General features: G+C 71.1%; 92 protein-coding genes, 1 tRNA gene and 3 pseudogenes (1 of these 96 running past the window's edge). 53 read left to right on the forward strand and 43 right to left on the reverse strand.

Annotated features, from left to right (window positions below):
- Positions 1-464: 464 nt before the first annotated feature.
- Together ACFW5B_RS01965 and hmgA are read right to left on the reverse strand one after the other, a co-directional pair.
- Positions 465-1,211, reverse strand: a complete 747-nt coding sequence (locus ACFW5B_RS01965; protein WP_386431728.1) for a GntR family transcriptional regulator — start codon at positions 1,209-1,211, stop codon at positions 465-467.
- A gap of 16 nt (positions 1,212-1,227) precedes the next feature.
- Positions 1,228-2,574, reverse strand: a complete 1,347-nt coding sequence (hmgA, locus tag ACFW5B_RS01970) for a homogentisate 1,2-dioxygenase (protein ID WP_386431731.1) — start codon at positions 2,572-2,574, stop codon at positions 1,228-1,230.
- A 135-nt stretch (positions 2,575-2,709) separates the two neighbouring features.
- On the opposite strand from hmgA, the gene ACFW5B_RS01975 reads away from it, so the two are divergent.
- Together ACFW5B_RS01975 and ACFW5B_RS01980 are read left to right on the forward strand one after the other, a co-directional pair.
- Complete coding sequence (locus tag ACFW5B_RS01975) at positions 2,710-3,378, forward strand: TetR family transcriptional regulator (RefSeq protein WP_386431734.1); 669 nt, start codon at positions 2,710-2,712, stop codon at positions 3,376-3,378.
- 196 nt (positions 3,379-3,574) lie between these two features.
- Entirely contained in the window at positions 3,575-5,047 is a 1,473-nt protein-coding gene (locus ACFW5B_RS01980) for a CitMHS family transporter (RefSeq protein WP_386431736.1), read from the forward strand.
- Between the two features lie 149 nt (positions 5,048-5,196).
- On the opposite strand, the gene ACFW5B_RS01985 is transcribed toward ACFW5B_RS01980, so the two are convergent.
- Positions 5,197-5,565 carry a hypothetical protein gene (locus ACFW5B_RS01985; RefSeq protein ID WP_386431739.1) on the reverse strand — a complete coding sequence of 123 codons (369 nt, stop codon included), beginning with the start codon at positions 5,563-5,565 and terminating at the stop codon, positions 5,197-5,199.
- A gap of 497 nt (positions 5,566-6,062) precedes the next feature.
- On the opposite strand from ACFW5B_RS01985, the gene ACFW5B_RS01990 reads away from it, so the two are divergent.
- The 3 genes from ACFW5B_RS01990 to ACFW5B_RS02000 all read left to right on the forward strand — a co-directional run bounded on the left by ACFW5B_RS01990 (position 6,063) and on the right by ACFW5B_RS02000 (position 9,724).
- Positions 6,063-6,932 carry a GNAT family N-acetyltransferase gene (locus tag ACFW5B_RS01990; protein ID WP_386431742.1) on the forward strand — a complete coding sequence of 290 codons (870 nt, stop codon included), beginning with the start codon at positions 6,063-6,065 and terminating at the stop codon, positions 6,930-6,932.
- A 224-nt stretch (positions 6,933-7,156) separates the two neighbouring features.
- A complete protein-coding gene (locus ACFW5B_RS01995) occupies positions 7,157-8,554 on the forward strand; it encodes an aldehyde dehydrogenase family protein (RefSeq protein ID WP_386431745.1) in 1,398 nt (465 codons plus the stop codon).
- Between the two features lie 87 nt (positions 8,555-8,641).
- Positions 8,642-9,724, forward strand: coding sequence for a Zn-dependent alcohol dehydrogenase (locus tag ACFW5B_RS02000; RefSeq protein WP_386431748.1), 1,083 nt, complete (start codon positions 8,642-8,644; stop codon positions 9,722-9,724).
- Here the strand turns inward: ACFW5B_RS02000 and ACFW5B_RS02005 are convergent.
- From ACFW5B_RS02005 to ACFW5B_RS02015, 3 genes are read right to left on the reverse strand one after another with little or no spacing between them, the layout of a single operon-like run.
- Entirely contained in the window at positions 9,721-10,002 is a 282-nt protein-coding gene (locus tag ACFW5B_RS02005) for a DUF397 domain-containing protein (protein ID WP_386431751.1), read from the reverse strand. The genes ACFW5B_RS02000 and ACFW5B_RS02005 overlap by 4 nt on opposite strands.
- Positions 9,984-10,826, reverse strand: a complete 843-nt coding sequence (locus ACFW5B_RS02010; protein WP_386431754.1) for a helix-turn-helix domain-containing protein — start codon at positions 10,824-10,826, stop codon at positions 9,984-9,986. Before ACFW5B_RS02010 ends, ACFW5B_RS02005 begins: the two co-directional genes overlap by 19 nt.
- 55 nt (positions 10,827-10,881) lie before the next feature.
- The gene (locus tag ACFW5B_RS02015; RefSeq protein ID WP_386431757.1) at positions 10,882-11,523 is read right to left on the reverse strand and encodes a TetR/AcrR family transcriptional regulator; all 642 of its coding nucleotides are present in this window, start codon (positions 11,521-11,523) and stop codon (positions 10,882-10,884) included.
- 191 nt (positions 11,524-11,714) lie between these two features.
- Here ACFW5B_RS02015 and ACFW5B_RS02020 point away from each other — a divergent pair, with 191 nt between their 5' ends.
- Positions 11,715-12,344 carry a TetR/AcrR family transcriptional regulator gene (locus tag ACFW5B_RS02020; RefSeq protein WP_386431760.1) on the forward strand — a complete coding sequence of 210 codons (630 nt, stop codon included), beginning with the start codon at positions 11,715-11,717 and terminating at the stop codon, positions 12,342-12,344.
- A gap of 69 nt (positions 12,345-12,413) precedes the next feature.
- Here the strand turns inward: ACFW5B_RS02020 and ACFW5B_RS02025 are convergent, their stop codons facing one another.
- Entirely contained in the window at positions 12,414-12,875 is a 462-nt protein-coding gene (locus tag ACFW5B_RS02025; RefSeq protein ID WP_386431762.1) for a MaoC family dehydratase, read from the reverse strand.
- 122 nt (positions 12,876-12,997) lie between these two features.
- Here ACFW5B_RS02025 and soxR point away from each other — a divergent pair, with 122 nt between their 5' ends.
- Entirely contained in the window at positions 12,998-13,561 is a 564-nt protein-coding gene (gene soxR, locus ACFW5B_RS02030; protein WP_386431764.1) for a redox-sensitive transcriptional activator SoxR, read from the forward strand.
- 52 nt (positions 13,562-13,613) lie between these two features.
- Here the strand turns inward: soxR and ACFW5B_RS02035 are convergent, their stop codons facing one another.
- The gene (locus ACFW5B_RS02035) at positions 13,614-15,053 is read right to left on the reverse strand and encodes an amidase (protein ID WP_386431767.1); all 1,440 of its coding nucleotides are present in this window, start codon (positions 15,051-15,053) and stop codon (positions 13,614-13,616) included.
- Between the two features lie 304 nt (positions 15,054-15,357).
- Positions 15,358-15,963, reverse strand: coding sequence for a hypothetical protein (locus tag ACFW5B_RS02040; RefSeq protein WP_386431770.1), 606 nt, complete (start codon positions 15,961-15,963; stop codon positions 15,358-15,360).
- Between the two features lie 239 nt (positions 15,964-16,202).
- Here ACFW5B_RS02040 and ACFW5B_RS02045 point away from each other — a divergent pair, with 239 nt between their 5' ends.
- Both ACFW5B_RS02045 and ACFW5B_RS02050 read left to right on the forward strand, forming a co-directional pair.
- Positions 16,203-19,022, forward strand: a complete 2,820-nt coding sequence (locus tag ACFW5B_RS02045; RefSeq protein ID WP_386431773.1) for a penicillin acylase family protein — start codon at positions 16,203-16,205, stop codon at positions 19,020-19,022.
- Positions 19,023-19,223: 201 nt separating this feature from the next.
- Positions 19,224-20,246, forward strand: a complete 1,023-nt coding sequence (locus tag ACFW5B_RS02050) for a LysR family transcriptional regulator (RefSeq protein WP_386431775.1) — start codon at positions 19,224-19,226, stop codon at positions 20,244-20,246.
- A 43-nt stretch (positions 20,247-20,289) separates the two neighbouring features.
- Here ACFW5B_RS02050 and ACFW5B_RS02055 read toward each other — a convergent pair whose 3' ends face one another.
- Both ACFW5B_RS02055 and ACFW5B_RS02060 read right to left on the reverse strand, forming a co-directional pair.
- Positions 20,290-21,624: an MFS transporter gene (locus ACFW5B_RS02055; RefSeq protein ID WP_386431777.1), complete on the reverse strand. Its 1,335-nt coding sequence runs from the start codon at positions 21,622-21,624 to the stop codon at positions 20,290-20,292.
- A gap of 104 nt (positions 21,625-21,728) precedes the next feature.
- Positions 21,729-22,997 carry an exo-beta-N-acetylmuramidase NamZ domain-containing protein gene (locus tag ACFW5B_RS02060; RefSeq protein WP_386431780.1) on the reverse strand — a complete coding sequence of 423 codons (1,269 nt, stop codon included), beginning with the start codon at positions 22,995-22,997 and terminating at the stop codon, positions 21,729-21,731.
- A gap of 169 nt (positions 22,998-23,166) precedes the next feature.
- Here ACFW5B_RS02060 and ACFW5B_RS02065 point away from each other — a divergent pair, with 169 nt between their 5' ends.
- From ACFW5B_RS02065 to ACFW5B_RS02080, 4 genes are all read left to right on the forward strand, one after another.
- Positions 23,167-23,952, forward strand: a complete 786-nt coding sequence (locus ACFW5B_RS02065) for an SDR family oxidoreductase (protein WP_386431783.1) — start codon at positions 23,167-23,169, stop codon at positions 23,950-23,952.
- Positions 23,953-24,047: 95 nt separating this feature from the next.
- Positions 24,048-25,742, forward strand: a complete 1,695-nt coding sequence (locus ACFW5B_RS02070) for a class I adenylate-forming enzyme family protein (RefSeq protein ID WP_386431786.1) — start codon at positions 24,048-24,050, stop codon at positions 25,740-25,742.
- A gap of 25 nt (positions 25,743-25,767) precedes the next feature.
- Positions 25,768-26,373, forward strand: a complete 606-nt coding sequence (locus ACFW5B_RS02075) for a TetR/AcrR family transcriptional regulator (protein WP_386431789.1) — start codon at positions 25,768-25,770, stop codon at positions 26,371-26,373.
- A gap of 254 nt (positions 26,374-26,627) precedes the next feature.
- Entirely contained in the window at positions 26,628-27,257 is a 630-nt protein-coding gene (locus ACFW5B_RS02080; protein ID WP_386431792.1) for a class I SAM-dependent methyltransferase, read from the forward strand.
- A gap of 120 nt (positions 27,258-27,377) precedes the next feature.
- Here the strand turns inward: ACFW5B_RS02080 and ACFW5B_RS02085 are convergent, their stop codons facing one another.
- The 8 genes and pseudogenes from ACFW5B_RS02085 to ACFW5B_RS02120 form a co-directional block, all read right to left on the reverse strand.
- A complete protein-coding gene (locus tag ACFW5B_RS02085; protein ID WP_386431795.1) occupies positions 27,378-28,610 on the reverse strand; it encodes an acyl-CoA dehydrogenase family protein in 1,233 nt (410 codons plus the stop codon).
- 7 nt (positions 28,611-28,617) lie between these two features.
- Positions 28,618-28,986 (reverse strand): annotated as a pseudogene (locus ACFW5B_RS02090) (phosphotransferase); the annotation flags it as partial.
- A gap of 126 nt (positions 28,987-29,112) precedes the next feature.
- Positions 29,113-29,796, reverse strand: a pseudogene (locus ACFW5B_RS02095) (phosphotransferase family protein); the annotation flags it as partial.
- A gap of 164 nt (positions 29,797-29,960) precedes the next feature.
- Positions 29,961-31,064 carry an MBL fold metallo-hydrolase gene (locus ACFW5B_RS02100; RefSeq protein ID WP_386431798.1) on the reverse strand — a complete coding sequence of 368 codons (1,104 nt, stop codon included), beginning with the start codon at positions 31,062-31,064 and terminating at the stop codon, positions 29,961-29,963.
- 140 nt (positions 31,065-31,204) lie between these two features.
- Positions 31,205-31,567 carry a DUF202 domain-containing protein gene (locus tag ACFW5B_RS02105; protein WP_386431801.1) on the reverse strand — a complete coding sequence of 121 codons (363 nt, stop codon included), beginning with the start codon at positions 31,565-31,567 and terminating at the stop codon, positions 31,205-31,207.
- Between the two features lie 3 nt (positions 31,568-31,570).
- Entirely contained in the window at positions 31,571-31,981 is a 411-nt protein-coding gene (locus ACFW5B_RS02110; RefSeq protein WP_386431809.1) for a YidH family protein, read from the reverse strand.
- A 43-nt stretch (positions 31,982-32,024) separates the two neighbouring features.
- Positions 32,025-32,573, reverse strand: coding sequence for an NUDIX hydrolase (locus ACFW5B_RS02115; protein WP_386431812.1), 549 nt, complete (start codon positions 32,571-32,573; stop codon positions 32,025-32,027).
- 170 nt (positions 32,574-32,743) lie between these two features.
- On the reverse strand, positions 32,744-33,637 hold the full coding sequence (locus ACFW5B_RS02120; protein WP_386431815.1) for a DMT family transporter: 894 nt from the start codon (positions 33,635-33,637) through the stop codon (positions 32,744-32,746).
- Positions 33,638-33,849: 212 nt separating this feature from the next.
- On the opposite strand from ACFW5B_RS02120, the gene ACFW5B_RS02125 reads away from it, so the two are divergent.
- The 6 genes from ACFW5B_RS02125 (at position 33,850) to ACFW5B_RS02150 (ending at position 40,340) form a co-directional block, all read left to right on the forward strand.
- Complete coding sequence (locus tag ACFW5B_RS02125; protein ID WP_386431818.1) at positions 33,850-35,505, forward strand: FAD-binding dehydrogenase; 1,656 nt, start codon at positions 33,850-33,852, stop codon at positions 35,503-35,505.
- A gap of 295 nt (positions 35,506-35,800) precedes the next feature.
- Complete coding sequence (locus ACFW5B_RS02130; protein ID WP_386431821.1) at positions 35,801-36,805, forward strand: hypothetical protein; 1,005 nt, start codon at positions 35,801-35,803, stop codon at positions 36,803-36,805.
- A 63-nt stretch (positions 36,806-36,868) separates the two neighbouring features.
- A complete protein-coding gene (locus tag ACFW5B_RS02135; RefSeq protein WP_386431823.1) occupies positions 36,869-37,621 on the forward strand; it encodes a molybdopterin-dependent oxidoreductase in 753 nt (250 codons plus the stop codon).
- Positions 37,605-38,246, forward strand: coding sequence for a cytochrome b/b6 domain-containing protein (locus tag ACFW5B_RS02140; protein WP_386431826.1), 642 nt, complete (start codon positions 37,605-37,607; stop codon positions 38,244-38,246). Before ACFW5B_RS02135 ends, ACFW5B_RS02140 begins: the two co-directional genes overlap by 17 nt.
- A gap of 226 nt (positions 38,247-38,472) precedes the next feature.
- The gene (locus ACFW5B_RS02145) at positions 38,473-39,039 is read left to right on the forward strand and encodes a helix-turn-helix domain-containing protein (RefSeq protein ID WP_386431829.1); all 567 of its coding nucleotides are present in this window, start codon (positions 38,473-38,475) and stop codon (positions 39,037-39,039) included.
- Complete coding sequence (locus ACFW5B_RS02150) at positions 39,036-40,340, forward strand: MFS transporter (RefSeq protein WP_386431832.1); 1,305 nt, start codon at positions 39,036-39,038, stop codon at positions 40,338-40,340. The genes ACFW5B_RS02145 and ACFW5B_RS02150 overlap by 4 nt, the downstream gene beginning before the upstream one ends.
- 22 nt (positions 40,341-40,362) lie before the next feature.
- Here ACFW5B_RS02150 and ACFW5B_RS02155 read toward each other — a convergent pair whose 3' ends face one another.
- From ACFW5B_RS02155 to ACFW5B_RS02170, 4 genes are all read right to left on the reverse strand, one after another.
- On the reverse strand, positions 40,363-41,499 hold the full coding sequence (locus ACFW5B_RS02155; protein ID WP_386431835.1) for a sensor histidine kinase: 1,137 nt from the start codon (positions 41,497-41,499) through the stop codon (positions 40,363-40,365).
- Positions 41,496-42,377, reverse strand: a complete 882-nt coding sequence (locus ACFW5B_RS02160) for a response regulator (RefSeq protein ID WP_386431838.1) — start codon at positions 42,375-42,377, stop codon at positions 41,496-41,498. Before ACFW5B_RS02160 ends, ACFW5B_RS02155 begins: the two co-directional genes overlap by 4 nt.
- Before the next feature lie 355 nt (positions 42,378-42,732).
- The gene (locus ACFW5B_RS02165) at positions 42,733-44,175 is read right to left on the reverse strand and encodes an FG-GAP-like repeat-containing protein (RefSeq protein WP_386431840.1); all 1,443 of its coding nucleotides are present in this window, start codon (positions 44,173-44,175) and stop codon (positions 42,733-42,735) included.
- Between the two features lie 439 nt (positions 44,176-44,614).
- Positions 44,615-45,016 carry a (2Fe-2S) ferredoxin domain-containing protein gene (locus tag ACFW5B_RS02170; protein ID WP_386431843.1) on the reverse strand — a complete coding sequence of 134 codons (402 nt, stop codon included), beginning with the start codon at positions 45,014-45,016 and terminating at the stop codon, positions 44,615-44,617.
- 106 nt (positions 45,017-45,122) lie between these two features.
- Here ACFW5B_RS02170 and ACFW5B_RS02175 point away from each other — a divergent pair, with 106 nt between their 5' ends.
- Both ACFW5B_RS02175 and ACFW5B_RS02180 read left to right on the forward strand, forming a co-directional pair.
- Positions 45,123-46,553, forward strand: coding sequence for a cytochrome P450 (locus tag ACFW5B_RS02175; protein WP_386431846.1), 1,431 nt, complete (start codon positions 45,123-45,125; stop codon positions 46,551-46,553).
- Positions 46,554-46,982: 429 nt separating this feature from the next.
- Positions 46,983-48,608 (forward strand): ABC-F family ATP-binding cassette domain-containing protein, encoded by a 1,626-nt coding sequence (locus ACFW5B_RS02180; RefSeq protein ID WP_386431848.1) that lies wholly within the window; start codon positions 46,983-46,985, stop codon positions 48,606-48,608.
- Between the two features lie 72 nt (positions 48,609-48,680).
- Here ACFW5B_RS02180 and ACFW5B_RS02185 read toward each other — a convergent pair whose 3' ends face one another.
- From ACFW5B_RS02185 to ACFW5B_RS02215, 7 genes are all read right to left on the reverse strand, one after another.
- Positions 48,681-49,130: an NUDIX hydrolase gene (locus ACFW5B_RS02185; protein WP_386431851.1), complete on the reverse strand. Its 450-nt coding sequence runs from the start codon at positions 49,128-49,130 to the stop codon at positions 48,681-48,683.
- Between the two features lie 15 nt (positions 49,131-49,145).
- A complete protein-coding gene (locus tag ACFW5B_RS02190) occupies positions 49,146-49,820 on the reverse strand; it encodes an HAD family hydrolase (protein ID WP_386432475.1) in 675 nt (224 codons plus the stop codon).
- A gap of 142 nt (positions 49,821-49,962) precedes the next feature.
- The gene (locus ACFW5B_RS02195) at positions 49,963-50,724 is read right to left on the reverse strand and encodes a Bax inhibitor-1/YccA family protein (protein WP_386431854.1); all 762 of its coding nucleotides are present in this window, start codon (positions 50,722-50,724) and stop codon (positions 49,963-49,965) included.
- A 74-nt stretch (positions 50,725-50,798) separates the two neighbouring features.
- A complete protein-coding gene (locus ACFW5B_RS02200) occupies positions 50,799-52,163 on the reverse strand; it encodes a hypothetical protein (RefSeq protein ID WP_386431857.1) in 1,365 nt (454 codons plus the stop codon).
- 3 nt (positions 52,164-52,166) lie between these two features.
- Positions 52,167-54,698 (reverse strand): hypothetical protein, encoded by a 2,532-nt coding sequence (locus ACFW5B_RS02205; RefSeq protein WP_386431859.1) that lies wholly within the window; start codon positions 54,696-54,698, stop codon positions 52,167-52,169.
- Between the two features lie 16 nt (positions 54,699-54,714).
- On the reverse strand, positions 54,715-56,214 hold the full coding sequence (locus tag ACFW5B_RS02210) for an SUMF1/EgtB/PvdO family nonheme iron enzyme (protein WP_386431862.1): 1,500 nt from the start codon (positions 56,212-56,214) through the stop codon (positions 54,715-54,717).
- Positions 56,215-56,421: 207 nt separating this feature from the next.
- Complete coding sequence (locus ACFW5B_RS02215) at positions 56,422-57,372, reverse strand: pseudouridine synthase (protein WP_386431865.1); 951 nt, start codon at positions 57,370-57,372, stop codon at positions 56,422-56,424.
- Positions 57,373-58,177: 805 nt separating this feature from the next.
- On the opposite strand from ACFW5B_RS02215, the gene ACFW5B_RS02220 reads away from it, so the two are divergent.
- From ACFW5B_RS02220 to ACFW5B_RS02245, 6 genes and pseudogenes are all read left to right on the forward strand, one after another.
- Positions 58,178-60,781 (forward strand): tetratricopeptide repeat protein, encoded by a 2,604-nt coding sequence (locus tag ACFW5B_RS02220; protein ID WP_386431869.1) that lies wholly within the window; start codon positions 58,178-58,180, stop codon positions 60,779-60,781.
- Positions 60,782-61,370: 589 nt separating this feature from the next.
- Positions 61,371-61,523: pseudogene (locus ACFW5B_RS02225) on the forward strand (restriction endonuclease); the annotation flags it as partial.
- A gap of 667 nt (positions 61,524-62,190) precedes the next feature.
- Complete coding sequence (locus tag ACFW5B_RS02230) at positions 62,191-62,643, forward strand: hypothetical protein (RefSeq protein ID WP_386431872.1); 453 nt, start codon at positions 62,191-62,193, stop codon at positions 62,641-62,643.
- A gap of 4 nt (positions 62,644-62,647) precedes the next feature.
- Entirely contained in the window at positions 62,648-64,891 is a 2,244-nt protein-coding gene (locus ACFW5B_RS02235) for a hypothetical protein (RefSeq protein ID WP_386431875.1), read from the forward strand.
- A gap of 55 nt (positions 64,892-64,946) precedes the next feature.
- A complete protein-coding gene (locus ACFW5B_RS02240) occupies positions 64,947-65,576 on the forward strand; it encodes a hypothetical protein (protein WP_386431878.1) in 630 nt (209 codons plus the stop codon).
- A gap of 360 nt (positions 65,577-65,936) precedes the next feature.
- The gene (locus ACFW5B_RS02245) at positions 65,937-66,245 is read left to right on the forward strand and encodes a hypothetical protein (protein ID WP_386431881.1); all 309 of its coding nucleotides are present in this window, start codon (positions 65,937-65,939) and stop codon (positions 66,243-66,245) included.
- A 633-nt stretch (positions 66,246-66,878) separates the two neighbouring features.
- Here the strand turns inward: ACFW5B_RS02245 and ACFW5B_RS02250 are convergent.
- The gene (locus ACFW5B_RS02250) at positions 66,879-67,154 is read right to left on the reverse strand and encodes a hypothetical protein (protein ID WP_386431884.1); all 276 of its coding nucleotides are present in this window, start codon (positions 67,152-67,154) and stop codon (positions 66,879-66,881) included.
- Positions 67,155-67,925: 771 nt separating this feature from the next.
- Here ACFW5B_RS02250 and mycP point away from each other — a divergent pair.
- The 4 genes from mycP to ACFW5B_RS02270 all read left to right on the forward strand — a co-directional run bounded on the left by mycP (position 67,926) and on the right by ACFW5B_RS02270 (position 75,146).
- A complete protein-coding gene (gene mycP / locus ACFW5B_RS02255; protein ID WP_386431887.1) occupies positions 67,926-69,206 on the forward strand; it encodes a type VII secretion-associated serine protease mycosin in 1,281 nt (426 codons plus the stop codon).
- Between the two features lie 11 nt (positions 69,207-69,217).
- Positions 69,218-73,156, forward strand: coding sequence for a type VII secretion protein EccCa (gene eccCa, locus ACFW5B_RS02260; protein ID WP_386431890.1), 3,939 nt, complete (start codon positions 69,218-69,220; stop codon positions 73,154-73,156).
- Positions 73,157-73,287: 131 nt separating this feature from the next.
- Positions 73,288-73,428: a hypothetical protein gene (locus tag ACFW5B_RS02265; RefSeq protein WP_386431893.1), complete on the forward strand. Its 141-nt coding sequence runs from the start codon at positions 73,288-73,290 to the stop codon at positions 73,426-73,428.
- A 1,238-nt stretch (positions 73,429-74,666) separates the two neighbouring features.
- Positions 74,667-75,146 carry a hypothetical protein gene (locus ACFW5B_RS02270; protein WP_386431896.1) on the forward strand — a complete coding sequence of 160 codons (480 nt, stop codon included), beginning with the start codon at positions 74,667-74,669 and terminating at the stop codon, positions 75,144-75,146.
- A gap of 106 nt (positions 75,147-75,252) precedes the next feature.
- Here the strand turns inward: ACFW5B_RS02270 and ACFW5B_RS02275 are convergent.
- Positions 75,253-75,337, reverse strand: a tRNA-Leu gene (locus tag ACFW5B_RS02275).
- Between the two features lie 307 nt (positions 75,338-75,644).
- Between ACFW5B_RS02275 and ACFW5B_RS02280 the strand changes: the two genes are divergently transcribed.
- From ACFW5B_RS02280 to ACFW5B_RS02290, 3 genes are all read left to right on the forward strand, one after another.
- Positions 75,645-76,970, forward strand: coding sequence for a M20/M25/M40 family metallo-hydrolase (locus ACFW5B_RS02280; protein WP_386431899.1), 1,326 nt, complete (start codon positions 75,645-75,647; stop codon positions 76,968-76,970).
- 142 nt (positions 76,971-77,112) lie between these two features.
- Positions 77,113-77,346 carry a chaplin gene (locus ACFW5B_RS02285; protein WP_386431901.1) on the forward strand — a complete coding sequence of 78 codons (234 nt, stop codon included), beginning with the start codon at positions 77,113-77,115 and terminating at the stop codon, positions 77,344-77,346.
- Positions 77,347-77,520: 174 nt separating this feature from the next.
- Positions 77,521-78,303 (forward strand): chaplin family protein, encoded by a 783-nt coding sequence (locus ACFW5B_RS02290; RefSeq protein ID WP_386431904.1) that lies wholly within the window; start codon positions 77,521-77,523, stop codon positions 78,301-78,303.
- 86 nt (positions 78,304-78,389) lie between these two features.
- On the opposite strand, the gene ACFW5B_RS02295 is transcribed toward ACFW5B_RS02290, so the two are convergent.
- Complete coding sequence (locus ACFW5B_RS02295) at positions 78,390-78,578, reverse strand: DUF5703 family protein (protein ID WP_030416245.1); 189 nt, start codon at positions 78,576-78,578, stop codon at positions 78,390-78,392.
- Between the two features lie 47 nt (positions 78,579-78,625).
- Between ACFW5B_RS02295 and ACFW5B_RS02300 the strand changes: the two genes are divergently transcribed.
- Entirely contained in the window at positions 78,626-79,300 is a 675-nt protein-coding gene (locus tag ACFW5B_RS02300) for a hypothetical protein (protein ID WP_386431908.1), read from the forward strand.
- A gap of 264 nt (positions 79,301-79,564) precedes the next feature.
- On the opposite strand, the gene ACFW5B_RS02305 is transcribed toward ACFW5B_RS02300, so the two are convergent.
- Positions 79,565-82,003, reverse strand: a complete 2,439-nt coding sequence (locus tag ACFW5B_RS02305) for a helix-hairpin-helix domain-containing protein (RefSeq protein ID WP_386431910.1) — start codon at positions 82,001-82,003, stop codon at positions 79,565-79,567.
- 218 nt (positions 82,004-82,221) lie between these two features.
- Positions 82,222-83,205, reverse strand: a complete 984-nt coding sequence (locus ACFW5B_RS02310) for an aldo/keto reductase (RefSeq protein WP_386431913.1) — start codon at positions 83,203-83,205, stop codon at positions 82,222-82,224.
- Between the two features lie 127 nt (positions 83,206-83,332).
- Between ACFW5B_RS02310 and ACFW5B_RS02315 the strand changes: the two genes are divergently transcribed.
- Together ACFW5B_RS02315 and ACFW5B_RS02320 are read left to right on the forward strand one after the other, a co-directional pair.
- Positions 83,333-84,388, forward strand: a complete 1,056-nt coding sequence (locus ACFW5B_RS02315) for an LLM class F420-dependent oxidoreductase (RefSeq protein WP_386431916.1) — start codon at positions 83,333-83,335, stop codon at positions 84,386-84,388.
- A 267-nt stretch (positions 84,389-84,655) separates the two neighbouring features.
- Positions 84,656-85,444 (forward strand): ferritin-like domain-containing protein, encoded by a 789-nt coding sequence (locus tag ACFW5B_RS02320; protein ID WP_386431919.1) that lies wholly within the window; start codon positions 84,656-84,658, stop codon positions 85,442-85,444.
- Positions 85,445-85,472: 28 nt separating this feature from the next.
- On the opposite strand, the gene corA is transcribed toward ACFW5B_RS02320, so the two are convergent.
- On the reverse strand, positions 85,473-86,459 hold the full coding sequence (gene corA, locus ACFW5B_RS02325) for a magnesium/cobalt transporter CorA (protein WP_386431922.1): 987 nt from the start codon (positions 86,457-86,459) through the stop codon (positions 85,473-85,475).
- Between the two features lie 113 nt (positions 86,460-86,572).
- Here corA and ACFW5B_RS02330 point away from each other — a divergent pair, with 113 nt between their 5' ends.
- The 4 genes from ACFW5B_RS02330 (at position 86,573) to mshC (ending at position 90,231) form a co-directional block, all read left to right on the forward strand.
- Positions 86,573-87,271, forward strand: a complete 699-nt coding sequence (locus tag ACFW5B_RS02330) for a histidine phosphatase family protein (RefSeq protein WP_386431925.1) — start codon at positions 86,573-86,575, stop codon at positions 87,269-87,271.
- A 120-nt stretch (positions 87,272-87,391) separates the two neighbouring features.
- Positions 87,392-87,982, forward strand: a complete 591-nt coding sequence (locus ACFW5B_RS02335) for a DUF3090 domain-containing protein (RefSeq protein WP_386431929.1) — start codon at positions 87,392-87,394, stop codon at positions 87,980-87,982.
- Complete coding sequence (locus ACFW5B_RS02340) at positions 87,946-88,872, forward strand: SCO1664 family protein (protein ID WP_386431932.1); 927 nt, start codon at positions 87,946-87,948, stop codon at positions 88,870-88,872. The genes ACFW5B_RS02335 and ACFW5B_RS02340 overlap by 37 nt, the downstream gene beginning before the upstream one ends.
- Before the next feature lie 129 nt (positions 88,873-89,001).
- Entirely contained in the window at positions 89,002-90,231 is a 1,230-nt protein-coding gene (gene mshC / locus ACFW5B_RS02345) for a cysteine--1-D-myo-inosityl 2-amino-2-deoxy-alpha-D-glucopyranoside ligase (RefSeq protein ID WP_386431935.1), read from the forward strand.
- A gap of 248 nt (positions 90,232-90,479) precedes the next feature.
- Here mshC and ACFW5B_RS02350 read toward each other — a convergent pair whose 3' ends face one another.
- On the reverse strand, positions 90,480-91,622 hold the full coding sequence (locus ACFW5B_RS02350; RefSeq protein ID WP_386431938.1) for a PAC2 family protein: 1,143 nt from the start codon (positions 91,620-91,622) through the stop codon (positions 90,480-90,482).
- A 228-nt stretch (positions 91,623-91,850) separates the two neighbouring features.
- Between ACFW5B_RS02350 and ACFW5B_RS02355 the strand changes: the two genes are divergently transcribed.
- The 8 genes from ACFW5B_RS02355 (at position 91,851) to ACFW5B_RS02390 (ending at position 100,606) form a co-directional block, all read left to right on the forward strand.
- Positions 91,851-93,224 (forward strand): enolase C-terminal domain-like protein, encoded by a 1,374-nt coding sequence (locus ACFW5B_RS02355; protein WP_386431941.1) that lies wholly within the window; start codon positions 91,851-91,853, stop codon positions 93,222-93,224.
- Positions 93,221-94,030: an SDR family NAD(P)-dependent oxidoreductase gene (locus ACFW5B_RS02360; protein ID WP_386431944.1), complete on the forward strand. Its 810-nt coding sequence runs from the start codon at positions 93,221-93,223 to the stop codon at positions 94,028-94,030. The genes ACFW5B_RS02355 and ACFW5B_RS02360 overlap by 4 nt, the downstream gene beginning before the upstream one ends.
- A 65-nt stretch (positions 94,031-94,095) precedes the next feature.
- Positions 94,096-95,124 (forward strand): sugar ABC transporter substrate-binding protein, encoded by a 1,029-nt coding sequence (locus ACFW5B_RS02365; RefSeq protein WP_386431947.1) that lies wholly within the window; start codon positions 94,096-94,098, stop codon positions 95,122-95,124.
- Between the two features lie 5 nt (positions 95,125-95,129).
- Positions 95,130-96,734, forward strand: a complete 1,605-nt coding sequence (locus ACFW5B_RS02370) for a sugar ABC transporter ATP-binding protein (RefSeq protein ID WP_386431950.1) — start codon at positions 95,130-95,132, stop codon at positions 96,732-96,734.
- Entirely contained in the window at positions 96,731-97,765 is a 1,035-nt protein-coding gene (locus ACFW5B_RS02375) for an ABC transporter permease (protein WP_386431953.1), read from the forward strand. The genes ACFW5B_RS02370 and ACFW5B_RS02375 overlap by 4 nt, the downstream gene beginning before the upstream one ends.
- 9 nt (positions 97,766-97,774) lie before the next feature.
- Positions 97,775-98,776 (forward strand): aldo/keto reductase, encoded by a 1,002-nt coding sequence (locus ACFW5B_RS02380; protein WP_386431956.1) that lies wholly within the window; start codon positions 97,775-97,777, stop codon positions 98,774-98,776.
- 24 nt (positions 98,777-98,800) lie between these two features.
- Entirely contained in the window at positions 98,801-99,655 is an 855-nt protein-coding gene (locus ACFW5B_RS02385; RefSeq protein ID WP_386431958.1) for an amidohydrolase family protein, read from the forward strand.
- 165 nt (positions 99,656-99,820) lie between these two features.
- A complete protein-coding gene (locus ACFW5B_RS02390) occupies positions 99,821-100,606 on the forward strand; it encodes an SDR family oxidoreductase (RefSeq protein WP_386431961.1) in 786 nt (261 codons plus the stop codon).
- Positions 100,607-100,623: 17 nt separating this feature from the next.
- On the opposite strand, the gene ACFW5B_RS02395 is transcribed toward ACFW5B_RS02390, so the two are convergent.
- The 5 genes from ACFW5B_RS02395 to ACFW5B_RS02415 form a co-directional block, all read right to left on the reverse strand.
- Positions 100,624-101,295: a FadR/GntR family transcriptional regulator gene (locus tag ACFW5B_RS02395; protein ID WP_386431964.1), complete on the reverse strand. Its 672-nt coding sequence runs from the start codon at positions 101,293-101,295 to the stop codon at positions 100,624-100,626.
- A 389-nt stretch (positions 101,296-101,684) separates the two neighbouring features.
- Positions 101,685-103,289: an FAD-dependent oxidoreductase gene (locus tag ACFW5B_RS02400; protein WP_386431967.1), complete on the reverse strand. Its 1,605-nt coding sequence runs from the start codon at positions 103,287-103,289 to the stop codon at positions 101,685-101,687.
- A 2-nt stretch (positions 103,290-103,291) separates the two neighbouring features.
- Positions 103,292-104,833: a glycerol kinase GlpK gene (gene glpK, locus ACFW5B_RS02405; RefSeq protein ID WP_386431969.1), complete on the reverse strand. Its 1,542-nt coding sequence runs from the start codon at positions 104,831-104,833 to the stop codon at positions 103,292-103,294.
- A gap of 49 nt (positions 104,834-104,882) precedes the next feature.
- Positions 104,883-105,671, reverse strand: a complete 789-nt coding sequence (locus ACFW5B_RS02410; protein ID WP_386431972.1) for an MIP/aquaporin family protein — start codon at positions 105,669-105,671, stop codon at positions 104,883-104,885.
- Between the two features lie 229 nt (positions 105,672-105,900).
- Positions 105,901-106,665 carry an IclR family transcriptional regulator gene (locus ACFW5B_RS02415; protein WP_386431975.1) on the reverse strand — a complete coding sequence of 255 codons (765 nt, stop codon included), beginning with the start codon at positions 106,663-106,665 and terminating at the stop codon, positions 105,901-105,903.
- 261 nt (positions 106,666-106,926) lie between these two features.
- On the opposite strand from ACFW5B_RS02415, the gene metH reads away from it, so the two are divergent.
- From metH to ACFW5B_RS02435, 4 genes are all read left to right on the forward strand, one after another.
- Positions 106,927-110,436: a methionine synthase gene (metH, locus tag ACFW5B_RS02420; protein WP_386431978.1), complete on the forward strand. Its 3,510-nt coding sequence runs from the start codon at positions 106,927-106,929 to the stop codon at positions 110,434-110,436.
- Between the two features lie 243 nt (positions 110,437-110,679).
- On the forward strand, positions 110,680-111,393 hold the full coding sequence (locus ACFW5B_RS02425; protein ID WP_386431981.1) for an HAD family hydrolase: 714 nt from the start codon (positions 110,680-110,682) through the stop codon (positions 111,391-111,393).
- A gap of 363 nt (positions 111,394-111,756) precedes the next feature.
- Entirely contained in the window at positions 111,757-113,364 is a 1,608-nt protein-coding gene (locus ACFW5B_RS02430; RefSeq protein ID WP_386431984.1) for an ABC transporter substrate-binding protein, read from the forward strand.
- A gap of 88 nt (positions 113,365-113,452) precedes the next feature.
- On the forward strand, positions 113,453-115,051 hold the full coding sequence (locus ACFW5B_RS02435) for an ABC transporter substrate-binding protein (RefSeq protein ID WP_386431987.1): 1,599 nt from the start codon (positions 113,453-113,455) through the stop codon (positions 115,049-115,051).
- Between the two features lie 84 nt (positions 115,052-115,135).
- Here the strand turns inward: ACFW5B_RS02435 and ACFW5B_RS02440 are convergent, their stop codons facing one another.
- Positions 115,136-115,343: the end of a response regulator transcription factor gene (locus tag ACFW5B_RS02440; RefSeq protein WP_066975498.1), read on the reverse strand. The gene runs 464 nt beyond the window's last position; the window shows 208 of its 672 coding nt (coding positions 465-672); the start codon falls outside the window, past its right edge; its stop codon occupies positions 115,136-115,138.

Genomic DNA, 115,343 nt, shown 5'->3' on the forward strand with positions numbered 1-115,343 from the left:
AACAGAGTTTTGGGATTACGGCGGCCAGCCCCCACCCACCGGAACAACTCCCCCCACGGGAGGGGACGGGCCGGAGGCGTCTGGTGTGTGGACGTAAAGCGAAGCAGTCCACACACCAGGCACCGGAGGCCCGTCACCGCACCCACAAGCCACCCGCCCGCCGCAGGCGCAACGGTGAGTCAGCCGAAGACGTGGGGAGCAGAGCGCCGCGCAGCGGACCCCGCCCGCCGCAGGCGCAACGGCGAGTCAGCCGAAGACGTGGGGAGCAGAGCGCCGCGCAGCGGACCCCGCCCGCCGCAGGCGCAACGACGAGTCAGCCGAAATCGCAGGGAGCCACAGCGCCGCGCAGCGGACCCCCGCCCGCCGCAGGCGACACGGCGAGGGCACCGCGAAGCGGGCCACAACCGGCGAGCAACCACCACGGCGGGCAAGCCGAAAACGTGGGAAGAATGCAGAACGCAGTGTCACGCATCCATCGTGACCGTGAACGAGAACCGGTCGCCCCGGTAGTGGATCCGGGCGACGTCGATCACCCGGCCGTCCTCGTCGTACGTGATGCCCGTGTAGTGCAGGATCGGGCTGAGCAGGGGGACCTGGAGGAGCCGGGCGGTTTCCGGGTCGGCCAGGCGGGCCTCGACGGTGTCGGTGATGCGGCTGATCCGTACGCCCACCGCGTCCCGCAGCACCTTCGTCATCGGCCGGCGCAGCAGGTCCGCCGGATCGATCAGCCCGGCGACTCCGGGGTGTACGTAGTTGCGGGCGTGGTTGGTCGGCTCACCCGTCTCCTCGTCGCTGCGGAGCCGGGTGAAGCCGGTCACCTCCGTCAGGTCCGGGAAGTACGCGGCCAGTTCGGCGGGCACCGGTGTGCGGCCGTGGTCCAGCAGCTCGGTACTCATCCCGGACTGCTGGGCCACGATCGCGTCCACGGAACCCAGCAGCCGCACCGGCGCACCGCGCTGCGCGCTCGGCTCGATGAAGGTGCCGCGGCGCCGGTGGCGGCTGATCAGGCCCTCCGTCTCCAGTTCCTTGAGCGCCTGGCGCATGGTCAGTACGCTCACGCCGTAGTGCTCGGCGAGCGCGTCCTCGGTGGGCAGCCGCAGCGGCGCCTCCGGGGAGCGGCCCAGTATGGAGGCGCGCAGCGACTGCGAGACCTGATACCAGAGCGGCAGCTTGCGGTTCAGGGCGAGCGAGTCGGGAGCGAAGGTGGTCACGAGGTGTTCCCCGGTGTCACGGGCGGAAGTGGCGCTGGAGACCCTGCCATACGTCGTCGTATCCGCGCTGCAGATGGCCGGCGTCCCGGGCCTGTTCGGTGAGGGTCAGCGGCCAGCGGGTCTCGAACATGAAGGCCAGACCGTCGTCGATCTTCTGCGGCCGCAGCTCGGCGGTGCTCGCCCGGTCGAAGGTCTCCCGGTCCGGTCCGTGCGCCGACATCATGTTGTGCAGCGAGCCGCCGCCCGGCACGAAGCCCTCCGCCTTGGCGTCGTAGGCCCCCTCGATCAGGCCCATGTACTCGGTCATCACATTGCGGTGGAAGTACGGCGGCCGGAAGGTGTCCTCGCCGACCAGCCAGCGCGGCGCGAAGACCACGAAGTCCACGCCCGCCAGCCCCGGGGTGTCCGAGGGCGAGGTGAGCACGGTGAAGATGGACGGGTCGGGGTGGTCGTAGCTGATCGAGCCGATGACATTGAAGCGGTGCAGGTCGTAGACGTACGGAACGTGGTTGCCGTGCCAGCCGACGACGTCCAGGGGGGAGTGGTCGTAGGTGGCCGTCCAGAGATGGCCGCAGAACTTGTTGATGACCTCTACGGGGCCCTCGATGTCCTCGTAGGCGGCGACCGGGGCGCGGAAGTCCCGTGGATTGGCCAGGCCGTTGGCGCCGATCGGGCCGAGGTCGGGGAGCTGGAAGGGCCGGCCGTAGTTCTCGCAGACATAGCCGCGCGCTGTCGGGGCCTGTACGTCCGACGAGGTGTCCAGCAGCTCGACGCGGAAGCGGACGCCGCGCGGGATCAGCGCCACGTCGCCCGGTTCGGCGTGCAGCAGGCCGAGTTCGGTGCGCAGCAGCAGTCCGCCGCGCTCCGGCACGATCAGCAGCTCACCGTCGGCGTTGCCGAACACCCGCCGTTCCATGGAGGTGTTGGCCTGGTAGAGGTGGACGGCCATACCGGTGCGCTGGGTCGCGTCGCCGTTGCCGCCCAGGGTCCACAGGCCGTCCAGGAAGTCGGTGGGCCCGGCGGGCTCGGGGAGCGGGTTCCAGCGCAGCCGGTTGGGGTCGGGGGCGCAGTCGGTGAACGGTGCCGAGCGGAGCGCGTGCCGCTCGGCCCGGACGAACGGCGGATGCGCGGCGGACGGGCGGATGCGGTAGAGCCAGGAGCGGTGGTTGCGGTCCCGCGGTTCGGTGAACGCCGACCCGCTGAGCTGCTCGGCATACAGGCCGAGCGGCGCGCACTGCGGGGAGTTGCGGCCCACCGGGAGGGCGCCCGGGACGGCCTCCGAGCTGTGCTCGTTGCCGAAGCCGGTGAGGTACTCCAGCGCCTCCGCCGTCTTCCTCGCCTGCTCGCTGCCCGTGTCTGCCATCGCGTGCTCCCGCCGCTCAAGGAATCCTATGCATGACCTTAGGATTGTGGCCGGGGGGCGTCAACGGACAGTCCTGGCCGCGTCGGCCGGATCGCTGCGCTCACGTACCGCCCCGGTGGCGGGCAGGATGGTCGGGTGCAGCAGCCGCCCCAGCCCCCCGATCCGCCGGCCGCCGCCCTGCGCCGCGTCCCCGTCCAGCGGCGCAGTGCCCAGCGGCTGGCCAGAATCCTCGACGCCTGCGCCGAAGTGCTGGAGGAGACCGGGTACGAGGACCTGAGCACCCGGGCGGTGGCCGGCCGCGCCGGGGTCCCGATCGGCTCCGTCTACCGCTTCTTCCCCAACAAGCGCGCCATGGCCGAGGCCCTCGCCCGGCGCAATCTCGACGCCTACGCGGCCCGCATCACCGCCCGGCTCACCGACCCGGCGCACACCCCGCTCCGGTGGCGCCGGGCGATGGACGTGGTGGTCGACGAATACCTCGCCATGAAGCGGACGGTGCCGGGCTTCGCCCTGGTCGAGTTCACCGTCCCCGCCCCGGGCCCCGCCCGGCAGGCCAACTACGAGGTCGCCGACCGGCTGCTGGCCCTCTTCGCCGGCCCGCTCGGTCTGGACGCCGCCGACGAGCGGCTGCGTACCGCCTTCCTGGTCGCCGTCGAGACGGCCGATGCGCTGCTCCAGCTCGCCTTCCGTACGGATCCGGCCGGCGATCCGGCCCTCTTCACCGAGACCAAGCTGCTGCTGCGGGCGTATCTGGCGCGCTATCTGGACGGGACGGGTGAAGAGCCGGGTGACGGGGCGGAGTGACGCCCGGGGTGCGGGCGGCGCGGGGGGCGGGTCCCGCCGGTTGTGCGCGTGCCCATCCGGTGAGATCCCTATTGACCTGGGGTTTTGCTCGTATTGCTCGCGCGTCAAGGCCTTGTTAACAAAACTTTGCAGGTCTTAACGTCGCCTCCACCGCCACCCCCGGCAGTTGTTCAAGGGCGAACGTGAGGTACCCCTAATGCTGACAATCCTCGGATTTGTCATGATCGCCGCCTTTCTGGTGCTGATCATGATGAAGAAGATGTCACCGATGGCAGCGCTGGTGTTGATCCCCGCGCTGTTCTGCGTCCTGGTCGGACAGGGCGCGCACCTGGGCGACTATGTCCTCAAGGGCATCGGTGACCTGGCCCCCACTGCCGCGATGCTGATGTTCGCCATCATCTACTTCGGGGTGATGATCGACGTCGGCCTCTTCGACCCGGTCGTCCGCGGCATTCTCAAGTTCTGCAAGGCCGACCCGGTGCGGGTGGTGGTCGGTACGGCGCTGCTCGCCGCGATCGTCTCGCTCGACGGCGACGGCTCCACCACCTTCATGATCACCGTCTCGGCGCTCTACCCGCTCTACAAGCGGCTGAAGATGAGCCTCGTGGTGATGACCGGCGTCGCCGCCACCGCCAACGGCGTGATGAACACCCTCCCCTGGGGCGGCCCGACCGCCCGCGCCGCCACCGCGCTCAAGCTCGACGCCGGCGACATCTTCGTCCCGATGATTCCCGCCCTGGCCGTCGGCCTGGCCGCGGTCTTCGCCCTCGCGTACGTCCTCGGCCGGCGTGAGCGCAAGCGGCTGGGCACCCTGACCCTCGGCGACACCCATGGGGTGACGGAGACGGCGCCGGAGAAGGAGAGCGAGCAGGTTCTCGTGGGTGCGGGGGCCGGAGGTACGGGGGCTGGCAGTACGGGCCCGGGCGGCACGCGGCGTGGCGCCACGGTCGGCGGCAGCGGCACCGACTCCGATTCTCCCGACGAACCGGCCGACGGTTCCGGAGAGCAGGCCGCCGACGACAGCGGCCTCCAGGTCCTCGACCCGCGGCGCCCCACCCTGCGCCCCAAGCTCTACTGGTTCAACGCCGCGCTCACCCTCGCGCTGCTCACCCTGCTGATCCTCCAGACACTGCCGATCCCGGTGCTCTTCCTGCTCGGCGCCGCCCTCGCGCTCACCGTCAACTTCCCGCACATGAAGGATCAGAAGGCCCGCGTCGCCGCGCACGCCGAGAACGTGCTCAACGTCTCCGGCATGGTCTTCGCCGCCGCCGTCTTCACCGGCGTGCTCACCGGCACCGGCATGGTCGAGCACATGGCCCGCTGGCTGGTCAGCGGCGTCCCCGACGCGCTCGGCCCGCACATGGGCATCGTCACCGGCGTCCTCAGCATCCCGCTGACCTACTTCATGTCCAACGACGGCTTCTACTTCGGCATCGTCCCGATCCTCGCCGAGGCCGGCGCCGCCCACGGCGTCGCGCCCATCGAGATCGCCCGCGCCTCCCTCGTCGGCCAGGCCCTGCACATGTCCAGCCCGCTCGTGCCCGCCGTCTACGTCCTCGTCGGGATGGCCAAGGTCGAGTTCGGCGACCACACGAAATTCACCGTCAAGTGGGCCGCACTGACCTCCCTGGTGGTCCTGTGCGCCGGTGTGCTCTTCGGCATCATCTAGATACCTGGCACCAACCCCCAAGGGCCCGGCAGGAGTTGGCTGCTGCGCCTGGTCCTCACCTTCTCCTTCGCACGGGGAGCGGTGAGCACGGCCGGGCCGGCGGTCTTCTGCCGGGCCCGCCCCGCTGAAGATCACGGGGCGTTGCTGATTCAGCCCCCGCAGCCGTCGATGTCGTCATCACATCCGTCCACGTCGCCCGGAGAGACGGTGTTCAGGCGCCACAGGACGAGGCCGGTGCCGCTGCGCACCGTGTCGACGCGGGCCGTGAAGGGGGCGCCCGGGGGGATGTTGAACTGATCGGCCTCACGGTCCCCGCAGCCGATTCCGTAGGCCTGTTCCGCGTCGCCACGCGTCAGCGTGAGGGTGAGTTCCGCAACGCCCTTTGTGTCGCAGGTGATGTCGAGGCGGTACCACCGCTTCCCCGGTGCCTGGAACGTCTTGTTCACTCCGCTCGCGATGTGTGCGGAACCGGACTCGGCGCGTTGCGGATCGCTGCCGTCGTCGTCATGAGCGTCCAAAGCCCGTTCCGCGCGTTGCATGGCATCGTCGGACTCCCATGGTCTGCCGCTGTCCGGTGCTGATGTCTTTTGCTCTTTATGCGTCTTGGAGGGCTTTACCGAAGATCCTCCGTGGTCCGGAGTCTCCTTTGTCGCTTCGTCGGCGCAGCCGGACAGGAGTAAGGCTGTGGCGGCGCCGAGCGGGACGAGGTGGCGTAAGTGATGCGGGCGCATGGGAACCTCGGGCAGGTGTGTCCACCTGGTGGCGGCGGCCTTCTACGGGCTTCCGCCACCGGCGAGCGATGGCTTCTGGCTAACTCGTGGTCAAGTGGCGAGGGCGGCCGGGGCCACGCTCAGTGTCACATGACTCCTCGTTGCGTCGGCTTCCGGACGTGACACCGAAACGGGCGGATGGCGGAACGAGTTGATACACGGCACCCGCACCACCGCATCCGCGCCACGTCGGCCGGTCGGAAACCGGGTGCGGACCGTCGGTGCGGTGGTGTGTGATCGGAGTCATGGCGATTGTGTTGGGCAAGCCGGGAGTTGACGGGCTGGGCGCGGCTGCGGGCGTGCTGCGGGAGTGGCAGTACGACGGGGCGCCGATGCAACTGCATCCGGGGGACCTGGGCTGGTTCTGGCGGATGGGCGCGGAAGCGACCGCCGCGGCGGTCAGGACGTGGAGCCGGGGCGGGCGGATTCTCGCCGTCGGGCTGCTGGACGGTCCTGGGCTGTTGCGGCTGACGATCGCGCCGGACGCTCGGCGGGACGAGGAGCTGGCGCGGCGGTTGGTTGACGACGTGACCGAGCCGGAGCGCGGTGTGCTGCCCGAGGGCAGGGTGAACATCGAGGCGCCGGTGGGTGCGCTCGTCCAAGACCTGCTGTGCGAGGACGGCTGGAAGGCGGATGAGCCGTGGACGCCGCTGTGCCGCGACCTCATGGCGCCGGTCCAGGACCCAGGCGTACGGATCGAGGCGGTCGGGCCGGAGCGGGCGCAGGTGTTCGCCGCAGTAGTTCGGGCGGCATTCGACGGGTCGACATTCACGGGCGAGCGCTGGCACGCGATGGCGGCCGGACTGCCGTACGCGGACGCCCGGTGTCTGGTCGCGTACGACGACCGGGGCGACGCGGTGGCGGCGGTGACGGTGTGGTCGGCCGGGCCGGGGAGGCCCGGGCTGCTCGAACCGATGGGCGTACACCGGGAGCACCGCCGGCGCGGCTACGGCGGGGCGATCACCCTCGCCGCGGCGGCCGCACTCCAGGAGCTGGGCGCGTCGAGCGCGCTCGTCTGCACCCCGAGCTCCAATGCCGGTGCCGTCGCCACCTACACGTCAGCCGGTTTCCGGCAATGCCCCGAGGTCCGGGACCACTACCGGGACGCCGGGTGACGTGTCGCCCGATCTCTCTGTTCTCCCCGATCTTCCCGGTCTCCCCGATCTTCCCGGTCTCCCCGACCGCCTCGATCTTCCTGGGCCCGCGGGAGCCCCACCGCAACGCCCTGGGCTCGTGGCCACCGTCACCCCGCAGCGGCGGGGCGGGGTCCCTGGCGGCGCAAAACTACCGGCGCTAGTTTGGAGGCGATGACCACCGGCCGACGCGGGAGGACCACGACGTGAAGCAGCATGACGCGATGTATATCGACGGAAGCTGGCGGCCCGCCGAGGGCAGCGGGGCGATCGAGGTCGTCAACCCGGCCGACGGGCGGGTGATCGCCACCGTCCCGGCCGGTTCCGAGCAGGACGTGGACGCCGCCGTGCGGGCCGCCCGCGCCGCGCTGCCGGGCTGGGCCGCCACCCCGCCCGGAGAGCGGGCGGACCGGCTGGCCGCGCTGCGTGACCAACTCGCCGCCCGCGCCGAGGAGGTGGCCGAGACGGTCACCGCCGAGCTCGGCTCGCCGCTCGCCTTGAGCACGGCGGTGCACGCCGGGGTGCCGCTCGCGGTCTGCGGCTCGTACGCCGAGCTGGCCCGTACGTACGCCTTCGAGGAGACGATCGGCAACTCCACCGTGCTGCACGAACCGGTCGGCGTGGTCGGTGCGATCACGCCCTGGAACTACCCGCTCCACCAGGTCGTCGCCAAGGTCGCCCCGGCGCTCGCGGCCGGCTGCACGGTGGTGCTCAAGCCCGCCGAGGACACCCCGCTGGTCGCCCAGCTGTTCGCGGAGTGCGTCGACGCGGCGGGGATACCCGCGGGTGTCTTCAACCTGGTCACGGGCCTCGGCCCGGTTGCCGGGCAGGCGCTCGCCGAGCACGACGGGGTCGATCTGGTCTCCTTCACCGGCTCGACGGCCGTCGGCAAGCGGATCGGTGCCCTCGCGGGCGCCGCGGTCAAGCGGGTGGCGCTGGAGCTGGGCGGCAAGTCCGCCAATGTCATCCTGCCCGGCGCCGACCTGCCGAGGGCGGTCGCGGTCGGCGTCGCGAATGTCATGGCCAACTCCGGCCAGACGTGCAGCGCCTGGACCCGGATGCTGGTCCACCGGGACCACTACGCCGAGGCCGTGGAGCTGGCGACCGCGGCCGCCGCGAAGTACGTCCCGGGCGAGAGGCTCGGCCCGCTGGTCAACGCCACCCAGCGGGACCGGGTGCGCGGCTATGTCGAGCAGGGCATCGCCGAGGGCGCACGGGTCGTGGCCGGCGGCCCGGAGGCGCCCGTCCCCGATGCCGGCTACTACGTCGCACCGACCGTCTTCGCGGACGTCACCCCCGACATGACCATCGCCCAGGAGGAGATCTTCGGCCCGGTGCTGTCGATCCTGGCGTACGAGGACGAGGACGACGCCGCCCGGATCGCCAACGACACCGTCTACGGCCTGGCCGGCGCGGTCTGGGCCGCCGACGAGGCCACGGCGGTCGCCTTCGCCCGCCGGCTGCACACCGGGCAGGTCGACATCAACGGCGGCCGCTTCAATCCCCTCGCCCCGTTCGGCGGTTACAAGCAGTCCGGTGTCGGCCGCGAGCTGGGCCCGCACGGCCTGACGGAGTACCTCCAGACCAAGTCGTTGCAGTTCTGATCCGGCCCGGCGGCAGGGGACCGGCACCGTCCCCCGCCGCTAGGCCCGCCCCTTGCCACCCGTCGTCCCGCGCACCGAGGAGACCTTGTGGTCCGCGCCGCCGTACTGCCCGCCGTCAACGCCCCCCTGCAGATCACCGAGATCGAGCTGCCCGAGCCCGGGCCCGGCCAGATCCGCATCCGGCTCGCCGCCGCCGGCGTCTGCCACTCCGACCTCTCCCTGTCCAACGGCACCCTGCGCCAGCCCGTCCCGGCCGTCCTCGGGCACGAGGGCGCGGGCACCGTCACCGCCGTCGGCCCCGACGTGACCACGGTGGCCATCGGCGACCAGGTCGTCCTCAACTGGGCACCGTCCTGCGGCGACTGCCACTTCTGCGAACTGGCCGAGCCCTGGCTGTGCGCCCACTCCGGCCTCGCCGCGCAGACCCCGTACGCCAAGCGCGCCGACGACGCCACCGAGCTCTACCCCGGCCTGGGCACCGCCGTGTTCGCCGAGGAGACCGTGGTCTCCGCACGGGCCGCGCTGCCGCTCCCGGACGGGGTGCCGCTCGCCGATGCCGCGCTGCTCGGCTGCGCGGTGCTCACCGGCTGGGGGGCCGTGCACCACAGTGCCCGGGTGCGTACGGGGGAGTCGGTCGCGGTCTTCGGCGTGGGCGGGGTGGGGCTGGCCACGCTTCAGGCGGCGCGGATCGCGGGCGCCGGCCCGATCGTGGCGGTGGATGTCTCGCCGGAGAAGGAGGAGCTGGCCCGCTCGGCCGGCGCCACCGAGTTCGTGGTGGCGGGCGACGACACCGCCAAGCGAATCCGCAAGCTCACCGGCGGCCTGGGCACCGATGTCGCCGTGGAGTGCGTGGGCCGCGCCGACACCATCCGTACGGCCTGGTCGGCGACCCGCCGCGGCGGGCGTACCACCGTCGTCGGCATCGGCGGCCAGGACCAGCAGGTGTCCTTCTCCGCCCTGGAGCTCTTCTACTTCGGCCGGACGCTCTCCGGCTGCGTCTACGGCAACAGCGACCCCGCCCGCGATCTCCCCGTCATCGCCGGTCACGTCCGCTCCGGCGCGCTCGATCTCTCCGCGCTGGTCACCGAGCGGATCGGCCTCGACGGCATCCCGGCCGCGTTCGACGCGATGCTGGCGGGCAAGGGCGGGCGGGCGCTGGTCGTCTTCTAGACGGCGCTGTTCTTCACGGCGGCAACGAAGGACCCCCAGGCGGCGGCGCTGAAGACGAGCGCGGGCCCTTGGGGGTTCTTGCTGTCACGTACGGGGACGAGGGCGGGGAGGTTGTCGGCTATCTCGATGCACTCGCCGCCGTTGGAGTTGCTGTAGCTGCTCTTGCGCCAGTTGGCGGCGGTCAGGAAGTCGTCGGAGACCTCGATGCAGTCGCCGCCACTGGTGTTGCTGTAGCTGCTCTTACGCCACGTAGCCTTGCTCAGGTCGATGGCTCGCACGGCACTTCCTCCAACATCCGGACGATGAACTTCCGCGACTCGGCCGGGGACAGCGCCAGGTCACGCATCGCATCGTATCGGCGCTGCAAATCCTCAACCCTGCCGTTTTCTTCGATCAGTTCACCGCGATCGTCATTCTCGGTGTACGCCACGGTACGACCGTCCAGCAGCCGCAGGAACTTCACGGCGGTGTTCATCAGGCCATGCGGACCGGCGCTGAACGGCAGGACGTGGAGGGTGATTTTCGGGCGTTCCGCTGCCTCCGCCAGGTACTCCAGCTGCTCCCGCCACTTCTGCGGGTCGCGCAGCCGCGTGCGCAGCACCGCCTCGGAGAGGATGACGCGAAACGGCGGTGCGTCGTCCCGCTCCAGCAACTTCCGACGCCCTATGCGCGCCTCGACCTGCTGGTCCAGCTCCCGGCCCTGAAGGTCGCCCGTCGCGAGCGCTTCGCGCGCATACCCGGCCGTCTGGAGTAGGCCGGGCGGCGCGCTCGGGGCGTAATGCCAGAGGCTCACCGCCTCTTGTTCCAGCGCCATGTACCTCCGGTACTGCTCCAGGAACTGCGTAGGATCCCCCACCGCCAACTCCCACAGCGTCAGCAGCCATTCCTCCGTCCCGTAGTGCTGGGCGAGCGCCTCCACCACCTCCGGGCTGCCGATGGTCTTCCCGCTCTCCATCTTCCCGAACAGCGACGCGTCCCAGCCGAGTACCTCACCGAGCTTCCGCAGGCTGTCACCCTTCTGTGCACGCAGTAAGCGCAGTTCCTCCGCGAACCGCTTGCGCGGCTCCTTGCTCCGTCCGGTGACGACCCTTCTCGGCGGCATGGGACCTCCTCCACAACCGGCCAGATTCCCGTAATGGTCAGAACACTTACGGTAGTCAGCCCTTGGCGGGCCGCGCAGGGAATTGCAGCGCCAGACCGTCCACCAGCGCGCGCAGCCCGGTCTCGAACGCGCCCTCGTCCACCTGGCGTTGATGTTCCGCCAGCAGATGTGCCTGGCCCAGGTGGGGATAGTCGGCGGGGTCGTAGGCGCCCGGGTCGTCGACGAAGCCGCGGGCGAACGAGCCCAGCGCGGAGCCGGCGACGAAGTAGCGGACCATCGCACAGACCCGGGTGGCCTGCGCGGGCGGCCAGCCCGCCTCGACCATCCCGCCGAACGCCGCGTCGGCCATCTTCAGTCCGGCCGGGCGGCGGCCGGGCCCCTGGGCGAGGAACGGCACGATGTGCGGGTGTGCGGCGAGCGCCGCGCGGTAGGAGCGGGCCCAGTCGAGCAGCCCGGCGCGCCAGTCGGTGCCCGTCTCGAACGTCGACACATCGACCTTGGCGATGACCGTGTCGGCCACCGCGTCGAGGATCTCGTCCTTGGTCGTGAAGTGGTTGTAGAGCGACGGCCCGCTCACGCCCAGCTCGGCCGCCAGCCGCCGGGTGGAGAGCGCCGGCAGCCCCTCGGCGTCGATCAGTGCCAGCGCCGTGGCGACGATGCGCTCGCGGCTCAGCAGGGGCTTGTGGGGTCGGGCCATGCCGCACATGGTAGAGGCTGCCCAGCCAAAACTAGCAGTGCTAATTAGCTGGTTCCCGTATGCTCGCCCGATCCACGGTCCGCGGTGGTGCCGCCTGCGCCCCGTCGGGCCTAAGCGCTTGCTCAGCGGCGCGATATGGTGTTCGATCCGTCAGAGGAGGGTCCCTGGCGGGTCGAGGAGCGGGGTGCGCGATGGGTGCGGCGGCGGAGCGGGCCAAAGAGGAGAACGAGGAGTGGGCCGGGGTGACCCCGGACGCCGCGCGACGCCTGGTCAGCGCGGCCGTCGAGGCCTTCGCCGAACGCGGCTACCACGCCACCACCACCCGTGACATCGCCGGCCGTGCCGGGATGAGCCCGGCCGCCCTCTACATCCACTACAAGACCAAGGAAGAGCTGCTCTACCGCATCAGCGGCATCGGCCACGAAAAGGCGCTGCGCATCATGGGCGCCGCCGCCGAGGCCGGGGGCAGCGCCGCCGAGCGGCTCCGCGACGCCGTCCGCACCTTCGCCCGCTGGCACGCGGAGCACCACACCACGGCCCGGGTCATCCAGTACGAACTCCAGGCGCTTAGCCCCGAGCACTACAGCGAGATCGCCGGACTGCGCCGCCGGACCGACCGGTTGCTGCGGCAGATCATCCAGGACGGCGCGGACAGCGGGGAGTTCCGGGCCGACGACGTACCGGGCACCACCCTCGCGGTGCTGTCGCTGTGCGTGGACGTCGCCCGCTGGTTCACCGCGGACGGCCCCCGCACCCCGGACGAGGTCGGCACCCTCTACGCCGACCTCGTGCTGCGCATGGTGGGCGCGCCGGTCGCCTGAGGCGTCGGGCCGTGAAAGGCCCGGCCCGCCCCTACTCGTCGTCGGCGCCCCGCACCGTCCGCGTCCCGGCTACAGATAGAAACGGCTGACCGTCTCCGCGACGCAGACCGGCTTGTCGCCGCCCTCGCGCTCGATCGTCACGACCGTGGTGAGCTGGACGCCGCCGGACACCTCGGTGACCTCGGCGATCGTGGCCGTGGCGCGCAGCCGCGCACCGACCGGCACGGTGGCGGGGAAACGGACCTTGTTGGTGCCGTAGTTGATGCCCATCTTCACGTTGTCGACCCGCATCAGCTGCGGCACCAGGGCGGGCAGCAGCGACAGCGTCAGATAGCCGTGCGCGATGGTGGTGCCGAAGGGGCCTGCCGCGGCTTTCTCCTGGTCCACATGGATCCACTGGTGATCGCCGGTGGCCTCCGCGAACAGATCGATCCGCTTCTGGTCGACCTCCAGCCAGTCGCTGGTGCCCAGCTCCTCACCGACCGCGGCCCGCAGCTCGTCGAGCGATCCAAACACTCGGGGCTCTGCCATCTCTTGCCTGCCTCCTCGGGATCCGTCCGCCGTTGGCGCACACCGCCGACCTTACTAAGCGCTTGCTCAGAATGCGGAGTGCGAGCCCTCGCTGTCAATGGCCGGACGGCTAGGGTTGAAGCGTGCCCCAGCTTCCGTACAAGGTTCATGAGCTCTCCGTCGGCCAGCTTTCCGCGCGCAGTGGTGCCGCGGTGTCCGCGCTGCACTTCTATGAGTCCAAGGGGCTGATCAGCAGCACCCGGACGGCGGGCAACCAGCGCCGCTACAGCCGTGACGCGCTGCGCCGGGTCGCCTTCGTACGGGCGGCGCAGCGGGTCGGTATCCCGCTGGCGGTGATCCGTGACGCGCTGGCGGAGCTGCCCGACGAGCGCACCCCCAACCGCGCCGACTGGGCCCGGCTCTCCGAGGTCTGGCGCTCCGAGCTGGACGAGCGGATCAGCCAACTCGTCGAGCTGCGCGACCGGTTGACCGACTGCATCGGCTGTGGCTGCCTCTCGCTGGAGACCTGCGCGCTGTCCAATCCGTACGACAACCTCGGCGAGCGGGGGCCCGGCGCGCGGCGGCTGCGGGTCGACCGGGGCGTCAAGGACCCGGAGGGGGCGCAGGGGCGGGCCGACGGCGATCAGGGCTCCGGAAGCCCTGCGCCGCGGGACGAGCCGGGCGGGTGCGCCACGGCCGGGTGCTGAGCGCGGGCGCGCCCGCCCCGCGGCGGGACGGGCGCGCACACTCCGGTATCGGTCACCACATGGACGGGGTGCGTCCCGCCCACGGGCGGGCCTGCTCCAGCTGCGCGGACAGCGCGATCAGGGTGGCCTCGTCGCCGTACCGGCCGGCCAGCATCACGCCGATCGGCAGGCCGTCGGCGTTCCACTGCACGGGGACGTTCACCGCGGGCTGGCCGGTGGCGTTGTAGAGCGCGGTGAACGGGGTGTACGCGCCGAGGGCGTTGAACTCGGCCTGGGGATCGGCGTCGTTGCGCAGCGCGCCGACCTCGGCCGGCGGTGCGGCCAGGGTCGGCGAGAGGATCACGTCATAGCCGCCCGGCGGCATCAGACCGTCGGCCAGGGACTGGGCGAGCATCCGGAACGCGAACAGCGAACGGGTGAAGTCCGTACCGGAGACCTCGGCGCCGCGGTCGCGCAGATAGCGGGTGAGCGGCATCAGCAGCTCCTCGCCCTCCGGCGGCACGGGACGGCTCGCGGCCAGCACCGACCAGACCCGGGTGAACGCGAGCAGAATGCCGTCGTCGGCGGGCAGCGACAGCTCCTCGACCTCATGGCCGAGTCCGGTCAGCAGGGCGGCGGTGTCGGTGGTGGCGGTGCGGCAGTCGGCGTGGACCTCGATACCGGGCACGGGCGCCTCGGTGAGGCAGGCGATCCGCAGCCGTCCCGGGTCGCGCTGCGCGTACCCGGCGAAGGTCTCGCCGGGCGGCAGCGACGGCGCGGTGAACGGGTCGCCGGGCATCGCCCCCGCCAGCACGTCCAGCAGGGAGGCCGCGTCGCCGACCGTACGGGCCAGCGGGCCCGAGGTGGCCAGACCCGAGATGTCGTGCAACATCGGGCCGCTGCTGATCCGGCCGCGGCTGGGCTTGATACCGAACAGCCCGCAGACCGAGGCGGGTATCCGGATGGAGCCGCCGCCGTCGCTGGCGTGCGCGACGGGCGCCAGACCGGCCGCCACGGCCGCCGCCGCCCCGCCGCTGGACCCGCCCGCCGAGCGCGCCAGGTCCCACGGGGTGCGGGCGGGCGGCGCCAGCCCGTTCTCGGTGTAGCAGGGCAGCCCGAATTCGGGGGTGTTGGTCTTGCCGAGCAGGATCGTGCCGCCGGCCCGCAGCTTGCCGACCAGATGGTCGTCGACGGCCGGCACATGCTCGGCCAGCGCCCGGGAGCCCATCGTGCAGCGCACCCCCGCGACCTGGTTGAGGTCCTTCACCGGGACGGGAACGCCGTGCAGCGGCGGGAGTTCACGGTCCTCACGGCGGGCCGCGGCGGCTTCGCTCTCCGCCTCCGCGGCCTGCTTGCGGGCGATGTCGGGCGTACGGGTCAGGAAGGCGCCGAGTGTGTCGTCGAGCCGCTCGATCCGCGCGAGGTAGTGCTCGGTGAGTTCCACGGGGGAGAGCTCCCCGGACCGGATTCCCTGAGCCTGCTCGAGCGCGGTCAGATCGTGCAGTTCGGCCATGGACGTCCACCCTCTCCTACGGGCGCCCGCACGGCCCTGGTGCCGCACGGGCAGAAAGACCGACCTCCGCCGGACGCACCGCCGGCGCGGGCGGTCGGCCCGGGAACAGTTGTTTCAGCTCACGGGCCCCTTCGTAAAGGCCGTGGAGGAACGTAAAGGCCGTGGGGGGTGCGGAAAGGGGTATTTCTGCTTGGTGGTGAGTGGTGAGTGGTGAGTGGTGAAGGGGGCGGGGGTGCTCTTCCCCTCCGCCCCCGTCCGGGCGCCGCCCGGGATCTGGCGGCGCCCGGCTTTCACGGTCCGGCCGTCAGGCCGCCGCGAAGGCGCCCGCGCCGTGGGTGCGGGCGGCGGCGGTCAGGGTTTCCGGGGTCAGGACGGAGGGCGGGGCCAGGACGCCGCAGCGGAGGCAGGCGGGGCCGGCCGCGGTGGCGTCGGGGAGCCAGGCGAAGCAGGTGCCGCCGCAGACCGGGCAGTCGCGGCGGGGGTGTCCGGCCTCCATGGCAGTGATCATGCGGCGCAGCACCACCGCGAGCCGGGCCGCGGGGTGCCGTTGCGGTGATTCGCACGGCACGATGTCGCAGCCGCCCCAGGTGCGCCGGTGCCACTCGTCGAGGGCGCCGGGCTGCCGGATGCCGTGGTGTTTCTCCTTGCGGCGCCGGGCGGCGAACTCCTCCTCGTACGCGAGCCAGAGGGCGCGGGCCTCTTCCAGCTCGGTGAGCGCGGCCACCAGGCGCTCCGGATCGGGATCGCGGTCCTGGGTGGCGATACCGGCCCGGGTGCACAGATGGTGCCAGGTCGCCCGGTGCCCGTAAGGGGCAAAGCGTTCAAGGCACTTGCGCAGGGCGGTGCGTCGCTGGGTCGCGACGAGTCGTGGATTGCGGACCTGTTCTGCGAGGGCTCTGAAACCGGCCATTTCATCCCACCTCCGTGGGGAGGACCCGACTGGACAGGGATGGGACGCAGCCGATCTCCAGCTGGATCCCTCGAATTTTCGTGCGGTTTCGTTGGCGATGTTCCGAGGTGTCTCCGCGGTGCCGGGCCGATCTCCGTGCGGAAGGGGAAAAGTTGACTGTTGTTCATCTTCCCGCCGGTGGTAACCGCCGGTAACGTGCCGCCCGCCCTCCCCAAGGGGACCCCCATCGAGGAGCTGGAATGCGACGACGTACCGGAAGGCTCAGGACAGCCGCCGCGGCAGCCCTGTTCGCCTTGGGTGCCACGCTCTTGGCACCGCCCCCCACCGCGGCCGCCGCGCCGCAGGACGCCAACGACTACTGCCAGGGGCAGTGCGGCGACATCCTGCCGCCCGGCGCCACCGGCAACGCCACCCTGGTGGAGATCCTCGGCAACAAGCTGTTCGGGACCCATCCCGAGCACTCCACCGACCAGCTCGGTCCGTACGGTGCGCTGGCGAGCGGCTACCAGTCGCTCACCGACGACACCCTCGGCAGCTTCTTCAACGACGCCTCGTTCGGTGTTCCCGCGGACCAGGTCGGCAAGGTCACCACGCCCCGCAGCGATGTGACCATCACCCGCGACAAGAAGACCGGTGTGCCCCACATCAAGGGCACCACGCGCTACGGCACCGAATACGGCGCCGGCTATGCCGCGGGCCAGGACCGGCTCTGGCTGATGGACCTCTTCCGCCACATCGGCCGCGGCGAACTGACCTCCTTCGCCGGCGGCGCGCTCGCCAACCAGGGCCTGGAGCAGCAGTTCTGGCCGCAGGCGCCGTACACCGAGGAGGATCTGCAACAGCAGGTCGACTACATCAAGGACAACAACGGCGAGCGCGGCAAGCTGGCCATGCAGGACGCCCAGGCCTATGTCGACGGGATCAACGCCTACCGCGAACAGTCCAAGAACGGCCGGTACTTCCCCGGCGAGTACGTGCTCACCGGCCATGTCGACGCCATTACCAACGCCGGTGAGATCCAGCCCTTCAAGCTCACCGACCTGATAGCCCTGGCCTCCGTCGTCGGCGGCCTCTTCGGCAACGGCGGGGGTGGCGAGGTCCCGTCGGCCCTCGCGTTGCTCTCCGCCCAGCAGAAGTACGGCGTGGAGAAGGGCACCGAGGTCTGGGAGTCCTTCCGGGAGCGCAACGACCCCGAGGCCGCCAAGACCCTGCACGACGGCAGCAGCTTCCCGTACGCCGTGAAGCCGGCCAAGGCCAAGGGCACGGCGCTGCCGGACCGCGGCTCGGTCACCCCCGAGCCGCTGGTCTTCGACCGCACCGGCGCGGCCACCGTCAAGAGCGGCACGCAGCCCCGGGACCCGGTCAAGGCCCCCAGGAAGTACAAGAAGCTGGAGGGCCTCTTCAAGGACGGGGTGCTGCCCAAGGGGAGCTTCGATCCCACCCAGCACCGCGGGATGTCCAACGCCCTGCTGGTGTCCGGCAAGCACACCGCGAGCGGTCATCCGGTCGCCGTCTTCGGCCCGCAGACCGGCTACTTCGCGCCCCAGCTGCTGATGCTCCAGGAGATCCAGGGGCCCGGCATCAGCGCCCGCGGCGCCTCCTTCGCGGGCGTCGGGATGTACGTCCAGCTCGGCCGCGGCCAGGACTACTCCTGGAGCGCCACCTCCGCCGGACAGGACATCACCGACAGCTTCGCCATCGAGCTGTGCAACGCGGACGGTTCCGCGCCCACCAAGGACTCCACCGCCTACCGCTACCGCGGCCGGTGCGTCCCCATGGAGAAGCTGGAGCGCACCAACTCCTGGAAGCCCACCATCGCCGACCCGACGGCGGCCGGTTCCTACCGGATGCAGGTCTTCCGGACCAAGTACGGCGTCGTCACCCACCGCGCGACCCTCGACGGCAAGCCCGTCGCCTACACCGCGCAGCGCTCCACCTACCGCCACGAGGCCGACTCGATCATCGGCTTCCAGATGTTCAACGACCCGTCCTCCGTACGGGACGCCACGTCGTTCCAGAAGGCCGCCGAGCACATCGGCTACGCCTTCAACTGGTTCTACGCCGACTCCCGCGACATCGCGTACTACAACAGCGGCCTCAACCCGGTCCGCAACCCCGATGTCGACCCGTCGCTGCCCGTCAAGGCGGATGACGCCTATGAATGGAAGGGCTACGACCCCGCGGCCAACACCACCGAGTACACCCCGCCCGCCCAGCACCCGCAGTCCGTCAACCAGGACTACTACATCTCCTGGAACAACAAGCAGGCCAAGGACTACGACTCGGCGGGCTACGGCAACGGCCCGGTGCACCGCGGCAATCTCCTGGACGACCGGGTGCGCGCGCTGACGAAGGACGGCGGGGTGACCCGGGCGTCGCTGACCCGTGCCATGTCCGAGGCCGCCGTCACCGATCTGCGCGGTGAGGACGTGCTGCCCGAACTCCTGCGGGTCGTGGGCAGCAAGCCCGTCACCGACCCGAAGCTGAAGACCGCCGTGCAGCAGCTGGAGGCCTGGCGCAAGGACGGCGCCCAGCGCCGGGAGACCTCGGCGGGCTCGCACACCTACACCCACCCCGACGCGGTGCGCCTCATGGACGCCTGGTGGCCGCTGATGACGGAGGCCGTCTTCAAGCCGGGCCTCGGCGGCGACGTCTACGACGCGCTGCGCGCCAACCTCGGGATCGACGAATCACCGTCGGCCGGCCACGGACCCACCGGGGCGCACGCCGGATCGGCCTTCCAGTACGGCTGGTGGGGCTACGTGGACAAGGATCTGCGGACGGTGCTCGGCGACAAGGTCACGGCGCCGCTCGGCGAGAAGTTCTGTGGCAACGGTGAGCTGTCCGCCTGCCGCGACACCCTGCTCGCCACGCTCCAGCAGGCGAGCGCGAAGACGGCCGAGCAGGTCTACCCCGGCGACGAGAGCTGCAAGGCCGGCGACCAGTGGTGCGCGGACGCGATCATCCACCGCACGGTGGGCGGTCTGACCCACGCCACCATCAGCTGGCAGAACCGGCCGACCTACCAGCAGGTCGTGGAGTTCCCGGCCCACCGATAGCCGGTAGCCGGTACGCGGGTACAGGCGGCTCCATGAAGGCCCCGGGAGGAGAGGCGGATTCCCGGGGCCTTCGCGTGCGCCCGGCCGCCCGGCGCCCCGGTCCCAACTCCCGTTCCGTGCGGCCCGACTGCCCTCGGGACGGGAAAACCCTTGGGGGTATGCTGCAGGGTTCTGAACTTCCAGGGGATGGGAAAGCGAGGCATGGCCTTGTCAGGTTCGCAGCAGTACCCGACGGAGCTGCTGGATACCACCATGGATCAGCTGCGCACACTGATCGTCGTCCACGAGGCGGGTACCGCGCTGGGCGCCGCGCGCCGGCTGGGCCGCGAACAGTCCAGCGTGCAGAAGCAACTGGACACCATGAACCGCACCTTCGCCGCGCTCTGCGGCGAGGAGCTGGTCCTCAAGCAGGGGCGCGGGAGGGACGCCCTGTTCACCGCGACCGGGGAGGCGCTGGTCGAACTGGCGCGCCGCACGCTGGGCGAGTGGTCGGACGGGGTGCACGACGCCCGCCGCCGGCTCGGCCGGACGCTGTCCGTCGGCACCACCCGCTACACCCTCGGTTTCCTGCTGGACGCGGTGGAACGGGTCACCCAGGACTACGAGCGCGACGACGTCGATCTGAAGGTCACCCACGTCCGCACCGGCGACCTCTTCACCAAGCTGCGCTCCAAGGAACTCGACCTGGTCTGCGGCAGCGTCGTGGTCACCGAGGCCGACGAGGCGGAACTGCTGGCTCCGTACGAGGTCATGGAGTGGCGGCGCAGCGGGCTCTCGCTGCTGACGAACCTGCCGCCGGAGCGCCTGCCCGGCACCTCGTTCAGCGCACGGGACCTGCCCGGACTGCCGCTGGTCATCTCGGCGCGCGGGCTGATCGGCCGCTTCCTGACCGCCTGGTACGGCGCCGACTACCGGCAGCGGCTCTCCGTCGCGGCCGAGATCGAGGCCGCGCACTACGGCTTCGAGCTGCTGCGGTCCGGGGTGGTCAGCGGGGCGATGCTGGTCACCCGGGGCATCGGGGAGGCGGCGGCGGACGGCCGCCTCCCGGAGGCCGGCGGGCTGCGCACCCTGGAGATCGTCGGCGAGGTCGGCCCCAGGACCGAGGTCCTGGTCGGCGTCTTCACCCGCCGCGGCGAGCGGGACTCCTACGCCCCCGGCCATCCCCTCAACCTCCTGTGGGACGCGCTGTCCCGGGAGAGCGGGCGGTGGTGGCTCAGCTCGTGAGGGCGCGCGGCCGCCACCGCCCGGCCCGTAGGGGCCGCCGTCCTCAGACCAGTTCCCGCTCCCGGGTCTCCGGCAGGGCCAGGACGCACAGCAGCGAGACGGCCGCCATCGCGCTGACGTACCAGCCCACCGAGGCCGACCCGTATGCCGACTGGAGCCGGGTGGCGACCAGCGGGGCCACCGCGCCGCCCAGGACACCGCCCAGGTTGTAGGCGAGCGAGGCGCCCGAGTAGCGCACCCGCGCGCCGAACAGCTCCGGCAGATAGGCGCCCATCGGGCCGTACACCACGCCCATGCAGAACAGTGCGCCGCCGATGCCGAGGGCGATCAGCACCGGCCGTCCGGTGTCCAGCAGCGGGAAGAGCAGCGGCCCCCACACCCCCGCGAGGGCGGTCCCGGCGAGGATCAGCCTGCGGCGGCCGGCGCCGTCGGAGCGGGTGGCCGCGAGCCAGGTGCCGGCCGCCAGGAAGAGGCAGGCGACGAGGGAGAGCCCCAGCATGGTGTTGCGGGAGATGCCGAGAGTGCCGGTGGTGTAGGCGAGGCAGTAGGTCGTCGCGGTGTAGAAGAGGCCGTACGCGACGATCATCCCGCCCGCGCCCAGCAGCAGTTCGCGCGGATGCCGGCGCACCACCTCGACCGTGGGGACCTTGCTCGCCTCCCGGTCGTCCAGCACCTTGGTGAAGACCGGTGTCTCACTGATCTTCAGCCGTACGAACAGCCCGACGCCGACCAGCAGGAACGACAGCAGGAACGGCACCCGCCAGCCCCAGGAGCGGAACGCCGCGTCGTCGAGGACGGACGACAGCAGCCAGAACACCCCGGTCGCCGCGAGGAACCCGACGGACGGTCCGAGTTGGGGGAAGGCCGCATACAGTCCACGGCGCCCGCGCGGCGCGTGCTCGACCGCGAGCAGCGCGGCCCCGCCCCACTCCCCGCCCAGCCCGATGCCCTGGAGGAAGCGCAGCGCGATCAGCAGCAGCGGCGCCCAGACGCCCCAGGTGCCGTACCCCGGGAGCAGCCCGACGCACGCCGTCGACAGCCCCATCAGCAACAGCGACGCCACCAGGACGGACTTACGGCCCACCCGGTCGCCGAAGTGGCCGAAGACCACCGAGCCGAGGGGCCGCGCGACGAACGCCACCGCATAGGTGGAGAAGGCCGCGAGGGTGGCGTTGACCGGGTCGAGGTTCGGGAAGAACGCCTGGTTGAGGACGAGCGCGGCGGCCGTCCCGTAGATGTAGAAGTCGTAGAACTCGATGGCCGTCCCGATGAACGAGGCCACCGCCACCCGGCGCAGGCTCTCGCCGCCGGTGCCCGCCCCGTCCGGCTTCGCGGGCGCCGCTGCCGATGTCTGTGCTGCTGTCGCGTCACTGCTCACCAGCGCACTTTCGGGCTCGGGGGAGGGAGCGGTCAAGAGGCCAGGTGGCCGGTTCCGGTTCCTGGGACCGGGACCGGCGCCGGGCCGGTCCCGCCCCAACACCCTTACGGGTAGCGCAGATACCGCCGCCGTACCGTACGGAAGCGGCGCAGGCCGTCCTGCCAGGCGGCCACGATCTCGTCCGGCCCGGCGCCCGCGTCGATCATCGTCCGTACGGTCGCGGAGCCGGTCAGCCGGTCGATGCCGTGGTCCGGCCGCCAGGCGAAGCCGGGCCAGACCCGCTTCGCGGTCACCAGCAGGCCGATACCGGTGCGCACCGGGTCGAAGGCCGCGCGGTCGTGGACGTGCAGCTGCACGCCGCCGATCGTCTTGCCCTGGAACTTGGAGAAGGTGGGGGCGAAGTAGGCCTCCCTGAAGTGCACACCGGGCAGGCCGAGTCCGGTGGCGGCCGCGGCCCAGCGCCGGTCGATGCCGTCGGCGCCCAGCAGCTCGAAGGGGCGGGTGGTGCCGCGCCCCTCGGAGAGGTTGGTGCCCTCGAAGAGGCAGGTGCCCGCGTAGACCAGGGCGGTGTCGGCGGTGGGCATGTTGGGGCTCGGGGGGACCCAGGGCAGCCGGGTCGTGTCGTAGAAGCCGGTGCGCCGCCAGCCGGTCATCCGGACCGTCTCCAGCTCCACCGGACGCCCGGCGGCCTGCGGCACGAACTCGCCGTTGAACAGCAGCGCCAGCTCCGCGACCGTCATCCCGTGCGTCTGCGCGATCGGCTCCCGGCCGATGAACGAGGCGTAGGCCTTGTCGAGCACCGGGCCGGTGGCCGCGCGGCCGGTGACCGGGTTGGGACGGTCCAGGACCAGGAAGCGCTTGCCGGCCAGGACCGCGGCCACCATGCAGTCGTACAGCGTCCAGATGTAGGTGTAGAAGCGGGCGCCGACGTCCTGGATGTCGAAGACGACGGTGTCGACGCCGGAGGCGGTGAAGATGTCGGCGAGCGCCTGGCCGCTCTTGTTGTAGGTGTCGTAGACCGGCAGCCCGGTGGCCGGGTCGTCGTAGCGGCCCTCCGAGCCGCCCGCCTGTGCGGTGCCCCGGAAGCCGTGCTCGGGGCCGAACACCGCGGTCAGCCGCACCCGGTCGTCGGCGTGCATCACATCCACGATGTGCCGCAACTCCCGGGTGACGCCGGTGGGGTTGGTGACGATGCCGACCCGGCGGCCGTCCAGGAGGCGGTAGCCGTCGGCGGCCAGCCGTTCGAAGCCGGTGTGCACCCGCCCGCCCTCTCCCTGCGCGGCGAGGGCGGGCCGGGCCCCGGTGGCCAGGGCCGCGCCGGCCGCTCCGGTCGCCGCCAGCCGCCCCAGCAGTACGCGTCTCGACAGAGCCATCCGCACACCTCCGTGATCAGACATCAACCGGTCCGTGCCGTGCGCACGCTAGCCGGGCCGGGGGCAACCCGGAACAGGGCGGGCCGAGGCGGAAAGGACTCTTCCGCCTGGACATACCGACTGGTTAGTCTGCCGTCAGCCCAACCGAAGCGACCGAGGGAGATCCAGCGTGGCAGCCGTACGGGACAAGAGCGTGGTCGTGACCGGGGCGGGCGGGGGGATCGGAGCCGCGCTGGCCCGCCGGTTCGCCGCCGAGGGCGCCCGGGTCGTGGTCAACGATCTGGACGGGGCGAAGGCGCGGCGGACCGCCGGGGAGATCGGGGCGCTCACGGTCGCCGGGGACGCCTCCGCCGTCGTCCCGGCCGCCCGCGAGGCGCTCGGCGGGGGGATCGACATCTTCTGCGCCAACGCCGGGGTCGGCACCGGCGGCGGGCCCGAAGCACCGGAGGAGGACTGGGCGCTGGCCTGGGACGTCAATGTCATGTCGCATGTCCGCGCCGCCCGGGACCTGGTGCCGGAGTGGCTGGAGCGCGGCAGCGGCCGGTTCGTCTCCACGGTGTCCGCCGCCGGTCTGCTCACCATGGTCGACGCCGCCCCGTACAGCGTCACCAAGCACGGTGCCTACGCCTTCGCCGAGTGGCTCTCGCTGACCTACCGGCACCGCGGGATCGACGTCCACGCCATCTGCCCGCAGGGCGTCCGCACGGACATGCTGGCCGCGACCGGGGCTGCCGGGGACCTCGTGCTCACCCCGACCGCCGTGGAGCCCGAGGACGTCGCCGAGGCGCTCTTCGCGGCCATGGCCGAGCGCCGCTTCCTGGTCCTGCCGCACCCGGAGGTCGCGGACTACTACACCGCGCGCGCCGCGGACCCCGACCGCTGGCTCGGCGGGATGAACCACCTGCAGCGAAAGCTGGAGCAGGCCGGCGGCGACCGGGCCGGGGGCCGCTCTTAGCAGCCCCGCCGGCGGGCCGCCCCGCCACCCCACCGCACCCCAGCCGTTTCCCCGCAGGGATGATCGGGCGATCAGGAAGAAAGGGCCGCACCTCGATGACCTCCTACCAGGACAAGCCGTGGCTGGCGCAGCTCACCGATGCCCAGCGCGCCCCCGTGCAGCCGCCCCCCTCGACGCTGCACGCCTTCCGCAAGGCGGTGAGCCGGGTCCCCGACCGTACGGCGCTCGCCTACTTCGACGGCCGGCTGTCCTACGCCGAGACCGACGCGCTCTCCGACGGGATCGCCGCCCACCTCGCCGCGCGCGGCTTCCGGCGCGGCGACCGGGCCGCGGTCATGCTCCAGAACACCCCGCACTTCGTGCTCGCCCTGCTCGGTGTGTGGAAGGCCGGCGGTGTGGCGGTGCCCGTCAACCCCATGTACAAGTCCGCCGAGATGCGGCACATCCTGGACGACGCCGAGGTCACCGCAGTCATCTGCGCCGACCGCACCTGGGACGGCTTCCTGCGCGCCACCGCCGCCGGGACGCCGTCCGTACGGATCGTGCTCACCGCGCACGAGGGGGATCTGCAGACCCGTGACGACCGGCGGGTGCTGCACGGCGAGCGGCTCGGGCCGCAGCCGGACGCCGACGACCTGCTGACCGTCGCCCGCCGGCCGCTGACGGCGCCGGCCACGCCCTCGGGGCAGTGCGGGACGATACGGGTGGCGCCCACCGACCCCGGGCTGACCGCCGACGACCTCGCGCTGATCAGCTACACCTCCGGCACCAGCGGCACCCCCAAGGGCGCCACCAACACCCACGGCAACATCACCTACAACGCCGAACGCCAGCGCACCGGCCTGGGCCTCCCCGACGGAGCCACCTACTTCGCGCTCGCCCCGCTCTTCCACATCACCGGCATGGTCTGCGAGCTGGCGGCCTGTATCGCCAACCAGGGCACCCTGGTGCTCGCCTACCGCTTCGAGGCGGGCGTCGTCCTCGACGCCTTCCTGGAGCACCGGCCCGCCTACACGGTCGGCCCGTCGACCGCCTACATGGCGCTGATGGCCCACCCCGAGGTCACCCGCGACCACTTCGCGTCGTTCCGGACCATGTCCTCCGGCGGCGCACCGCTGCCGCCCGCCCTGGTCGAGAAGTTCCGCACCGGTTTCGGGCCGTACGTCCACAACGGCTACGGCCTGACCGAGTGCACCGCGCCCTGCGCCAGCGTCCCGCCGGGCCGGGAGGCGCCGGTCGACAAGGTCTCCGGCACGCTCGCCGTCGGTGTCCCCGGTGCCGACACCGTCGTCCGGATCATCGGTGAGGACGGCCGGGACCTGCCGTTCGGCGAGCAGGGCGAGATCGCGGTCCGCGGCCCGCAGGTCGTCCCCGGCTACTGGCGCCGCCCCGAGGCCACCGCCGAGGCCCTCCCCGGCGGCGAGCTGCGGACCGGCGACATCGGCTTCATGGACACCGACGGCTGGCTCTACGTCGTCGACCGCAAGAAGGACATGATCAACGCGGCCGGCTTCAAGGTGTGGCCCCGCGAGGTCGAGGACGTGCTCTACGGCCACCCGGCGGTGCGCGAGGCGGCGGTGGTCGGCATACCCGACGCCTACCGAGGCGAGTCGGTGAAGGCCTATGTCAGCCTGCGGCCCGGCGCCTGTGCGGAACCCGCCGAGCTGACCGCCTACTGCAAGGAACGGCTGGCCGCGTACAAATACCCCCGCGCGGTGGAGATCCTGGCCGAGCTTCCGAAGACCACGAGTGGCAAGATCCTCCGACGGGAGCTGCGCCACCGCGCATGACGAGCACGAAGGACAGGTGAGGGCGATGGCCGGCACGAAGGACGGCAACGGCAACGGCGGTACGAAGCCGGTGGCCCAGCGGTTGCTGGCCACCGCGACCAGGCTCTTCGCGGAGCAGGGCTACGACCGCACCTCCGTCCAGGAGATCGTCGACGCGGCGGGCGTGACCAAGGGCGCCCTCTACCACTACTTCGGCTCCAAGGAAGATCTGCTGCACGAGGTCTACGGCCGGGTCCTGCGGCTCCAGCAGGAGCGGCTGGACCACTTCGCGGACGCCGACGAGCCGGTGCAGCAGCGGCTGCGGGACGCCGCCGCCGATGTCGTCGTCACCACCATCGAGAACCTCGACGACACCAAGATCTTCTTCCGGTCGATGCACCACCTCAGCCCGGAGAAGGACAAGCAGGTACGCGCCGAGCGGCGGCGGTACCACGAGCGGTTCCGGGCCCTGATCGAGGAGGGCCAGCGCACCGGAGTGTTCGCCGCCGACATCCCCGCCGACCTCGTCGTGGACTACCACTTCGGCTCCGTGCACCACCTCGGCACCTGGTACCGCGAGAACGGGCCGCTCAGCCCGCAGCAGGTCGCGGACCACCTCGCCGATCTGTTGCTGCGCGCCCTCCGGCCGTAGAGCTGCCGCGACAGGTGTCGTAGGGTGCCGCGACAGGGGCCGCAAGGTGCCGTGACGGGGTGGTGAACGCCACGTCGAGGTGCCGCGCCGGGTCGCTCCGGGGCTCGTGGAATTTGTTGGATTGCGAGCAAGAAGAGTGGGCATGCGCCCCCGGACGCTCACACTCAAGGGCGATCACATACTGAGGCTGTCCTCATCCGGGACTCGTCCCCTAGGGTATGGATAGTACTGCTATCTACCGATGTGGGTGCCCTTTGCCTGAAGTAACACTGTTTCTCCGGGAGTACGCACGGACGCGCCGGGAGGTCGGGGCGATCGCTCCCAGCAGCCCCCGGCTCGGCAGGGCCCTCACCCGCTATGTGATCCCCAGCCCCGGCAGCTCGCGCGCGGTCCTGGAGGTGGGGCCGGGTACCGGGGCCGTCACCCGCCATATCGCCGGGTCGCTCGGCCGGCTGGACACCCTCGACCTGGTCGAGGCCAATCCGCGCTTCGTCGACCTGCTGCACGGTGCCTACGGCACCGACCCGCGGCTCCGGTTCCGCACCGGCCTGGTGCAGGACCACGACCTCGGCACCTACGACACCATCGTCTGCGGACTCCCGTTCGCGAACTTCGACGCCCCCACGACCGCGGACATCTTCGACCGGCTGCTCGGCGCCCTGCGGCCCGGCGGCACGCTGTCCTTCTTCGGCTACGTAGGAGGGGCGACGATGCGCCGCACCTTCACCGGGCGAGCGGAGCGCGAACACGTCCTCAACGGGCAGAACACCCTGCGCCGCATACTGGACCGGCACACCTTCCGCACGGAACTGGTGCTGGGCAATCTGCCACCGGCCCGGGTGCACCACCTGGCACCGGTCAGCGCCCCCGTCCACCCGGCGTGAGACCGCGCCACAACAGGTGCGGAGACCTGAACGGCAGCGGCCGGCCGGAACCCGGGTAATCCGGGTCCGGCCGGCCGTTGTCGTATCCGCCGCCGCGCGTGTCCCAGGGGGAGACGCCCCCTAGAGGTAGCGCTTCAACTCCCGCCGCGCCAGCGACCGTTGGTGCACCTCGTCCGGGCCGTCCGCCAGCTGGAGCGTACGGGCCCCGGCCCACAGCTCGGCCAGCGGGAAGTCCTGGCTGACGCCGCCCGCGCCGTGCAGCTGGACCGCCTTGTCGAGGATGTCCACGACGGTGCGCGGGGTGGCGATCTTGATGGCCTGGATCTCGGTGTGCGCGCCCTTGTTGCCGACCGTGTCCATCAGCCAGGCGGTCTTCAGCACCAGCAGCCGCAGCTGCTCCACCGCCACCCGGGCGTCCGCGATCCACTCCTGGACCACACCCTGCTGCGCCAGCGGCTTGCCGAACGCCGTACGGGCCACCGCCCGGCGGCACATCAGCTCGATGGCGCGCTCGGCCATCCCGATCAGCCGCATGCAGTGGTGAATCCGGCCGGGACCGAGCCGGGCCTGCGCGATGCCGAAGCCGCCGCCCTCCTCGCCGATCAGATTGCTCGCGGGCACCCGGACGTCGTGGAAGACCACCTCGGCGTGGCCGCCGTGGTAGTGGTCCTCGTAGCCGTAGACCTGCATGGCGCGCTTCACCTCCAGGCCGGGGGTGTCGCGCGGGACCAGGATCATCGACTGCTGGCGGCGGATGTCCGGGCCGTCCGGGTCGGTCTTGCCCATCACGATGAAGATCTGGCACAGCGGATTCATCGCCCCGGAGATGTACCACTTGCGCCCGTTGATGACGTAGTCATCGCCATCACGAGCGATATGTGTCTCGATGTTGGTGGCGTCCGACGAGGCCACCTCCGGCTCGGTCATCGCGAACGCCGACCGGATCCCGCCCGCCAGCAGCGGCGCCAGCCACTGCTTCTGCTGCGCCTCGGTGCCGAACTGCGCCAGCACCTCCATGTTGCCGGTGTCCGGTGCCGCGCAGTTCAGTGCGGTGGGTGCCAACTGCGGGCTGCGGCCGGTGATTTCGGCCAGCGGTGCGTACTGGAGGTTGGTCAGCCCGGCGCCGTGCTCCGCGCCGGGGAGGCCGTGCTCGTCCACAAAGAACAGGTTCCACAGCCCCCGCTTGCGGGCCTCGGCCTTCAGCTCCTCGACGATCGCCGGGGTGTCCCACGGCGAGGCGAGCGCGGCCCGCTGCTCATGGGCGATCCGCTCGGCCGGGTACACGTGCTCGTCCATGAACGTCAGGAGCCTGTCGCGCAGCTCCTCCGTGCGGGCGTCGAATGCGAAGTCCATGGGTGCCTCAGCCTTCCTTCAGGGTGGTGAGTCCGTGGTCGATGAAGACCGGGACGAGCTCGCCGATCCGGTCGAACCCGGCGCCGACGGTCTGGCCGAGCGTGAAGCGGTAGTGGATGCCCTCCAGGATCACGGCGAGCTTGAACCACGCGAACGCCGTGTACCAGGCGATGGCGGAGGTGTCCCGGCCGGACCGGGCGGCATAGCGCTCGATCAGCTCGGCCGGTGCGGGGTGCCCGGGGGCGCCGCTGGTGGTGCTGACCGGCGACTCCGGCAGCCCCAGGTCCGAGCTGTACATCACCAGCAGGCCGAGGTCGGTCAGCGGGTCGCCGAGCGTGGACATCTCCCAGTCCAGAACGGCCTTGAGGGCATCGGCCCCCTTGTTGGGCTCGCTCGCCTCCGGGGCGCTCCCTGCCGGTGTCGAGAGTCCGATCGTGCTCAACCCTTCGGGCCTGCGCGCGTTCGGACTCTCGCCTCCGGCGCGCCCCTTCGGCTCACTCGCCGCTCCCACCAGGACGTTGTCGAGGCGGTAGTCGCCGTGCACGACCGTCGGCGCGGGCGAGGCGGGCAGCTTCCGGCCCAGCGCCTCGTGCAGTTCGTCGATGCCCGGCAGCTCGCGGTTCTTCGAGGCGCTCAACTGCTTGCCCCAGCGCCGCAGCTGGCGCTCCAGGAAGCCGTCGGGCCGGCCGAAGTCGCCCAGGCCGACCGCCTCCGGGTCCACCGCGTGCAGCTCCACGAGGGTGTCGACCAGCGACAGCACCACGGCGCGGGTGCGCTCCGGGCCGAGCGGGGCGAGCTGCGCGGCGGTGCGGTACGGGGTCCCCTCGACCAGCTCCATCACGTAGAAGGGCGCACCGATGACCGACTCGTCGGGGCACAGCAGCAGGGTCTCGGGTACCGGTACCGGCGTCCGGTGCAGCGCGCTGATCACCCGGTGCTCGCGCTGCATGTCATGGGCGGTGGCCAGCACATGGCCGAGCGGCGGCCGGCGGACGACCCAGGAGGCGGTGCCGTCGGTGACGCGGTAGGTGAGATTGGACCGCCCGCCCTCGATCACCTGCGCGCGCAGCGGGCCGCCGGCCAGCCCCGGCCGCTCCCGGTCCAGATGCGCGCGCAAGCGCGTCAGGTCGAGGCCGGGAGGGTCCTCCCGGTCCCGGTCCTGCGGGGGAGGGGTGCCCTTGCTCATCGTGCTCCTCCGAACGGAGTGGGGACGGTCCATCGGTCGCTGGCACGATCATGCCGACTAGTCGGTATGGCGTCCAGTGCCGGGGCGTGGGGCGTCGGTCACGCGGGTGTTTCGCGCCGGTTCCGGTCATGCTTTCCGCCGTAGCGGAGGCAACGGTCCCGCCCTCAGGCGTGACAGGCCATCGGCACCCCGCCGTTGAGCACCGTCATGTCGCGGAAGCCGGCCACCACGTCGAGCGGGGCGCCCGGGGCGGCGCCGGCCAGCTCCGCGTAGGCCCGGTGCAGATTCGCCACCAGCCGCTCGCTCTCGGCCAGCTCGGCGAACGGGCCGAGATCCGCCCGCCGGGCCGTCTCCAGCGGGGTGCGCCCGGCCGCCCGGCCCTCCTGCGCCAGCTCGCCGACGAACCGCAGATAGCGCTCGATCCCGTCGTAGACCTCGGGGCCGGTCACCGGACCGTGCCCGGGGACGACGGTGACCGCGTCCAGGTCCCGCAGGGTCTGCACGGCGCGCAGCGAGCCGGTCAGCGACCCCATGAAGAGGAACGGGGTGCCGCCGTGGAAGACCAGATCGCCGGCGAAGACGATGCGCTCCCGGGGCAGCCAGACGATCGTGTCGCCGGTGGTGTGCGCGACGCCCGGGTGGATCAGCCGCACCTCGGTGCCGCCGGCGTGCAGGGTCAGCTCGTCGGTGTAGGTGACCTCGGGCGGGGTGAGGCGGATGTCGCCGTAGGCCACCTCCGGCCAGACGGCGTGCAGTTGATGCCCGGCGGCGAGCAGTTCGCGGCGGCAGGCGGCGTGCCCGATCACCGTCGCCTCGGGGGCGAAGACGCCGTTGCCGTAGGTGTGGTCGCCGTGGTGGTGAGTGTTGACCACGGTGCGGGGCGCCGGGGCGCCGTGCTCGGCGATCCGGCGGCGCAGCAGGCGGGCCCGGCGCTCGGTGGCGGCGGTGTCCACGACCAGGGTGGCGTCCCCGTCGGTGACGAACCCCGCGTTGTTCAGGCACCAGCCGCCGTCCGGCTGGATGAACGCATGGACTCCGGCGCCCAGTTCGGTGAGGTAGGGCTCGGGGACCGGGGACTCCGCGGCGGGGGAGCCGGTGGCCGGGGGCCCGGCGGAGGGCTCGGTGGCGGGTGCGGGGGCTGTGGGGGCCCCGGCGCCGGAGGACGGTTCGATGCCGTCCGTGCCGGTCTTCGCGCGGCCGGCCGGCCGGGCGTCCGGCGGTGTTGCCGGGGTCCGTTCCGTCGTGCGCCGTTCCGTCGTGTCGTCCATGCGGGAGTGCCCTTCGTCCGATGGCCCGTCACTCCGCGCCGTCGGGCGGGGAATGGCGCCCGTCCCGTGCGCGCGAGGGTCGTGTCACGGTACCGCCGCCCGCGCCGGCCGGGGCGCCGCGCCCCGGTGTCCGCGCCCGCTCAGTGCCCCGGCCGCACCAGGATCACCGCGCCGCACAGCCCCAGCGCCAGGGTGCAGCCGACCAGCAGCAGCGCGGTCCGCGGTGGCAGAGCGGGCGGGCGGCCGGTGGCCATCGCCTGCATCCGGTGGTGGGCGAGGGCCACGAAGGCCAGCCACAGCAGCCCCATCAGCACCGCGAGAATCACCTCGACCGGGCCCGGGGCATCGCTGTGCAGCAGCTGGCGGCCGGCCAGCACCGCCACCACGGTGGCCGACAGCGTGGTGCGCCGCCACGCCAGCCGGGTCCGCTCCGGCTGCAGCCCGGGGTCCCGGTCGGGGGCCGGACGCGGCGCTCCCGCGCCCGGTCGCTGTCCGTCCGCCATCGGTCAGCCGGTCCGGCCCAGCAGCACCAGCACGACCATCGCCACCGCCAGCAGGCCGACGCCCAGCGCCAGCGCGCTCGGGAAGCGGCTGACCGGCAGATCCTCACCGTGCCGCATCGCGCGCTCACAGCGCACCCAGTGGTTGACCGCCCGCAGCGCACACAGCGCGCCGCCCACCAGCAGCACGACGGTGAAGGTCAGCCGCAGCTCCTCGTGCAGCCGGGGCAGGAACTGGTCCACCGCGAACCCGCCGCCGACCAGCGCCAGCCCGGTCCGCAGCCAGGCGAGGAAGGTGCGCTCATTGGCGAGCGAGAAGCGGTAGTCGGGGGTCACGCCCTCCTCGCGGACCCGCGCGGGCGAGAACCACAGCCGTACGGCCGCGCCGGCCGACCGCAGCCCGCGGGTGCGGATCATGGCCGAAATCCCGGTGTACGGCTCGTCCGGCGTGCCGGTGGCATCAGCGTTCCCCCGCCTCCCGCCGGCCGAGCAGCTGCCGGTAGGCGGCCATCCCGTCCGGCGTCCACGGCCACTCGTCGAGCCGCCGGATCAGCTCCTCCTCGGGCAGGAAGGCGGACCAGTCGATCTCCGACTCCTGCGGGGCGACCGGCAGGGTGCAGCGCACCTGGTAGACCGCGGACCACCAGGAGTGCTCGGCCGTCTCGTAGAGGAACTTGAACAGCGGCTCGGGCTGCGCCAGCCCCTGGACGCCCAGCTCCTCCTCGGCCTCCCGCAGCGCCGCCTGGTCATAGGTCTCGCCGGTGCCGACCACGCCGCCCACGAACATGTCGTAGTGCGACGGGAAGACGAGCTTTTGCGGCGTGCGGCGGTGTACGAAGATCCGGTCCTCGGTGTCCCGGACCAGGACGAAGGCGCAGCGGGTGCGCATCCGGCGGGCGTAGGCCTCACCGCGGGGGGCCTGCCCCACGACCTGGTCGTTCTCATTGACGACATCGAGGATCTCGTCCGCGTTGAGCGGTTGCTGATCGAGCGGTTGCTGATCGGTCATGGAGCCATGCAATCACCGCGGACGGGGAGCGCACCCGCCGGGGCGGCCCGCGACCGACGGGATCCGGTCAGCGGGACGGGACACGAGGAAGGCCCGTACGGGGGACCGGGCACGGCCCGTACGGAGGAGTGGGCACGGCCCGTACGGGGGGCGGCGCTCCGACGGCCGTCTCAGCGCGGCTGCAGCTCCCGGGCGTTCTCCCGCTGCCCGGCGCCCGGCGGCATCGCCGGATGGCTGCCGATCAGCACGATCCCCGCGACGACCGCCACGATCCCGGTCACTTCCCAGGCCAGCGCCCCGGCCGTCACCCGCAGCTGGTCGCCCAGGAACCCCACCCCGCAGAGGATTCCGGCCAGCGGCTGGGCGGCGGTCAGCGCCGGCAGCGACAGCCGCAGCGGCGCCGATTCGAAGGCGCTCTGCACCATCACCAGCGCCGTCACCCCGAGCACCACGATGGCGTACGGCTGCCAGCTGGAGAGCAGGGCCGCCCAGCCGCCGTTGCCGAAGCGCTCACCGCTGATCCGGGTCAGCGCGTCCTGGAGGCCGTAGAGGAGCCCCGCGGCGACGCCCAGGAGCGCGGCCTCCAGGCTCACATGCACCCGCTCCCGCTTGGCGACGGCCGCCAGCAGCAGGGCGGTGCCCAGCACCATGCCCATGATCAGCCACTGCCAGGTCGGGTCGGCGTTGCTGCGGCCGCCCTGCGGCTGTCCGGCCACGATGAAGGCCGTGACCCCGCCCGCCAGCAGCCACAGCCCGGCCCAGCCGCTGCGGCCGAGCCGCTGCCGGGTCAGCCGTCGGGACAGCGCCATCGCGAACAGCAGATTGGTCGCGAGCAAGGGCTCCACGAGGGTGATGTCGCCCATCCCCAGCGCCACCGCGCCGAGCGCCATCCCGACCACCATCAGACCGATACCGGCCACCCACAGTGGCATCCGCACCAGGTCGAGCAGCAGACGCAGCGAGAGGTAGTCCTTCATCGGCGCGTGCTGCGCCGCGGCCTGCTGAAACACGAAACCGAGTCCCAGACAGCAGGCCGCTCCAAGGGCGAGCAATATCACCGTCACGTCGCACCTCGTATCGCGCGGGGTGGGGGATGCGCCTGAGGATAGTCATCCGGCGTCGGGCGTGGCGTGGCCCTCGTCACCCGTCCATTCTCCAACGGGCCTCGGAGTACCACCCGGTAACTCCATGGTTGACGCGGCAGTCGGGTGCGCTGAGGATCGTTCCACCCACTGCGGCCGGGGCGCCGGGCGTGCCCCGTTGAGGAGAAGCAGAGATGGCGTACGACGCTGATGTGATCGTGATCGGAGCGGGTCTCGCGGGGCTGGCGGCCACCGCTGAGCTGGTGGACGCGGGGCGCAAGGTGATCCTGCTCGACCAGGAACCCGAGCAGTCCCTCGGCGGACAGGCCCACTGGTCCTTCGGCGGTCTCTTCCTGGTGGACTCCCCCGAGCAGCGGCGGCTGCGGATCCGCGACAGCCATGCGCTGGCCTGGCAGGACTGGCTGGGCACGGCGGGCTTCGACCGGCCCGAGGACCACTGGCCGCGCAAATGGGCCGAGGCCTATGTCGACTTCGCGGCCGGGGAGAAACGCGCCTGGCTGCACCGGCAGGGCGTACGGCTGTTCCCCGTCGTCGGCTGGGCCGAGCGCGGCGGCTATGACGCGACCGGGCACGGCAACTCCGTCCCCCGCTTCCACATCACCTGGGGCACCGGGCCCGGTCTGGTCGCCCCGTTCGAGCGCCGGGTACGGGCCGGGGCCGCCCGCGGCCTGGTGGACCTGCGCTTCCGCCACCGGGTGACCGGACTGTCGCGCAGCGCGGGGAGCGTGGACACCGTCAGCGGCGAGGTGCTGGAGCCCTCGGACGCCGAGCGCGGCCGGCCCAGCAGCCGTGAGGTGGCGGGGGCCTTCGAGCTCCGGGCCCAGGCCGTGATCGTCACCTCGGGCGGGATCGGCGGCAACCACGACCTGGTGCGCGCCAACTGGCCGGAACGGCTCGGCGCGCCCCCGCGGCGGATGCTGTCCGGGGTGCCCGCGCATGTGGACGGCAAGATGCTGGGCATCGCCGAGGCGGCCGGCGGCCGGATCATCAACCGTGACCGGATGTGGCACTACACCGAGGGCATCGACAACTGGAACCCCATCTGGCCGCTGCACGGCATCCGGATCCTGTCCGGCCCGTCGCCGCTGTGGCTGGACGCCCGCGGCAAGCGGCTGCCGGTGCCGCTGTTCCCCGGCTTCGACACCCTCGGCACGCTCGAACACATCATGCGGACCGGCCACGATCACACCTGGTTCGTGCTCACCCGGAAGATCATCGAGAAGGAGTTCACCCTCTCCGGCTCCGAGCAGAACCCGGATCTGACCGGCAAGAGCATCCGGGACGTACTGGGCCGGGCGCGGGCCGGTGCGCCGGGGCCGGTGCAGGCGTTCATGGACCACGGTACGGACTTCATCGTCGAGCGCTCGCTGACGGATCTCGTACGGCGGATGAACGAGCTGACCGGGGAGCCGCTGATCGCCGAGGACGCGCTGCGCGGCGAGATCGTCGCGCGCGACCGCGAGATCGCCCACCCCTTCACCAAGGATCTCCAGGTGACGGCGATACGCGGGGCCCGGAAATACCTGGGCGACCGGCTGATCCGCACGGCGCCGCCGCACCGGCTGCTCGACCCCAAGGCCGGCCCGCTGATCGCCGTACGGCTGAACATCCTCACCCGCAAGACGCTCGGCGGTCTGGAGACCGATCTCTCCTCGCGGGTGCTGGCGGACGGCGGCGAGCCCCTGCCCGGTGTGTACGCGGCGGGTGAGGCGGCCGGGTTCGGCGGCGGCGGGGTGCACGGCTACCGCTCGCTGGAGGGCACCTTCCTCGGCGGCTGCCTCTTCTCCGGGCGTACGGCGGGGCGGGCGGCCGCGCGGGCGGTGTCCTGAGGGGACGGTGGCACGGGCGGGGCCGCGGGCGGTGTGCGGCCCGCGCCCCGGGCCGCGCCTTCGCCTTCCGTTAGCCGTCCGCTCAATTCCGTGATACGGAAGGGGGGTTGGCGGATCCAGCCATTCCCCTTCCCGTCTTGACGGGGAGCTCTACGTAGCGCTTTGCTTTGCGTGATGACTGGTGCGGACCAAGCCATCACCCTCTGTAGAGGCGCGCGTGATCCGGTCCCACCCCACTGAGGACGACTCAGGGGGTTGATCCGGCCGGTGCGGCGCGTCATGGAGCCCCTGACCCGTGATTTCGATTTCCCCATCACCCACGCCCACGCCACCGACCGGACGCGCTCGCTGTCCGGCCGGCCCGGTCCTCATCCCGGCCCTGGACGACTCCCAACTGGCGGTCGCCGCCGATGCCTTGGTGCTCGGCCAATGGGCCCGGGTACGTACCCTGCTCGCCGGGACAGGTGCCGACTGGGACCTGCGCGGACACCGGTTAACCGTCCTCGCCACCACACCCGGCAGCGCCGCCCGGGCCGGCGACTGGCGGCTCGCCGAACCGGACAGCGGCGACGCGGCCACCCTCCTGGCCCTCGCCACCGTCCGGCTCGCGCTGCACGGCGAGAGCAGCCCGGAGGCCGCCGCCGCGGCCTGCGCCACCGCCGCCCGGATGCTGCCCGACGACCCCACGCCGTGGCTCGGCGCGCTGATCCTCGCCCGCCGCACCGGCACCGCGGAGGCCCTGGAGCACGCCTTCCAGCAGATCCGGGCCCGGCACCGCGACCACCACCACGCCCACCACCTCATGGCGGCCGCGCTGGCCGAACGGCAGCCGGGCGTCCGCGACGACCTCCGGCACCCGGTCCACGACTTCGCCGCCCGTGCCGCGGCGCGGGCCCCGGCCGACTCACCGCTCGCCCTGCTCCCCCTCGTGGCGCACACCGAGCGCTACCGCGTCCTGACCACCGCGGGCCGGGTACGTCCCGGCCCCGCCGGCCGGAACCACTGGTCCACCCCGCGCGCCCACCGCATCCTGCGGGAGGCCTTCGACTGGTGGCTGGAATGGGGCGGCGAGGACCACCCGCGCGGCAAGGTCGACCTCAACTTCCTCGCCCATGCCACCTTCCACGAGGGGCGGATGGCCGAGGCGGCCGCGCTCTTCCAGCGCATCGGCCCGCACCCCACCCGGGCACCGTGGTCGTACACGGGGCGCGACGCCGACGGCGCCTTCCGGGCCGCCCGCGACACCGCACTGCGCCGGGCCGGGGACACCACCGCACCGTGCCTCCGGGGGCGCGGATGACGAAAGTCTGACGCCGGGGCCGGGAGGCTGGCCCCGGCGCCCGCCCGGTGTTCGAATCGGGGGATGACCAGGGACACGAAACCGGACCGCGCGGCGGGCGGCGGCGCGGACGGGCGGGGCACCCCCGTGGGCCGCCGGGTGGTGCTCGGCATGCTCGCCGCCGGCGCCGCCGGTGTGGCCACGGCCCCCTTCCTCCAGCGCACCTACGACAGCACCCTCGGCGCCGCCGCACAGAAGGACCCCACCGGCCTCACCGGCCTGCTCCCGGGCGGCGGCGGTTTCCGCTACTACTCGGTGACCGGTTCCGTACCGGAGAAGGACGCCCACAATTACCGGCTCACGGTCGGCGGCCTGGTGCGCCACCGCGCGAGCTACCGCCTCGCCGACCTGCGCCGGCTGCCGCAGACCCGGCTGGTGCGCGATGTCCAGTGCGTCACCGGCTGGCGGGTGCCCCACACCCCCTTCGAAGGCGTCCGGCTCTCGGCCCTGCTCGACGCCGCGGGGGTCCGCCCCGGGGCCAAGGCCGTCCGCTTCACCTGCTTCGACGGCGCCTACAGCGAGTCGCTCACCCTCGAACAGGCCCGCCGCGACGACGTCCTGGTGGCCCTGCGGATGCAGGACGAACCGCTCGCCCACGCGCACGGCGGTCCGGTGCGCCTGTACGTCGCGCCGATGTACTTCTACAAGTCGGCGAAGTGGCTCTCCGGCATCACGGTCACCGACCGAGTCGAGCCCGGATACTGGGAGGACCGTGGATATGACGTCGACGCCTGGGTCGGCCGCTCGAACGGACGCGACGATGCCCCCACGACCTGACCACCCCGCCGCGCCGGCTCCCGCGCGCCCCCGCGTCCCCCGCTTCACCCGCGCCGAGCACCGGGTGCACCGGGCCACCGCGACCCTGATGACCGTCTGCATCCTCACCGCGGGCTGCCTCTACCTCCCCTTCCTGGCCGAACTCGTCGGCCGCCGCGCCCTGATGGTCACCCTCCACGAGTGGTCCGGCATCCTGCTGCCCGTCCCGCTGCTGCTGGGCCTCACCTCCCGCGCGCTGCGCGCCGACCTCACCCGCCTCAACCGCTACGGCCCGCACGACCGCGCCTGGCTGCGCGCCGCGCTCCGCCGCCGGGGCGGCCGGCCGGCCGGAAAGTTCAACGCCGGCCAGAAGCTCTACGCCGCCTGGATCGCCGGCGCGGTGCTCGTGATGCTGGGCACCGGCCTGTTGATGTGGTTCACCGGTCTTGCCCCCCTGGCCTGGCGCACCGGCGCCACCTTCGTCCATGACTGGCTCGCACTCGCCGTGGTCCTCGTGATCGCCGGCCATGTCTGGAAGGCGTACGGCGACCCCGAGTCCCGTCGCGGTCTGCGCACCGGATCGGTCGACGCCCAATGGGCCCGCCGCGAACACCCGTTGTGGGACCACGAGAACAACGTCCGCTAGAGGCAGGTGAGTTGCCGGAACATCCTCTTCCTCATGGAGTTGCAGAGACTCCTCTGCCGAGAAGTCTCTGCAGAGGAGTCTCTGCAACTCTAGGCTGTCGCCCATGAGTCATGCCTCCGAGCAACGGAACCGGCCCGAGCCCCCGCCCGAGTCCGCGTCCGAGACCCCGTCCGAGTCGCGGTCACGGCCACGAACGCGGCCGTCCGCCGCCCCTCCCGTGCGCCGTATGGACGCCCGCAGCCTGCGCGGCCTGGCCCACCCCCTGCGGATGCGCATCCTGGACCTGCTGACCCTCGACGGCGCGGACACCGCCACCGGACTCGGCCGGCGCCTCGACGAGAACACCGGCACGGTCAGCTGGCATCTGCGCCACCTCGCCGAGCACGGCTTCATCGAGGAGGAGACCGGCCGCGGCACCCGGCGCGAACGCTGGTGGCGGGCGGTGCGGGAGGCCCGCCGCCTCGACACCAACGACTTCCGCGAAGACCCCGACAGCCGCGGCGCCCTCTCGGTCTATCTGCACGAGACCGTCCACCGCGACTTCGGCCAGGTCTCCACCTACCTCGCCGAGGACTGGGCCCCGGAGTGGCGCGATGCCGGCACCCTCTCCCGCTGGGCGGACCTGCGTCTGACACCGGACGGACTCACGGCACTCAACGCGGAGTTGGAGGCAGTGGTCGTCCGGCACCGGGAGGCGGCAGCCGAGGGCGGCGCGGCGCCCGGTACCGAGGAGGCCCGGCCCGTGATCGTCCAGCTCCAGTCCTTCCCCCGCCGGGAACGGGACGAGCGGTGAGCGGACTCCTGCGCCGGCACCGCGACTTCCGGCTGCTGTGGTGTGCGGAGACGGCGGGGAAGTTCGGGGCGGCGGTCAGCACGGTGGCGATGCCGCTGGTCGCGGTATCCACCCTGCACGCCTCCACCTTCGCGGTCGGGCTGATCAGCGCCTGCGGCTGGCTGCCCTGGCTGCTGATCGGCCTCCCGGTCGGAGTGTGGGTGGACCGCGTGCGCCGCCGCCCCCTGATGCTGGCCGCCGCGACGCTCTCGACGGTGCTCTTCGCATCCGTACCGCTCCTGGCCCGGTCCGGCGGACCCGGCCTCGGCTCGCTGATCACCGTGGCCCTGTTGACCGGCGCCGCCGCGGTCCTCTTCCAGACCGCGTACAGCGCCTACCTCCCCACCCTGCTCGGCCCCGCCGACCAGGCCGAGGGCAACGCCAAGCTGCACGGCAGCGCCTCCGCGGCCCAGATCGCCGGACAGGGCACCGGCGGCCTCATCGCCCAACTCACCGGCGCTGTCAACGGCTTCTTCGCCCATGCCGCCACCTTCCTCATCGCGCTGGTGTGCCTGCTCGGTATCCGGCACCGCGAACCCCGCCCGGCGGCCCGGGAGGACGCGCCGCGGTCACTGTCCGGGGAGGTCGCCGAGGGCCTGCGGCTGGTCGCCGGTGACCGCTGGTTCCGTACGCTGACGCTCTTCGGCGCCGCCTCCAACCTCGCGCTGATGGGGTACCAGTCCCTCACCGCGGTCTTCCTGGTCCGCGAGGTCGGACTGCCGTCCGGCGCGGTCGGCGGGCTGCTGGCGATGGCCAGTACGGGAGGCATCGCGGGCGCCTTCGTCGTACGCCGCACGGCCGCCCGGATCGGCACCGCGCGCGCCATGCTCCTGTTCGAACTCGGCGTCTCCGGCACGGCGTTGCTCATCCCCCTCACCTCCCCGGGCGCCGGGGCGCTGCTCTACGTCGCGGGCAGCTTCGGCGTCAGCACGGGCGTGGTGGCCGGCAACATCCTCAAGGCGGGCTTCCAGCAGAGCTACTGCCCACCCCCGCTACTCGGCCGACTGGTCGCCAGCAGCGCCTTCCTCAACTACGGCACCCTCCCGCTGGGCGCCCTCCTCGGCGGCACCCTCGGCTCCATCCTCGGCACCCGCCCCGCGATGTGGCTCCTCACGGCCGCCGTCCCGCTCGCCGCCTTGATCCTGCTCTTCTCCCCGGTCCGGACGGTCCGCGACCTGCCGGTAGGGGGCGCGGCGGAGGGGGAGGGCGATGAGCCTGACTCCGGGGCGGGGGAGCGGGGCGAGGCGGCGGCGCGCCGGTGAGGGGCGCCGTATCCCCGTACTCTCACACCCCCGCCGGTGCCTCCGCCGCCGGCAGTTCGACCTCGAAGCGGCAGCCCGCAGCGGTGTTCCGTACCGTTGCCCGGCCCTCGTGGGCCGTCACGATGCCGTGGACGATGGCCAGGCCCAGGCCGGCGCCGCCCTGGCCGTCCGCGCGTGGGGTGCGGGCCGCGCCGCCGCGCCAGCCGGTGTCGAAGACCCGCGGCAGGTCTTCCGGGGGGATGCCGCCGCAGGCGTCCTCGACCGCGAGGACCACCCGGCCCTCCTCGTGCCGGGCGCTGACCGCCACGGTGCCCTCGGTGGGCGTGGCGCGGATCGCGTTGACCAGCAGATTGCTCAGGACGCGGGTGATCTGCTGGGCGTCCACCCGTACGGGCAGCGGTACCACCCCGCCGTCCACCAGCCGCACCCCGCTCGCCCGTGCCAGCGGCCCGGCCCCGGCGAGGGCGTCGTCCACCAGGTCGTACACCGACACCCGCGACAGCGACAGGGCCAGCGCACCGGCCTGGATGCGGGAGAGTTCGAAGAGGTCGTCGACCATCGCGGCCAGCCGGTCCACCTCGATGCGCATCCGAGCGTGATAGCGGGCGGTGTCCTCGGCGACCCCGTCCTCCAGCGCCTCGGCCATCGCCCGCAGTCCGGCGAGCGGGGTGCGCAGATCGTGCGAGATACCGGCGATCAGCTCGCGCCGGGAGGCGTCCAGGGCCCGTTCCCGCTCGCGTGCCTCGGCGAGCCGGGCGCTGGTCTCCTCCAACGCCCGGGACAGTGCGGTCAGTTCGGCCGTGGGGGGTTCGGCGGGTGCCACGAAGCCGCCCTCGCTGCCGACCGTACGGGCGGAGCGCGCCAGCTCCCGGCTGCCCGCCGCGATCCGCCGTCCGAAGAGCAGCGCCGCCGCCAGCGACACCACCCCGGAGACGGCCACCACCGCCATCACCACGCCCAGGTCGTGCCCGGACAGGAACATCGCCTGGGCGACCGCCACCGTTCCCGCCGCCATCGCGGCCACGGCCAGCGCCGCCACCGCGAACAGCGACAGCGCGACCGAGCGCCGCCGCAGCGTCCGTACCGCGGGCGCGGCGAGCAGTCCCGCCAGCGCCGCGCCGAGCGCCGCCAGCGCCACGATGAGCAGGAAGTCGGTCATGGGCGCAGGTCCCCTCTGGGCAGGTCCACTGCGGGCAGGGGACCGTTCTCCGGCAGTGGCTCGTCCCCCGGCAGCAGCCCGTTGTCCGGCGGCGGCCCGTCGTCCGCCGGCTCGTGCGTTGCCGGCCCGTCCGTTGCCGGGTCGAAGCGGTAGCCGGCGCCCCAGACGGTCCGCACCAGCTGCGGCGCGGCCGGATCGGCCTCGATCTTTTCGCGCAGGCGTCGCACATGGACGGTCACCGTCGACAGATCGCCGAACTCCCAGCCCCAGACGTGGTGCAGCAGCTCCTCGCGGGAGAACACCCGCCCGGGGTGGCGCATCAGGAACAGCAGCAGGTCGAACTCGCGGGCGGTGAGGGCGAGCGGCCGCCCGGCCCGGTCGGCGCGTCGGCCGCCGGGGTCGGCACACAGATCCCCGGCCCGCAGGACGGCGGCGGGCGCCGCGGCCGGCGGTGCGGACTCCGCCCGGCGCAGCACCGAGCCGATCCGCAGCACCAGTTCCCGCGGGCTGAACGGCTTGGTCACATAGTCATCCGCACCCAGCTCCAGCCCCAGGATGCGGTCCGCCTCCTCGCCGCGCGCGGTCAGCATCACCACCGGCACCGGGGGCCCGTCGCCGCGCCGTAGCCGGCGGCACACCTCCAGGCCGTCGATTCCGGGCAGCATCAGATCGAGTACGACGAGATGGGGACGGAACTCCGCGGCCCGGTCGAGGGCGGCGAAACCGTCGGCGGCGTGTGCCGTGGTGTAGCCGGCGCGGGAGAGGTAGCCGGTGACGACCTCGGCGACGGTCGGATCGTCCTCGACCACCAGGACGCGGCGCGGCGGCCCGTGGGAGGGAACGGACGGCGGCGCGGAGGGCGGTGTGGAGGGGTGCACGGGGTCAGTGTGCCCTTCCCGGGAGGTGCGTCATGGGGCCAAGCCAACACCACCGGGGGCGGGCGTGGGCAGTCGGGTCCGGGGCCGTAAGACTCCGGTAACCGCCATCTGCCATCCGCCAACCGCTGACCGGTCGCGGCGACGGGGACGTATGGGCGAGCGCGGGGCGGGCGGCGCCCCGGCGTCACGCGTGCGGTGATCCCGCCACCATCCGCAGCGCCGGTTACTGACCGGCAGGAACGGCCGCAGCCGTTCCCACTCGGCATCTGTCAGATCACCCCGCCCCATGTCGGCAACGGCGAACCCGCCAGCCGACATGGACGTGATCTGCCGGAACAGGCCCCAGCGTGCGGGCCTACTTCGCCGGGTTCGTCAGCTCCGTGCCGAAGCGGCCCTTCGTCGCCGGGGAACCCAGGTCACTCGGGTTGATGAGTGACGAGTCCTTGGCGCTCAGTCCGTCGGTGCCCGCGTACAGCAGGGCCGCCGCGCCGACGCCCCCGGTGCGGTTCGGGATGCCTACGGCCAGGTCCGCCTTGCCGTCACCGTTGTAGTCGGCCGGCGAGACGGACGTACCGAATTTGTCGTTGCCCACCATGGAGCCAGGGACGCCCTCGGTGTCGAGCGAGAAGGTCTGCGCCCCCTCGTCGGTCAGCCAGTTCGCGGTGCCCTTGAGCACGGTGATGGCACCGGCGTCGTTGTAGCCCCCGGGCGCCTCGGCGCCGGTGTTGCTGACCACCAGGTCATCGTGGCCGTCGCCGTCGAAGTCGGCCAGCCGGATGGCCTCGCCCTCCTGCGCCGTGCCCTTCCAGTCCACCGGCTCGGCCGAGTCGAGCCCGCCGGCGGTGCCGGGGTAGGTGCGCAGCTTCTGCTCCTGCGGACCGTCCGAGAAGCCGGTGTCCGTGACGACGTCCTCCTTCCCGTCGCCGTTGATGTCGCCGACCACGGGGCGGTACTGCGCGAACGGCAGCGGGATGTTCTTGCCCAGCGGCGTGCTCTTCAGGCCCCCGGAAGAGCCGGGCAGCACGCCGAGGGTGCCCTCGTCGGAGGGCGAGTCCTCGGAGGCGACGGTGACGAGATCGGTGTAGCCGTCCCCGTTGATGTCGCCGGAGGCCAGGTGCTCGACGCTGACGCCGCCGCCGGGCGGGGTGACGCTGGTCATCTTCGGGGTCGCGGTCTCCCGCAGGTTCTTCGCGCCCTTGACGAGCTGCACCTTCGTGCCGTCGGAGATGGCGAGGTCGCTGAGGCCGTCCTTGTTGTGGTCGCCCACGGCTATCTGGTCGCCGAAGTGTGCGTTGGCGGCGACCTTTGGCGCGTGGAAGGCGATGGCGTCGCCGGACAGGCCGCTCTTGGAGCCGAAGACGATCGTGACGGAACCGGCCTGCGTGGTGCTGCCGATGGCCTCGTTGTTCGCGGCGACGACCAGGTCGGCGTAACCGTCCCCGTCCACGTCGCCGCGCACCACGGTCGAGCCGAAGCCGTCCTTGGCCTCCGGAGTGCCGGGCACGCCTGGGCTGGCCTGGGTCAGTGTGCTGTGCCGCTTGGTGTCGACGCCACCCTTGGCGCCGTAGGTCACGCCCACGTAGCCCGCCTTGGACTTCCCGGAGACGGTGCCCTCGGGCGCTCCCACACCGAGGTCGGCGTGGCCGTCGCCGTCGAGGTCGCCCTGGGTGATCTTGCTCCGCTCGGCAGCACTCGTGGACGGCTGGTCCTGGCCCCGCCCGTTGCCGTCCGTCGGTGCTGCCATGGCGCCGCCGGTCGCGGCCGCGACCAAGGCGGCGCCCAGAGCGCCTGCCACCATGCTCCTGGTTCGGTTGCGCACAAATCCTCCAATGGGTAACACATCGGTCGCCCCTCGGATCCGTCCCGCTGAGTTGTGGGCCCGGTGGGACGGAAGGGGTGTTGCAGAGACAGACAGCAACAAAAGCGAGAACGGTTGCAGAATGAATGCAAAATATCCCGGTCCGGCACATTCGCGCACCGCACGGCAACTCTGTTCCGGGGCACCGCACTTGGCGCCTGCCGTCCGCCCCTCGGTTCACTCCTTCATGCCGCACCGCGAGTGGCCGACTGTCGTTCCGGTGATGCTCAACCGCCGGCCCGGCGACCAGTCTTCGGCGGACGCGGTACGAGTCGTGCCCACTGATCCTGCGTCAGACCGCCCCGCCCCGGGCCCCGCCCCGCCTCACGAACAGGACAGGGCCCGGGGCGGGGCGGTCACATGATCCGCCGGACAGAACCTAACCCTCCAGCCCCTCCCGCACCCGTCGCGACACCGTGATCGCGTACAGGTCGAGCACGCCCGGCGGCTCCGCCAGGCCGGGGCCACCGGCGTGGATCCAGGCGGCGATGTCCGCCAGTGCGTCGTCATCGTTGACCAGTCCCAGCCAGACGGGGCGCCCGCCGGCCGCCCGGCCCGCGGGCGACGGCTGGACCACGACCACATTGGCCTGGTCGCAGACGTCCAGGCACTCCGAGGCACGCACCGGGGCCGCGCCGTCGAGCGCCGCGCGCAGGCGGGAGATCTGTCCGGCGTGGTCGACGCCCGGGATCTTCGCCGCGTCGCCGCAGCAGCAGCCACGGCACACGGTGACCCGGCACGCGGGCGGGGTGGCGGTCCGTCGGGCAGGCTTGTTGCTCACCGCGTCATGCTACGTGGGGCGTTGTGACGGCCCGCGCCGGGTACGGGGGACGCTGCGACGCCCCGCGCCGGGATAGAAACCCGGCCGGCCGGGATAGACATCGGGCATGCACCTGAGCGAATCCCACCCTCAGCCCGGCTCCGCCCCGGAAGGCGTGATACCCGGCCCGGCCGGCCTCCCCGTGCTCGGCTCGATGTTCGACCTCCGGCGCGACTCCCTCGGCACGTTCTTAAGCGCCCAGCGGGCGCACGGTGACGTGGTCCGTCTGGAAGCCGGGCCGCCCGGCCTGCGCAGCGTGTTCCACGCGGTCTTCGCGCCCGAGGGCGTGCAGCAGATCCTCGCCTCCCAGGCCGCCAACTTCCGCAAGGACCACCCGCTCTACGAGGAGGTCCGGCAGGCCTTCGGCAACGGCCTGCTGACCAGCCAGGACGCCGACTACCGCAGACAGCGGCGCCTGGTGCAGCCGCTGTTCACCAAGCGCCGCGTCGACGGCTACGCGTCGGCGGTGACCACCGAGTCCGCCGGCCTCGCCGAACGCTGGCGGACCGCGGACGGCGCCACCGTGGACCTGGTCCCCGAGATGAACCGGCTGGCGCTGCGCACCGTCTCCCGCATCCTCTTCGGGCTGGACGCGGAGGCGGCGGTGGACGCCATCCACCGCTGCGCCCCGGTCATCAACGCCTATGTCGTACGGCGTGCCTACGTCCCCGTGAAGATCCCCCGCGAGTGGCCCACCCCCGGGAACCAGCGGGCGCGGGCCGCCACCGACGAGCTGAACGCGCTGTGCGACCGCATCGTGGCGGACCGGCGGGCCGCCCGCGAGAGTGCCGGGGACGGGGACGACGGCGACGGCGCGGGCGAGGACCTGCTCTCCCTTCTCGCCGCGGCCGGCAACGACGAGGACGGCTCCCTGGACGCGACCGAGGTCCGCGAACAGGTCCTGATCTTCCTGCTGGCCGGGCACGAGACCACCGCGACCTCCCTCGCCTTCACCCTCCATCTCCTCGCCCGGCACCCCGAGGAACAGACCCGGGTCCGTGCGGAGCTGGACCGCGTACTGGGCGACCGCACCCCCACGGCCGACGATCTGGACCGCCTGCCGTATCTGACGCAGGCGCTCAAGGAGTCGATGCGGCTGTATCCGGCGGCGCCGGTGATCAGCCGCCGGGCCGTGGCGGCCACCGAGATCGGCGGATTCCGTATACCGGCCGGCGCCGATGTGGTCGTCGCGCCCTGGGTCACCCACCGCCACCCGGACCTGTGGGCGGACCCGGAGCGCTTCGACCCGCGGCGCTTCGCACCGGAGCGGGAGGCGGAGCGGCACCGCTACGCCTGGTTCCCGTTCGGCGGCGGGCCGCGCGCCTGTATCGGGCAGCACTTCTCGATGCTGGAGTCCGTGCTGGCGCTGGCCGTGCTGCTGCGCGCTTACGAACTCGACGCCGTGGACGAGGAGGTGCCGGTCTCCGCCGGGATCACCCTGCAGGCGACGGGTCCGGCGCGGGTGCGCCTGCGGCCGCGCGCCGGGGCGGGGGAGTAGAGGCCGGGAGGTCCGGCCGGGACGGTCGGGACGCCGCCGGGGGGCGGACGGCCGGTCCGGTGCCGACATGACCGGCCCGGCGCCCGGCCGCGCCGCCTTCTACAACTCGCGGCACCGCACCCTCCACCCCTCTCCGCCAAACGCAACGAAAATAGCGTTTGCATTTCGACGGCGTTCCCCGTACCGTCAACAGCGTTCCTGCCGCCGCCGATCGGAGAAGGCCGTTGCTCGTCTGAGGTCCTGAGACACCGCGCCCGTGAGTGGTGATTCGCCCCGTGCTTCCGGTTTCCGGAGCGGCGAATCGTGCCTCGCGCGGCCCGTCCGTGACCTCGGCGTACTCCCACGGCGTACCCCGGCACACCCGGCGTTCCGACGCGGTGTCTCCCAGCGCATTCCGCAGTTCTCCCCACCCGCGCCCAGGAGACCCATATGTCTACGTCCGCCGCCTCCGCGTCCGCCGCCTCCATCGTCTGCACCGGCCTCGGCTTCACCTGGCCCGACGGCAGCCCCGTCCTGGAGGGCTTCCCGCTGTCCGTCGGCCCCGGCCGTACGGGTCTGATCGGCCTCAACGGGGCGGGGAAGTCAACCCTGTTGAAGCTGATCGCGGGCGAACTCACCCCGACCGCGGGGACCGTCAAGGTCGCCGGCGAGGTCGGCTACCTTCCCCAGCACGCCCCGCTCGACACCGCCCTGCGGGTCGACGAGGCGCTCGGCATCCACGCCGCGCGCGCCGCGCTGCACGCCATCGAGGGCGGTGACGCGAGCGAGGAGCACTTCACCGCCATCGGCGACGACTGGGACGTCGAGGAGCGCGCCCGCGCCACCCTCGACCAGCTCGGACTGCCCGGCATCGACCTCGACCGCACCATCGGCGAGGTCTCCGGCGGCGAATCCGTCCTGCTGCGGCTGGCAGCCCTGCTGCTGCGCCGGCCGGACGTCCTGCTGCTCGACGAGCCCACCAACAACCTCGACCGGGCGGCCCGGGAGCGGCTGTACACCGCGGTCGCCGGCTGGTCCGGAGTGCTCGTCGTGGTCAGCCACGACCGCGAACTCCTCGAACATGTCGACCGGATCGCCGACCTCCGCGACGGCGAGGTCCACTGGTACGGCGGCAACTTCTCCGCCTACGAACAGGCCCTGGCCGTCGAGCAGGAGGCGGCCGAGCGGATGCTGCGGGTCGCCGAGGCCGACGTACAGCGCCAGAAGCGCGAACTGGCCGACGCCCACATCAAGTTGGCCCGCCGGGTCCGCTACGGCAACAAGATGAGCGCCAACAAGCGCGAGCCGAAGATCGTCATGAACGAGCGCAAGAGGGAGGCCCAGGTATCCGCGGGCAAGCACCGCATCATGCACACCGAACGCCTCAAGGAGGCCAGGGACCGGCTCGACGAGGCCGCCGAGGCGGTCCGCGACGACGACGAGATCCGTGTCGATCTGCCGCACACCGCCGTGCCGCCGGGCCGGACCGTCCTCACCCTGCGCGACCTGCGCACGCGCTACGGCGGCCACGCCCATCTGGAGCTGCGCGGCCCCGAACGGATCGCGCTCACCGGCCACAACGGCTCCGGCAAGACCACGCTGCTGCGGACCGTCGCCGGGGAGATCCCGCCGGAGGCCGGTACCGCCGAGACCCATGTCCCGTACCGTTTCCTGCCCCAGCGGCTGGAGGTGCTCGACCCGGAGCTGACCGTCGTCGAGAACGTCGCCCGCTTCGCCCCGGACGCGACCAACAACCGCATCCGGGCCCGGCTCGCCCGCTTCCTGTTCAAGGGTGCCCGCGCCGACCAGCGGGCCGGCACGCTCTCCGGCGGCGAACGCTTCCGGGCCTCGCTCGCCGCGCTGATGCTGGCCGAACCGGCCCCGCAGCTGCTGCTGCTCGACGAGCCGACGAACAACCTCGACCTGGCGTCGGTCCGCCGGCTGGTCACCGCCCTGGAGTCCTACGAGGGCGCGCTCCTCGTCGTCAGCCACGATCTGACGTTCCTCCGGGACCTCGGCATCACCCGCTGGATGTCCGTGGAGGGCGGTGAACTGACCGACATCGCACCGCTGTAGAAGGGGCGGGGCGGGGGCCGTTGCCCCGCCCCGCCCGGCGCGCACCCGCACGCGTGAGGCCCGGCGCGACCGTCACCGACCTGCCACGCCGCCCGGCCGGACCCCCGTGTGCGCCCCGAACAGCGCCAGCGTCTCCCCGCACTGCGAATGCAGCGGCACCGGCGGCGCATCCGGGGCGAACCAGCCGAGCGCGTCGAACTTGTGCGGCTCGCCGAGCGTCACCCCGTCCGGCGCCACCCGTACGGCGAAGACCACCGCGACCCAGTGCGAGTCGACCGGATCGCCGCGCAGCACATTGCGCACCCCGATCTGCTCGATGCCGAGCGGCCGCACGCCGTACTCCTCCCGCACCTCACGCGCCACGGCCGCCTCGAAGGTCTCCCCGAACTCCAGCGCCCCCGCGCCGCAGTCCCAGGTCCCCGGCTCGTCCCTGGCCCCGCCACTCCGCCGGGCCAGCAGCACCCGCCCGGCGCCGTCATGGCACACGAAGACACAGGACACCTTCGGCCGCACCGTCGTCATCTCCCCTCACCCCGCTCAGAAGTGGCGCAGCAGCTCGGCGAACGCCGGCAGCCGCAGCACCTTGTCGTCGGCCGGGTCGAGCTCCTCGTGCTCCAGGACCCAGGTGTGGTCGTGCGGGATGAACACCGCGTTCAGGCCCGCCGAACGGGCGGGCAGGATGTCCGACTTCGGGGAGTTCCCGATCATCCAGGTCGCGGACGGCACCAGGTCGTAGGCGCGGATCAGCTCCTCATAGGTGGTGAGGTCCTTCTCCGCGACGATGTGCACGCCCCGGAAGTGCCCGGTCAGCCCGGAGGCCGCCACCTTCCGCTCCTGCTCCTCGGTGTCGCCCTTGGTCAGCAGCAGCAACTCGTGCCGCCGGGCCAGCTCGGCCAGGGTCTCGGCCACCCCGGGCAGCAGCTCCACCCGGTCCCCGGCGAACGCCGCCGTCCAGCCCGCGATCCGCGCCGACTCCTCGGCGGTCGCGGCCCGCCCGCGCAGCCGCGCCACACACTCCCCGAGGCTGTGCAGAAACACCTTGCTGCCGTATCCGAGCGTCCGCGCGTTCGCCGCCTCGATCCCGTCGAGCACGTCCCGCACCCCGGCCCGGTCGAGCCCGGGGCCGGCCATCCACGCCAGGAACTCGTCGATGACCCGCTCGAAGATCACGTTGTTCTCCCACAACGTGTCATCGGCGTCGAAGATCAGCATCTGCCCCGTCAGCCCTTCTCCCACTCCACGGACACTCCGCGGACCCGCGCACCCTACGCAGGCCGGGCGGCCGCCCGCACCGGAAATTCGCGGGGGAGGGGGAGCCGGCTGCGGCCTCGCCGCCACGGGGCCGGCTGCGGCCTCACCACCACCGGAGGTACGACAGCAGTCGCAGGATCTCCAGGTAGAGCCAGACCAGGGTCACGGCCAGCCCGAACGCGACGTACCAGGCCCACCGGTGGGAGGCACCGGACCGCAGGAAGCGGCTCGCGGCCTCGAACTCCAGCAGGAAGAAGAAGGACGCGGCGGCGACCGCCACCAGACTGACACCGATGGCCAGGGCGCCACCCTCCCGCAGCCCCAGGTCCGCGCCGAACCCCCACCACGCGACCAGGTCCGCCACCAGCAGCGCCAGCAGCCCGAGCGCCGCCCCGACCGCCCAGCGCGTCATCTTCGTACTGACCCGCACCCGCCGCGTGCGATACGCCGCCAGCGTGCCGGCGAAGACGCAGCCGGTGCCGATGACCGCCTGGGTCCCGACCCCCGGGTGCAGCGCGTCGAAGAACTGTGTCGCCTCGCCCAGCACGATGCCCTGCACCGTCGCGAACGCCAGGGCCGGCGCGGCACCGGGCCGGGGCCGCAGGGACAGGAAGACCGCGATGCCCAGCCCGGCGCACAGCGCGGGCAGGGCGAGGAACCCGAGGTCCAGGAAGACGGTGAGGAAGGCGCTCGCCACCAGGACACCGAACACGGTCAGGGTCTTGACGACGATGTCGTCGAGCGTGATCGGACGGTCCGGGACGGCTGCCCGGGATGCGGCACCGGACCCGGCCGGAGCGGCCGGTGTCACCGCACCGTCCAGCGTCAGCAGATTACGGATCGCAGGGTTGCTCGTCGTGGGCACCGGCCCTCCCGGAGAGATCGCATGGTGAACAACTCCGTGTTGTCACAGGATAGTTGGGAATGCCGTGGAATGCCTCAGTCCACCTCGACGACCTGTCGCGACCCCGGCACGCTCGCCCGCAGCGCCCGCGTCACGTCCGGCACCGAGGGAAACACGCTGTCCGCGCCGGACGGGGACGCGTACGGCAGCGAGGTGCCCAGATGGTCGCGCCAGGGCGCGGGCACGGAGACCGGCTGCCGGATACCGGTCAGCACCACGCACTGGATCGCCTCGGCGCCGTACTCCTGCAGCGCGGACCGCAACCGGCCCGGCAGGCCGAGGCGTTGCGGCACCGCGGTGTTCAGCAGCCGCTCGCCCAGGCTCTCGCCCTGTCCGGCGAGATCGCTGCCCTGCAGCTGGTGGACGGTGTCGCGGACGGCCGGATACTGCTCCGGGGTCACGCCCCGGCAGCGCAGCACGACCACGGGGTGCGACTGCCCCTCCACCTCGCAGGCGATGTCGAACGACATCCGCCGCTTCAGGAAGCCGTAGCGGACCTCGTTGATCACCTCCAGGCTCGCGTCGGGCTTGGGCCGGCCGCTCTCCTGCGGCGGCCGGCTGTACAGCCCGTTGAGCTGCTCGCCGACCGTCACCGAACCGGTGAACAGCCGCCGCATCCCCACCGCCACCGCCTGCCGCTCGTACAGCTCCAGCCAGGCGGGCAGCCGGCTGACACTGCTGAGATCGGGCGCCAGCAGCGCGGCCTTCTCGGCGTGCTCCAGCGCGTTGTCACGCAGCTGCTCGCTGAGCAGACCGAGCCGCCGGCGCAGCTCGATCAGCGCCAGCGCGTCGAACTGCGCCGCCCCGTCGCCGTCTTGCCGTCCGCCGACGCCTTCCAGCACCCCGGCCAGGATCTGCGTCGGAGCGGCATCGGCGGGCCACCCGCGCCGCCGGGCCCGCTCGGTGAGCCGGTCCTGTGCGTACGGGGTCAGCCAGCCCCGGCCCTCGACGAAGCCGCCCCAGTCGCGGGACTCCAGACCGTGCCGGGCGGCGAGCCGCGGCAGCCGGGCCAGCAGCGCCAGCAGCAGCAACTCGGCGTCGTCGACCCCGTCCTGCTGCTGCCCCGCCTCCCGCAGCGCCTGGGCCAGCTGATGGGCGTCGAAGAGGGTCGCGAACACATCGGACTCCGGGCACCGCAGGAGCCCCGCCAGCAGTGGCTGCGCGGTCGGGCCGACCAGCAGATGCAGATGCCGCCCGGTGAACACCGCCGGCAGCTCGGGCGGGGTGAAGACGGCCCGGACCCGGGCAGCCAGCTCCGCCAGCTTGCCCTCGGCCTGGCCGAACCGCCCGATCCGGTGCAGCAGATCGTGCGCGGCGAAGTTGCCGAGCGCCTCCTCGGCCGCCGCCATGGCCCGCTCCGAGGTCCGCACCATCCACACGACATACAGCTCGTTGTCCATGCCCTACCTCCCCGCCACCCGGCCGTAGCGCGGGGGTTCCTGCCCGGAGAGGACCTCGAAGAGCTCCTCGGCCGCCCCGCGCGACCCCCCGACGTACGGCCCCACCAAGATCTCCTCCAGCGCCCGCCCCAGCTTCGCCAGCGCCGCGTCGACGGCCTCCTGGTCCTCGGCGAGCTCCTCACCGGCCTCGTCGAGCTGCCGGGCCAGCCGGGCGTTCTCCACCGCGCTCCGGAAGAGCCACACCGCGTACTCCCGCTCAGGGCTCACCTTGTTCAGCGGATCGCCCTTGCAGTTCGCCCGCGCCCGCGGCAGCCCCTGGAACAGCCGCCGGATGCCCTTGTCGAGACCGGCCTCCGGCAGCGCCTCCAGCCAGCCCCGGGTGAACTCCTCGTCCGCGCTGCCCGCTTCGTCCAGGGCCCGCAGCGCGGCACCGGGCAGGCCCGGCATCTGATGGCCGAGCAGACCGGGGATCTCCCGGGACCCCAGCCGGGCGGCCCGGCACTCCACGATCGCCCGCAGCAGCCACACCCGGGCCTGCCACCGCGGCTCGGTACGGACGCCGTCCAGACACTCCTGAGCGGTGAGGAACGCCTCGTTGCGCATCGCCATCAGCGCCCGGTCCATCCCCTCACCGAGCGAGGTGTGCCGTTCCGCGGTCCGCAGCGCCGCCTCGATCCGGGCCTCCTCGGCGGCGTCCGGCCCGGACGGCTGGAGCGCCTCGACCATCCGCCGGGCGATCCCGTCCGGCCGCGCCCGCAGCGCCGCGAGGAATTGGCGGGCGAACTCCGCCTCGGCCTGCGGCTGTTCGGCCAGCCCGACCAGGCCGTCCCAGAGCTCTTGCGCGCACGGCCCGTCGGCGTCGTCCGGGGCCGGCTCGGCGTGGTCCGTGGCGTCCCGCACCACCAGCACGGCGCGCCCGGCGTCCGCGAGGACCGCCGACCGGGCGGTGTCCACCAGCGTGTACGGATGGCTGAACAGCACCGACGGGTCCTCGGCGGTCGGCGGCAGATAGCGGCTGACCAGCACCGTGTGCGGGGTGAACACATCCTCCGGCGCGATGCCGTGCCGGCGCAGCGCGCACCGCCACTCGAACCACAGCATCGGCGCGGCCTCCTGGCACCAGGCGCGGAAGGCCCGTTCGGTGGCGGGACTCTCGTCCGGGACCACGCCCCGTAACGCCGCGTCGAGGCACCGCCCCGCAGCCACCTGCTTCGCCGGGGCGTGCGGCCGGTGCACCGCCGTCTCCAGCTGCTCGACCAGCTCCCGCATCCGGTCGGCCCACTTCTTCCGCATCGAGATCAGCTGCGGCACATTGGCGTTGTAGTACTGCTCGGTCTCCAGCTCCTCGGGCTCGGTGAGCCGGATGGTCCGCCCGGTCGGCTCGTCGAACCGCTCCACCAGCAGCACGGTCGCCGGCCACAGCGCCTGACGCTCCTCCCGGCCGGCCCGCTTGTAGGCCCGCATATCGGCGGTCAGGTGCTCGATCTCCGTCTCCAGCTGGTCCAGGCGCAACCGGGCGTCCATCGTCAGCCGCTGCGACAGCACCCGCTGATGGGCCTGCTCGACGCTCACATAAGCGTCCGTGGTGAACAGATCCGGGCTGAACTCCAGCCCCACGGTCGCCCCCTGCCCCCGGACCGTACGGAGATACGGCTGCAGCGACACCAGCCCGTCGTCCGTGCCGCGCGGCGCCCGCAGGAACGCCCGGTCCGTCTCGCCCGCCGCCCGGTCCGCGAGCTCCCGCATCCCCTGGGTGTGGGCCACCAGATCCGCGTACGCGAGGTCCGCGACCTCCACCAGCCCGGTCTCGTGGGCCAGCGACCGCAGCAGCGCCACGAAGTCGCGCAGCGCACCACGGGCCGTCGACGACGCGGCGTCCGCCACCGTCACCGACCGGGCGCGGAACACCGACGGGATGTCGAGCGAGGGCTGGGTGCCGGACAGCCCGGCCGTCACCCGGATCAGCCCCACGCCGATGTGGTCCCCGACGAAGTCGCCGCTCTCCGGGTCCCCCAGGCCGTTGACCCGCAGGCAGGTGGTCAGCGCCGCCTGCACCACCTGCTGGCGGATCTCCGGAATGCCCTCACCGGCCACCAGCACCTCCACCGGGCCCTGATCGTCGCCCGCCACCCACGCCCGCACCAGCGACGACGGGAGCGCGGCCCGCACCTGCGGCGCCAGCGCGGCCCGCGGCCCCCAGGCGAGCGGCGCGGGGAACAACGGCCCGCACTCCGCGGCCTCCCGGGCCCGCCGGACACACCGGGCGACCGGCCCGTCCTCGGCCCCGGGCTCACCGGCCGGCACCCGCAGCCCCAGCGCCCTGGCGTGCAGCACCAGCGCGATGTCGTCCTCGGTGTCGCCGAACAGCGGCTCGTCCGGGGACATCCGGAGCCAGTACTGCCACAACTTCTTCACCAGGCGCATCGGCGCGGCCGGCCGGCTCTCCCGGAACCGCTGCCCGACCCGCTCGGCCTCGTCCGCGGTCCAGCTGTACGGCAGCCGCTTCAGCACCTCGTCAACCGCGTCCCCCCGCATGGAACTCCTCTCGTCGTCACATGTCGCCGGCACACCGGAATCCGACGTTCCCGCGGCACTCGACCGGTGACCGTGGCGACAGTTGCTCCCGCAGCCGGGCCGCGGGAGTGTCATAGGCACCGCCGCGCAGCACCGGCGCCCCTGTGTCGTCCACGCAGATGTCCCAGACGTTACCGAGCAGATCGCCGATGTTGTACGGGTTCGGTGGGAATTCCCCGACCGGAGCCAACTCGCCATGGGTGCCCCGGAAGTTGACCCGGCCCGCCGCGATGTCCTCGCGCCACCACTCCCCGCTCCGCCCGGCCCGCGCCGCCAGCGCCCACTCCGCCGCGGTCGGCAGCCGCAGCGGTACGCCCAGCCGGCCTCCGGCCCAGGCCGCGTACGCCCGCGCCGCGGGAAAGCTCACCGCGACCACCGGGTGATCCGCACGCCCCGCCGGGAAGTCCGCACCGCACCAGCCCGCCAGGTAGTTGGCGTCCACCTCCGTGCCCGCGGCCCGCGCCGCCGCCGGGAGCCAGCGCGCGTTCTCCGGATCGCGCAGGAAGGCGCCGAACTGCGCATGAGTCACGGGATAGCGGCCCAGCCGCACCGTCAGCGTCTCCGTGAGCGCCACCGGGACCAGCTCCGGCCGGCCGTCCAGCGGTTGCGAGAGGACGGGGGACACCGGGCCGCCGCCCGGCGGCCCGGCCCTCCCGGCCGTCGCGAGCGCCGCAACCCGTGGCGCACCGTCCGCCTCCGCCGGCCTCGCCTCCGCCGGCCTCGCCTCCGGCACCCCGGCCCGGTTGCGGAACAGACAGATCTCCCCGGCGGTCTGCCGGGTGCTCTGCTGGGGCAGTGGCCGGGACTTCGCGGTCAGCGCCGCCGTCAGCTCCTGGAACAGCGCCGACATGCTCAGCAGCGCCGGCCGCCCCGCCACCCCGGACTCGACGAGCCGGATCAGCTCCCCGGTGAACGCGGTGTACGTCTCGCCCGGCGGAGCCAGCGCCTGCCGGGTCGCGGCGGTGGCGGTGAGCACACACGCGCCCTCGACGGCGACCGCGGGCGCGACGTCCGGTCCCCGCATCAGGCCGTCCAGCGCCAGACCGCTCCAGCAGCAGTCCAGCATCACCACGGTCCGCCGGGCCGCGGACCGCCCGTCCGACGGATGCAGCAGGACCTGCCGCAGTTCCTCGTACCGCAGCGCCGTGTACGACGGTCCCGAACGCGACGAGGACAGCGCGAGATGCAGTTCTCCCGAATGCGGATCGACCAGACCGTGACCGGCGTAATACACCACCACCGTGTCCGTCGCCTCGGAGGCCGCCTCCTCCACCGCCCCCAGGATCGCCTCCCGCGACGCCTGCGGCAGCACCCGGCACCGCTCGTCCGCCAGCCCCCACACCGCCGGGTCACGGCACAGCTCCCGCAGCCGGCTGAGGTTGTTCGCCACCGCCGGGATGTCGTCCAGCTCGGTGTACGTATGGGTGCCGATCAGGACGGCGCACGAGCGGGACGGATCGGACAGTGCCCCGGCCACCGCACTACCCCCGCCGGCCGGGCCGGCCCGCCGGCGCCCCGTGGCCCGCGCCGCTCCGTGCCGCCGGGCCCCGCCCGGCCTCGCTCCGCACCCGCACCGCCGCCCCCGCCGCCGCCCGTGAACCCCGTCAGAGCGGTCAGCATAAGGGCCGCCCGGCAGCCAGGTCTCACAATCGGGCGATCGGCTCCCGGGGCGCGCTTTTCGGACTCACGGAGACCGGGGAGGTACGCCCTGAGCCCACTCCGCGAGCCGCAGCCCGCTCTCGAACCGCCGGGACCGTCCGTCCACCGGATCGGTGAACTCCAGGACCTTCGCCAGCAGTTGCAGCGGCGCGGTGAAGTCGTCCGGCGCCGGGTCCCGGACGACCGGATAGACCGGATCGTGCCGGATCGGCAGCCCGAGGCCGTTCATATGGACCCGCAGCTGATGGGTACGGCCGGTCGTGGGCAGCAGCCGGTACCGCCCGAGCCCGCCCCGCCGCTCCACCAGCTCGATCCGGCTCTCCGCGTTGACCGCCCCGGCCTCCTCGCGCGCGGCGATCACCCCGCGCTCCTTCACGATCCGGCTGCGCACGGTCACCGGCAGCGCCACCGCCCCGTCGTACGGCGCCACCGCCTCGTACTCCTTGCGCACCCGCCGTTCGCTGAAAAGGCCCTGGTACGCGCCCCGGTCCTCGGGCCGTACGATGAACAGCGCCAGCCCCGCCGTCAGCCGGTCGAGCCGGTGCGCGGGCTGCAGCGCGGGCAGTCCGAGATCCCGCCGCAGCCGGGCCAGCGCGGTCTCGGTGATGTGCCGCCCACGCGGTGTGGTGGCGAGGAAGTGCGGTTTGTCGGCGATCACGATCCGCTCGTCCCGGTACACGATCCCCACCTCGAACGGCACCCGCACCTCCGGCGCGAAGTCCCGGTGGAACCACACATACCGCCCGGCACCGTACGGCTCGTCGCCGCTCAGCACCCCGTCCGCCCCGACGAACCGCCCCGCCCCCAGCATGGCGTCCACCCGCCCGGCCCCGATCGCCCCCTGGAACCGGTCGACCAGATGGTCCCGCACGGTGCCCCACACCCCGTCCGGATCGGCGGGCAGCCGCACCCGTACGGGATCGATCCCGTCACGCTGGGGGAGCGGGGCGGGCGGAACCGGCGATCTGCGTCTCACCCGGCAAGAGAACACCGGCCGGGCCGGGGTCTCAAGTCGGCAGGGGACGCGACCGGGGCGGACGAGGGGGGAGCGGCCCGGGGCACCGTGGCCCGACCGGAAACGAACGACGCCCGCCCCGGCCGAGCGGCCGGGGCGGGCGTTGCTGTGAGTGTCCGAGGGGGCTTGGGCCTTACGCACATGTCGGTGATGCGGGGTGAGCTGCGGCTGCCGTAACCGTAGATCCGAGCCCAGGATAGAAGTCGCAAGCCATAGCTGGTCGGCGCATGGGGCGTCTGAGCGGATCCGAGCGCCAGGTGGACTGGGAAGCTGGTGCGGCGGCGTTGTTCTTACCCCTCAGGTCTTCGCGGCGGCATCTCCGGCCTCATAACAGTGGTCGGGCCGCCTTCTTGCCTGAGCCTGAGGAGGGGGCAGCCTGAGAGCACAGATCACGGCGGGATCGATGAGTGTAGTGATCGGTCGCGATCCTCCTCCGGAGTCGGCCTATCCGAAGGAGGAGGCGCAGCATGTCGGGTGGCTCACAGGCCGACGAAGCCATCCAGCAAGGCTCGGGTGACTCCAGCGATGAATCCGCCGAGGGCGCTTCGAGCCAGGGCCAATAGCTCGCGGCGGGTGAGTTTGATGCGGGGCATGGATCCTCCACGGACAACAGTCATCGGTTGGCAGCCGGCCGGCTCGGACTCCACGTTGGCGCCCCTCCGCATCGACAATTTCAAATGCGACGGGCTTCAGCGGCGGAGCAACATTGCAGCGGGATCTGACTGGTCAGGACCGCGCTATCGGACAGGCGGGGGATGATGCTGCGATGAGTCGCGATGAGAAGCGTGGCCGGAGCCAGCGGGTAGTGCAGCTTCCGCGGGTGGCGCCGGGGCCGCTGCGAGACCTGAAGCACTTGCTGTACGAGGCGTATCTCGCGGCGGATCACCCTCAGTTGGACGAGATCGTCGCGGACATCGTCGAAGCCGATGCTCAGGACCACAGAGTGACGGGAACGCCGAGCCGGGACACCATAGCCCGCTGCCTCCGGTCACCTGACCTTCCAGCCAAGCAGGCAGACGCCACCACCATCGCCACGGTGTTGGCTCGGCGTGCTGCTTGGGACGAAGCCGATCTGGTCGCCCGGGTGCGCGAGCTGTGGGTCAAAGCCCGGATGGCCCAGCCCATAGGGCGTCCGGTCAGTGACGTCGATCCGTTTGCGCTGGGAGTACACCGGGCGATGGAAGCCGCCTCGCTGGATCCCGGCGCACAGCTACCGGTGCTTCCCGTCTACGTCCAGCGTGCCCACGACGAGGCACTGCGCGAGACGGTAAGGCAGGCCACGGATGGGAGCAGCCAGCTGAAAGTACTGGTCGGGGGGTCCTCCACGGGCAAGAGTCGCGCTGCTTGGGAAGCTATCAGCGCGCTGCCTGATGGCTGGCGGTTGTGGCACCCCATTGCTCCGGGCGGCCCCGAGGCCGCCCTCACGGAGCTTGCGGTCATGGGGCCACGAACCGTGATATGGCTCGATGAGATCCAGCAATTCCTCCTGACGCCCGGCAGCGATATGGGGGAACGCGCCGCCGCGGGCTTGCATACGTTGCTTCACGACCCGGACCGGGCCCCAGTGCTGATTCTGGGGACCATCTGGCCAGAGGATTGGGACACCCTCACCACCGCTCCTCGGCCTGGCGCCCCTAATCCGCATACCAAGGCCCGCGCACTACTCAGCGGCCAGAGCATCACGGTGCCCTCAACGTTCACTGGAATCGATCTGCATGAACTGCGGGCGTCGGCCCATCGTGACCCCCGACTGGCCCATGCCGCCGAACATGCGGAACAGGGACAGATCACCCAGCACCTCGCTGGTGCCCCAGCCCTTCTGGACCGCTATCACACAGCCCCCGAACCGGCGCGCGCCCTCATCGAAGCTGCCATGGACGCCCGCCGCCTCGGTCACGGACTCACCCTCCCCTACGCGATGTTGCAAGCTGCCGTCGAGGGCTATCTCACCGATCAGCAGTGGGACCTGCTCCAGGAGGACTGGCTGGAGCGTGCCCTGGCCTACACCACGGAACCTCTGCGCGGTGCCCGCGGTCCACTGACTCGCATCCGTCCCCGCACCCGTGATGCGGCTACCCTCCAGCCGCAGTTCCGCCTCGCCGACTACCTCGAAGAACACGCCCGCGAATCCCGACGCTACACCGTCCCTCCGGCGGAGTTCTGGACCGCAGCGGCCCAATACGCCGCCTCTCCCGGAGACTTGATGGTCCTTGCCAACGCGGCCCAGGACCGGTGGCTTCTTCGACACGCTGCGCTTCTCTACCAGGCCGCGGCCGACGCCAACGAGATGAGTGCGCTGATTGCTCTGGGGGAGCTCTACAACAGCGTCGGGGCGAGCGGCGAAGCACTCCCCCTCTTCCGGACAGCGGCCGACGCCGGTGACGCCCGCGCCCAGATCCGTCTGGGTCAGTTGCGTAAAGAGGCTGGTGCAACTGATGAGGCGCTGTCCTTCTTCCAAGCCGCGGCCCAGTCCGTCAGCACTCTGCCGGAAAACAGTTCCTTGGTGCTCGCCATGTTGCTTGAGGAGGCTGGGCAACCGGCCGACGCCGAGCGTGTGTGCCTGGCTCGCGTCGAGGCAGGCACCGATGACCACTTCGGCTGGGGCTTGCTATCAGGGATGCGCATGAAAGTGGGCGACTGGCACGGGGCCGAGCCATATGCTCGCAGGGCTGCCCGCTTGGGCGACCACAGCACGATGCTCAATCTGGCCGACGCGTGGCGCAAGGCTGGGGACGAGACCAAGGCCACCGCTCTCTACCAGGAGTTGGTCGACGTCAGCGACACTTACACGTTGCTGGAGATCGCATTCAAACAGGACCGGGCTGAGGCCGAGCGCCTCAACGAGATCATTGACGCCCGGGTGGGTGATAGTCCCGAAGGCTGGGACGTCCAGGCCATGCGGCTGGAGGAGGCAGGGGATCTTACGAAAGCGGAGCAGCTTTACCGGGCATGCGCCGATGCGCAGTACCCCGGAGCGCTGAGCAGCATGACCCGCATGAAAGAGGCTGCTGAGGACTGGGATGAAGCTGCTCGCTATGCCCTGCGGGCACTCGCCAAGGACGGCGACGACTTCACTGTCCAGGATCTCGCCCGCACATTCGAGCGTGCCGGAGATTTCTCACGAGCCGAGGGGCTCTACCAGGCATGTGCAGAGGCTGGCTTGTCTCTGGGGTTCTGGGGTCTGGCAGACCTGCGTGAGCAGTCCGGCGACCGAGTAGGTGCCGAACGGGCCATCTTCCAGAGCACTGCCGCCGGTCACAGTCTCGCCCTAAGCCATTTTGCGCGTCGTCGCCGCACTAACGACCCTCGCTGGCAGCACCTCCTCCGCTACGGCCTCGAACCGGACGGACGCATTGCGGATCCCTGGTGAAGCCAGTATCGACGTCCCAAGCAGGCCTGATTCAGCTTGGACACAGCCTCCCGACTTGCGGCTGCCAGCAGATCGTCAAGAGCAGGCTCGCCCGTTGACGCAGCGTGGATCGGTTCGTCGGTCAGGGAGGTGCACTCCACGACGATGGTACGGCAGGCCGAGAGGTATGCCAGCTGCGCGCGGTTCGGCCGAAATCCGTGAGGCATACCAGAAGGCCCGTTGACATATCCAAATAAGTCGGAGGCCCCTCACGAACCGTGAGGGGGTCTCTTTTATTAGTCTACTCCGAGGTGCGAACAGACCAGCCTGCCTACATCCTTGCTTCATAGCCGCACCGATCGTGGTACACCCTCCATCTCCGACCGGAGGGCGCCGCGTCACCGCTTCTGAACGGATTCTCTCCCGTAACCCTGGTGACGTGGAAGAGCTCCTTCGGAGAGCGGGCCTGCATCCTGACGACATCAGGCTTTTGTTGTCCGTTTCATTTTGCGATCCGCTGGCGCGCCAGGCGTGACTACAGAGATCAGCGGACGAGTCGTTTCCAGTAGACGATGGTGAATCTGCCAGAGGAAGGCCGGCTCCGGAGGTACGCGACTTCCGGGGCGCAATGGCCGGGCGTGGGGACAAGGGGCTGCTGATCACGACGAGCTCCTTTACTCAGCAGGCACGCGACGAGGCCACTCGGGACGGCACCAAGCCGATCTGGGGGTGGAGACCCGCGTCCGGCAGGTGGAGGACGTGACTGTGGATCGGACGTACTTCGAGAAGTCGTAACGCTTCGGAAGCGAGGTCCTTGGCGCGGCCGAACTGATTGGGCACCAGGCACACAAGGAGTCAGGTGCACAACCGCCGAGCGGCCGGCGGTCTGAACCGGTCGCACCGAGAACGCGGTCCTGTACGACGAGCCTGTCTTCTCTCTGGTCGGGTGAAGTTCCTGGCCAGGGGCCTATCGAACGGCGGCAGACCGTTTCGACGAACTGGGCGCTGTACGCGTGACCTACTTTGCCGCGAGGGTTGAGAAGGCGCGGCTCTGCCCGAAGCCGTCGACGGGTATTTGGGTGTGATCATCTCCTCGACTCGACTGCACGCCGCGAGAGACTTCCCGGAGGCCAGGGCAGCCTATGAAGCGCTTCGAGCCCCCACGCGCCGCCTGCGCGGCAGACTCCCGCCCGCCTGTCGCCTCGGGATCGATGCAGCGGTGAGGCCGTACCCAAGACGCAGCCGCTGGGCAGCTGCTCGACTGGCTGCCCTTCACCGTTGAAGCATGGCTGGTATATGACGGTGCGTTGTGTGCAACCGGCGGGGGAAGGCGGCGCCGCTACCCCCAGCGTGAGGCCCTCCGCTACGCTTGCGCGTCGCAGTGATCTAGCTCGACAAGGCGTCGAATCCACTGGCGATACGGGGGTCATGTGAATTACAACGAGGACTGGGATCGTCGGCTCAATCCCTTCCGCTACAAAGCTGATGGCACGTTAACCGATGCTGCGCGAAAGCAGAATGTCGCCATGCAGCTCAACTCGGCCAACGCCGATGGATATGCCGGCGCAGGGAGCGGACAGGCGTCAGTGCACATCGCCACGCTGACCAAGGCGGAGAGCGCCCTGGAAGAGATCCGCTCCGACACTGACCAAGTGGGCCTGGCTGCCCTGAACGCGACTGATGACTCGGTCATCGGCCTGCAGGGTTGGGAGAGCGCAGGCGGGCTTGACGTCATGCGAACGCGTTGGGCGGACGAATCCGTAAACTTCAGTGGGCAGCTTTCCGATGCGTGCGCAAACCTGCACAACACCACTACGGCGTACAAGGATACCGAGCGGGAAGAGCAGGCCCGGATGAAGTCGATCAACGACGGGGGCAAGTGAAAAAATGGTCGATTTCTCCGGCATTATGCATGCCGATCTCGATAAGCTCAAATCGGCTGCCGACGAATGGCGTCTCGTTCCGAAGAAGTACCAGGGGCTTACTGAATCCTTCGACGCTCGCGTCGCCAATTCTCTGAAGGCCGACTGGGAGGGCGAGGCCGCTGACAAGGCTCAGGCTGCCTTAGCCAAGCTGCGCAAGCAGTACCAGGCCGCAGCCGAAGAAGCCCGCGACATCGCTCGACTGCTCCAGGATGCGCACGCGGAGTTGCACACCATCCAGAAGCAACTCCGACGGATCGTGGAGGAAGATGCCCCGGCCGACAAACTCAAGGTCACCGAGGGCGGGACTGTTGTCGACGCCGACCCCACTCGAAGCGCAGGACGTAATGCGGATCCTGATCACACGTACCTCAAGCAGCGGGACAAGGAAATCCAGGCGCTGCGAGGCCGCATCGCTACGGTGGTCAAACGCGCGACCGTTGCCGACGAGGGACTGAATTACGCGCTGCGTCGTGATGAGAATGGCGCGAAGAGCCTCAGGTTCAACACCAAGGTCCACACCTCACTTGACGCGGCCGAAGCCGATCAGGCCTTGGCGCTGACCAAGAGTGGGGGCAAGCTGACCGACAAGCAGCTCAGTCAGCTCAATCGCATCCTTGAAGTCAAGGAGCACGACAAGGGCTTCTCGGAGCGGCTCGCTGTCGGCTTAGGACCCAAGGGAGCCCTGGATTTCTGGACCAAGGTGGCCGATCCGGAGCAGAAGCCCTACCAGCCCTCAACCGAGCCTGACAAGGAGCGTCGTGCCCTGCTCAAGCACTTGCAGCAGAACTTGGGCACCACGCTGGGAACCGCCACTCACAGCGACAGCGCCGCTATGAAGCACTGGAAGAGCGAGATGCTCGATCTGGGGCCACGGCGGCTTGACTCCGGCGACGCGGCGAACCCGTACGGCTTCCAGGTGATGAGTAACCTGATGCGGCACGGTGATTATGACGCGAACTTCCTGAAGGACTATGGGAAGAAGCTTCTTGATACGGATCGGAATTTCAATCCGTCGATCAAGGGTGCCCCCAACCCCTGGACATACCAAACCGAGTCCGACCTGAACTTCGGCAGCTCCAACGACCGGGGAAACGACCCTATGACCGGCTTCATGGAGGCGCTGGGCCACAACCACAAGGCCTCTACCGAGTTCTTCGGGTCCGACAAGGATCTCGAGTACCTGATGAAGGACCGTGTCTGGCCGGACGACTCGACACCGGACGGAGACACCAAGAACGGTCTCGCAGGCCACAGCTCCCTGGGGCACGCCTTGGAGGCGGCCGCGACCGGCCATGACTTCGGCACTCCGCCCGAGCCCGGTGCGCCCCACACCAAGGACGAGGCAGAAGTGATGAGCAAGCTCATCACCACCGTCTCCAAAGACGGCAGCGCCATCCATGACGGCATGGGCGGTAGCCTCGGCAAGATGTCGGCCGAATACATGCCGGACATTCATCACCTGCTTTCCGGAGGGCGCGACGACGGCACCTCCGATGGTGAACTGGACTCGCTCTACCCGCGAGGAAAGAATCCTCCGCTCCTTTTCCCCGACGGGAATGGAACGCGCGATGTAACCCGCTTCCTGTACGCGGTGGGCAAGGACCCAGACGGGTTCGCCGGCATCAACTACGGCCAGACCCAGTACACCAGCGAAGTGCTCAACTACCACTTCGCCCACCCGGACGCTAACGACAGGAGCAATTCAGAGACTCTGGAAGAGGTCACTCGTCGGGGCGGCCAGATCGAAAGCATCATCGACAACGCGCGCAAGGATGCCGTTGTTCAGGGTGCCGTGGACAACGACTCGAAGTTCAACAAGGCACTGGCTGACAGTGGCACTTGGGCGAAGACCATCGTCGGAATCGGCGTCGGCGTCGGCACCAGCCACATCGTGTCACCGATCGGGGGGGCACTTGTCGGCGCCGCGGCGGGAGATGTGAGCGGCAGGCTCATCGACTCCATCACCCAGGGATTCGTGCGCGACCCCAAGGGTGACGCCCTCTACAGTGCTGCCGGCGAGATGGAGAAGAATCAGGAATCTCTGCGCACAGTCACCGAGCGCGCTGTTTCCCTGGCCGACGCGGACCATCCCTCAGGGCTGTCAAGAGAAGACATGCAGGCTGCCATACAACGCGGAGCCGAGGACGGCAACTCACTCGGCTTCGTCTCCGTGAAGGGCAACACCAATGACAACTCCAGCTCCTGACCACGCGCCCGCTCGACAAGAGACCGCGGTGCGGCGCGCCCCTCGGAAGCGACACGTGGTGACGGTGCTTGCCGCCCTTGTCGTGGGCGTCGGCGGCACCTTGGCAGTCGACCGCACGCTGCTTAGCTCGAACGCGATCGACGATGTGGCCGACATCTGCGGGGGCACGGTGGTATCCGACGACGTAGGCCCCGTCACCCGGAATCTCCCACGCACACCAGCCATAACTTCCTCATGGGTGGATTACGCACGCGATGGTTCCCTCCTTGAGAACTGCACCGTATCGGCAGGTCGTACCCAGGTCCTTCGAGTCACTGCAAATCTGGAGCGAGGCTCGACCGCAGACTGGGAACGATTCACGAGATCGCAAATTCCCGGCGCAACCGGCCCCAAAATGACCTTCGATGCCGGCGACCGAGCTGTGTCTTATGAGAAGGACGCCGCCATACATGTGCCGTGCACTCTGCCCCGGAACCAGCCCAAGAAGGATGACGGCACAGCCGTCACGACCTACGTTGCCGTCGTGGCACACGCTGCCGGAGAAGCCGTCGAGAACAACGGCAAACGCCGCGAGGATCTCGCCTACCTCGCCTCCCAGGTCGCCGAGCACGCTCACTCCACCATGAGGTGCAAGGAGCCTCTCAACGTCCCGGCTGGTGCGCCCAAGATGGGAAGTACCCACTGAGTCCGGCGGTGGCACTGTCTCGGACCGGCCAAGGGCAGGTGTTCCTCCTCCTGATCGCGTGGCGCCTCGGGCTGCGATCGAACCGGGGCCCGTGCCCCACGGTCAGGTTGAGGCAGAGCTCGGCCTGCTGTTGAGGGCATTCCCCGGCCTCAGCTCGAAAATTGACCGTTGCCAAGGAGAGTCTCGAGTCTCGCCGGAGTGAGCGGGCGCAAAGCAGCCAGATGTATATCGATATCAGGCCAGAATGTGATGCGTTTCAGGGTTGGAACGGACATGGTTGACGTGCGTTCCTGGCAAGGGGTTACATGGTTTAGCTCTGGCATGGGTGCCGAGTGTTTGGTGAGGACCGGGGGATTTCGAGTGGCTGACGAATATCGAGTCGATCTGAGTGCGCTGCAACAGGTGATCACGCGGCTCAACTCGCTGGTAGACACGATGGATGGGGTCGGGGCGGCTGCGGAGTACAAGACAGAGCTGCCGGAGGGCTACCTCGGGCGGGAATTCGGCGAGGAGGCTGCGCTGAGAGGTGCGCACGGCAAGATGAAGCAGGAGATTGCCGAGATGGTCGCCGAGCTGAAGAGCATGATCGCTGAAGTGAGTCAGAAGTCCTCAGTGGTGCTGAGTGGCTACGACAGTCGTGAGCAAGAAGTCCGTGCGTCGATGCGCTGAGAAGTAGAGACGTCAGTTGCGTCGTGCACGTGGGGCGAGAGAACGGGGGAGGACGAGAATGAGTAGCCGTGGGGGCGGGCACCACACAGATTTTTCGAGCCATACGCTCGAAAAGCTGAAGGGCATGGTGCAGGACGCGCAGCCGGGAAAGGTCGAAGAGATCGCCGACCACTGGATGTATGTCCATGACCAGATGGCTGGCGATGCGCCCGATGGTAGCGTGCGAGATATGCTGGACAAGGCTGTGTCGGATGTTTTGGAGCACTGGCGCGGCGCGGCGGCCGACGCTTTTGCCGCGCGGGCAAAGATCTTGAGTACGAGCCTTAAGCATGGCGCGCTTTATGCGAAGAATACTTCCCATGCTCTGAGGTCGGCTGCTAGCGATCTTCGCGAGGTCAAGACCGCTGTTATGGCCTTGCAGGACACTGTAGGCGAGGAGAAGGGGGCTAGTGGAATTCTCCGTGCCGTTGGTTCGAAGATCAAGGATGGTGCGGATTGGCTGGCGGATGCCGGGCAGCGGAGCGACGAGGGCCTCAACAAGGACGTCGCCAAGGGCATGAGCACAAAGGATGCTCTCGCAAAGCATGCAGACACCCTCTCCCGCGGACGGGAGATCGCCTTGCAGGCTGCCAGTCATATGGAAAAGCTCGGGGCCTCGTACAATGCCAAGGCGCAGGACTTGGCGGGTAAGCCCCATCGCGAGCGGTGGAAGCCGATCGCTCCACCGGACAGGAACGTGCCACCGCCTGCGGTCGCGGGGTCCATGGGCACCGGTGTTATGAGTCCGCGGAAGGGCGGCTCGAGTTCGGCGGGCAGGAAGGCGATCAGCGGTACGTCTGCGTCGGGCGGGGTGACGTCGCCGCGCACCGTGAGGACGAACGGTGCGCCCGGCGAGGGCGGTTCTGCCACGCCTGGGGCGCATCCCTCTGCGCCAAAGGCACCGCGTGCTGGTACTTCGCTGGATGGCGTGCGTGGCGGGATGCCTACGCCTGTCGGCCCGCCGCGCGTAGGTTCTGACGGGCCGGTAGTCGGAGGAGCCCCTGGTGACTTCGGTTCGGGTCCTGGCGAGCCAGGCGTGACTCCTGGAGGTCTGCCGCTTGGTGGCGGGCGTGGTCCGCTCGGCGGCAAGCTGGCACGCCCCCGCTCGCCGGTCCCGGGCATGCCTCCTGGGGGTGGTCGCGCAGGTTCGGGAAGGTCTGCTGTACCGGGTGCCCCTGACCGGACAGGCCCGGGAGGGCGGCCGCCGGTCGGTGGCACGGGTGGCCCCGGTGCGTCCGGCTCTGGGGGTACGAGTGGGCGCAAGGGTGGGTCGGCGCGGCGTCCCGGTGGTGTCGTCGGAGAGCCAGCTAAGCCAAGCGCGCCGGGGAAGGGCGCCCAGGGCGGCTCGGATCTGCATCGCAGTCGTGGCGGCAGCCTCAACAGTGGCCCGGCATCGCCTTCGCCGGGCCGGGGTGCAATGGGTGTGCCGCCTGGTGGGCGTTCGGGCCGTGAGGGCCGGGAGCGGCGAGGTTCATCGCGACCGGACTACTTGGTCGAGGATGAGGAGACCTGGGTTCCGCAACGCGACGTGGTACCTGGAGTCATCGGAGTGCCATCCTCTGAGGAGCACGGTAACGCTGAGGCTCCGGTGCAGCAGGAGCGTGAGGCGGGGCCGGACACTCCGGAAGGAAGCGGCAGGGCGTGACGTACAAGCGGTGGGTCAGGTCGGCGGGTGGGGCGGCACTGCTGTGGGGGGCCGCTGTCGTGCAGTTGGCGCCTCCCGCAGCCGCCGATTCCATTCGCGATCGGCAGTGGGCTGTGGCGTCGTTCGATGTGGATGCAATTCGGAAAGTGTCCACAGGGCAAGGGGTGACCGTTGCCCTCGTCGACTCCGGCGTCGACGGGACTCATCCTGATCTTGTAGGCAATGTGCTGCCCGGCAAGGACTTCCTCAAGGGCGGTGGCCGTGCCGACCGTGAGACGGAGGATGCACATGGCACCGCCATGGCGTCGCTGATTGCCGGCCATGGCCATGGGCCAGGTGGCAGAGCAGGCATCATGGGATTGGCCCCTGCCGCAAAGATTCTTTCATTACGCGTCAACACGGACGACGGCTTGGGTGTCGGCACGGGTAAAGGGGATGCTCCGGTGTCGCAAGCGATTCGATACGCCGTGGACCACGGAGCTACGGTCATCAACCTGTCCCTGGGGGATGAGTTCAAAGTCCCCGGCATGGGTGATGCCATCCGGTATGCGCAGAAGAGAGATGCCGTCATTGTGGCCGCGTCCGGGAACGACGGCGTTGGCACGCCGAACTATCCCGCAAACTATCCCGGTGTGATTTCGGTGGGAGGCGTCGACTCCTCCGGGAAGATCTGGGAGAAGTCCAACTACGGACCACACGTTCTGCTCTCAGCGCCCGCCGTGGACGTTGTGGGAGCGGGTCCGCGCCGCCAGTACGGTGGAGGGAGCGGAACCTCCAACGCCACGGCCTACGTTTCAGCGGCTGCCGCTCTCCTCCGTGCGAAGTACCCGGATCTCACGGCAGGTCAGGTTGCCAACCGCCTTGTAAAGACGGCGAAGTTGCCCGACTCGGCGACCGGGCTGAAGGTTCCGGACAAGCGCTACGGCTATGGGTTCATCCGTCCCTACAGTGCGCTGACCGCGGACATTCCAGCGGGGTCGAAGAGCGGCCCCTTACCCGCGCCGTCGCCCGCTTCATCCGCAGCTGCTCCTGCGGAATCCGCCAAACCTGGGACCTCCTCCAGCGGCGACCGGTCGGTGTTCGTCGTAGCGGCTACCGCGGGGGCGGTGGCCCTAGGACTCATGGCTGCTCTGGCCGTGGTGGTGATCCGGCGCCGCCGCCCTGTCGTTCCGCCTGCGCCCCCTGTCATTCCCGGCGCATATATGGCTCCGCCGCGACCGGGAGGCGCCCAGCCGCCATATGACGGGCAGCGTCCCGGCTCGGGTTTCGGGCAGTAGCCGGGCGCCCGTTGGCAACCGTTACCGTCAAGCGTCCTGTCCGGACGCTGCCTCCTGAATATTCCAAGGGCGAGCTTCGGCTGAAGGCTCCGCCCACGCTGCCCCGAAAGGGGAGCGAGTCGGTCGCATTGATGCTGATGCCCATGATGGGGATGGGCGGATCCGCGGCGTTCTTCTTCCTTCCAGGCTCGCACCCGTTCATGAGAGTGATGGGCGCCCTGATGGTGGTCTCCACGCTGGCGATGGCCTTGGCCCAGATCGTGCGGACCCTGCGTGGACCGGCTACATACATGAATGGGGAACGGCGGGATTATCTGAGGCACCTTGCGCGCGCCCGGGAGGAGGTGCGGGAGACCGCGCGCAGGCAACGGCGTTCGGAATGCTATGCCTTCCCCGAGCCGGCCCAGTTGTGGGCCATTGTTGCGCAGCGCCGCCGTCTGTGGGAGCGGCGGCCGGCCGATGACGACTTCGCTGAGGTACGTATCGGGCGGGGCCCGCAGAGGCTTGCTACCAGGCTGGTCGTGCCGCAGGCAGAGCCGGCCGACGAGTGGGATCCGCTGGCAGAGCATGCGCTGCGGCAATTCCTGGCCGCCTACGGGCAGCTCGATGGCTTGCCTTTGGCTGTGTCGCTGCGTGCCTTCCCGCGGCTGTCGATCCGAGGCGATGCGGAAGCCGTCTATGGGACGGTGCGGGCGATCGTGTGCCAGCTGGCGGCTTTGCATTCGCCTGACGACCTACGGATCGCGGTGGTCGCCGCGCCGGGAGCACTGCCGGAGTGGGACTGGGTCAAGTGGCTGCCGCACGTCCAGCACCACAGAGCTACTGATGGGACCGGGCCGGGGCTCCTGGTGTGCCGTTCGTTGGACGTTCTTGAGGAGTTGCTGGCCGAAGACCTCACTACGCGACCAGAGTTTCAACGCGATGTCCAGCCGCTTCTCGACCGGCCGCACCTGGTCGTGTTGAAAGAGCAGGGGGCGGACGTCGGTTGGGAGGAACGCCTGGGCATGACCGTTCTCGAGGTCGAGCCCGGCAGCGACCTTGCAAGGGACGCCTACGGTCAGGCGGTGATGACCGTCTCGCCGGGCGAGTTGCGTCTGGAGTCCGGGGCCGGCGCGGCGTACGAGGGGGTTCCGGATGTCCTGTCGGGCACGGAGGCGGTGGCCTTGGCCCGTGCGCTGGCTCCCTTGCGCACCCACGCCGAGGAAGATGTGGATCCGCTGGTGGGCGACCTGGGCTTCGCCGAGCTGATGGGCATCGACGCCCCAGCGTCGCTGGATGTGGCGCAGGCATGGCGCCCGCGCGGCCCCCAGGGTCGGCTGCGCGTACCCATCGGTGTCGATGGAGACGGCGCGCCCGTAGCGCTGGACCTCAAGGAGGCTTCCCAGGGCGGCATGGGGCCGCATGGTCTGTGTGTGGGTGCAACCGGTTCGGGTAAGTCCGAGCTGCTACGCACACTGGTCCTGGGCCTGGCCGCCACGCACTCGTCGGAGACGTTGAACGTCATTCTGGCGGACTTCAAAGGTGGGGCGACATTCGCCGGCCTGGCCGACCTGCCACATGTGGCGGCGCTGATCACCAATCTCGTAGAGGACCTCGCACTCGTTGATCGTATGCACGATGCGGTCACCAGCGAGCTGACACGGCGCCAGGAACTGCTGCACTCCAGCGGCAATTTCGCCAACATCCACGACTACGAGAAGGCAAGGGCTGCGGGCGCTCAGCTGGAGCCTCTGCCGTCCCTGCTCATCGTGCTGGATGAGTTCAGCGAGCTGCTGGCCGCCCGCCCCGACTTCCTCCAGATGTTCCTGCAGATCGGCCGCATCGGTCGTTCCCTGGGAATACACCTGCTGCTGGCCACCCAGCGACTGGAGGAGGGACAACTGCACGGCCTGGACACCTACCTGTCCTACCGGCTGGTGATGCGCACCTTCTCCGCTGACGAGTCCCGCGCCGCACTCGGCACCCCGGCCGCCTACCATCTGCCCTCGGTCCCCGGCGCCGGGCTCTTACAGCACGGCACCGGACCTGCTACACAATTCAAGTCCGCTTACGTATCCGCCCCGCACCAGGCCGCCGCCGCTCCAGTGGCCGGTCAGCGCGTCGTCGAGCGATCCCCCGTGCTTTTCACAGCGGAGTCGGCTTGCGCCACATTCGACGCGCCGACCTCGGATCAGGAGGCGAATCCGCAGGCAGCGGCCGCACCCGCCGAGACCGTCCTGGACGCCATCGTCGTTCGCCTGGCAGGTCAGGGGCCACCCGCCCGGCAGATCTGGCTGCCTCCACTGGAGATTTCCCCTTCCCTCGGCCAGCTGCTGCCGCCCATCTCGATCACACCCGAACGCGGTCTGCACGCAGCCGACCCGCATGCTTCGAGTCTCACCATTCCGCTCGGTATTGCGGACAAGCCGTTGGCACAGTGTCGCGACGTCCTCACCCAGGACCTTTCCGGTCCGGGCGGTCATGTCGTCGTCACCGGAGGCCCCCGCTCGGGGAAATCAACCCTCACGCGCACACTCATACTGTCGCTCGCGTTGACGCACACGCCGAGAGAAGTGCAGTTCTACTGCGTGGACTACGGCGGCGGCAGCCTGTTCTCCCTCGCCGGACTTCCCCACGTCGGAGGCGTCGCGTCACGGCTGGAGGCCGGCAAGGTGCGGCGGAGCGTTGCCGAGGTGATGGGCATCCTTCGTGAGCGGGAGGAGTTCTTCCACGCCCACCACATCGACTCCATGCAGACGTACCGCGCGCGCCGCACGGATGGCCATTACGACGACCATCTGTGGGGCGATGTCTTCCTGGTCATCGACGGCTGGGCCGCGTTCAAACGTGAGTGGGAGAACCTGCTCCCCGACATAGAAGCTCTGGCCCTGCGCGGTCTCGCCTACGGTGTCCACCTCGTCGTCGTGGCTACCCGGTACAACGAGATGCGGCCCGCACTCACCGACCAGTTCGGCGCTCGCCTGGAACTGCGTCTGGCGGACCCGCTCGATTCCGCACACGACCGCAAACGCGCCCGTAACATCCCCATCAACCGCCCTGGCCACGGCCTCGCAGCAGGAGGACTCCACTTCGTCAGCGCCTTACCCCACCTCGACAACTCCGACACCGGCCCCGTGGAGGGCCCGGCAAGGGGCAGCGAGCAGCTCGTGGCGCAGGTCGAGGCTCACTGGTCCGGGGCGGTGTGCCCGCCCGTGCGGATGCTTCCCGACCGGATATCTGCGGACGACCTGCCCAAGGCCAGCGAAACGCTTGAGCTCGGCTGTGCCATCGGGGTCGAGGAAGCCACCCTCTCCCCTGTGTACGTCAATCTCGACACCGACCCGCTCCTGGTCATCTACGGCGAGAGCGAATCAGGAAAGTCCGCACTTCTGCGCCTGATCGCCCAGCGCATCGCCGACCAGCGTCAGCCACATGAAGCGCTGCTGCTGGTCGGCGACTACCGGCGCGGCCTGTTCGGGCACCTTCCCGAGGACCATGTCCTGCACTATGCGCCGGCCGTCGGTTCCCTGGAACAGGGGCTGGCCCAGCTCGGCCCGTTGTTGGGCACTCGCATGCCCACCGAAGACACGACTGCCGAACAGATGCGTGCCCGTAGCTGGTGGCAAGGTCCTGAGGTCTTCGTCGTCATCGACGACTACGACCTTGTCGCCCTGCCCTCAGGCAACCCGCTCGAGGCCATCGCCGAGTATCTGCCCTACGCCGGCGACATCGGACTGCGCGTGATCGTGGCCCGCTCCACCGCAGGCGCCGCCCGCGCCACTTTCGAACCCGTCACCCGACGCCTCAAAGAACTCGGCGCCCAGGGGATCATCCTCTCCGGCGACCCCGAAGAAGGGCCCCTCATCGGCACTATCAAGGCCACGCCCATGCCTCCGGGCCGGGCGCAGTTCGTTCCGCGCCGGGGTCCCGCCGGGCTTGTGCAGATCGGCTTCCTCCCAACGGCCTCGTGAGCCTTGGCGGAGGTCGCCATCCGATTCATGTGTCGGATGGCGTCCGGCAGGTCTGTCGGCTCGCCCAGGCGCTGGGCGCGGCGGATCACCTCACCCCAGGTCTGCTCGCGCAGCGCCGGGGAGGTCGCGGAGTGAGCGAGCCGGGTATGGACTTGGTCGACGGGCAGCACGTCATGCTCGGGCTCCTCGCAGACCAGGTGCACGGGCAGCATGAGCGGCTGCGGCGCAGTGGCCAGCGCGAGGAAGGTCTCCTCCAGTATCTGCAACGGTGAGCGGTCGAGCGGTCGCGTACAAGCGGCGCGGTGGTTGGAGGAGCGGGAGGTGGGGCGCATGCGCATCTCCTGCAGGAGTGACGGACAACGTTCGTCGCAAGCCCTGTCACCGTCCCGTGCCACCCGTGGACCGGCAGCGACCCAGCCGCGCGCCGGCCGGACCACTGGCCCGGTCTGTGCGAGGGCCGGCCACCGGTCCGCCTCCGGCGGCCGGCGCTGCTCCCGTAGGCATACAGCCAGAATCGAACACGAAGAATTTTCCGTCTGGGTTCGCTGAACGCGCCGGGCCCTTCCTGGGTGGCTCGCAGATGGCTCGCCACTGGACCGCCAATCGTCCGACCTGGGCAATGCCGGAAGCCGCCCTTCCGCCGACTCCCGTAGCGCCCGACGGGGCTGCTGTTGACTTCCCCGTCCGAACGCCTTTCCGCGGTGACGACAGAATCGCCCGCGCGCGTCCCTCTTACTTCACGTCAGCATCAGACGGTTTGGACCCGCTCCCGGGCGCCACTCGGCAATGTCCCCAACCCGCCGACGTGCTTCAGGCGCCGTTCGTCGCCACACCGCTCGTCCCCTGCCGACCACCCTCTGGCTCCCTGCCCCCGACCAGCCGGACGCCGTGCCTGCACCTGGCGCTGTGCTGCCCGCCTGGGCGATCGAGTCAGATCCGCACCGAGTTCTCTCAGCTCCCGGGCCAGCCTCCCGCGTCTCTGCTCAAGATCTCCATCCGGGACACCGAGCCGGACATAGACGCTCGCACCCCCGTGGTCACTCACGGGAACGCACGCCTAGCAGGCTCTCGATGCTGCTCGCTGAACTCCACCCCGGTGTCCTTCCGGCTCCCACAGACGACCTCACTGGCGGGGCCGTCAGCGAGGTGCCAGGAGCCATGGAAGAGGGCTGGTCCGGCTTCTTCCACCGTGCGCACCGCCTCCTGCCCGGGGACGGCCTGCTGTTGCTGGCCACCCGTCAGCGCCGGGACGACGACACGGGTCTGACCGACCCGCTCGGCTCGCTCATCGCCTGTGCACGCACCGCTGGCTTCCGCTACCTGCAGCACATCATCGTCGCCCACGCCCACCCCGCTGGAGACCAGCTCGTGGCCGCCCCTCCCGTCGATGCCAGCCCAGGTGTCACCCACAGCGACCTGATCATCGGGGGTGCCCGAGCGCAGCCCCCGCACCACCAACCGCGCCTACCCGCTCCATGGCCGATTGCGCTGCGGCATCTGCCGTCGCAAGATGCAGGGCAACTACAACAACGGTCGGCCCTACTACCGCTGCCGCTACACCGCCGAGTACGCCAAGAATGTTGCCCTGGAACATCCGCTGACCGTCTACGTGCGTCAGAACGCGATCCTTCCGGCGCTCGACACATGGCTCGCCCGCGTCTTCGCGCCCGGACATCTCGGCCGCACCATCCGGGTCATGTGTGAGAGCCAGCAGCGGCAACCGGTTGCCGCCCCCGCCCTGGAGGCCGCACGGCAGACCATCGCCGAGACGAATCGACGCATCGACCGATACCGCGCCGCACGATGCCGGAGCCGACCCTGCGGTCGTAGTCGGCTGGATCACCGCCGCCCAGAACGAGCAGGCAGCCGCCCGCCAACAGCTCGCCGCTGCGTCGGACGCTCAGCGGGAGATCCTCACCGAGGAACAGATCCACCACATGATCAAGACCCTCGGAGACATGGCAGACCGGCTCCAAGCAGCCGAGCCTGAAGACAAAGCACCGCGGTACGCCGACTTCGGTCCTGAGCTGGACTACCACGCACATCAGCGGGTTGTGACCGTCCGATCACAACCCGCTGACATGTGCGTATTTGAGTGTCCGAGGGGGGACTTGAACCCCCACGCCCGATAAAGGGCACTAGCACCTCAAGCTAGCGCGTCTGCCATTCCGCCACCCGGACAAGGTGTCTGCCGTTGCGGCCCTGGGCCGTTCCGACGTGGAAAACAATAGCAAACCTTCGGGGGTGGTCGATCACCCGTACTCGTGGCCGGAGGCGGGCCTGTGACCAGGGCATGTCGGGAGTATTGCGCCCTTGGGCGCAGCGCGTGCCGGGTGGAGGATGGCAGTGGACCCGCTGCGGGCCGCGCTCCTCCGGGCGCGCACCGCGGCCGTGATGCCAGAGGAGGCACTGTGAGGAGCTCTGCGAGCGAACCCATGGAGAGGTACGCGGCCCGCGAGCGCGCGGCCGGGCGAAACGAGGTTTCGGCATGAGTGCGTCGCAGCCTGCCCGTACGGTCACCGGCGAGGACGAGGTCGTCGACCTGTGCCGGGACCTGATCAGGATCGACACCAGCAACTACGGGGACCACTCGGGCCCGGGTGAGCGGGCCGCCGCCGAATACGTCGCGGAGAAGCTCGCCGAGGTCGGTCTCGAGCCGCAGATCTTCGAGTCCCACAAGGGCCGCGCCTCGACCGTCGCCCGGATCGAGGGCGAGGACCGCTCACGGCCCGCACTGCTGATCCACGGGCACACCGATGTCGTCCCGGCCAACGCCGAGGACTGGACCCACCACCCCTTCTCCGGCGAGATCGCCGACGGCTGCGTCTGGGGCCGGGGCGCGGTCGACATGAAGGACATGGACGCGATGACGCTGGCCGTCGTCCGGGACCGGCTGCGCAGCGGGCGCAAGCCGCCGCGCGACATCGTGCTGGCCTTCCTCGCGGACGAGGAGGCGGGCGGCACCTACGGCGCGCGCTACCTCGTCGACCACCATCCGCACCTCTTCGAGGGGGTCACGGAGGCGATCAGCGAGGTCGGCGGCTTCTCCTTCACCGTCAACGAGCAGGTGCGGCTCTACCTCATCGAGACGGCCCAGAAGGGCATGCACTGGATGAAGCTGACCGTGGACGGCAGCGCCGGACACGGTTCGATGATCCACAAGGACAACGCGATCACCGAACTGTCCGAGGCCGTCGGGCGGTTGGGCCGGTACGAGTTCCCGGTGCGGGTGACGAAGACCCTGCGGTCCTTCCTCGACCAGCTCGGTGACGCGCTGGGCACCGAGCTCGACCCGGAGGACATGGACGCCACGCTCGCGAAGCTCGGCGGCATCGCCAAGCTGATCGGCGCCTCGCTCAAGAACACCGCCAACCCCACGCAGCTGGGCGCCGGTTACAAGGTCAACGTCATCCCGGGCCAGGCCACCGCGCATGTCGACGGCCGCTTCCTGCCGGGCTACGAGGAGGAGTTCCTGGCCGACGTCGACCGGCTGCTGGGCCCGCGGGTCAGGCGCGAGGACGTGCACGCGGACAAGGCGCTGGAGACCACCTTCGACGGTGCGCTGGTCCAGGCGATGCAGTCGGCGCTGCAGGCCGAGGACCCGATCGCGCGGGCGGTGCCGTACATGCTCTCCGCCGGCACGGACGCCAAGTCCTTCGACGATCTCGGCATCCGCGGCTTCGGCTTCGCCCCGCTGAAGCTGCCGCCGGAGCTGGACTTCGCGGGGATGTTCCATGGCGTCGACGAGAGAGTGCCGGTGGACGGACTGAAGTTCGGGGTGCGGGTGCTCGACCGGTTCATCGACCAGAGCTGAATTCGGCGCGGTTTTCCTGCCTTTCGCGCCGGCTTCGCTGAAAAGAGTGAACGCACCGATGTGTTCGTAGCTTGAACGACATTTTCCTCGTTGCAGTCAGTGCGGTCCGCGGCTGGGATCGTATTGCCTACAAGGAGGAAGAATGATCAAGAAGGTCGTCGCTGCTGCCGCAGTCGCTGGTGGTGTCGTACTCGCCGGTGCGGGCCTGGCCGTTGCCGACTCGGGTGCCCAGGGCATGGCCCTGAACTCCCCGGGTGCGGTGTCCGGCAACACCATTCAGGTTCCGGTCCAGGTCCCGGTGAACGCCTGCGGCAACACGGTCTCCGTGATCGGGCTGCTGAACCCGGCCTTCGGTGCCGGCTGCGTCAACAAGTGACCTTCTGACGTCCTTTGGCGTTGTATTTACACCCGTAAAAAGGGTCCGACTCGGCCCGGCTCCGGGGGCGTGCCACGCAATCCGGAGCCGCTGAGCATTTCGACGGGCGGGTGGATCTTTCCGAAGACCGCCACTCGTCCGTATTCCTGAAGGCACTAGGCAGGGGAACAACCTATGAGACAGGTCGCACGAAAGGGCCTGATCACCGCGGCCGCCGCCAGTGGCGTACTCGCCATGGCGGCCGGTTATGCACACGCCGACGCGGGGGCCGCCGGAGGCGCGGCCAATTCGCCGGGCGTGGGATCCGGCAACAACGTTCAGGTACCGGTCCACGTGCCGGTGAACGCCTGCGGCAACACCGTCAATGTCGTCGGCCTGCTGAACCCCGCGTTCGGCAACCGCTGCGCCAACGACGGCGGCGGCAGGCACCACGGTGCGCACCGCCCGGGCGGGCACACGGGAGCCGGCGCCGCCGGCGGCGCCTCGAACTCGCCGGGTGTCGTGTCGGGCAACAGCGTCCAGGCTCCGGTCGACGTGCCGGTGAACGCCTGTGGCAACAATGTCTCGGGAGGCGGGCTGCTGAACCCCGCGTTCGGCAACCACTGCTCCAACGGGTCCTCCGCGACCCCGGGCAGGCCGCACCACCCGAGCAGGCCGCACGAGCCGGGCCGGCCCCACCACCCGGGCAAGCCGCACGAGCCGAGCAGGCCGCACCACCCGAGCACACCGCACCACCCCGGCAATCCCCACCAGCCGGGCAACCCGAGCCAGCAGACCCCGCACAAGCCGGGCAAGCCGCAGACCGGGGGGCCCAGCCAGCAGGCGAAGCCTTCCAAGCCTGTCGGGCACCTCGCGCAGACCGGTGCGGGTTCGATCGGCTACGCGGTTCCGGCCAGCGCCGGGATGCTGCTCGGTGGTGCCCTGCTCTACCGCAAGGCGCGCGCCGCCCGCCGGTGACCAGCAGCAGATAGCCCACCGGCAGCTCACCGAGCGGGCCCCGTCTCGACGGGGCCCGCTCTGCCGCGTTCATGCCCCGGTGGTGGTCACCACGTGGCGCGGAGCTGGCGGATGATCCGCCGGCGCAGCCGCACCTTACGGCTCCCGTCCGGGTTCAGACGCAGGCGGTCCAACTCCCAGTGTCCGTACTCGGCATGGTCGGTCAGCAGGCGTGTGGTGGCCTTCCGGGAGACGCCCCGGGGCACATACACATCGCAGAATTCGTATTCCGGCATCGCATCTATTGTGCGGGACCGGCCCCGGTACGGATAGCGTCTGCACTATGTCTGATGCTGCGCAGCCTTCCGCTGCCGAGGTACGTGCCGCCGCCGAAGCGGTCAAAGCCGCGCTGGACCGTCACCTCGACGCGGTCGAACGCCGCTCGGGGCAGGATGATCCGGCCGTGTACGCCGCGTTCGACGAGCTCGCCGCGGCGGCTGAGGTCTATGACGAGCTGCTCTACGACACCTACGACGAGGTCACCCCCTTCGAGATCCCCGGAAACGAGGCGCTGCCCGCATATGCGGGCCCGGAAGAGCCGAGCGCGCTGAGTGTACTGATCCGGCGCGACTACACCGTCGCCGCGCCGCAGCGACTGCTGCATCAGGCACAGCGCATCGCCGATCTCGATCCGGACGCCGCGGACGGGGCGGCGGGCGGCGGCGCCGATGCCGCCGCGGTCGTCGGCACCAGCGTGCATGCCGCGCTCGGTGTGCTCTTCGGGGAGTTCGAACCGGACGAGATCGCCTCCCGGCACAAGGAGTTCGGCCTGGAGGAGGGCGACTCCACACTGTGGGTGTCGGCCGCCGACGACCCGGCCGAGCCGGGGGAGTGGCTGTCCGCGCCGTTCGACCAGGCCGACCCCCAGCGGGTGGTGTGCCGCTTCGACGTCAGCGCCGTCTTCGACGAGGAGCTGGGCGAGGACGACCTGATGGAGCCGCTCGACGACGAACGGTGAGGGCGGCGCCGGACCGGCAGGTGCGGACCTGCGCGTCCGGAGTGGCCCGCGGCGCCGGACCGGCACGTCGGGAGCGGGATGTGCGGAGCGGAACGGGCGGCGTACGCGCCCTACGGTTCCGGACCGGAGCCGCCTCCTGAGCCGTACCGGACCGGAGCCGTCTTCCGGCCGTATACGTCACTGCCCCGGCCCGTGCGCAGGTTCTGCGACGGGTCGGGGCAGCGGCGTACGGGCCGTGCGGAGGGCGCCGGGGGCCTGCCGGGCTCAGTCGGCTGCCGGCGGCTCCTCCGTGCTCTGCACGCTCTGCTGCAGCAGGCTGCGCAGTCGAGTGGTGCGCTCCTTCACCGGCATCTCGGCGACCGCGCGGGCCAGCGCCTGGTCGGCGCCCTGGACGACCGACAGATGCCGCTCGCCGCGGCTGAAGGCGGTGTAGACCCAGGAGCGGGTCAGCCCGCCGGCGGCGTCCCCGGGCAGCACGACCACCGCGGCCGGCCAGCGCGTACCGGCCGCCTGATGGGCGGTGAGCGCCCAGCCGTGGCGTACGGCGCCGGTGCCGACCTGCTCGCGCGGCACCACGACCGCGGAGCCGTCGCAGTCGAGATGCAGCCCGGCCGCGTCCGCGCCCGTGACCCTGCCCTGCACCGTGCGGCCGGGGGCCGGGGCGTAGGCCACGCGGTCGCCGGGGTCGAAGCCGCCGAACCGGCCGGGGCCGGGATTGAGCCGTTCCTTGAGGGCGGCGTTGAGCGCGCGGGTGCCGGCCGCGCCGCCGTGGCCGACCGTGATGACCTGTGTGTGGTCCGCGGGGACACCGAGCGCCCGGGGCACGGAGTCGGCGACCAGCTGGACGGTGCGGTGCACCGCCTCGCCGGCATCCCGCACCGGGACGATCACCACCTCCTTGCCGGGCGCCTCGACCTGGCTCAGCTCCCCGATGCCGATGCCCGAGACCAGCTCGCCGATCGGGCCGAAGTCCGGGGTGCGGGAGGCCACCTGCGGACAGAAGCGGGCGGCGAGCAGATCGGCGAACAACCGGCCGGGACCGGCGGACCACAGCACGCCCGGGTCGCCGCTGAGCACCAGCCGGGTCCCGTCGGTCAGCGACTCGACGAGCAGCGCGGCGGTCTCCAGATCCAGCTGCGGGGCGTCCAGCACGACCAGCAGATCGAGCGCGAGCGCGCCGTCCGCGTCCCGTCCCGGGCCCTGCCGGCCGGACAGCAGACCGGAGACCGTCACCGCTGCCGCGGCGGGGTCCGAGGCGCCGCTGGCCGGGCCGCCGGGGGCGGCCTCGGTGAGGTGTGCGGCCAGGCGACGGCGGCCGTTCTCGGTATGGGCGGCGCCGAAGGCACGCAGCCCCAGCGCGCGGGCCGCGGTGATCAACGCGGCCGGCTCCGCGCGGGCCGCCTCCGCGCCGGTGTGCGCCACCAGGCCGTGGTGCGCGGCGGTACGGATGAGCTCCGCGGCCGACGGCGACGGCGCGGCGGCCGCGGCGGCCTCCCAGTCGGCGGCGGAGGGACGGACGGGGTGGGGGGTGGTGCCGTCGTCGGCGGCGTGGGGGTGGGGGGCGGTGTCCGCGGAGGACTCCCCAACGGCGGTCTGCGGCTCCGCGTCGGCGGTCACCGGTTCTCCGTCGGCGGTCTGCGGCTCCGCGTCGGCCGCCACCGGCTCCCCGCCGCTGGTCCCCGACCCGGTGTCGGCCGTGGCTTGGGGGGTCGCGTCCGTCGTGGGGGCCGGCGTCGGTTCGGCCACTGCCGGGAAGGTGTTGAGCAGGCGTGCCAGGCCGTCGGCGACGCTCTCCTCGGCCATCGCGAACCGGTCCAGACCGAGCAGGATCCGGACCGGCTGCTCCTCCTCGTCGTCGCCCGTGGCCGGACGGGCCCGGCCCGGCTCGTCGATCGCGTCCTGGAACACCAGGACCGCACCGTCGGCGATGGCGGACTGCAGGGCGTCATCGGGGTCGGGTACCGCGCGCTGGGCGAGGGCCGCGCGCAGCGCGGACGCCTCCAGGGCGGAGTGGCCCGCGAGCGCGGCCTGTTCGAGCAGCCAGCCGACCAGCGCCTGGGCGCGCCGCTCGTCGCCCGGTCCGCACGCCGCGCCGAGCAGCGCGCGGGCGAAGCCGTCGGCCTGCTCGGGGCGTACGCCGGGCACCCCGAGCAGCAGCCAGGGATCCTCGCGCAGCGCCTCGGCGGCCTGCTCGCCCAGTACTTCCGCGGCCTGCTCGGCCAGCGTCTCGGGGGCACCGCCCGCCGCGAGCACCTGCCGTACGCCGTCGACCCCGGGCGCGGTGGGCGCGGCGGGACGGGGAGCGGGGTCGTTGGCTGCCGGTGCGGTGCCGGAACCCGGGGCGCGGCCGTCCGGGCCCCCCGGACGGGCCGGGCCGGCGGTCTCCGGGGCGGTGCGCTGCCGGGCCGGCTCCGCGGCCGGCCCGTGGCCCGTGGGTCCGCCCTGCGGGCCCGCCTTGGGCGGCTGGGCGGCGGGCGCGGCGGGCGCGGCGGCTGGTTTGGCCGGGCGGGGAGCGTCGTTGAAGAACGAAGCGGCCGAGCGCTCACCACTCTCCACGGCCCGCACCGCCGCCGCCAGCGCCTCAGCGGTCGCCTTGGTCCCGGTCGCCCCGGCTGTCCCGGCCGGCCCGGAGGCCGGACTCGCTTCCGCAGCACCGGGCGTTGCGGCCTCGGCCTCCGCCCCGGCCGCCCCGTTGTTCACCACCGCGTCATCGCCAGGTGCCGCCGTGCCCCCCGATGCCGCCGTGCCCCCCGACGCCGCCGCGTCCTCACCGGACGCCGTTGCGCTTCCCGGCGCCGTCGCGTCATCGCCAGGCCCCGCGGCACCCCCCGGCTCCGTCGCTTCCTCCGGCCTCTGGGTCTCCGCGGTGCCGGGTGCGGCCTCGTGTCCGGGCGGGGTTTCGCCGGCGAGGCGGTCGGTGCTCACAGCGTGCTCCAGTCGTGATCGGGGTAGTGGTGCACCGGCGCCGAAACATCGTCCAGCGCCCGGCGGATCTCGTCAGGAAGACTAAGGGTCTCCACTGACAATGCGGCTCTGAGCTGCTGCGCTGTGCGGGCGCCGAGGATCGGTGCGGTCACTCCGGGGCGGTCCCGGACCCAGGCGAGCGCGACCTGGAGCGGGGTGACGGCCAGTCCGTCGGCGGCGGTGGTGACCGCTTCGACGACCCGGCCCGCCGTCTCGTCGAGATAGGGCGCGACGAACGCCGCCAGATGGTCCGAGCCACCACGGGAGTCGGCCGGCGTCCCATGGCGGTATTTGCCCGTCAGCACGCCCCGGCCGAGCGGTGACGACGGCAGCAGGCCGATCCCGAGGTCGAGCGCCGCGGGCAGCACCTCCCGCTCGACGCCGCGCTGCAGGAGGGAGTACTCCATCTGTGTGCTCGCGAGCCGGTTGCGCACCCCGGGGGCCGCGAGCTGCCAGGTGCCGGCCTTGGCGAGCTGCCAGCCGGAGAAGTTCGCCAGGCCCACATAGCGCGCCCGGCCGCTGGCGACGGCGAGGTCGAGGGCCTGGAGGGTCTCCTCCAGCGGGGTGTGCGGATCGAAGGCGTGCAGCTGCCACAGGTCGACGTAGTCGGTGCCCAACCGCTCCAGGGAGGCGTCCAGGGCGGCCAGGAGATGGCGCCGGGAGCCGTCGACCCTGCGGTCCGCGGCCAGGACGCTGCCGGCCTTGGTGGCGATCATCAGATCTTCGCGCGGCACCAGCTCTTCCGTCAGCCGGCCCAGGAGGTATTCGGCGCCGCCGTCGGCGTAGATGTCGGCGGTGTCGACGAGACTGCCGCCGGCCTCCCAGAACGCCTTGAGCTGGTCGGCGGCTTCCTGCTCGTCCGTGTCCCGCGCCCAGGTCAGAGTGCCGAGCCCGAGGCGGGTCACGCGCAGGCCCGTGCGGCCGAGGTGCCTTTGCTCCATGGACCTTGAGATTACTGGGCGAGCGCCGCCGTCAGGGGACCTGTGGACAACCCGCCGATGACAGCCGCCGCGGCCGGGGGCTACAGTCCCCGGAACAGCGACGTTACTGATCGGTAAGGGGAGCGGCATGAGGCTTGGCATCAACCTCGGCTACTGGGGCGCCGGGATGGACTCCGACAATCTCGCGGTGGCACAGGAGGCCGACCGTCTCGGCTACTCCGTCTGCTGGGCCGCGGAGGCCTACGGTTCCGACGCCGCCACCGTGCTCTCCTGGGTCGCCGCCCAGACCGAGCGGATCGACATCGGTTCGGCGATCTTCCAGATCCCGGCGCGTACGCCCGCGATGACCGCGATGACGGCCTCGACCCTGGACTCCCTCTCCGGCGGCCGCTTCCGGCTGGGGCTCGGTGTCTCGGGGCCGCAGGTGTCCGAGGGCTGGTACGGCGTCAAGTTCGACAAGCCGCTGGCGCGCACCCGTGAGTACGTGGACATCGTCCGCAAGGCGATGTCGCGCGAGCGGCTGTCCTACGAGGGCGAGCACTGGACCCTCCCGCTGCCGGGCGGTCCGGGCAAGCCGCTGAAGCTCACCGTGCACCCGCAGCGCGAGCACATCCCGCTCTACATCGCCGCGATCGGCCCCAAGAACCTCCAGCAGACCGGCGAGATCGCCGACGGAGCGCTGCTGATTTTCCCTTCGGCCGACCACCTGGAGGAGACCGCGATCGCGCACCTCCGGGCCGGCCGCGAGAAGGCGGGCAAGACACTGGAGGGCTTCGACGTCTGTCCTACGCTGCCGCTCGCCGTCGGCGCGGACAAGGACGTCAGCGCGCTGGCCGACATGTTCCGTCCGTACACCGCCCTGTACGTCGGCGGCATGGGCAGCCCGAAGCAGAACTTCTACAACCAGCTCGCGCAGCGCATGGGGTACGGGAAGGAAGCCGCCGAAATCCAGGGCAAGTACCTGTCCGGCGACAAGGAGGGTGCCGCCGCCGCGATCCCGGAGGAGCTGATCGACCAGACCACGCTGCTCGGTTCCGTGGAGCGGATCGCCGAGCGGATGCAGGCCTACGCGGCCGTCGGTGTGACCACGCTGACGCTGGCTCCGGCGGGCTTCACCCTGGAGGACCGGCTGGCGTCGCTGCGGGCCGGCACGGAGGCCCTGGAGCGCGCCGGTCTGGCGTAGCGGCCATCGGGTGCGGGCCGTCGGGCCGTGCCCGGCCCGGCGTCCGGAGCGCCGGGCCGCGCAAGCTCCACGGCCGTGGTGGGGGCTCGGGGGTCTTCCCCACCACGGCCGTCAGGCAGCACAACGCGGTCACGGGCGGGCTGGTTACGCCCGCGAAGGGGGCACCTCTCGCCCGGACGGCCGAACGGACAGCCGCTCCGGTTGCCGCCCATGGAACACCCGAATTGACTCTTCCTTTGCGGGTGTGTCCGTTCGGAGGTGGCAAAGATGCTCTCGGCCCGAAGCCTGTTCCAGGAGATCGTCGACAACGACGACTCCTTCCGTTTGTTCTGCTCCATCGCGGCCAGCGGCGAGGCCCAGGGGGGCTGGGAGAACGGCCGGATCGCCGCGCTGGTGCCCGCTTCGATGGCCGTGCTCGCGCCCAAGGTCGCCCGGCACGGTGCCGACGAGGACAAGCACGGCCGGATCTTCCAGGCCCTGATGCGCCGGCGCGGACTGCAGCCGACCGAGGTCCCGGTGGAGACGGACTACACCGCGCTGCTGGAACGGCGGGGCATCGGCCTGACGCACGACAAGCTGCGCCGCAACGAGCCGCTCACCGAGTTCGACATCATCACCTACCTGTCTCACAGCCGGGTCACCGAACAGCGCGCCGCCGACCAGATGGTGATGCTCACCAAGCACTTCGGCGACCACCCCGAGCTGGGCAAGGCGGTCCGGATGATCTCCCACGACGAGGACAACCACCTCGCGTACTGCCACGAGGAGCTGCTGCGGCTGGCCCGCGCCGGGCACGGCCGCACCATCCAGCGGATCCTGCGCGAGTGTGCCCACGCCGAGATCGTCGTCTACCGGGACGTCAGCCTGGCGGTGATGGCCCACATGGGCCGCATCCTGAAGTGGCCGACGGCGAAGTCCGCCGCGCTGGCCGCCGGGATCCGGGCGGTGCACGGCTACGAGCGGATGGTCGGCTGGCGGCGGATGGTCAGCCTCCGGATGCCCGAGCGGCGGAACGCGCTGGGCGGACCGGCCACCTCCGCCACGGAGTTCGCCTGAGCGGACCGGCCCCACGGCCCGCGGGAGGTCAGAGCCAGCCGCGGCGCTTGAACAGCCGGTACAGCGACACCTCGATGATCACCATCACGCCCAGGATCACCGGATACCCCAGGTTCCACTTCAGCTCCGGCATGTTGTCGAAGTTCATGCCGTAGACCCCGGCGATCAGGGTCGGGACGGCCGCCAGCGCCGCCCAGGCCGAGATCTTGCGCATGTCGTCGTTCTGCCGTACGCCCATCTGCGCGAGATGGGCGGAGAGGATGTCCGACAACAGCCGGTCCAGGCCCTCCACCGACTCGTTGGCGCGGGTGAGGTGGTCGTCCACGTCGCGGAAGAACGGCCGGGCGTGCGCGTGCACGAACGGCACCCCGGGGTTCTGGAGACGGGCCATCGGCTCCGCCAACGGGCCGGTCGCCCGGCGGAATTCGAGCACCTCGCGCTTGAAGGCGTAGATCTCGGCGGCGGTGTTCCGGGTGTCCCGCCCGCGTACCGGAGCGAACACCTCCGCCTCCAACTCCTCCAGGTCCAGCTGGAGTTCGGAGGCCACCTCGATGTAGTGGTCCACCACCGCGTCGCTGACGGCGTAGAGCACCGCCCCCGGACCGTGCCGCAGGATCTCCGGATGCTCCTCCAGCCGGTGCCGCACCGCCGCCAGCGGGCTGGCCTCACCGTGCCGGACCGTGACCACGAACGCGTCGCCGACGAAGACCATCAGCTCCGAAGCGGTCACCGTGTCGGCCCGGTCGTCGTAGGTGACCGGCTTCAGCACCATGAACAGCGAGTCGTCGTAGACCTCCAGCTTGGGCCGCTGATGCGCCTTGAGCGCGTCCTCGACGGCCAGCGGGTGCAGCGCGAATTCGGACCGGACGCGCGCGAACTCCTCCTCGGTCGGCTCGTACATCCCCAGCCACAGGAAGGAGTGCCCCTCGGCCCGGGCTTCCTCCAGGGCGTGGGAGAAGTCGGTCGTGCACTCGGTGCGACGGCCCTCGCGGTAGATGGCGCTGTCGACGATCACACCGGCATTCTCGCGCGTCGCCCGGCCACCTGCCAGGAAGCCGCCCGGCCGTCCGCCGGGAAGACCTCCGGCCACCTGCCGGGGAAAGGGGCGGGGAACGTAGGGTGGCGGTCATGCCCACGCTGATCCTGGTGCGGCACGGCCGCTCCACCGCCAACACCGCCGGAGTGCTCGCCGGGCGCGCGCCCGGAGTCGCCCTCGACGAGCGCGGCGCCGTCCAGTCCGCCGCGCTGCCCGCACGGCTGGCGCAGGTGCCGCTGACCGCCGTCGTCTCCAGCCCGCTGCAGCGCTGCCGGGAGACCGTGGCGCCGCTGCTGGACGCCCGGCCGTGGCTCACGCTGCACATCGAGGACCGGATCAACGAATGCGACTACGGCGCGTGGTCGGGCCGGAAGCTCGCCGAGCTGAGCGACGAGCCGCTGATGGAGGTCGTCCAGCAGCACCCGTCCGCGGCCGCCTTCCCCGGCGGAGAGTCGATGCGCGCGATGCAGGCCCGCGCGGTGGACGCGGTGCGTGACTGGAACGCCCGGATCGAGGAGGCGCACGGCCCCGAGGCGACGTACGCCATGTGCTCGCACGGCGACATCATCAAGGCCCTGGTCGCCGACGCGCTGGGCATGCACCTCGACCTCTTCCAGCGGATCTCCGTCGAGCCCTGCTCCGTCACCGCGATCCGCTACACCCGGCTGCGCCCCTACCTCGTCCGGCTCGGGGACACCGGAGACTTCGGGTCGCTCGCGCCCCGGGAGGACGGCGGCACCGCGGCGGGCGAGCGGGACGCGGCCGTCGGCGGTGGTGCGGGAGCAGCGTGATCAGTCGGCGCAGTAGGGTGGTGCGACGGCGCTGCCCGCCACGCACCTGCGATCCGCGCAGTGACCGCAGGACGTGCAGCGACCGCAGTGACCCCGCAGTCGAGCAATCGGAGCAGGACGTTGTCCCGTCAGGTGTTCTTCTACGACGCGCCGGACCGCTTCGTGGCCGGTACGGTCGGGCTGCCTGGCCGCCGTAGCTTCTACCTCCAGGCCACCGCGGCCGGCCGGACCACCAGCGTCGCCCTGGAGAAGACGCAGGTCGCCGCCCTCGCCGAGCGGATCGACGAACTGCTCGACGAGGTCGTACGGCGCAGCGGCGGAAACGCCCCGGTGCCCGCCGTCTCGCCCACCGAGCTGTCCGACACCGCGCCGCTGGAATCGCCGGTCGAGGAGGAGTTCCGGGTCGGCACGATGGCGCTCGCCTGGGACGGCGAGGACGAGCGGATGATCGTCGAGGCGCAGGCGCTGGTCGAGCTGGACGCGGACACCGACGAGGACCTCGCCGACGCCGAGGAGCGGCTGCTCCAGGACGACGAGAACGGCCCGCCGATGCTGCGGGTGCGCCTGACCGGCACGATGGCCAGGGCGTTCGCCAAGCGGGCGCTGGAGGTCGTCAACGCCGGCCGGCCGCCGTGCCCGCTGTGCAGCCTGCCGCTCGACCCGGAGGGACACGTATGCCCGCGCCAGAACGGATACCGACGGGACGCCTGAGCGCCATGGAGTCCGCCGCAGAGCCCGCCGCGCCGCTGCCCGGTCCCGCACACCCGCAGGACCTGCCGGCGGCCGCGCCGGAGCCCGCCGGGAATCCGTCCGGCACGCTGCTCGCCGAAGGTGAGCTGACCGTCCGCGGCCGCATCGAGGACGCCTCCAACGCGGTCCTCTACTGCACCGTCGCCTCCGACGGCCACAGCGCCGCCTGTGTCTACAAGCCGGTGGCCGGCGAGCGCCCGCTGTGGGACTTCCCGGACGGCACCCTCGCCCAGCGTGAGGTCGCCGCGTACGAGATCTCCCGGGCCTGCGGCTGGGACCTGGTCCCCCCGACGGTGCTGCGGGACGGCCCGTACGGCACCGGCATGGTCCAGGAGTGGATCGATCCGCCGGAGAGCAGCGACAAGGTGCCCGAGCTGCTGGCGCTGGTGGAGGACGAGGAGCCGGGGCCCGGCTGGAAGACGGTCGGGCTCGCGCAGATCGGCGAGGGCCGCACCGCGCTGCTGGTGCACGCCGACCACCCGCGGCTGCGGCGGCTCGCGGTGCTCGACGCGGTAATCAACAACGGTGACCGCAAGGGCGGCCATCTGCTGCCCGGCGACGACGGGCAGTTCTTCGCCATTGACCACGGGGTGACCTTCCACGCCGAGGACAAGCTGCGCACCCTGCTGTGGGGATGGGCGGGCGAGCCGCTGACCGACGAGGCGCTGGAGGCCCTGCGGGGCCTGGAGCGGGAACTGGCCGACGGCCGGCCGCTCGCCGCCCGACTGGCCGAACTGCTCACGGACGCCGAGACCGAGGCGCTGCGGGCGCGGGTGGCGGGGCTGCTGCGCAGCGGCCGGCACCCGGAGCCGAGCGGCGAATGGCCGGCGATCCCCTGGCCGCCCGTCTGATCCGCCGGGATTCCGGGCCGTATCGGCGGCGCTCCCTTGCACGTCCGGCCGTCGAACACAAGACCGCCTTTCCGGCCAGACCTCCGGTCCGGTTCGTATACGGAACATCCGTCCGGTTACGCTCAAGGCATGCATGCATGGCCCGCTTCTGAGGTCCCCGCCCTGCCTGGCCAGGGCCGCGACCTGAGGATCCACGACACCGCGACCGGCGGACGGGTGACCCTCGCCCCCGGTCCCGTCGCCCGTATCTACGTCTGCGGCATCACGCCGTACGACGCCACCCACATGGGGCACGCGGCGACCTACAACGCGTTCGACCTGGTTCAGCGCGTGTGGCTCGACACGAAGCGCCAGGTGCACTACGTGCAGAACGTCACCGATGTCGACGATCCGCTGCTGGAGCGGGCCGTGGCCACCGGCGACGACTGGACCGCGCTCGCCGAGCGCGAGACCGCCCTCTTCCGCGAGGACATGACGGCCCTGCGGATGCTGCCGCCCCGCCACTACATAGGCGCCGTCGAGTCGATACCCGGCATCGTCCCGCTGGTGGAGCGGCTGCGCGACGCCGGCGCCGCCTACGAACTGGACGGTGACATCTACTTCTCCGTCGAATCCGACCCGCACTTCGGCGAGGTCTCCCGGCTGGACGCCGAGGCGATGCGGCTGCTCTCCGCCGAACGCGGCGGCGACCCGGAGCGCGAGGGCAAGAAGAACCCGCTCGACCCGATGCTGTGGATGGCCGCCCGGGACGGGGAGCCGAGCTGGGACGGCGGCTCGCTGGGCCGCGGCCGGCCCGGCTGGCACATCGAGTGCGTCGCCATCGCCCTGGAGCACCTCGGCATGGGCTTCGACGTCCAGGGCGGCGGCTCCGACCTCGCCTTCCCGCACCACGAGATGGGCGCCTCGCACGCCCAGGCGCTCACCGGCGAGCACCCGTTCGCCAAGGCGTATGTGCACGCCGGGATGGTGGCCCTCAACGGCGAGAAGATGTCCAAGTCCAAGGGCAACCTCGTCTTCGTCTCCGCGGTGCGGCGCGACGGCACCGACCCGGCCGCGATCCGTCTGGCGCTGCTGGCACACCACTACCGCGCCGACTGGGAGTGGACGGACGCGGTGCTGGACGAGGCCATGGCCCGGCTGGCGAGCTGGCGGGCCGCCGTCTCCCGTCCTGACGGCCCGTCTGCCGACGCCCTGCTGGAGGAGATCCGTACGGCGCTCGCCGACGACCTGGACTCCCCGGCCGCCCTCGCGGCGGTCGACCGCTGGGCCGCCGCACAGCAGGACGGGGGCGGCACCGACGAGAGCGCCCCCGGTCTCGTCTCCCGCGCGGTCGACGCGCTGCTCGGCGTGGCCCTGTAACGACCCGTCATATCCGTCCTTCAGGGGCGCTTCCGTCGGCTGCGGCCGGTGGGAGCGCCCCTTTTTCCTTGTGGCGGAGGCGACTTGGGGTGGTGCGGGCTCGTGGTGCTTGCGGGCCCTGCGGTTGTGCGGGCTCGGTGCCACGGTGGCTCACCGCGGTCATGGCTCCGGCAGGAACAGGCCAGGGGCGCCGCACCGGCCCGTAGCCCGTGCGGCGCCCCTGGTGTGCCGGGGAGCGGTCCCCGGTCTCAGCTCCCGCTGCCCTCCGGGCCGTCCTCCGGGCCCGAGTCGGCGGAGTCCGTGCCGCCCGACGGGTCCGGGGTCTGTGTGCTGTCACTGCCCTGGGCGGTGTCCTTCGATCCCGCCGGTCCCGTGTGTCCGGTCGGACCTGTCGCCGTGTCGTCGCCGCTCCTCGGCTCGCGGGGCTCCTTGGAGACCGGGCGGGGCGGACGGGTGCGGCCGCTGGTGGTGTCGCGGAGGTAGGAGCTGTCGCGGCCGTCGGCGAGCCCGCCCTCGGTCGCGACGCCGGGGCCGGGCTGCGGGTCGCGGCGGCGCAGATAGCGTTCGAACTCGCGGGCGATGGCCTCGCCGGACGCCTCCGGCAGATCCGCGGTGTCCCGCGCCTCCTCCAGCGACTGGACGTACTCGGCCACCTCGCTGTCCTCCGCCGCGAGTTGGTCCACGCCCAGCTGCCAGGCGCGGGCGTCCTCGGTGAGTTCGCCCAGCGGGATACGGACGTCGAGGAGGTCCTCCAGGCGGTTCAGCAGCGCCAGGCTGGCCTTCGGGTTGGGCGGCTGGGAGACGTAGTGCGGCACCGCGGCCCACAGGCTCACCGCGGGGACGCCGGCATGGGTGCACGCCTCCTGGAGGATGCCGACGATGCCCGTGGGGCCTTCGTAGCGGGACTCCTCCAGGTCGAGCCGGCTCGCCAGGTCCGCGTCCGAGGTGACCCCGCTGACCGGCACCGGGCGGGTGTGCGGGGTGTCGCCGAGCAGCGAGCCCAGCACCACCAGCATCTCCACGCCCAACTCATGGGCGAAGCCGAGGATCTCGTTGCAGAACGAGCGCCAGCGCATGCTGGGCTCGATCCCGCGGACCAGTACCAGGTCGCGGGTGCGCCCCTTGCCGTTGGTGTCGCCGACGCGGACGACGGAGAGACGGGTCGTCGGCCAAGTGATCTTGCGTACCCCGCCGTCCAGGAAGACGGTGGGGCGGTTCACCTGGAAGTCGTAGTAGTCCTCCGCGTCCAGCGCGGCGAAGACCTCGCCCTTCCATTCCCGGTCGAGATGAGCGACCGCGGCGGAGGCGGCGTCGCCGGCGTCGTTCCAGCCTTCGAACGCGGCCACCATGACCGGGTCGATCAGCTCGGGTACCCCCTCGAGCTCGATCACCCAGCGCCTCCTTCCGACCGGGCCGGCCGCCTGGGGCGGCCGCCGGCAGCAGTTCCATTGCGTGCGCTCCCAAGACTACGGCTTCCGCGGTGCCGGTCCGTAGCCCCTTTGCGGGAAGGGCTCGCGATTCATCCGACCTGTCGCCAGGGAGGTTGTCTCAACTTCCCTACGCGGTCTGGACGCGGTCTCTCGCACGGGTCTATACATCGGATGTCCAGGAAAGGTCCGATGTTCTTCCGCAACATCCCTGGGGGCATGCGCATGGCCGCGACCGGCACCGTCACCGCGCTCGAGGTCCACGACATCCGCTTCCCCACCTCGGAGCAGCTCGACGGCTCGGACGCGATGAACCCGGACCCCGACTACTCCGCCGCCTACGCCGTGCTGCACACCGGCGGCGGACCGCAGGGGCACGGCCTCTGCTTCACCATCGGGCGCGGCAACGAGGTCATGGCCGCCGCGATCCGGTCCCTCGCGCCCTGCGTCGTCGGCCGCCCCGCCCCCGCCACCGCCGCCGATCTCGCCGCCCTGCACCACGACCTCACCCACGACTCCCAGCTGCGCTGGCTCGGCCCCGAGAAGGGGGTGATGCACATGGCGGCCGGGGCGCTGGTCAACGCCGCCTGGGACCTGGCCGCGCGCCGGGCCGGGCTGCCGGTGTGGGAGTTCCTCGCCGCGCTGAGCCCGGAGGAGCTGGTCTCGCTGGTCGACTTCCGCTACCTCTCCGATGCCCTCACCCCCGGCGAGGCGCTGGCCCTGCTGCGCGCCGCCGAACCCGGCCGCGCCGGCCGCGCCGCCCGCCTCAAGGCCGAGGGCTACCCCGCGTACACCACCTCGCCCGGCTGGCTCGGCCACGACGACCGCAAGCTGGTCCGGCTGGCGAAGGCAGCGGTGGCCGACGGCTTCGGGCAGATCAAGCTGAAGGTGGGCGCCGACCTCGACGACGACAAACGGCGGATGCGGCTGGCCCGGGAGGCGGTCGGCCCCGGCGTACGGATCGCGGTCGACGCCAACCAGCGCTGGGACGTGGCCGAGGCGGTCCGCTGGATGACCGCGCTGGCGCCCTACGCCCCGTACTGGATCGAGGAACCGACCAGCCCCGATGACGTCCTCGGGCACGCCGCGGTGCGCTCCGGGCAGCCCGTGAAGGTCGCCACCGGTGAACACGTCGCCAACCGGGTGGTCTTCAAACAACTGCTGCAGGCCGGTGCCGTGGACTTCGTGCAGATCGACGCGGCGCGGGTCGCCGGGGTCAACGAGAACCTCGCGATCCTGCTGCTCGCCGCGAAGTACGGGGTGCCGGTGTGCCCGCACGCCGGCGGGGTGGGGCTGTGCGAGCTGGTGCAGCATCTGGCGATGTTCGACTACGTGGCGGTGTCCGGGAGTTGGGAGGACCGGGTCATCGAGTACGTCGACCATCTGCACGACCACTTCAGCGACCCCGTCGTCATCGACCGCGGCCGCTACCGCGCCCCGACCGCCCCCGGCTTCTCCGCCCGGATGAAGCCGGCTTCCCTGGCCTCCCACCGCTTCCCCGACGGGCCCGTATGGCGCGCCCGACAGCCGCAGCACCACCGAGGCGAGCAGGAGGTCTCCGTATGAGCGACGGAAGGAGCGGCGGACCGCGCACCGGCGGCCACCCGGCCGACTTCGCCGGGATGGCCGCCCTCGTCACCGGCGGCGGCTCCGGCATCGGGGCGGCCACCGCCGCGGTGCTGCTGGCGCGCGGCGCGCGGGTCGCCGTCCTGGACCGGGACCCGTCCGGCGCGCCACCCGGGGCGGTCCCGGTCACCGCGGACGTCACCTCCGACGCCGCCGTACGGGCTGCCGTCCGCGAGGCGGTGGAGGAGCTGGGCGCGCTGCACACCCTCGTCGGCAACGCCGGTATCGGCGCCGTCGGCACCGTCGAGGACAACGACGACACCGAGTGGCGCCGGGTGCTGGACGTCAATGTGCTGGGGCTGGTGCGCACCGCCCGTGCCGCGCTGCCGGCCCTGCGCCGTGCCGCCGCCGAGGCCCCGGGCCGGGTCTCCATCACCCACACCTGTTCCATCGCCGCCACCGCGGGCCTGCCGCAGCGCGCGCTGTACGGCGCCAGCAAGGGCGCGGTGCTCTCACTGACCCTGGCGATGGCCGCCGACCACGTCCGCGAGGGCATCCGCGTCAACTGCGTCAATCCGGGCACCGCCGACACCCCGTGGATCGGCCGGCTGCTGGACCGCGCCGCCGACCCGGCCGCCGAACGCGCCGCCCTCCACGCCCGCCAGCCGATGGGCCGCATGGTCGCCGCCGCCGAAGTGGCCGCCGCCATCGCCTCGTTGGCGTCCCCCACCGCCTCCGGCATCACGGGGACGGCACTCGCCGTGGACGGGGGGATGCAGGGCGTGCGGCTGCGGGAGGTGAGGTGACGGGGCGGGGTGGGGGAGCACCGCAAGAGCCGCAAGAGCCGTACACCTTGACCAAGGGACCACCCATGAGACTGCGTACGACCGGCGCGGCCGCCTGGGCCGCGGTGCTCGCCGTCGCCGCGCTCGCCGGCTGCAACCGCGGCAGCGACGCGGCGGCCGGCCGGATCGGCATCGACCTGCCCCGTACGGACACCGACTTCTGGAACTCCTACCAGGACTATCTGGAAAAGGACCTGGCGCACGGAGGTCCGGCCGCGCTGCCGCCGTCCAATTCGCAGAACGACATCGCCAAGGTCGTCTCCAACGTGCAGGCGCTGACCGACCAGGGCGCCAAAGCGATCGTCATGGCACCGCAGGACACCGGCGCCGTCACCGCCGCGCTGGAGCGCCTGGCGGAGAAGAAGATCCCGGTGGTGAGCGTGGATACCCGCCCCGACGCGGGCCCGGTCTACATGGTCGTACGCGCCGACAACCGCGCCTACGGCGAGAAGTCCTGTGACTACCTCGGCAGCCGGCTCGGCGGCACGGGCCGGGTCGCCGAACTCCAGGGTGACCTCAGCTCGGTCAACGGGCGGGACCGCTCCGAGGCGTTCGCGTCCTGCATGAAGGAGAAGTACCCGAAGATCACCGTGCACGAGCTGACCACGGACTGGAAGGGCGAGGTCGCCTCCGCCAAGCTCCAGAGCCTGCTCGCCCAGCACCCGGACCTCGACGGCATCTATCTGCAGGCCGGCGGCGCCTTCCTGCGGCCCACGCTCGCCCTCCTGAAGCAGCGCAAGCGGCTGAAGCCGGCCGGCTCCGACGGGCACATCACCCTCATCTCCAACGACGGCATACCGGATGAACTGGACGCGATCCGCGCCGGCACCCTCGACGCCACCCTCTCCCAGCCCGCCGACCTCTACGCCAAGTACGCGCTCTACTACGCCAGGGCGGGCCTGGCCGGCAAGACCTTCCGGCCGGGGCCCACCGATCACGGCTCCACCATCGTGAAGATCAAGAACGGTCTGGAGGACCAGCTGCCGGCGCCCCTGGTCACCAAGGACACCGTCGACGACAAGAAGCTGTGGGCCAATCAACTAGAGAAGAAGTAGCGGCCGTGGGGACCCATGACCGGGCGGCGGTGCACGCCGAGGGGATCGTCAAGCGCTATGGCCCCACCGTCGCCCTCGACGGCGCCCGGCTGACCGTGCAACCCGGCGAGGCGCACGCGCTCGTCGGCCGCAACGGCGCCGGCAAGTCCACGATGGTGTCCGTGCTGACCGGCATGGTGCGCCCGGACGCCGGCCACGTCACCTTCGGCGGCGCACCGGCGCCCGGCCGGGGCGACACCGCCGCCTGGCGGCGCAGGGTCGCCTGCGTCCACCAGAAGCCGATGACCGTGCCGGACCTGACCGTCGCGGAGAACCTCTACCTGGGCCGCTTCCAGGGCACCCGCACCATCCGCTGGCGGGCGCTGCACACCCGCGCCCGCGAACTGCTCGCCGAATACGGTGTCGATGTCGACCCCGCCGCCCGGATCAGGGAACTCGGCGTCGAGCAGCGGCAGTTCGTGGAGATCGCCCGCGCGCTGTCCTTCGGCGCCCGGCTGATCATCCTTGACGAGCCCACCGCCCGGCTCGACGCGGGCGGCATCGACCGGCTCTTCGCCAAGCTGCGAGAGCTGCGCGCCCAGGGGGTGGCTCTGCTGTTCATCTCGCACCACCTCCAGGAGGTGCACGAACTCTGCGACACCGTCACCGTCTTCCGCGACGCCCGGCAGGTGCTGACCGCGCCCGTACCGGGGCTGGCCAGGGACGCGCTGGTGGCGGCGATGACAGGGGAGGAGGCGGCCGCCGTACGGAGGCCCCGGAGGGGCGCGCGGCGTACGGGGGAGCCGGTGCTGTGCACCGAAGCGCTGGCCGTGGACGGGCACTTCGCGCCGCTCGACCTGACCGTACGGGCCGGCGAAGTGGTGGGGCTCGCGGGTGCCGCGGCCGGCGGGAGCACCGCGATCGGCGAGACCCTGGTGGGGCTGCGGACGCCGGACGCCGGCCGGATATCGGTGCGCGGGCGGCCGGTCCGTACGGGAAGCGTCCCGCACGCCCTCGACGCGGGCATCGGCTACGTCCCGGAGGACCGGCACCGCGAGGGGCTCGTCCCGGGCCGCAGCGTCGCCGAGAACGCCACCCTCACCGTCACCGGCCGGCTGGGGCCGATGGGCACCGTACTGCCCTCCCGGACCCGTGCGTACGCCCGGCGGATGATCGCGGCCCTCGACATCCGGACGACCGGGCCCGGCCAGCCGGTGTCCGGACTCTCCGGCGGTAACCAGCAGAAGGTCGTGATCGCCCGTGCGCTGGCCCGTGAACCCGCGGTGCTGGTCGCCGTCCGGCCCACCAACGGCGTCGATGTGCAGTCCAAGGACGCGCTGCTGGGGATCGTACGGGAGGTCGCGGACGGTGGCAGCGGGGTCGTGATCGTCTCCGACGAGCTGGACGATCTGCGGAGCTGCGACCGGGTGCTGGCGGTCTTCCACGGCCGGGTGACCGCAGAGTTCCCGGCCGGCTGGCGCGACCACGAACTGGTCGCCGCGATGGAGGGGTTGCCTCCCGTCGACCGCGGCCGGGGTGCGCCGCCCGGCGCGGACGGCGGCCGCGGCACCGCTGCCCGCCACGCGGACGGGGCGGAAGGCAGGGAAGGAACGGAAGGGACCGCGCCATGACCGAGACCGCATCGTCGCCGGCCGCCCCCGCGGTGGACCGGACGCCGCCGCGACGCCGGACCCCGTTCGGGTCGGCCCGCCGGCGGGACTTCTCCCTGGTGCCGGTGATCTTCGTGCTGGGCGTCATCGGCTTCATCGTGTCGCCCGCCTTCCTCACCGGGGACAACCTCGTCGGCGTCGTCCAGCAGTCCACGGAGCTGGGCCTGCTGGTGCTCGGCGAGGCGCTGATCCTGATCAGCGGGCGGATGGACCTGTCGCTGGAGTCGACCCTCGGCCTGGCGCCGGTGCTCGCGCTGTGGCTGGTGATGCCCGCGCACGGCGCCCGCTTCGCCGGACTGGAGCTCCTCCCGACCTGGACGGCGGTCCCGCTCTGCCTGGCCGTGGGCGCCGCGGTCGGCGCCGTCAACGGCTTCCTCGTCCTCACCCTGCGGGTCAACGGGTTCATCGCCACCCTCGGCATGCTCACCGCGCTCCGCGGCCTGCAGGTGGGCCTCTCCGAGGGCCGCTCCATCGGCGACGTACCGGAGTCCTTCGCCTATCTGGGCAACGCCGACTGGCTGGGTGTACCGGCCGCCGTCTGGATCTGCCTCGCCCTCTTCGCGCTCGCCGGCGCGGCCCTCGGCTACCTCCGGCACGGGCGGGCGCTGTACGCCATCGGCGGCAACCCGGAGGCGGCACGCGCGGCCGGAATCCGGGTGGACCGCCTCACCTGGAGCGTGATGGTCCTCGGTGGGGTGCTCGCCGCCTTCGCGGGCATTCTCTACGCCGGCCACTACGGCGCGGTCTCCGCGAGCCAGGGCAACGGCTGGATCTTCCAGGTCTTCGCCGCCGCGGTGATCGGCGGCATCGGCCTCAAGGGTGGCCGGGGCACCCTCTTCGGCGCGCTCACCGGCGTCCTCACGCTCCAACTCGTGATCAATGTGATGACGCTGGGCGGGGTGCCACCGCTGTGGACGCAGTTCCTCAACGGCCTGATCATCATCGTCGCCCTGGTCATCTCCCGCTTCACCAGCGGCGAGAAGCAGGACTGAGCGGCCGCCATGCGCTATCCGTCCTACGGGCCACGGGAGTTGGGGCACAGCGGCGTCACCGTCCCGCCCCTGGGGCTGGGCTGTGCGCCGCTCGGCAACCTCTACCGCGCGGTCCCCGAGGCGCAGGCGCGCGAGGTCGTCCGCACCGCCCTCGCCACCGGCGCCCGCTACTTCGACACCGCGCCCCACTACGGCGTGGGCCTCTCCGAGGAGCGCCTCGGCCGGGCGCTGCGGGGCCACGACCGGGCCCGCTACACCCTCTCCACCAAGGTCGGCCGCCGGCTGCGGCCGCTCGCCCCGGGGGAGTGCCCGGCGGGCGAGGGATTCGTGGACACCCCCGCGCGGGCCCGTGTGTGGGACCTCTCCCGCGACGGTATCCGGGCCACGCTCGAAGGCTCCCTGACCCGGCTCGGGGTGGACGCCGTCGACATCGTCCATCTGCACGACGTCGAGGGCCGGCTGCGCGAGGTGTACGAGACCGGCTTCCCCGCCCTCGCCGAGCTGCGCGCCCAGGGGATGGTCCGCGCCATCGGGTTCGGCATGAACCACAGTGATGTGCTCGCCCGCCTGGTCGCCGACCTCGACGTCGACGTGGTGCTCTGCGCCGGCCGCTGGACCCTGTTGGAGCGCACCGCCGCCGACGTGCTGCTGCCGGTCTGTGTCCGCCGCGGCACCTCGGTCGTCGTCGGCGGCGTCTACAACTCCGGTCTGCTGGCCGACCCGTCGCCCGGCGCTCCTTACGACTACGCACCGGCCCCCGCCCCGGTGCTCGACCGGGCGCGTCAACTTGCGTCCGTCTGCGAGGAGTTCGATGTGCCCCTCAAAGCGGTGGCGCTCCGCTTCCCTTTCGGACACCCTGCCGTCGCCGCGGCCGTGGTCGGCGCCGCCACACCGGACGAAATGGCCGAGAACGCCCGGCTGTTCACCCGTGACATCCCGGATGCGCTCTGGCATACGCTCGTCGCCCGCGGTCTGCTCGACCCCGATCTGCCGCTGCCCCTGAACGACTGAGTCCGATCCCGGAGCGCGCCCCCGATGCGTATCGACGCCCATCACCACCTGTGGGACCTCAGCCGGCGCGAACAGCCCTGGATGGACGGCCCCTGGGCCGACCCGATCCGCCGCAGCTACGCGCTGACCGACCTCACCCCGCAGCTGACCGCACACGGCGTCGACGGCACGCTCCTCGTCCAGTCGTCGTCCTCGTACGAGGAGACCGCCGAACTGCTCACCCTCGCGGCGGGGGAGGGTCCGGTCACCGGCGTCGTCGGCTGGGCCGATCTCCGCGATCCGGCGCTCGCCGAGGTCCTCGCGGCGCTGCCCGCCGGGCTGGCCGGCATCCGGCACCAGGTCCAGGACGAACCGGACCGCGACTGGCTCACCCGCCCCGATGTGCTGCGCGGCCTGGGCATCCTGGCCGACGCCGGGCTGGTCTACGACCTGCTGGTCACCCCGCGCGAACTGCCCGCCGCGTACGCCGCGGTACGCGCCCTGCCCCAGCTGGCGTTCGTACTGGACCACGCCGCCAAACCGCCGGTCGCCACGGGGGAGTGGCAGCCGTGGGCGGACGCCGTCACCGCTCTCGCCGCGCTGCCGAACGTCAGCTGCAAGCTGTCCGGGCTGGTCACCGAGGCCGACTGGGACGCCTGGCGGCCGCAGCAGATCCTGCCCTATGCCCGGCACGTCCTGGACGCCTTCGGCCCCGCCCGGGTGATGTTCGGCTCCGACTGGCCGGTGTGCACCCTGGCCGCCGGCTACGAGGACGTCATCGCGCTCGCGGAGGCGGCCACCGGACAACTCGCGGCGGCGGAACGGTCGGACGTCTTCGGGGGAACGGCCGGGCGGGTCTACGGGGTCGGGGCGCCGCCGGCGGAGTTCCCGGGCCGCTGACACGGCGTCCGGATTCCGCCAGCCACGGCGCCCGCCGCGCTGGAAGATCGAGTCGTACCGCGGAGCAACCCCGCGACACGGCGCCGCCCCCACGGAAGCCACGGAAGCACGGCATTCCGCACGGCTGCGCCCGGCCTCGGACGACTCGATACGAAGGTGATGACGATGACGGCGACGGTGCTGACGGAGACGACGGCGGCGGGGAACGGCGCCCGGCTGCCCGCCGGAAGGGTGGCGCTGGTGACCGGCGGCAGCCGGGGGATCGGCCGGGCGATCGCGCTGCGGCTGGCCGCCGACGGAGCGGCGGTGGCCCTGACCTTCCGGAGCGGGCAGGACCTGGCCGAGCAGGTGGTCAAGGAGATCGAGCGGGCCGGCGGGCAGGCCTGGGCGGTACGGGCCGACAGCGGCGACGCGGAAGCGGTACGGGCCTCGGTGACCGGCACCGTCGACCGGTTCGGACGGCTGGACATCCTGGTGAACAACGCGGGCATCGGTGTGCTCGGGCCGTTCGAGGACATCGCCCTGGAGGATGTCGACCGGGTGCTGTGGACCAATGTCCGGGCGCCGTTCCTGGCGGCGCAGGCCGCGGCGGCGCATCTGACCGAGGGCGGGCGGATCATCTCCATCGGCAGCTGTATGGCCGAGCGGGTCGCCTTCCCCGGCGGCAGTCTCTACGCCACCAGCAAGGCCGCGCTCACCGGCCTGACCAGGACCCTGGCCAGGGAGCTGGGGCCGCGCGGGATCACCGCCAACCTCGTCCACCCGGGCCCCATCGACACCGATATGAACCCCGCGGACGGCGACAGCGCGGCGATGCAGGCCGGGCTCACCGCGCTGGGGGCGTACGGCCGGGGCGCGGATGTCGCGGCGACGGTGTCCCATCTGGCGGGCGACGGCGGACGCTACATCACGGGCGCCTCGATCGCGGTGGACGGCGGCTTCGCGGCCTGACGGGCGGGCGCGGAAATTCACAGCGAGGCGCGCAGCCACTGCTCCACGCTGGCGATGTGCACCGTCGCCCAGGCGCGTGCCGCCTCCGCGTCCCGGTCGCGCAGGGCGCCGAGGATCGCCCGGTGTTCGGTGAGGGTGCGGCTCACCGCGTCCTTCTGCGTCAGCCCCCGCCAGACCCTGGCCCGGGTGGTCGGGCCGGAGATTCCGTCCAGCAGCGAGCAGAGCACGGAGTTGCCGGACGCCGCGACGATCCGTCGGTGGAACTCCAGATCGCAGGCGACCAGCTGTTCCACCGACGGGCTCGGCCCCAGGGCGTTCAACTGGTCCTCCAGGGCGTCCAGTTCCGTCACACCGATCCGGCCGGCCGCGGTCGCCGTGGCGGCCGGCTCCAGGATCCGGCGGACGGCGAGGAACTCCAGCACCGTGTCGTCGCGGTGGAAGTCCACCACGAAACTCATGGCCTCCAGCAGGAGTTGCGGATCGAGGCTGGTGACGTAGGTGCCGTCGCCCTGACGCACGTCCAGGATGCGGATGAGGGAGAGCGCGCGCACCGCCTCGCGCAGGGAGTTGCGGGACAGCCCCAGCTCGGCCGCCAGTTCGCTCTCCTTCGGCAGCCGGTCGCCCGGCCGCAGCGCCCCGGAGACGATCATGCCTTTGATCTTCTCGATGGCCTCGTCGGTGACCGCCATGCCGACCTCCCCGCTGGACCCGCCCGGATTCCGCCACAGACGTCCGATGTCTGGGCTCATTATGACCGGACGGGCCGTCCCCAGCCGCTCCCGGGCGCGGCCCCGTTCTCCTCCCCGTCGGCGTCACCGGCAGCACGGTCAGCACCGCGACCGCCCAGGCCGTCCACTTCACCGCACGTAGCCCTCGTGCCCGAGCCATCGTCGTCCCCCTGTCGATGTCATGGCTCACAGCATCGCATCCGCCACTGACAGTCACCGCCGACGATCGCTCGGCCCAGGCTCCGCACGGGGAAACGGCGATGGGGCGGCCCCCCGTGGACCGCCCCATCGTCACTCGTTGCACACGCCCTGGTGTGCCGTCAGCCGCTTCCGGCCGCGGCCGGCCGGCGTCAGCCCGCCAGCATGTCCTTCACCTTGGCCCGGACGTCCTCCGTGTCGAGGCCCCGGATCGTCAGGGTCGTACGGCGGCGCAGCACATCGTCGACCGTCTCGGCCCACTCGTGGTCGCGGGCGTAGGCGACCTGTGCCCAGATCTCCGGGGCGTCGGGGTGGATGCGCTCGGCCAGCGCCGGGTTCTCGTTCGCCAGCCGGGCGATGTCGAAGGACAGCGAGCCGTAGTGGGTGGCGAGGTGCCGCGCGGTCTCCGGGGCCATCCGGGGGCCGGGCGTACCGCCGTCGACCAGCAGCCGGTGCGCGACCGCGTTCGGGTTGGCGATACCGGGCAGCGGGAGCTTCTTCGGCAGCTGCGAGATCGGCTCCATGTCCTCGGCCAGCGGGTGGCCCGGCAGCGCGGCCAGCTTGTTCATGACCGTACGGCCGATGTGCCGGAAGGTCGTCCACTTGCCGCCGGCGACCGACAGCATGCCGCCGCTGCCCTCGGTGACGACCGTCTCGCGCTTGGCCTTGGAGGTGTCGCCGGGGCCACCGGGCAGCACCCGCAGACCCGCGAAGGAGTAGGTGATCAGATCACGGGACAGCTGCTGGTCGCGGACGGAGAAGGCGGCCTCGTCCAGGATCTGGGCGGTGTCCTTCTCGGTGACCGCGACATCCGCCGGGTCGCCCTCGAACTCCTCGTCCGTGGTGCCCAGCAGCAGCATGTCCTCCCAGGGGAGGGCGAAGGTGATGCGGTACTTGTCGATCGGGGTGGCCAGCGCGGCCTTCCAGGGCGCGGTCCGCTTGAGGACCAGGTGGGCGCCCTTCGACAGCCGGATGGAGGGGGCCGCGTTCGGGTCCTCCATCTTGCGCAGGTGGTCCACCCACGGGCCGGTGGCGTTGAGCACCAGGCGGGCGTTGACGCCGAACTCCTCGCCCTCCATGCGGTCCTTGAGCTCCGCACCGGTGACCCGGCCCTGGGTGAAGCGCAGGCCGGTGACCTCGGCGTGGTTGAGGACCGTGGCGCCGGCCGCGGCCGCCGCGCGGACGGTCATCAGGGCCATCCGGGAGTCGTTCATCTGGTCGTCGCCGTACACGGCCACGGCCTTGAGGTTGTCCGTCCGCAGCTCCGGCACGTCACGCTGGGCCTTGGCCGGCGATATGACGTGGCCGACGCCGTCACCGAACGCGGAGAGCGCGGAGTAGGCGAAGACGCCCGCGCCGAGCTTGGCCGCGCCGTGCGGACCGCCCTTGTAGACGGGCAGGTAGAAGGTCAGGGGGTTGGCGAGGTGCGGTGCCACCTGGCGGGACACCGCACGCCGCTCGAAGTGGTTCTCCGCCACCAGCTTGACCGCGCCGGTCTGCAGGTAGCGCAGACCGCCGTGCAGCAGCTTCGAGGAGGCGGAGGAGGTGGCGCCGGCGAAGTCGCCGGCGTCCACCAGGGCAACCCGCAGTCCGGCCTGTGCGGCGTGCCAGGCGGTGGAGATGCCCAGGATGCCGCCGCCGATCACCAGGAGGTCGTACGTCGCCTTGGAAAGCTGTTCCCGGGTCTCGGCACGGCTCGCGTGCGAACCACTGGCCGGGTGCGTCCCGAGTGCCGGGGCGCTCTGCAGGGTGCTCATGTTTACTCCTCGTCCTCGATCCAGCCCATGGTCCGCTCGACGGCCTTGAGCCAGTTCTTGTACTCGCGGTCACGGGTGGCCGCATCCATACGGGGGGTCCACTCGGCGGCCCGGCGCCAGTTGGCGCGCAGCTCGTCGGTGCTGGACCAGAAGCCGACGGCCAGACCGGCCGCGTAGGCAGCGCCGAGGCAGGTGGTCTCGGCGACCATCGGGCGCACCACGGGGGCGTCCAGGAAGTCCGAGATGGTCTGCATCAGCAGGTTGTTGGAGGTCATCCCGCCGTCGACCTTGAGCGCGGTCAGCTCGACGCCGGAGTCCTTGGTCATGGCGTCGGTGATCTCGCGGGTCTGCCAGGCGGTGGCCTCGAGCACGGCGCGGGCGATGTGCGCCTTGGTGACGTAGCGGGTCAGGCCCGCGATGACACCGCGCGCGTCGGAGCGCCAGTAGGGGGCGAACAGACCGGAGAAGGCCGGCACGAAGTACGCGCCGCCGTTGTCCTCGACCGTGCTCGCCAGGGTCTCGATCTCGGCCGCGCTGTTGATGAGCCCCATCTGGTCGCGCATCCACTGGACGAGCGAGCCGGTGACGGCGATGGAGCCTTCCAGGGCGTAGACCGGCTGCTGGTCGCCGATACGGTAGCCGACCGTGGTCAGCAGACCGTTGTACGAGTTCACCGGCTCGTGGCCGGTGTTCATCAGCATGAACGTGCCGGTGCCGTATGTGGACTTGGCCTCACCCTGCTCGAAGCAGGTCTGGCCGAACAGCGCTGCCTGCTGGTCACCGAGCGCCGAGGCGACCGGCACACCGGCCAGCACGCCGCCGGCGCTGCGGCCGTAGACCTCGGAGGAGGACTTGATCTCCGGCAGCACCGCGGCCGGGATGTTCATCGAGGCGAGGATCTTCTCGTCCCAATGGAGGCCGTGGAGGTTCATCAGCATGGTGCGCGAGGCGTTGGTGACGTCGGTGACGTGCACGCCGCCGTTGACACCGCCGGTGAGGTTCCAGATGACCCAGGAGTCCATCGTGCCGAAGAGGATGTCGCCGCGCTCGGCGCGCTCGCGCAGGCCCTCGACGTTGTCGAGCAGCCAGCGGATCTTCGGACCGGCGAAGTACGAGGCCAGCGGCAGACCGGTCTCGCGGCGGAAGCGGTCCTGGCCGACGTTGCGGCCGAGTTCCTTGCAGAGCGCGTCGGTGCGGGTGTCCTGCCAGACGATGGCGTTGTGGACCGGCTCGCCGGTGGTGCGGTCCCACAGGACGGTGGTCTCACGCTGGTTGGTGATACCGATCGCCTTGACGTCGGCGGCGGTGAGACCGGCCTTGTGGACGGCGCTGTCGACGACCTGCTGGACGTTGGTCCAGATCTCGGTGGCGTCGTGCTCGACCCAGCCCGGCTTCGGGAAGATCTGCTCGTGCTCCTTCTGGTCGACCGAGACGATCCGGCCGTCCTTGTCGAAGACGATGCAGCGGCTGGACGTGGTGCCCTGATCGATGGCCGCAATGAACGGGCCGTGCCCGTGGGAGGAGGTGCTGGGGGTGTCGCTCATGGGTTGCTCCAAGAAGTCGGTGCGGGCGGAGTCGGGCGGACCCGGTGGCTCAGGCGAACGCCACCTGGTAGATGCCTCCGGCGAGGGCTCCGCCGATGAGCGGGCCGACGACGGGGATCCAGGCGTAGCCCCAGTCTGAGCCGCCCTTGTTCCGCAGCGGCAGAAGTGCGTGCACGATGCGCGGACCGAGGTCACGGACCGGGTTGATGGCGTACCCGGTCGGGCCGCCCAGCGACAGACCGATGCCGGTGACGACCAGCGCGACCAGCAGGGTGCCGATGACGCCGACGCCCTTTCCGTTGTCGCTCAGTCCGAGCGTGAGGATCGACAGCACGAGTACCACGGTGGCGATGATCTCGGTGAGCAGATTCTGCGCCACGTTCCGGATCTCCGGCCCGGTGGAGAAGATGCCGAGGACCGGCCCGGCCGCGGGCGCGGCGGTCGGGTCGACCAGACCCTCCTCGCTGGTGTGGTCCGCCAGGACCTCGGGGTCACTCAGATGGGCCTGGAACTGCCCGATGTAGGTGACCCACACCAGCACCGCGCCGATCATGGCGCCGAGCATCTCGCCGCCGAAGTAGACCGGCACCTGGCTCCACTCGACGCCGCCCTTGATGGCGAGGCCGATGGTGACCGCGGGGTTGAGGTGCGCGCCGGACTTCGCGGCGATGTAGGCACCCGTGAGGACGGCGAAGCCCCACCCGAAGGCGATGGCGACCCATCCGGCGTTGTGCGCCTTGGAGCGCTTGAACGTGACGGCGGCGCAGACGCCACCGCCGAGCAAGATCAGAACAGCGGTACCGATGGTCTCGCTGATGAAGATGTCGGAGCTGGACACCCGCGACTCCTTTGTCCTTCGTCCAGGGGAAGGCGGACCCCGGGTCCCGTCCGGTGGTCCGCACCCTCCTAGAGGGCGGTGATCGGCCCGCGGCAATGCCCCACCATAGCGAATATTGCCGTTAGGTGTTCGACAATGCCGACCGACGAACGGCAGTTTTGTTCACGGGTAGAACCCCGTCAAGGGTTCCGTGGCGAAAAACTTAGGTGAACTTAAGGGGTGAATCCGGTCAGAATCGCCCCGCGCCAAGATCCCTGGACACCGCCCGTGCGCAATCCCTCACGGCAGCGATGATTTCCGGCCGCAGTTCGCCGTCCTGGCAGACCCGCTCCACCGCTCCGGTGACCCCTACCGCACCCACCGGCATCCGCCGCCGGTCATGGATCGGCGCGGCCACCGAGGCCACGCCCTCCCAGGTCTCCTCGACGTCCGCCGCCCAGCCCCGCGCCCGCGCCAGGTCCAGCAGCCCCTCGAAGTCCCCCAGCCCGGTCACGGTGCGCGGTGTGAACGCCTCCCGGTCCGCCTCGACGGCCTCGCTGTGCGCCACCGGGTCGTACGCCGAGAGCACCTTGCCCAGCGCCGTGCTGTGCAGCGGCTGCATCGCGCCCACCTCCAGCACCTGCCGGCTGTCGTCCGGCCGGAAGACGTGGTGCACGATCAGTACGCCCTGCTGGTGCAGGACACCCAGGTAGACCGCCTCCCCGCTGGAGCGGGCCAGGTCGTCGGTCCATACGAGGGCGCGGGCGCGCAGCTCGTGCACGTCCAGGTAGCTGTTGCCCAGCCGCAGGAGCTCGGCGCCCAGCTGATAGCGGCCGGAGGCGGCGTCCTGCTCGACGAAGCCCTCCTGCTGCAGCGTGCGCAGGATGCCGTGCGCGGTGCCCTTGGCCAGCCCCAGCGAGGAGGAGATGTCGGAGAGCCCCAGTCGCCGTTCCCCGCCTGCGAGCAGCCGCAGCATCGCTGCGGCGCGCTCCAGCGACTGGATGGTGCGTGCCATCGGGCAACCTCCGGAAGTATGCGGTTCGACAATGCTGAACGATATCGGTCCATGCCGACTGAGTCAGCGGTCTGACGTTTCTTGATAAACGCACCGGAGTCTGCCAACGATCACGGATCGCGCAGGCAGGGGGGTGGAGCGGTGCTGTCCACGGCGTGAAACGGGGAACACGTGTACCCGACCGGCAGCTAGGCTGGCCGGGTGCGCCCTCTCAAGGAGGGGTGCAAAGCCGACAGCCGTCGCAACCACGGGAGCATCTCCATGGCCTCGAACACGCCCACGTCCCCCAGCACGTCCCGCAGCACCACCCTTCGCGAGGCCCTCGCCTCCCGGGTGGTGGTCGCCGACGGTGCGATGGGCACCATGCTGCAGGCGCAGGACCCGACCATGGAGGACTTCCAGCAGCTGGAGGGCTGCAACGAGATCCTCAACATCACCCGGCCGGACATCGTGCGGTCGGTGCACGAGGAGTACTTCGCGGTCGGTGTCGACTGCGTGGAGACCAACACCTTCGGTGCGAACTTCGCGGCGCTGGCGGAGTACGACATCCCCGAGCGGGTCTTCGAGCTGTCGGAGTCCGGTGCCCGTATCGCCCGCGAGGTCGCCGACGAGTTCACCGCCTCGACCGGGCAGCAGCGCTACGTCCTCGGCTCCATGGGCCCGGGCACCAAGCTGCCCACCCTGGGCCACGCGCCCTACGTCACCCTGCGCGACGCCTACCAGCAGAACGCCGAGGGCATGATCGCCGGCGGTGCCGACGCGCTGCTGGTGGAGACCACCCAGGACCTGCTGCAGACCAAGGCCGCCATCCTCGGCGCCCGCCGCGCCCTGACGGCCACCGGCAGCGACCTCCCGGTGATCTGCTCGGTCACCGTCGAGACCACCGGCACGATGCTGCTGGGCTCGGAGATCGGCGCGGCGCTGACCGCGCTGGAGCCGCTGGGCATCGACATGATCGGTCTGAACTGCGCCACCGGTCCGGCGGAGATGAGCGAGCATCTGCGCTACCTGGCGCGCCACTCCCGCGTCCCGATCGCCTGCATGCCGAACGCGGGCCTGCCGGTGCTGGGCAAGAATGGCGCGCACTACCCGCTGACCGCCTCGGAGCTGGCCGACGCCCAGGAGACCTTCGTCGCCGAATACGGCCTGTCGCTGGTCGGCGGCTGCTGCGGCACCACCCCCGAGCATCTGCGCCAGGTCGTCGAGCGGGTCCGCGGTATCGCCCCGCCGCCGCGCGAGCCGCGCCCCGAGCCGGGCGCCGCCTCGCTCTACCAGACGGTGCCCTTCCGTCAGGACACCTCCTACCTCGCGATCGGCGAGCGGACCAACGCCAACGGGTCGAAGAAGTTCCGTGAGGCGATGCTGGAGGGGCGCTGGGACGACTGTGTGGAGATGGCCCGCGACCAGATCCGCGAGGGCGCCCACATGCTCGACCTGTGCGTCGACTACGTCGGCCGGGACGGCGTCGCCGACATGGAGGAGCTGGCCGGCCGGTTCGCCACCGCCTCCACCCTGCCCATCGTGCTGGACTCCACCGAGCTGGACGTCATCCAGGCCGGCCTGGAGAAGCTCGGGGGCCGCGCGGTCATCAACTCCGTCAACTACGAGGACGGGGACGGCCCCGAGTCGCGGTTCGCGAAGGTCACGGCGCTGGCGGCGGAGCACGGCGCGGCGCTGATCGCGCTGACCATCGACGAGGAGGGCCAGGCCCGCACCGCCGAGCACAAGGTCGCCATCGCCGAGCGCCTCATCGAGGACCTGACCGGCAACTGGGGCATCCACGAGTCCGACATCCTCATCGACTGTCTGACCTTCACCATCTGCACCGGCCAGGAGGAGTCCCGCAAGGACGGCATCGCCACCATCGAGGCGATCCGGGAGCTGAAGAAGCGTCACCCGGAGGTCCAGACGACGCTGGGCCTGTCGAACATCTCCTTCGGGCTGAACCCGGCCGCGCGGATCGTGCTGAACTCCGTGTTCCTGGACGAGTGCGTCAAGGCCGGCCTGGACTCGGCGATCGTGCACGCCAGCAAGATCCTGCCGATCGCGCGCCTGGAGGAGGAGCAGGTCAAGACCGCCCTCGACCTGATCCACGACCGGCGCAGCGAGGGCTATGACCCGCTGCAGAAGCTGATGGAGCTCTTCGAGGGCGCCACCGCCAAGTCGCTGAAGGCGGGCAAGGCCGAGGAGCTGGCCGCGCTGCCCCTGGACGAGCGTCTCCAGCGCCGGATCATCGACGGTGAGAAGAACGGCCTGGAGCAGGACCTCGACGAGGCGCTGCAGGACCGCCCCGCGCTCGACATCGTCAACGACACCCTTCTGGAGGGCATGAAGGTCGTCGGTGAGCTCTTCGGCTCCGGCCAGATGCAGCTGCCGTTCGTGCTGCAGTCCGCCGAGGTCATGAAGACCGCGGTGGCCTATCTGGAGCCGCACATGGAGAAGTCCGACGACGAAGGCAAGGGCACCATCGTGCTGGCCACCGTCCGCGGCGACGTCCATGACATCGGCAAGAACCTCGTCGACATCATCCTGTCCAACAACGGCTACAACGTCGTCAACCTCGGCATCAAGCAGCCGGTTTCGGCGATCCTGGAAGCCGCCGAGGAGCACAAGGCCGATGTCATCGGGATGTCCGGACTCCTGGTCAAGTCCACGGTGATCATGAAGGAGAACCTCGAGGAGCTCAACCAGCGCAAGATGGCGGCCGACTTCCCCGTCATCCTGGGCGGCGCCGCCCTCACCCGCGCCTACGTCGAGCAGGATCTGCACGAGATCTACGAGGGCGAGGTCCGCTACGCCCGCGACGCCTTCGAGGGCCTGCGCCTGATGGACGCCCTCATCGCGGTCAAGCGCGGCGTGCCCGGCGCGACCCTGCCCGAGCTCAAGCAGCGCCGGGTGCCCAAGCGGGATGCCGCCGCCCTGGAGGTCGAGGAGCCCGAGGGCGCGGTGCGCTCCGACGTCGCCGTCGACAACCCCGTCCCGGCGCCGCCGTTCTGGGGCACCCGGGTCGTCAAGGGCATCCAGCTGGCCGACTACGCCTCCTGGCTGGACGAGGGCGCGCTGTTCAAGGGCCAGTGGGGCCTCAAGCAGGCCCGCACCGGCGAGGGGCCGACGTACGAGGAGCTCGTGGAGACCGAGGGCCGCCCCCGGCTGCGCGGCTGGCTCGACAAGCTCCAGACCGAGAACCTGCTCGAAGCCGCCGTCGTACACGGCTACTTCCCCTGCGTGTCCAAGGGTGAGGACCTGATCCTGCTGCACGAGGACGGCACCGAGCGCACCCGCTTCACCTTCCCCCGCCAGCGCCGCGGCCGCCGGCTGTGCCTGGCGGACTACTTCCGCCCGGAGGAGTCCGGCGAGACCGATGTCGTCGGCCTCCAGGTCGTCACCGTCGGCTCAAAGATCGGCGCCGCCACCGCCGAGCTCTTCGAGGCCAACTCCTACCGCGACTACCTCGAACTGCACGGCCTGTCCGTCCAGTTGGCCGAGGCGCTGGCCGAGTACTGGCACGCCCGGGTCCGCGCCGAGCTGGGCTTCGCCGGTGAGGACCCCGAGGACGTCGAGGACATGTTCGCGCTCAAATACCGCGGCGCGCGCTTCTCGCTGGGCTACGGCGCCTGCCCCGACCTGGAGGACCGCGCCAAGATCGCCGACCTGCTCCAGCCGGAGCGCATCGGGGTCGAGCTCTCCGAGGAGTTCCAGCTCCACCCCGAGCAGTCCACCGACGCCATCGTCATCCACCACCCGGAGGCCAAGTACTTCAACGCCCGGTAGCGGGCGGCGGCCTGACCGGAGCCACCGCGCCGGCTCCGGTCACGGCCGCACCGAGCGGTAACTCTGCGTGAACCTGTCAGGGCCGTCCCGGGCACTCCCCGGACGGCCCTGACCTGTACCACCACGCATTCCGGCGTATACCGACGTACACTTATCGGTCCGGTGGCGGCCGGTCGTTTCCCCAGCCGGGGATGGCGACCGGCCCTTTCGTCCCTTCAGGGACGTCGTAACGGAGGTGGATGGATGACCAGCAGCATCCCCGCAGTCGGCACCCGCACGGCCGAAGCAGCGACCCTCCAGGCCGTATTCCTGGATCTGGACGGCACCCTCGTCGACACCGAGGGCTTCTGGTGGGAGGCGGAGGCGGAGGTCTTCGCCGAACTCGGGCACATCCTCGACGACACGCACCGCGAGGTCGTGGTCGGCGGCCCGATGTCGCGCAGCGCCGGCTATCTGATTCAGGCCACCGGCGTCGACATCAGCCTGACCGAACTCAGCGTGCTGCTCAACGCCGCCTTCCTGGCCCGCATCGGGCGCGGGGTCCCGCTGATGCCGGGCGCCCGCCGGCTGCTGGCCGAGCTGGCCGCCCACGAGGTGCCCACCGCCCTGGTCTCCGCCTCGCACCGCGCCATCGTCGACCAGATGCTGCACTCCCTCGGCCCGGAGAACTTCCGGCTGACCCTGGCCGGCGACGACCTGGAGCGCACCAAGCCGCACCCCGACCCCTATCTGACGGCCGCCGCCCGGCTGGGGGTGGACCCGGAGTGCTGTGCGGTCATCGAGGACACCCTGACCGGGGTGACGGCGGGGGAGGCGGCGGGCTGCCCGGTCGTCGCGGTGCCCTCGGTGACACCGATTCCGCCCGGTCTGGGGCGCACGGTCAGGGGTTCGCTGGAAGAAGTTGATCTCCCATTTCTCCGAACGCTCATCACGGAAAGCCGTGGAACCGTGCACTGAGCGTGCCATGGGAAAGCCGCCCGGGAACCGAGTGGAGCGGACCGCTCATTTTCCGTGACGAATGCGTTGACTGAATTGTTGCTTCGCCATGGATCATTGAACGCGTGACGTTTCTCACGTGCCGGGCCGTCGACAGCAGGCCCCACAGGTGTTCCAGGGGGTCTCGAAGGGGGTTTCCGCGGGGGTAAGTGTCCGGATTGGTGAGGCAACGTGTGAATCGTTCCACCGTCCGGATATCGAGCAGCTTGCCATCGTTATCCAGGTGCCATATCGAGACAACTCCTTTGTGTCTCAGTCCGGCTGGCCGTTCCTACTAATGTCGACGCGAGCAACACCTCTGCGCTGATAAGGAACCCGTCCACGATGAATCGCAAGACCCTGGTGCTGCCGGCGCTGGCCGGTCTCCTCGCCCCCGTCCTCGCTGCTTGTGGCGGCACGGACGGCGCCGGCGACGGTGTCGATCCGATCGTGGTCGGCGTGGCCACTCCCATCGACGCGACGAAGGCGGCGCCCGCGCCGCTCGACCCGTCGCAGGCCTATGACGTCGACGCGTGGAACGTGCTGCGCAGCACGTTCCAGACGCTGCTGCGGCTGCCCCGGTCCGGTACCGCTCCGGTGCCCGAGGCCGCCGAGTCCTGCGGCTTCCGCGACACCCAGAACGAGCAGTACCGCTGCACCCTGCGCAGTGGCCTGAAGTTCTCGAACGGCCATGCCCTGACGGCGCAGGACGTCAAGTTCTCCATCGAGCGCATGAAGACCATCAACAACACCAATGGTCCGGTCTCGCTGCTCGACGGTGTCGACAAGGTGGAGGCGCCCAGCGACACCGAGGTGGTCTTCCACCTCAGCAAGCCGGACGCCACCTTCCCGCAGAAGCTCACCACCCCCGCGGCGTCCATCGTCGACCCCGAGGTCTACCCCAAGGGCCGCCTGCACAGCGGCTTCGGGGTCGTCGGCTCCGGCCCGTACACGCTCAAGACGGAGCACCGGGGAAACCGCATCACCAAGGCCCTCTTCACCAAGAACCCCACCTACAAGGGCGGGATCAAGGCGAAGAACGACAAGGTCGAGATGCGCTTCTTCAACGACTCCGCGTCGACGGAGCGGGCGCTGCGCAAGGGCAGCATCGACGTGATGAACCGCGGTCTGTCGCCGGACCAGGTCAGGGGCCTGGAGAAGGCCCGTGACAAGCACATCCTGCTCCAGGAGATGCCGGGCCAGGAGATTCGTTACCTCGCCTTCAACACCAAGGACCCGGCCGTCTCCAACAAGGCCGTGCGGCGCGCGATGGCACAGCTCGTCAACCGCTCGGACCTGGTGCGCAACGTCTACTCCTACACGGGCGACCCGCTCTTCTCGATGGTGCCCAAGGGCCTCACCGGCCACATCAACTCGTTCTTCAACAAGTACGGGGACCCCAACGCCGAGGCCGCCCGCAAGACCCTGCAGCAGGCGCACATCACCACTCCGGTGAAGTTCACGCTCACGTACACCACGAACCACTACGGCTCCAGCACCGTCAAGGAGGTCCGTGCGCTGCAGAGCCAGCTGAACCGCACCAAGCTGTTCGACGTCAGCATCAAGGGCGTCGACAGCTGGCAGCAGTTCCGCACCGACGCCCTGGACGGCAAGTACTCCGTCTACAACATGGGCTGGTTCCCCGACATCCCGGACGCCGACAACTACATCGCGCCCTTCATCGGCAAGCAGAACTTCCTGGGCTCCCCTTACCGCAACGGCAAGATCGAGTCGCAGCTGATCCCGTCCAGCCGCCAGCAGTCCGACCGCAACGCCGCGGGCGACGACTTCAAGCAGGCGCAGGACATCATCGCCGACGACGTACCGCTCCTCCCGCTGTGGCAGGGCAAGCAGTACGTCGCCGCCCGCGATGACATCACCGGCCTCGAGTGGGCCCTCAACTCCGCCTCGGGGCTTCAGATCTGGGAGCTCAGCCGCGGCGTCGCCGACTGAGCTCGTGGCTCCCACCCGTGCAGCACACCACCGCCGCGGTTCCCCACCGCGGCCCGACAGGCATGACCCAGAACGTGAGGACCGTTTAGTGAGGAAGCGTGACCAGTGGCTGGCCGCCCCGATCGGGGCGGGGCTGACCACAGCTCTGCTCGCGGTCGCCGGGTGCGGCACGGACGACTCGGGAGCGGCCGGCCACGGCGAGCCCGTGGTCATGGGAATGACGGACAAGGTCGTGTCCACCGACCCGGCGTCCGGCTACGAGCCCGGCTCCTGGCTGTTGTTCAACAACGTCTTCCAGTCCCTGCTGAGCTTCCCCAAGGGAGGCACCACCCCCGAGCCCGAAGCCGCCGAGCGCTGCGGCTTCACCGACCGGGACAGCAAGGTCTACCGCTGCACCCTGAAGGACGGACTCACCTTCAGCAACGGGCACCCGCTGACGGCCAAGGACGTCAAGTACTCCTTCGACCGCACCCGGCGCATCAAGGACGAGAACGGCCCGGCCGCGATGTTCGCCGCGCTCGACAAGGTGGAGACCCCGGACTCCAAGACCGTGGTCTTCCGGCTGAAGACACCCGACGCGACCTTCCCCATGAAGATAGCCTCGGGCGCCGGCTCCATCGTCGACCACGCGGAGTACCCCGCGGACCGGCTGCGCACCGACGGCAAGGCCGTCGGCTCCGGCGTCTACACCCTCAAGGAGTACAACTCCCAGAAGGCCGTCTTCGGCGTCAACGACTCCTACGAGGGTCCCGCCAAGGTCAAGAACTCCGGTATGACCGTGAAGTTCTACAGCGCCGCCGGCACCCTCAAGAAGGCCGTCGAGAAGGGCGACGTCGATCTCGCCTACCGCGGTCTGGCGATGAAGGACATCGCCGAGCTGAACAACGCCTCGCTGGAGCAGGCGCACGGCACCCAGGTCGTGGAGGGCGCCAGCGCCGAGGTCATGCACCTGGTCTTCAACCTCAAGGACCCGGTCGCCGGCAAGCTCGGCGTCCGCAAGGCGATCGCCTACCTCCTGGACCGCTCGACCCTGGTCCGGGACGTCTACCAGCGCACCGCGGTGCCGCTGTACTCGATCGTCCCGGCCGGCATCACCGGCCACAGCACCTCCTTCTTCAACACCTACGGCGACCGCCCGAAGCCCGACAAGGCGAAGGAAGCGCTCCACTCCGCCGGCTACAACGGCAAGGTGCCGCTCACGCTGTGGGCCACCCCCGAGCGCTACGGCCCCGGCACCGTCCCGGCCTTCGAGGAGATCGCCCAACAGCTCAACGCCAGCGGGCTGTTCAGCGCCAAGGTGCGGACCCTGCCCACCAAGGACTACGAGCAGGGCGTGGCCGACGGCAAGTTCGGCGCGTACGTCAAGGGCTGGATACCCGACTATCCGGACCCCGACAACTTCACCGCGCCGTTCTTCGGCAAGGACAGTGTGGTGGCCAACAACTACAGCTCGCCCACCATCACCGGCCGGCTGCTGCCCAAGACGGCCGACCAGCCGAACCGCGGCGCCACCAAGGACCAGTTCCGGGAGCTCCAGGACATCGTCGCCGAGGACGTGCCGATGATCCCGATCTGGCAGGGCAAGCAGTACGCGGTGGCCCGCGAAGGGGTCTCCGGCCTGGAATGGACGCTGGACCCGTCGACCGTCTTCCGCTTCTGGGAGATCAGCAAGTCGGCCGACGCCTGAGACACCACGGCGGGGCCGTCCGGGAAAGCTTTCCCGGACGGCCCCGCCGTCGTTCGTCTGCCGGGCCGTCCGGCCCCCGCCGTCCTACTGCGCGCCGGGGCGCACCAATCCGCTCTCGTACGCGTACACCGCCGCCTGCACCCGGTCGCGCAGCCCCAGCTTCGTCAGCACATGGCCCACATGCGTCTTGACGGTGGTCTCGCTCACGAACAGATCCGCGGCGATCTCCGCATTCGACAGCCCGCGGGCCACCAGCTTCAGCACCTCCACCTCGCGCTCGGTGAGGGTGTGC

This window comes from Streptomyces sp. NPDC058773 (genome assembly GCF_042746015.1).
Classification (GTDB): Bacteria; Actinomycetota; Actinomycetes; order Streptomycetales; family Streptomycetaceae; genus Streptomyces.

Coding starts and splice junctions, on each gene's coding strand:
- ACFW5B_RS02165 (WP_386431840.1), bottom strand. CDS start 44,175: ATGGTGGCAGGCGCTCTGGGCGCCGCCTTGGTCGCGGCCGCGACCGGC.
- ACFW5B_RS02205 (WP_386431859.1), bottom strand. CDS start 54,698: ATGCGGGGGGACGCGGTTGACGAGGTGCTGAAGCGGCTGCCGTACAGC.
- ACFW5B_RS02295 (WP_030416245.1), bottom strand. CDS start 78,578: ATGCCGGAATACGAATTCTGCGATGTGTATGTGCCCCGGGGCGTCTCC.
- ACFW5B_RS02105 (WP_386431801.1), bottom strand. CDS start 31,567: ATGGCGGACGGACAGCGACCGGGCGCGGGAGCGCCGCGTCCGGCCCCC.
- ACFW5B_RS02390 (WP_386431961.1), top strand. CDS start 99,821: ATGACGGCGACGGTGCTGACGGAGACGACGGCGGCGGGGAACGGCGCC.
- ACFW5B_RS02085 (WP_386431795.1), bottom strand. CDS start 28,610: ATGGACTTCGCATTCGACGCCCGCACGGAGGAGCTGCGCGACAGGCTC.
- ACFW5B_RS02045 (WP_386431773.1), top strand. CDS start 16,203: ATGCGACGACGTACCGGAAGGCTCAGGACAGCCGCCGCGGCAGCCCTG.
- ACFW5B_RS02180 (WP_386431848.1), top strand. CDS start 46,983: ATGTCTACGTCCGCCGCCTCCGCGTCCGCCGCCTCCATCGTCTGCACC.
- ACFW5B_RS02355 (WP_386431941.1), top strand. CDS start 91,851: ATGTTCTTCCGCAACATCCCTGGGGGCATGCGCATGGCCGCGACCGGC.
- ACFW5B_RS02060 (WP_386431780.1), bottom strand. CDS start 22,997: ATGGCTCTGTCGAGACGCGTACTGCTGGGGCGGCTGGCGGCGACCGGA.
- ACFW5B_RS02385 (WP_386431958.1), top strand. CDS start 98,801: ATGCGTATCGACGCCCATCACCACCTGTGGGACCTCAGCCGGCGCGAA.
- ACFW5B_RS02110 (WP_386431809.1), bottom strand. CDS start 31,981: ATGATCCGCACCCGCGGGCTGCGGTCGGCCGGCGCGGCCGTACGGCTG.
- ACFW5B_RS02380 (WP_386431956.1), top strand. CDS start 97,775: ATGCGCTATCCGTCCTACGGGCCACGGGAGTTGGGGCACAGCGGCGTC.
- ACFW5B_RS02375 (WP_386431953.1), top strand. CDS start 96,731: ATGACCGAGACCGCATCGTCGCCGGCCGCCCCCGCGGTGGACCGGACG.
- ACFW5B_RS02135 (WP_386431823.1), top strand. CDS start 36,869: ATGACCAGGGACACGAAACCGGACCGCGCGGCGGGCGGCGGCGCGGAC.
- ACFW5B_RS02290 (WP_386431904.1), top strand. CDS start 77,521: ATGAGACAGGTCGCACGAAAGGGCCTGATCACCGCGGCCGCCGCCAGT.
- ACFW5B_RS02320 (WP_386431919.1), top strand. CDS start 84,656: ATGCTCTCGGCCCGAAGCCTGTTCCAGGAGATCGTCGACAACGACGAC.
- ACFW5B_RS02340 (WP_386431932.1), top strand. CDS start 87,946: ATGCCCGCGCCAGAACGGATACCGACGGGACGCCTGAGCGCCATGGAG.
- ACFW5B_RS02125 (WP_386431818.1), top strand. CDS start 33,850: ATGGCGTACGACGCTGATGTGATCGTGATCGGAGCGGGTCTCGCGGGG.
- ACFW5B_RS02155 (WP_386431835.1), bottom strand. CDS start 41,499: ATGACCGACTTCCTGCTCATCGTGGCGCTGGCGGCGCTCGGCGCGGCG.
- ACFW5B_RS01990 (WP_386431742.1), top strand. CDS start 6,063: ATGGCGATTGTGTTGGGCAAGCCGGGAGTTGACGGGCTGGGCGCGGCT.
- ACFW5B_RS02425 (WP_386431981.1), top strand. CDS start 110,680: ATGACCAGCAGCATCCCCGCAGTCGGCACCCGCACGGCCGAAGCAGCG.
- ACFW5B_RS02330 (WP_386431925.1), top strand. CDS start 86,573: ATGCCCACGCTGATCCTGGTGCGGCACGGCCGCTCCACCGCCAACACC.
- ACFW5B_RS02050 (WP_386431775.1), top strand. CDS start 19,224: ATGGCCTTGTCAGGTTCGCAGCAGTACCCGACGGAGCTGCTGGATACC.
- ACFW5B_RS02310 (WP_386431913.1), bottom strand. CDS start 83,205: ATGGAGCAAAGGCACCTCGGCCGCACGGGCCTGCGCGTGACCCGCCTC.
- ACFW5B_RS02300 (WP_386431908.1), top strand. CDS start 78,626: ATGTCTGATGCTGCGCAGCCTTCCGCTGCCGAGGTACGTGCCGCCGCC.
- ACFW5B_RS02040 (WP_386431770.1), bottom strand. CDS start 15,963: ATGGCCGGTTTCAGAGCCCTCGCAGAACAGGTCCGCAATCCACGACTC.
- ACFW5B_RS02190 (WP_386432475.1), bottom strand. CDS start 49,820: ATGCTGATCTTCGACGCCGATGACACGTTGTGGGAGAACAACGTGATC.
- ACFW5B_RS02010 (WP_386431754.1), bottom strand. CDS start 10,826: ATGCCGCCGAGAAGGGTCGTCACCGGACGGAGCAAGGAGCCGCGCAAG.
- ACFW5B_RS02020 (WP_386431760.1), top strand. CDS start 11,715: ATGGGTGCGGCGGCGGAGCGGGCCAAAGAGGAGAACGAGGAGTGGGCC.
- ACFW5B_RS01980 (WP_386431736.1), top strand. CDS start 3,575: ATGCTGACAATCCTCGGATTTGTCATGATCGCCGCCTTTCTGGTGCTG.
- ACFW5B_RS02315 (WP_386431916.1), top strand. CDS start 83,333: ATGAGGCTTGGCATCAACCTCGGCTACTGGGGCGCCGGGATGGACTCC.
- ACFW5B_RS02415 (WP_386431975.1), bottom strand. CDS start 106,665: ATGGCACGCACCATCCAGTCGCTGGAGCGCGCCGCAGCGATGCTGCGG.
- hmgA (WP_386431731.1), bottom strand. CDS start 2,574: ATGGCAGACACGGGCAGCGAGCAGGCGAGGAAGACGGCGGAGGCGCTG.
- ACFW5B_RS02145 (WP_386431829.1), top strand. CDS start 38,473: ATGGACGCCCGCAGCCTGCGCGGCCTGGCCCACCCCCTGCGGATGCGC.
- ACFW5B_RS02270 (WP_386431896.1), top strand. CDS start 74,667: ATGCAGGGCAACTACAACAACGGTCGGCCCTACTACCGCTGCCGCTAC.
- ACFW5B_RS02115 (WP_386431812.1), bottom strand. CDS start 32,573: ATGACCGATCAGCAACCGCTCGATCAGCAACCGCTCAACGCGGACGAG.
- ACFW5B_RS02035 (WP_386431767.1), bottom strand. CDS start 15,053: ATGGCCGAACTGCACGATCTGACCGCGCTCGAGCAGGCTCAGGGAATC.
- ACFW5B_RS02070 (WP_386431786.1), top strand. CDS start 24,048: ATGACCTCCTACCAGGACAAGCCGTGGCTGGCGCAGCTCACCGATGCC.
- ACFW5B_RS02360 (WP_386431944.1), top strand. CDS start 93,221: ATGAGCGACGGAAGGAGCGGCGGACCGCGCACCGGCGGCCACCCGGCC.
- ACFW5B_RS02430 (WP_386431984.1), top strand. CDS start 111,757: ATGAATCGCAAGACCCTGGTGCTGCCGGCGCTGGCCGGTCTCCTCGCC.
- ACFW5B_RS02025 (WP_386431762.1), bottom strand. CDS start 12,875: ATGGCAGAGCCCCGAGTGTTTGGATCGCTCGACGAGCTGCGGGCCGCG.
- ACFW5B_RS02235 (WP_386431875.1), top strand. CDS start 62,648: ATGGTCGATTTCTCCGGCATTATGCATGCCGATCTCGATAAGCTCAAA.
- ACFW5B_RS02365 (WP_386431947.1), top strand. CDS start 94,096: ATGAGACTGCGTACGACCGGCGCGGCCGCCTGGGCCGCGGTGCTCGCC.
- ACFW5B_RS02400 (WP_386431967.1), bottom strand. CDS start 103,289: ATGAGCACCCTGCAGAGCGCCCCGGCACTCGGGACGCACCCGGCCAGT.
- mshC (WP_386431935.1), top strand. CDS start 89,002: ATGCATGCATGGCCCGCTTCTGAGGTCCCCGCCCTGCCTGGCCAGGGC.
- glpK (WP_386431969.1), bottom strand. CDS start 104,833: ATGAGCGACACCCCCAGCACCTCCTCCCACGGGCACGGCCCGTTCATT.
- ACFW5B_RS02220 (WP_386431869.1), top strand. CDS start 58,178: ATGAGTCGCGATGAGAAGCGTGGCCGGAGCCAGCGGGTAGTGCAGCTT.
- ACFW5B_RS02285 (WP_386431901.1), top strand. CDS start 77,113: ATGATCAAGAAGGTCGTCGCTGCTGCCGCAGTCGCTGGTGGTGTCGTA.
- ACFW5B_RS02015 (WP_386431757.1), bottom strand. CDS start 11,523: ATGGCCCGACCCCACAAGCCCCTGCTGAGCCGCGAGCGCATCGTCGCC.
- ACFW5B_RS02395 (WP_386431964.1), bottom strand. CDS start 101,295: ATGGCGGTCACCGACGAGGCCATCGAGAAGATCAAAGGCATGATCGTC.
- ACFW5B_RS02200 (WP_386431857.1), bottom strand. CDS start 52,163: ATGGACAACGAGCTGTATGTCGTGTGGATGGTGCGGACCTCGGAGCGG.
- metH (WP_386431978.1), top strand. CDS start 106,927: ATGGCCTCGAACACGCCCACGTCCCCCAGCACGTCCCGCAGCACCACC.
- ACFW5B_RS02140 (WP_386431826.1), top strand. CDS start 37,605: ATGCCCCCACGACCTGACCACCCCGCCGCGCCGGCTCCCGCGCGCCCC.
- ACFW5B_RS02075 (WP_386431789.1), top strand. CDS start 25,768: ATGGCCGGCACGAAGGACGGCAACGGCAACGGCGGTACGAAGCCGGTG.
- ACFW5B_RS02100 (WP_386431798.1), bottom strand. CDS start 31,064: ATGGACGACACGACGGAACGGCGCACGACGGAACGGACCCCGGCAACA.
- ACFW5B_RS02175 (WP_386431846.1), top strand. CDS start 45,123: ATGCACCTGAGCGAATCCCACCCTCAGCCCGGCTCCGCCCCGGAAGGC.
- ACFW5B_RS02280 (WP_386431899.1), top strand. CDS start 75,645: ATGAGTGCGTCGCAGCCTGCCCGTACGGTCACCGGCGAGGACGAGGTC.
- ACFW5B_RS02185 (WP_386431851.1), bottom strand. CDS start 49,130: ATGACGACGGTGCGGCCGAAGGTGTCCTGTGTCTTCGTGTGCCATGAC.